Genomic DNA, 108,763 nt, shown 5'->3' on the forward strand with positions numbered 1-108,763 from the left:
GCTCCAGAGCGACTTCTTTACCCAGACGGTAGAAATCATCTGTAGACGCGATCTCTTTCACCAGGTGAGGGATCACGCCTTTGCTCAGCACCAGCTGACGAGCCGTGGTTTCGTTGGTGGTCAGCGCCAGGATAGTCGCATCCGGGAAGTATTTACGCACCGCGCGAGCAGATTTACCGCCCTGGGTGGCAACCACGATCAGCGGTGCTTCCAGCTTCTCAGCCGTTTCTACTGCACCACGGCATACCGCTTCGGTGATGCGCAGCTTGCGGCTGTCGTTGTTGTAGTCCAGACGGCTTTTCATTACGCGGTCGGTACGTTCGCAGATGGTGGCCATGATGGACACCGCTTCCAGCGGATATTTACCTTTTGCGGATTCGCCGGACAGCATAACGGCATCAGTACCGTCGAGGATGGCGTTAGCCACGTCGCCTGCTTCTGCGCGGGTTGGGCGTGGGTTTTTGATCATGGAGTCCAGCATCTGCGTTGCGGTGATAACCACTTTGCGCGCGCGAACACATTTCTCGATCATCATCTTCTGCGCGAAGATCACTTCTTCAACCGGGATTTCTACGCCCAGGTCGCCACGTGCAACCATGATGCCGTCAGACGCTTCGAGGATTTCGTCGAAGTTGTTCAGGCCTTCCTGGTTTTCAATTTTGGAGATGATCTGGATCTTCTCGCCGCCGTGCGCTTTCAGGTGCTCACGAATTTCAACCACGTCTGAACGCTTACGGATGAAGGAGGCCGCAACAAAGTCAACGCCTTGTTCGCAGCCGAAGATCAGGTCCTGTTTGTCTTTTTCGGCCAGTGCTGGCAGTGCGATAGAGACGCCCGGCAGGTTAACGCCTTTGTTTTCGCCCAGGTCGCCGTTGTTCAGCACTTTACAGATAACCTTGTTGCCTTCGATGGCGGTGACTTCCATACCGATCAGACCATCGTCTACCAGCACGGTGTTACCGACGGACAGGTCGTTGGTGAAGCCTTCGTAGGTCACTGCAACGATTTCGCTGTTGCCGACAACGGATTTGTCGGTGGTGAAGGTGAAGGTCTGGCCCGCTTTCAGAGAGACGTCGTTACCGCCTTCCAGTTTGATGGTACGGATTTCTGGACCTTTGGTATCCAGCAGGATCGCAGCTTTTTTACCGGTCTTGCTCATTACGTTGCGCAAGTTCTGGATACGCTGACCGTGTTCTGCGTAATCACCGTGGGAGAAGTTCAGACGCATCACGTTCATGCCGGCGTCCAGCATTTTGGTCAGCATCTCTTCAGATTCGGTTTTCGGGCCGATAGTACAAACAATTTTCGTCTTTTTCATGACAGTCTTAGTCTTTAAGTTGGGAAGGATATGGAAATCTCGCTCCGGGGGCGCACCGCCGCGGAGTCAAACCTGTGTTGCAAAAGAGTATATGACACGCACTAAGGATAGGAGACATCAAATGAGCGTGCAGAAGAAAGTGTGCCTGAGTGACAGCCCAACGAAGGAGAGGAGAAGTTGTACGTTGTTTTTTGTATTCCAAGCGCTGAAACCATTCACCAGGGATTAGGCGCGCATTATACGCTGATTTTAAGATAAAAGGAAAATGGAAACGCTGTTTCAGAAATAATCTGTGCAGTTTCACATAATATTGTTATCAAGGCGTTAAGCCATGATGACAACTTATGGCGGCAGGTGATTGACCTGCCGCGTTTTGCTTATTTTTGCAGCGCCTGGCTGAGGTCGGCAATCAGGTCTTTCGGATCTTCAATCCCGACTGACAGACGGATCAGCTGCGGCACAATGCCGTTTGCCAGGCGTTGCTCCAGCGGAATCGAAGCGTGCGTCATGCTGTAAGGCTGGCTCACAAGACTTTCCACACCGCCGAGGCTTTCCGCGAGGGTGAACAGCTTCAGGTGGCGAATCACCTCGGTGGCGCGTTGCGCATCGCCTTTTACCACCACGGAAATCATCCCGCCGGGCAGGGCCATCTGCGTGCGGGCAAGCTGATATTGCGGATGCGATTCCAGGCCGGGATAGAACACCTTTTCGACCAGAGGATGCTGCTCCAGCCATTGCGCAATCGCCAGCGCGTTGGTGCTGTGCTTTTCTACCCTCAAAGCAAGCGTGCGAATACCGCGCAGCGTCAGGAAGCTGCTGAACGGATCCAATACGCCGCCTACCGCGTTTTGCAGATAGCCCAGCTTATCCGCCAGTTCCCTGTTGTCCCCGACAATCGCCAGCCCGGCCACCACGTCAGAGTGGCCGTTCAGGTATTTGGTGGCGGAGTGCACCACGATATCGAAACCTGACTCCAGCGGACGGTGGATCACCGGCGACGCGAAGGTGTTATCCGCCACGCTGATGACGTTATGGCGGCGGGCGATCGCCGCAATGGCAGCCAGATCCGCCAGCTTCAGCAGCGGGTTGGTTGGCGTTTCGACCCACACCATGCGGGTATCCGGGCGGATGGCGGCCTCGAGACCGGCTAAGTCGTCCGGTTTAACCCAGCTGACCTGCAGGCCGGTGCTGCGCTTGCGCACGTTTTCAATCAGGCGGTACGTCCCGCCGTAAACGTCATCAATGGCGACAATATGGCTGTCTTTATCCAGCAGTTCGAGCACCGTGGAGATGGCCGCCAGACCGGAGGCGAAGGCGTAGCCGCGCGTGCCGCCTTCCAGTTCGGCGATGGCGGTTTCCAGCGCATGGCGGGTAGGGTTGCCGCTGCGGGAATATTCATAGCCGGTATGCTCGCCGGGTGACGGTTGCGCAAACGTCGAGGTGGCGTAAATCGGCGGCATGACTGCGCCGTGCTGGTCGTTAAACTCGCCGCTGTGTACGCTCAGGGTAGCCAGGTTTTTCATCATCGATTCCTTTATTGCTGAAGACGGTTGCGCCAGGCGGTCAGAACGTCGCTGCGCGTAATCAGACCGAGAAAACGGTCGTTGTCATTAATGACGGCCACCAGACCGCGGTCGAAGATGGCGTTCAGGGCGCTTTCCGGGGCGTGTTTATCAAGAAACTCCACCTGACGCGTCATGGCTGCCGTCACCGGAAGCGCGAAGCGGTCGCCGTCGCCGCCGATATGCCGCAGGAGATCCCACTCGTCGATAATGCCCACCACCTTGCCGTTCTCCAGCACCGGCAGCTGGGAGATGTCATACAGGCGCATGCGTGCCAGTACGGTGGAAAGCGTGTCGTCCGGGGCGGCGGTAACGGTGGCGCCTTCATCGTGGCGCAGGGCGATGTAGTCAGAGAGATCGCCGGCCTGAGGGCGCGTGATGAGCCCTTGCTGACGCATCCAGTCATCGTTGAACATCTTCGAGAGATACTTATTGCCGCTGTCGCAGGCGAAGGTCACCACGCGCTTCGATGTGGTCTGCGCCTGGCAATATTTCAGCGCGGCCGCCAGCAGCGTGCCGCTGGAAGAGCCCGCCAGAATGCCTTCCGTTTTCAGCAGGTCGCGCGCGGTGGTGAAGGCCTCGCGGTCGGTGATGCGCCAGGCGCGATTCACCCCTTCAATGTGGGCCAGCGGCGGAATAAAGTCTTCGCCAATACCCTCAACCAGCCAGGAGCCCGCGTCGTGGTAGCGTCCGGTTTCCACCTGGTCGGCCAGAACCGATCCTGCCGGGTCTGCCAGGACAAACTCCGTGTGCGGAGAGTGCTCGGCGAACCACGCCTGCAGGCCGCCCAGCGTACCGCCTGAGCCGACGCCCACCACGATGGCGTCGATCCGCCCGTCAAGCTGCTCGTACAGTTCCGGTGCCGTGGTGGTGCGGTGCGCCAGCGGGTTGGCCTCGTTATTGAACTGGTCGATGTAAAACGCGCCGGGCAGCTCGTTGGCCAGGCGCTGGGCGTAATCCTGGTAGTAGGCAGGGTGTCCCTTGTTAACGTCGGAGCGGGTCAGCACCACCTGGGCACCCAGCGCGCGCAGGTGGAAAATCTTCTCGCGGCTCATTTTGTCCGGCACCACCAGGATCAGCGAGTAGCCTTTCTGGGCGGCAATCAGGGCCAGGCCGAGACCGGTATTCCCCGCCGTCGCCTCAATAATCGTGCCGCCCGGCTGCAGCTGGCCGGTACGCTCCGCTTCGTTAATCATCGACAGCGCAACGCGATCCTTAATAGAGCCGCCCGGATTCTGGTTTTCCAGCTTCAGGAACAGCGAGCAGGGACCGGTATCAAGCTTGTGCAGCTGGATAAGCGGGGTACGGCCAATCAGTTCGGTGACGGAATGGTAAATCGTCATGATGTTTTCCTTTCTGGATGTCATGACGGGATGATAGAGCGGCGAAATTTTCGCAATAAAGAACCATTCACTGCTCTTTAGAACAGAAAAGAATATAAATGCCATTTTTGGATGTCAGGACAGCAAGACGTAAAGTTGTCTGGATGTGAGGATGGCTATATCGGCAGGAAATGCTGAAAAAATGAGCGTTTTTAGCGGGCATCTGCCAGCAGATATGCATCCGGCAGATAATCATTGCTGAAATTGATCTAAATGCTTCCCACCCTGTAAATCCGCTGTTTATTTCCGAAAGTTATAACAAATTCTTTTTTGTTCATTTGAAAGCTGATAACGCCTGTTTACTATCGTTTGGACATCCATACTGCTAAACAGCCATGCGCGAAACGGATAAAGAATAAGAATGATCGTACTCAGGAATATTTCGAAGGTTTTTGACAACGGAAAGGTCGCGCTGACTGCCGTTGATAACGTCAATTTGACGATAGAACAGGGACAGATTTACGGAATTATTGGCTACAGCGGAGCCGGGAAAAGCACGCTGATTCGTCTGCTGAACGGTCTGGAAAAACCCAGCGCCGGAAGCGTGACCATTAACGGACAGGATATCTCTGCGGCAAAGGGTGAAGCGTTGCGCCAGGCGCGCCTGAAAATCAGCATGGTATTCCAGCACTTCAACCTGCTGTGGTCGCGCACGGTGAGCGAGAATATCGCTTTCTCGATGCAAATCGCCGGTGTGCCAAAAGCCAGCATCAAGGCGCGCGTCGCCGAGCTGGTGGATCTGGTCGGCCTGAAGGGGCGCGAGAATGCGTACCCGTCCCAGCTGAGCGGCGGGCAAAAGCAGCGCGTGGGTATTGCGCGCGCTTTGGCTAACAGCCCTGACGTGCTGCTCTGCGATGAAGCCACCTCGGCGCTCGACCCGCAGACCACCGATCAGATCCTCGATCTGCTGCTGGATATTAACCGCCGCTTCAGGCTGACCATCGTGCTGATCACCCACGAGATGCACGTAGTCCGCAAAATCTGCGACCGCGTGGCGGTGATGGAGAACGGTAAAGTGGTGGAAGAGGGCGACGTGCTGAGCGTCTTTACCCATCCGCAGCAGCCGATTACGCAGCAGTTTGTCCGCCAGGTGAGCCAGTACGCTGAGGAAGAAACCTTCAATACCGAACTGGCAAACGATCTGGAAGGCACGGTCATCAGGCTGACCTTTACCGGGCACAGCACCCATAAGCCGATCGTGGGTGAACTGACCCTGCGCTACGGCCTGCCGTTTAACATCCTGCACGGGAAAATGACGCAAACCGCCCACGGGGTGTTTGGTCAGCTCTGGGTACATGTCGTGGCATCCGATGAACAACTGAACAATATCCTCGCCGACCTGCAGCACAGCGATATTGAAGGCGAGGTGATTAAACATGGCTGAGAATCTCTTTCCGCATCTCAAGTGGGATCAGCTCTGGGCGGCGACGCTTGAGACGCTGTACATGACCGCGCTGTCCGGCGTGGCGACCTTTGTGCTGGGCATCGTGCTGGGGCTGGCGCTGTTTTTAACCGCGCGCGGCGGGCTGTTCCACAACCGCACGGTCTACAGCGTGATTTCGATTGTGGTGAACGTGTTCCGCTCTATTCCGTTCATCATTTTGATTGTCCTGCTGATCCCGTTCACCAAGACCGTCGTCGGCACCATTCTTGGCGCCAACGCGGCGCTGCCGGCGCTGATTGTGGGCGCTGCACCGTTCTACGCACGCCTGGTGGAGATCGCCCTGCGTGAAGTGGATAAAGGCGTCATCGAAGCAACGCGCTCGATGGGCGCACGACTGAGCACGTTAGTGTTTCGGGTTTTACTGCCGGAATCATCACCCGCACTGGTATCGGGTATTACGGTGACGCTCATTGCGCTGGTGAGCTACAGCGCAATGGCGGGGGTGATTGGCGCCGGTGGTTTGGGAAATCTGGCTTATCTGGAAGGATTCCAGCGCAACCATGGTGACGTCACGCTGGTGGCAACGGTGACCATTCTGATCATCGTTTTCATTATCCAGTTCTGCGGCGATGTCATTACTTCACTGTTAGATAAACGCTAATAAATACACACAGGAACCACATCATGAAAAAAACACTGACACTGATCGCCGCCGCAACCCTGAGCGCCCTGAGCTTCGCTTCCTGGGCTGACACCCTGACCGTGGGCGCATCCAACACGCCGCACGCCGAAATTCTGGAGCAGGCTAAGCCAATTCTGGCGAAGCAGGGTATCGACCTGGAGATCAAACCGTTCCAGGACTACATTCTGCCGAACACCGCGCTGGCGGGTCATGACATCGACGCGAACTATTTCCAGCACATTCCTTACCTGAACAGCGTGCTTAAGGATCATGCGGGCGATAAAGACTACGATTTCGTCAGTGCGGGCGCGATCCACATTGAGCCAATCGGCATCTACTCCAAAAAATACAAGTCGCTGAAAGACCTGCCGGAAGGCGGCAAGATCATCATGCGTGACGCGGTTTCTGAAGAGGGGCGTATTCTCTCCATCTTCGAGAAAGAGGGCGTGATCAAGCTGAAGCCGGGCATCGATAAAGTGACCGCGCGCATCAGCGACATCGTTGAGAACCCGAAAAAGCTGAAGTTCACGCCGAACGTGGAAGCTTCTCTGCTGCCGCAGATGTACAACAACAACGAAGGCGATGCGGTGGTGATTAACGCCAACTACGCAATTGACGCGGGTCTGGATCCGGTTCACGACCCGATTGCGGTAGAGAGCGGTGAAAATAACCCGTACGCCAACATCATTACCGTGCATCGCGGCGACGAGAAGAAGAAAGATATCGTTGCGCTGGTGAACGTGCTGCACTCGAAAGAGATTCAGGACTGGATCCGCACCAAGTACAAAGGCGCGGTCATCCCAGTAAACAACTAATTTACTGATTTTACAGATGAAGCCCGGCGAGTCTCTCGCCGGGCTTCTTTTTTGTATCCGGCAGGAGAATCATTTAAGCTCAACGTTTAAAAGGCAATGGAGTGATGACGATGGGTAACGTGACCAAAGATGAAGCGCTGTACCAGGAGATGTGCCGGGTGGTCGGGAAGGTGGTGCTTGAGATGCGTGATTTAGGGCAGGAGCCAAAGCATATTGTCATTGCCGGAGTCCTGCGTACCGCGCTGGCGAACCAGCGCGTTAAGCGCAGTGAATTGACAACCGAAGCGATGGAAACGGTGGTTAAAGCGCTGGCCGGGTAATGCGCCAGCGCTTCGCAAGCTGTTCGAGCGAGCAGCAGAGCAGGTAGTAGACCACGCCCGTAAAGATAAAAATGGCCGCCGGGTAGATTTGCACCCGGTTGTTGACCTGTCCCGCCACCGTGGTCAGTTCCGGTACGTTCACGATAAACGCCAGCGACGTATCCTTCAGCAGGCTGATAAAAATCCCCACCAGCGACGGCAGAATATTCCTCAGCGCCTGCGGCAGCAGCACGCGCAGGAGGGTTTGCTGCGTGCTGAATCCCTGTGACAGTGCAGCCTCATATTGTCCTGACGGTAGCGCGTTAAGCCCGGCCAGCACCGAGTGCATCACTGTTGCCGCGGTAAACCAGGCCAGAGCCAGCGTGACGGTCAGCGCTCCCGGCAGATCGCCCCCGGTCATAAGCGGCAGGAGATACCACATCCAGAAAATCACGAAGATGAGCGGGATGCCGCGGATCAGCTCTGCCCATAAAAAGAGGGCCTTTCGCACGAGCCCGGTAAAGCGCCAGGCCAGACACGCGAGCACTATCCCACCGGGCAGGGCGATGACGGCGGCCCCGGCCGCCATCATCAACGACAGCAATACGCCCCCCGGTTCACCCGTCGCCGCGCGTCCCCACAGCAGATAGTCGAGGTTATCGGTGATGACGTTAAGTCCGGCAATCATGTTTTTCACTCCCTGTGGTGGCGACGCCTGGGCGTTTACGTTTCGCGTCAGGCCCGATGCGAACCAGCACCAGCCCCATGACCAGGCCGGTCAGCAGATAGAGCGCGGTACCGAGGGTAAACGCCTCCAGCGCGTGCGCGTTATAGCTCTCGATCTGCCTGACCTGATAGGTCAGCTCGGCAAAGCCAATCCCGCTCGCGAGCGAGGAGAGCTTCATCAGATTTAGGTACTGGCCCACGACCGGCTGCCAGGCGTTGGCCAGGCCCTGCGGCAGAAGGATGTAACGAAACAGACGCCACGCGGAGAATCCCTGCGCGAGCGCCGCCTCCCGCTGTCCGGCAGGCACGGAACGTAACCCCGATTCCACCTCTTCGATTAAAAACGCCGAGGTAAAGACGCCCAACCCCCAGGCAGAACATAAAAATTCGGGCGTAAACCACCAGACGTCGCCGGGCAGAATTGACCAGCTGTGATCCGCGTTCACCGCGTCGCGAAACGCCTGCGGTAGTCCGTTCCAGGCGGCAAAATACCAGAACAGCAGCTGCACCAGCAGCGGCGTATTGCGAAACAGCGATACCCAGCTGCTGACGACCGCGTTCCCGGGGCGTCCGCCGGAAAGGCGCAGGAGCATAAAGAGCAGTGCGAGCAGGCTGGCCAGCAGCATCCCGGCAAGCGTGACCCACAGGGTGGTGAGGAATCCGGAGAGTATCCACTGCAGAGGCTGTCCGGTCAGTACCCCCTGCCAGTCGAGCGCGGGCATTACAGATGCTCCTGATGCAGCGGGTTGAGCACCTTCTGCAGGAACCGCTGCGCGCGCGGATGCGACGGCTGGCTGAAAAATTGTGCCGGCGGCGCCGTTTCCAGAATTTGCCCGCCGTCGATAAAGACAATCCGGTCGGCAATTTCCCGGGCAAACTGCATCTCGTGGGTCACCACGATCATCGTGATCCCGCTGTGGGCGAGGGCTTTCATCACGTACAGCACTTCACCAATCATCTCCGGATCCAGCGCAGAGGTGGGTTCATCAAACAGAATGATTTGCGGTGAAGAGGCCAGGGCGCGGGCAATCGCGACGCGCTGCTGCTGTCCACCGGAAAGCTCCGTCGGGAAATGGTGGGCTTTTTCCAGCATCCCGACCTTCTCCAGCAGGGCCAGCGCGCGCTCACGTGCGGGCTGCGGCTTCCAGCCGTGAACGTGCTCCAGCGCCAGGGTAATGTTCTGGCTGGCAGTGAGGTGGGCGTAAAGATTGAACTGCTGGAACACAAACCCCACGCGGCTGCGCAGCTGGCGCAGTCCGCTACCGGAGAGCTTTGCGGTAGGCTTGTTGTCGACCAGAATCTCTCCGCCGCTCAGGGTTTCAAGCTGGTTGATGAGACGAATCAGGGTGGATTTACCGGAACCCGAAGGGCCGAGGATGGCGACCACTTCACCGGGCGTTATGGTGAGGTTAATGTCGTTTAAAACCTCATGGTCACCGTAGCGTTTGTCCACATGACGAAACTCGACGCTGGCCTGTTCCAGATGTGAAAAATCCGCGGCACCGGCCGCGGAGTGTGAAAATAAACCTGAGAGCATAATTATCTGGCTTCTATTTTAAAGGCGCGAGGCTGTGGGGAAGGCGTGTTTGGGCCAAACCAGACATCGTAGATTTTTGCTGCCTGACCGTTCTTCTCGAGATTAATCAGCTCGTCGTTAACGGCCTTCAGCAGCGCCGTTTCACCTTTCTTCACCCCAACGCCAATCTCTTCTTTGCTGAGCAGATCGGGCAGGATTTTAAAGTTCGCTTTATCCGGCGCCTGCGCCAGCAGACCGGCCAGAATGGTGCTGTCCTGGGTGATGGCCTGTACGTTACCGTTGCGCAGCGCCGTCAGCGCCAGCGGAATATCGTCATAAGAGAGCACGCGTGACTGCGGGAAACGCTGGTGCAGCGCCTGCTCGCCCGTCGTTCCTTTGACCGCGCCAATACGCGCCCGGCTGTAGTCATCAAGCTTGTCCGGTGATTTAGCCGGCACCAGGAACTGCTGGCCGGTGACAAAGTAAGGCGTTGAGAAATCAATCACCTGCGCGCGTTCCGGGGTGATGGTTATATCCGCCACGATCAGATCTGCTTTTCCGGACTGCAGCAGCGGAATACGGTTAGCCGGATTGGTGGCAACCAGTTCAAGCTTCACGCCGAGCGATTTTGCCAGCGCTTTGGCGAAGTCCACGTCATAACCCACGATCTCGTGCGTTTTGGCATCAATAGAGCCAAACGGCGGGTTGGCGTCAAACGTGGCCACTTTCACCACCCCTGCGGCCTTAATATCCGCCAGCTGATCGGCCTGTGCCTGCGCTGAAAGCAGGCTCCCCGCCGCCAGTAATCCCAGAACCAGTGTCCCTTTGGTAAACCCTTTCATATTTGCTGCCATAGTCATTCGCCATCCCGTTGTTTTTGTTTTACCCCGCTACGCTCCCATAAGCGAAAGCTATCGACAAATAAGAAATCGTTCTTTGCTATGAGCAAAAAAGCATTAGTGAACAACGTGTTAATGAAGAGTGAAAAGAACGGGATGCTATTTGCAAATCCTGCACATCGACAGTGGATTTTGGTATTTCCCCCGCGCGGCATTGGAGTGCTTAACTGAGATCAGACACGGCGAGAGAGGGTAAGACGATGAAAAAGTGGATCAGCACGTTACGGCGGTTTTTTGCGACCCGACCAGTGAATGCGGAGAACAGCGCGCAACGTGTTCTTGAGTCAATCCTGCCTGTCGCCAGCCTGTATGGCGTCGACGTTGCCAACATTGACCCGGAGTGGTTCCATGATAAAACGTCACGCTGAACTGCGCCGCACGCGCGAAACGTACTGGAACGAGGTGTGCGTGACGTTTAACGAGTGAAATAAAAAAGCACCGGTTTTCCGGTGCTTTTTTATTAGATTTTGCAGGCGTCGCCGCAGTCGTCGTCGCCGACAATCGCCTGCGCTTTTTTGTCTGCATCGTCCAGACGTTCGGCATTACGCTCTTCGGCTTCATCCAGACCGCTAAAGACTAAGTTATCGAGATCAATTTCCATGTGGCACCTGCTCTGTTCAGTTTTTGATACTGGCACAGTATAGGGCAAAAAAAGCCAGCAATGTACCTCGCAGCACATAAGGATAATCCCTGCCATACTCAGTGCTTTATCGCTGAGGAGAGCACATGATTACACTCTGTAAAACCTGTGGAACCGCCTACGATGCCCGGCCGGACAGATGCCCGATTTGCGAGGATGAACGCCAGTACGTGCCCGCCACGGGCCAGGCATGGACCGATTTCGACACCGTCACCGCCACCCATACCAACAAATGGCAGCAGCTGGAGCCGCGGCTGTTCGGGATCAAAACGGTGCCTGCGTTTGCGATCAACCAGCGGGCGCTGCTCCTGCAAACGGCCCACGGCAATATCCTCTGGGACTGCATCGCCAACCTCGACCCCGCAACCAAAGCGCTCATTACCGCCCTCGGCGGCATCAGCGCGATTGCTATTTCACATCCGCACTATTACACCACGATGCAGGAGTGGGCTGCGGCGTTTAATGCGCCGGTTTACCTGCACGCCAGCGACAGAGAGTGGGTCATGCGCGACAGCCCGGCCATTCATTTCTGGGAGGGGGATGCGCTGGAGATTTTCCCGTCGGTCACCTTGCTGCGTCTGGGCGGGCATTTTGCCGGTGGAACGGTGCTGCACTGGCAGGAGGGGGGTGGGGTATTGCTGGTGGGCGATATTCTGCAGGTCACGCCGGGTAAAGACGCCGTCTCGTTTATGTGGAGCTACCCGAATTATCTTCCGCTGCCGGCCCGCGCCGTGGCGTCGGTGGTGAATCATCTCGAAGGCAAAACCTTCGAACGTCTTTACGGCGCGTTTGAAGGGCAGAACATCCCGGCCTTCGCGGACGAGATTGTTCAGCGGTCGGGCCAGAAATATATTGCTTGTCTGAAGTAAACCACGATGGGTAAACTTTACGAGTGTGATCTCGATCATGCCTAAACTAAAACAGATAAAAGAGACATTGCTATGCAACATATCATTGAAGGTTTTCTCAGCTTTCAAAAAGAGATTTTCCCGCAACGTAAAGAACTCTTCCGCAGTTTAGCGTCCAGCCAGAATCCCAAAGCGCTGTTCATCTCATGCTCCGACAGCCGTCTGGTTCCGGAACTGGTCACCCAGCAAGAGCCAGGACAACTCTTTGTCATTCGTAATGCTGGCAACATCGTGCCGCCGTTCGGGCCGGAGCCTGGCGGCGTGTCTGCAACCATCGAATACGCCGTGGTGGCGCTGGGCGTCACGGATATCGTGATTTGCGGTCACTCCAACTGTGGCGCGATGAAGGCGATTGCCGATAACGCGAACCTGGAGCCGATGCCTGCTGTGTCACACTGGCTGCGCTATTCTGACGCGGCGAAAGCCGTGGTAGAGAAGAAAACCTGGGATAAGCCGATCGATAAAGTCAATGCGATGGTGCAGGAGAACGTGTTTGCGCAGCTGAGCAACATTAAGACCCACCCGTCCGTCGCGGTGGGCCTGCGTAATAACTCCATCCGACTGCACGGCTGGGTGTACGACATTGAAAGCGGCAAAATTCTTGCCCTGGATAAAGCGACGAAAACCTTCGTTTCGCTGTCTGAAAACCCGGAAGTCTTCTTCGAGTAATCCGCGACAGCAGGGCATGGAAGCCCTGTCAGTTCTCAATATACGGTAATCTGCGCCGCGATCCCGACGCGGGTTTTTCCGCCGCCTTCGCCATTGCTTGTGCAATCTCTGCACACTCCGCCAGCCCCTGAACGAAGGGACGATCGTGCATCAGCCACGGTATCGCGCCGAAGGCAATGCGCCCGCGAACGGCGTCAGGCGCATTTAAGGTGTAATCCTCACCGACGTCCGGTATCTCTTCACCCGTGGCTTCCAGCTGTTTGCGCAGCGTCGGAAAGGGCAGATCTTTCGTTTTGAGCGGCTTTTGCCCGCGCGCATCAATAAACACGTCGAAACGGTAAACGGTCTCTTGTGTGGTGATTACCGTTCGATCGCTGCCAACGTCCAGCGTGTAATCGTCACCGAGCGTCGCCACGCTGATGATGCCGGCTTCGCGAAGCGCGAGCAGCCTGCGGATAGACTGCGGAGGAATGGCCGCATAGTTGTCGATGAATACGCGGGCGAGGCCTTGCTTAAAGCGCTCTCTGTCCCGTTCGCTGAGGTGGGGAACAATCTCCTGAACCACTTCATGCAGCCGAAGCACGGTATAGCGCCAGGCTACGGTGCGCCGCTCGCGTTTGTTCCGCTCCACCTCGTTGAGATTCTCTTCCGCCCAGGTAAACGGGCCATGCCGTTTACGATCCTCAAACCAGGCCTCACGAATGCTGTCCGCATTCTGCTTATGCAGGGATATTTTCTCACACCACGTCGGGTCAGCGAGCTGAAGCTCTTTCACCATCAGGGTAAATATACGGTCGAGCAGGCCATTCGATCCTTTGGCGATCTCGTTTTCAACCACAAATTCGGTTAAGACCGACAGCGGTTCATAAGGAATAGGGCAGTAAAAATCGGCTTCCGGCAGAATACCCGTTCGGGACATCAGGACAATCTTCAACGCGTCGCTGCCTTTATCCAGCACGAATTTATCATCACGAAATTCACCGTGCTGCATCACTACCGCCATGGCCGCGTCGAGACCGCTTAACGATGTCCCCATGATACCGACGCGGCAGGGAGGAATACTGGCATCCATCAGACCGGACCAGGGGCTTGGGAAGAACGTGCGCGTGGCTTCGTCCTCGTCTGGCCAGACGTGGCCGGTGGCGATAACCGCAAGGTCGAAGCGTTCAGGAAAGGCGCTGTCGTTGACGGAAAGCGTGACCCCTTCTTTCGTGGGCACGATATCGGTGACCCGGGCGGATTCATGGACATCAACCTGAAACCCCAGCTTTCTGGCCTCTTTCACGATTGAACGAAAGCTGTCGCGAAAATACTCGCCCAGCAGAAGCCGGGGCAGGAACTGCCGGTCATGCAGGCGGGTTGTATCGACCTTAAAGCGCGCCAGATGAGCTTCGCTCTGATCCTTCAGCCAGTCGAGGTAGGTCATAAAAATGGGCGGGATTTCAATGCTCGCAATGTTCGCCAGCATCAGCCGGGAGTTATCGTCGTCGTTATAGGGCATACCCACGCCAGCTTCATCGGCCTGTTCGAAAACGGAAACGGAGAGCGGCTTACTGTTTTTAAGGAGATGATAAAAAGTATAAATCCCTGTGGGGCCGGAGCCGATAATCGCGATTTTCTTCATCGACGGTCTTCCTGTTTTTTTTCCATAAGAAAAGCGTAGCAGGAGAACAATGATGAAAATAAGGGATTAGGAAAATTCAGGATATCAGAAGAGGATTTGCACCATTTCAGGACTGAAATGGTGCGTCCGAGTGGACTCGAACCACCGACCCCCACCATGTCAAGGTGGTGCTCTAACCAACTGAGCTACGGACGCAGAATGGTGCGTTCAATTGGACTCGAACCAACGACCCCCACCATGTCAAGGTGGTGCTCTAACCAACTGAGCTATGAACGCAACGTGTTGTCGGCGACAACGGGGACGAATATTAGCGGCACAGCACCGAGGTGGCAAGAGGGAAAATGCATTTTTCTCTCTGATTTCACGCGATTGCTTCATTACCGCGCAAAGTGAAGAGAAAGTAGCCGCCGGGCGGCGGCTACCGCGTCGTTAACGTGCCGCGCGTTGCAAAATGACCGTTGATGGCTGGCGCTGCAGGAAGCGCATTCGCATCATCATCATAATCGCCGCCGACGTCAGGCCGATGATAAAGCCCATCCAGAACCCCGCCGGTCCCATGCGATCCACCACCAGATCGGTAAGCGCCAGGATATAGCCACACGGCAGACCCAGCACCCAGTAGGCGATGAAGGTGATAAAGAAGATGGAACGCGTGTCTTTATATCCGCGCAGCACGCCGCTGCCAATCACCTGGATGGAGTCAGAGATCTGGTAAATCGCGGCCAGCAGCATCAGGTGCGATGCCAGCGTGACCACTTCCGGGTTGTCGTTATAGAGCAGGGCAATCTGCTCGCGTAATGCAACGGTAAAGAGCGCCGTACAGACAGCCATGCAGACGCCGACGCCCAGCCCGGTCCGGGCGGCCGTTTGCGCATCCAGCGTTGAGCCCTGGCCCAGGCGGAAGCCGACGCGGATCGTCACCGCCGCCGCCAGCGACATCGGCAGGACGAACATCAGGGAGCTGAAGTTCAGCGCAATCTGGTGTCCGGCCACGTTCACAATGCCCAGCGGGGAGACCAGCAGGGCGACCACGGCAAACAGGGTCACCTCAAAGAACAGGGCGAGGGCAATCGGCAAACCTAACTGCACCAGACGCGTCATGATGTTCCAGTCGGGCGTGCTAAATCTGTTCTCGTTGCGAATATCGCGCATGGAACGGGCGCGTTTTACATAGGTGATCATCGCGAAAAACATCACCCAGTAAACGGCTGCCGTCGCCACGCCGCAGCCGACGCCGCCCAGCTCCGGCATCCCGAAGTGACCGTAAATAAAGATATAGTTCACCGGAATGTTGACCAGCAGGCCGATAAAGCCCATCACCATCCCGGGCTTGGTTTTCGCCAGGCCCTCACACTGGTTACGCGCCACCTGGAAAAAGAGGTAGCCGGGCGCACCCCAGAGCAGGGCGCGCAGATAGCCCACGGCTTTATCAGCCAGTGCCGGGTCAATGTTATGCATAGCGCGAATGATGTGGCCCGCGTTCCAGAGCACGACCATGATCAGCACGGAAACAAGCCCTGCCAGCCAGAAACCCTGACGAACCTGATGGGCAATGCGCTCGCGACGACCCGAGCCATTGAGCTGAGCGATAACCGGCGTGAGCGCGAGCAGCAGACCGTGGCCGAACAGGATGGCCGGAAGCCAGATTGACGTGCCGATAGCAACGGCCGCCATATCGGTGGCGCTATAGCCACCTGCCATTACCGTATCCACAAATCCCATTGCGGTCTGGGCCACTTGCGCGACGATCACTGGTATAGCCAGTGCCAATAGCTGGCGCGCTTCATTCATGTACTTCTGCACGTGAACACCTTTATTTTGTTGTTATTTGAGAGACTAAAAAAGCCGCCGAAACGGGCAGCAAGAAGAAAATGCAGGGGGGTGCCAGCTATTGTAGCGGGCTTTAGCTATTTATCTAGTGAAAAAATCGCCAGAAAATGCGCTCCGCTGGCAACCTCTTTTTCCAACTGTTATTGTGGTGGGATTAAACGGTGTCACCACCGTCCGGAAAAAACAGGAGTTGTAAGCATGTTTACTGGTATTGTGCAGGGCACCGCCAAAGTGGTGTCCATTGATGAAAAACCTAATTTCCGTACTCATGTTGTTGAGCTGCCGGAATATATGCTTGAGGGTATTGAAACCGGCGCGTCGATTGCCCATAACGGCTGCTGCCTGACCGTTACCGAAATTAACGGCAACCAGATTAGCTTTGATTTAATGAAAGAGACGCTGCGCATCACCAACCTTGGCGAGCTGGCGGTGGGAGATACCTTCAACGTTGAGCGGGCAGCGAAGTTCAGCGATGAGATTGGCGGCCACCTGATGTCCGGTCACATCATGACCACCGCTGAAGTGGCAAAAATCGTGACCTCGGAAAATAACCGTCAAATCTGGTTTAAAATGCAGGATCCTTCATTAATGAAATACATCCTCTATAAAGGATTTATTGGCATTGACGGGATTAGCCTGACGGTGGGTGAAGTAACGCCAACGCGTTTTTGCGTGCATTTAATTCCTGAAACGCTGCAGCGCACCACGCTGGGCGCCAAAAAACTGGGGCATCGCGTGAATATTGAAATCGATCCGCAAACCCAGGCGGTGGTGGATACGGTTGAACGCGTGCTGGCAGCAAAAGAAGCGGCAATAATAAAGACCGCCGCAGAAGAAGAATAAAAAAATAACCCCGGGTATCCGGGGTTATTTTTTAGCGTGCGACACGTAATCCGTGTTCAATCCCACGGCTGAATACCACCTGCCAGAGCTGAATATCCCGTGCGCGAAACGCCCCCGCGCAGGCATTCAGATAATAGCTAAACATCCGCCTGAATCGTTCAGAATAGTTGTCCGCAATTTCTGGCCAGGTCTCCTGAAAACGCGCATGCCAGGCCATCAACGTGGTGTCGTAATCCGCGCCAAAGTTATGCCAGTCTTCCATCACGAAATGGGGTTCACTGGCGTTGGCAATCTGGCGGACGGACGGTAAACAGCCATTCGGAAAGATGTATTTGTTGATCCACGGGTCGACGTTATTGTCGGTCCGCTTAGAGCCGATGGTGTGCAGCAGGAAGATACCGTCCGGTTTCAGATTCCGATCCACCACCTCAAAATAGGTAGCGTAGTTTTTCGGCCCGACGTGCTCGAACATGCCGACGGAAACGATCCGGTCAAACTGTTCGTTAAGATCACGGTAATCCTGCAGCCGGATATCCACATCGAGGCCCTGGCAGCGTTCCCGCGCCATTTTTTGCTGTTCCGCTGAAATCGTGACGCCGACGACGCTGACGCCATAGTGCTTCGCCATAAAATACGCCAGCCCACCCCAGCCGCAGCCGATATCCAGCACGCGCATTCCGGGCTGGAGCTGCAGCTTCTCGCTAATCAGACGCAGCTTGGCCTGCTGGGCCTCTTCAAGCGTCGACGCCTCTTTCCAGTAGGCGCAGGAGTACTGCATGAAAGGGTCCAGCATACGGCTGAACAGGTCGTTGCCAAGATCGTAGTGTTCTTTACCAACGATCCACGCGCGTTTTTTACTTTGCAGATTGAACAGTCGGGCAGAGGCGACGCGCAGGGTGTCTTTCAGATTGCGAGGGAGTTGATTTTCAAGACCGGCACGCAGCACGCTGGCGAAAAAGGTATCCAGACGTTCGCACTCCCACCAGCCGTCCATGTAGCTTTCTCCCAGGCCTAACGATCCCTCTCGCAGCACGCGTTTAAAAAAGTCGGGATGTTTAACCTGAGGATCGGATGGCGATGATCCATTGATAGTGATGCCTGCTCGACCTAACAGTTCACTGACGATCCGGGACCAGTTATCGTCCGGAACGCTGACTTCTTCTATACACGATGAACTCATAGCTTCTCCATCACCCTACTGTGATCAGAACCTTAAAACAGCGTAGACGCTTTTTTTGGTTTGTGAGAAATCTCACGGTAAATACCGCGAGGCTAATATCCGACGTAGAACAGAGGAAGGGAGATAACCCTTGCCGAAATGCCTTCCATGGTAAAACGGGAGCACTCCGGCTCCCGTTAACACTTAATATTTATCGTATTTAATCGAACCAAATTTAGTATAGGCCTCAAAATTTGGTGATTCAATAGAAAATTCTTAGCAACCTAATCACTGAAAATTAACATGATTTCTGGCGCAATCAGGCATGTGACGTTTCAACCTGAGCACTCTTTTCCTGCGCACGCTGCGCGGAGGCCTGCATGCGATAGCCCAACACCGCCAGCGCAACGGTCACCAGCATCACGCTGGTGGTGGTCAGGAGCGGCGTGGCAATCAGCGCCGATACAACCAGGCTTGCCAGGAAGCACAGCCCCAGCTGCAGGGTATTCTGCAGCGCGGCGGCGCGGCCTGTTGCCTGCGGGAAGGGACGCAGCGCCTGGGCTACAACGATAGGGTAAATCGCCCCGTTCGCGACGGCCATCACGCAGAAGGGGATCAAAATTTCGGCCAGACCGGCACCCGGAATAAAGCCAACGGCCCAGGTCCCGATAACGCTCAGCGCATACAGCACCAGCAGCCACGGCAGCATCTGCTGACCTTCCCACTTTTGCAGCGCCGCGCGACAGCCGTACCCGCCTACCAGGAATGCGATGGTCTGCGGAACATAGCTCAGGCCGATGGCTGCCGGGCTGTAACCCATATCGTGCAGAATGAACGGCGAGCCGGTGAGCCACGCGAAGAAGCTTGCCGAGCAGGCTGCATAGATCAGGACATTCCCGCGATAGGCTTTGGCGCTGAGCAGGGAAGTGAAGGTAATCGGCTTCGCGTCTGCATGCGCTTCTTTTTTATGCGCTGGCTTAAGGGCGAACGCCGGCAGCATCAATACCAGGGTAATGGCAAACAGCGTGGCGAAAATGGCCTGCCAGTCGAAATGCGCGAGGATCCAGCTGCCCAGCAGGGGAGCGAGGGCAGGTGAGAGGCCCACCAGCGGCATAATGGTAGCGAAAATACGGTTTGTGCGGTTAGCCGGATAGTAGTCGGTGACCAGCGCCTGCCAGGTCACTGCCGCGGCACAGACGCCCACGGCCTGAATAAAACGCAGCACCAGCAGCCAGGTGGCATCGCGTACCCATAACATCCCCAGGCAGCCCACGGCAAAAATGGCCAGGCCCAGCAACAGCACCGGTTTACGACCAAAGCGATCCGAGAGCGGTCCCCAGAGCAGCTGTGCGAAGGCAAAGCCGGCGAGGAATAAGCTCAGGCTGGCGCTGATGGCGGCAGCCGGGGTTTGCAAATCTTCCTGCATGGCGGCAAACGCCGGCAGGTACATATCGGTGGCCAAAAAGCCCAGCACGCTTAAGCCGCCGAGCCAGGCTAAAAAACCGTTCCTGGGTTGCATTATTTTATTCTCCTGAGGAGGCAGGTATACATTGGCGCTGAGTGTAGGGAGTGCAAAGCCGCTTGTGAAACGCTAATATTTGGCGGGTGCATTCAAAAAATTTGCAGGCAGAAAATGTGGTCAGATTATTCTCTTGAAGTGGTCGATGCTGTTGCACGTAACGGCAGCTTCAGCGGTGCGGCGCAGGAGCTGCACCGCGTCCCTTCGGCAATAAGCTACACGGTGCGCCAACTGGAGGAGTGGCTGGCGGTTCCGCTGTTTGAACGGCGGCATCGTGATGTGGAATTAACGCCCGCAGGCGCGTGGTTTTTGAAGGAAGGGCGTTCTGTTATCAAAAAAATGCAGATCACCCGCGAACAGTGTCAGCAGATCGCTAACGGCTGGCGGGGGCATCTTTCCATCGCGGTGGATAACATCGTTAAGCCGGAACGCACCCGGCAGATGATCGTCGATTTCTACCGTCATTTCTCTGACGTCGAGCTGCGGGTCTCGCAGGAGGTGTTCAACGGCGTCTGGGATGCGCTGGCGGACGGCAGGGCAGAGATGGCGATTGGGGCTACGCAGGCGATCCCGGTCGGGGGACGTTACGCTTTTCGCGATATGGGGATGCTGAGCTGGAAATGCGTGGTGGCAAGCGACCATCCGCTGGCGGCGATGGAAGGGCCGCTCAGCGATGACACGCTGCGCAACTGGCCGTCGCTGGTGCTGGAGGATACGTCCCGTTCATTGCCCAAGCGTATCACCTGGCTTCTGGACAACCAGCGGCGGGTGGTGGCCCCTGACTGGGAATCGTCGGCGACGTGCCTCAGCGCCGGGCTGTGCGTCGCGATGGTGCCCGTTCATTTCGCGCGTCCGCGCATCGATACCGGAGAGTGGGTTGAGCTGACGCTGGAGAATCCGTTCCCGGATGCGGCCTGCTGCCTCACATGGCAGCAAAATGACGTCTCGCCTGCGATGGCCTGGCTGCTGGATTATCTGGGAGACAGCGAAACGCTGAACCGGGAATGGTTACGGGAGCCAGCATAGCTGGCCCCGTAAAGCGATTAACGACGGTAGTCGCGGAACGGACCGTCCGCAACGGAACGGCGTTCGATAAGACGCGGGTGAACTTCAATAGACTGCGACTCTTCGCGTTTGTTGACGATCCTGTCCATCAGCATGTTGAAGGCCGTTTCGCCCAGCGAATCTTTCGGCTGGTGAATGGTGGTCAGCGCCGGGGTGAAGAAACGCGCGTTACGCACGTTGTCATACCCGATCACGGAAATATCCTGCGGTACGCGCAGGCCCAGCTCGTCGGCAGCGCATAGCGCGCCCATGGCCATAATGTCGCCCCCGCAGAACACGGCGGTCGGACGGTGCGGCTGGGAGACGATCTGCTGCATCGCGCGGTAGCCCGATTCCGGCTCAAAGTCACCCTGCACAATCCAGTTTTCCGGCACGTTGATCAACGCTTCTTCCATCGCTTTCATAAAACCGGCCAGACGGCCCGCGCCGGTGTTGCGCTCCAGCGGACCGGGGATCACGCCAATCTCGCGGTGGCCGCGTTCGATCAGATAACGACCGGCCATATAGCCGCCTTCAAAGGCGTTATCGATAACGGAATCGGTAAAGTCTGCGCGCGCTTCGCCCCAGTCCATCACCACCATCGGAATATGGCGATACTCTTCCAGCATCGACAGCACGGATTCCGGGTACTCGGAACACATCACCAGCAGGCCATCAACGCGCTTTTGCGCCATCATCGACAGGTAGGCACGCTGTTTTTCAATGCTGTTCCACGCGTTGCCCAGAATCAGGGTATAGCCTTTCTGGAAGCAGTTCTTTTCGACCGCTTCAATGATCTCGGCAAAATAGGCCGCTTCACTGCTGGTCGCCAGCAATCCAATGGATTTGGTGTGATTAACCTTGAGGCTACGCGCAACCGCACTTGGCGAATAGTGCAGCTCTTTGATCGCTGCCCAGACGGCGTTGCGCGTCTCTTCCGCCACAAAGCGGGTTTTGTTAATTACATGTGATACGGTTGTAGTGGAAACGTTTGCGCGTTTTGCTACGTCTTTAATTGTTGCCATTAAATGTCACTCCAGACCATATCCTAAGCTCCTGAAAAACTTGAAGGTAAACGTTTGCCTTCTCTCACCCTTATCTCGCAATCTTGAATTGCGGCACGCCGGGAAAACGACACGGGACGTCAGGAGGGGGTCAATGGCCGGTACGCTAATAAATTTAGCGTGGAATTTTGTCCTATCTTGATGAAAAGGGGAAGAGGTAAAGTGGTTATCAGTATAAATCCAGGAAGATTTTTGACGTAATCTGTGCAAAAATGAGCAAGCTCACTTTTCGTGTGGGGATTAAAAGGAGAAAAATTGATGAGTTCCGATCTTAAGTTTTCGCTGTTCACCACCGTTGTTGTGCTGGCTCTGATTGTTGCGGCCGGTCTGACGGCTGCGCTGCACTGATTTACGCGGAGGGAGAGCCTTCTCCCTCCCGACTCCCCGGATTGTTACTTCTCTGGCAAAAATCTTTTGCCATTTTGTTAACTTCTCATTTTTTGTGATTGATGTCATGCTTTCTGCTTCTTTGTTCTGTGTCACCACATGACACGGCATCCGGAGTTGACGCATGAAAATCAATTATCCCCTGCTGGCCCTGGCGATTGGCGCTTTTGGGATTGGCACCACTGAATTCTCCCCAATGGGGTTACTGCCTGTTATTGCCCGGGGCGTAGATGTCTCTATCCCTGCGGCAGGGATGTTAATCAGCGCCTACGCTATCGGCGTGATGGTAGGGGCGCCGCTGATGACCCTTCTTCTTTCGCACCGCGCGCGCCGCAATGCGCTGATTTTCCTGATGGCGATTTTCACCCTGGGCAACGTGCTTTCGGCCATTTCGCCGGACTACACCACATTGATGCTGTCGCGCATTCTGACCAGCCTTAACCACGGCGCGTTCTTTGGGCTGGGGTCGGTCGTGGCTGCCAGCGTGGTGCCAAAACACAAGCAGGCGAGCGCCGTGGCAACCATGTTTATGGGGCTGACGATTGCCAATATCGGCGGGGTGCCTGCGGCAACCTGGCTGGGAGAAGCGATCGGCTGGCGTATGTCTTTCCTGGCGACGGCCGGGCTGGGCGTGGTTGCAATGGTGGCGCTGTTCTTCTCCCTGCCGAAAGGCAATGCCGGAGAACGTCCGGAAGTGCGTAAAGAGCTGGCGGTGCTGATGCGCCCGCAGGTGCTCTCCGCGCTGCTCACCACCGTGCTGGGGGCAGGGGCGATGTTTACCCTCTACACCTATATTTCACCGGTACTGCACGATATCACCCACGCAACGCCTCTCTTCGTTACCGCGATGCTGGTGCTGATTGGCGTGGGCTTCTCGATTGGCAACTATCTCGGCGGGAAATTTGCCGACCGTTCCGTGAGCGGGACGCTGAAGGGCTTCTTAACCCTGCTGATTGTCATCATGGTTGCCATTCCGTGGCTGGCGCGCAATGAGTTTGGGGCCGCGATTGCGATGGTCGTCTGGGGAGCCGCCACTTTCGCCGTGGTGCCGCCGCTGCAGATGCGCGTGATGCGTGTCGCGCACGAGGCGCCGGGACTTTCATCTTCCGTGAATATCGGTGCGTTTAACCTGGGTAATGCCCTGGGCGCGGCGGCCGGTGGGGCCGTGATTTCAGGTGGTCTGGGGTACAGCTTTGTGCCGGTGATGGGGGCGATTATTGCCGCGCTCGGCCTGCTGCTGGTGATGATGTCGGGTCGTAAACAGCCTGAAGCAGCCTGCGCTGCGGAATAAACCAAAAACGCAGAAGGGCGAACCCTTCTGCGTGTCTCTTACGCGGCGAAGTTCTTCGCGACAAAGTCCCAGTTAACCAGTGCCCAGAAGTGCTCCAGGTAGTTCGGACGCGCGTTGCGGTAGTCAATGTAGTAAGCGTGTTCCCACACGTCCACGGTCATCAGCGGCTTCGCGCTGGTGGTCAGCGGGGTACCCGCATTAGAGGTGGACACGATAGCCAGTTTGCCATCCGCCTCTTTAACCAGCCACGTCCAGCCAGAGCCGAAGTTCTTGATGGCTGCATCGGTAAATTTCGCTTTGAAATCCGCGAAGCTGCCAAATGCGGCATTGATAGCGGTAGCCAGTTCACCGACAGGTTCACCGCCGGCATTCGGTGCCAGGCAGTGCCAGTAAAAGGTGTGGTTCCACACCTGAGCGGCGTTGTTAAATACGCCACCCTCTGAGCTGCGGACGATCTCTTCCAGCGTTTTGCCTTCAAAATCGGTGCCTTTGATCAGATTGTTCAGGTTGGTGACGTACGTCTGGTGATGCTTGCCGTAGTGATATTCCAGGGTTTCCGCAGAAATGTGCGGTGCCAGGGCGTCTTTTGCATACGGTAGTGCAGGTAATTCGAACGACATTGCTTCTCTCCTTATTGTATTTTGTGTTGCCAATAACCACACAGACAACATGGACAGGATAGCAAATTGAAAGGGTATGCAAAAGAGGAACTTACCCTGCCACGGATGCGGCAGGGCAGGGGTTAGCGAATGGTTTTTGGCGTCATCACGCGACGCGCGCCGACGTAGTGACGTACCCAGTAGTCTTCACTGAGAGAAGTGATCTGAATATCCTGGCCGCTACGGGGAGACTGGATGAATTTCCCGTTGCCGACATACACGCCGACGTGGTCAGCCGTGCCGCGACCCTGGGTGCGGAAGAACACCAGATCGCCGTTTTCCAGCTCACCGCGGTCAACCGGTGAGGCATCGCGCAGGTGGTACATCTCATTGGCGGTACGAGGAATGCGGAATTTGACCAGATCTTTATAGGCGTAATAGACGAGGCCGCTGCAGTCAAAGCCGGTACGCGGCGAGCTGCCACCCCAGTGATAAGGTTTGCCAATCTGCCCCATCAGTTTGTTCATCGCGGTTTTCTGCGCTTTTTGTACGCGCACTTTATGCACTTCCGCTATTTTCGTGACCTTCGTGCATTTCGCCTTGTGGCCTTTACGCGTGATGCATTTTTCAGTAACGAGGTTAGCGGCGGTTTGCGAAGCTTTACTTTTGGCGGAGTGGGCAGTGCGGGAAGGTTTTGTTTTCGTCTTGCTGGAAGCGGTCTGTTTCGTCTGAGCCGGTGTTTTTTTCTTGTCGTTCTTAGCGGTGGTTTTATTCTTACGTTCTGTGGCTTTCACAAGATGGTTTTTTTGTACAGCAGAATGCCGCGCCTGCTGAGAGGCGTTTGCCACTGGCGTGAAAGTGAGTGAAGTAAACAGTAAAGCACAGAGCGTGATCGAGATTTTATTTATCCGCGCCACTGGGCAGTCCCCTGATAAATGCAGGTCATCAATAATACCCGCGTGTGATTTACAAAGCCCGTCGATTCTAATCTATAAAAACCCAGAAAGTTAATAGCATTTTTCAATCTACAATCGTGTTTCGTTAGCAAGTGCAAAAAAATTCATCGTTCTGTCGCACATTTGCCCACTCCCTAAGCAAAACCCTGACCGCCGCAGGGGTAAACACCATTTGCAATGCAACTTTTCGTGACTCGGGGTAGAATGTATAAACGTGACAAAAATGTTATTTTCCGATGCCAGTCTGAACCGCTACAATGTCAGACGAATGCCGTAACAGAAGTTAAAGGAAGCAAGACATGAGCACCACTATTGAAAAAATCCAGCGCCAGATCGCTGAAAACCCAATTCTGCTGTATATGAAAGGTTCTCCGAAGCTGCCAAGCTGCGGCTTCTCCGCACAAGCGGTTCAGGCGCTGTCAGCCTGTGGTGAGCGTTTTGCTTACGTTGATATCCTGCAGAACCCGGACATCCGCGCTGAGCTGCCTAAGTACGCTAACTGGCCGACTTTCCCACAGCTGTGGGTAGACGGTGAGCTGGTTGGCGGCTGCGATATCCTGATTGAAATGTATCAGCGCGGCGAACTGCAGCAGCTGATCAAAGAGACGGCGGCGAAGTACAAAACTGAAGAGCCGGACGCAGAGTAATTTTCTGCGCAAATAAAAAAGCGACCTGATAAGGTCGCTTTTTTTATTCTTCGCTGTCGCCCATCGGCAGCGGCCAGCCGCCAAGACGCTTCCAGCGGTTAACGATCTCACAGAACAGCTCTGCGGTGCGCTCCGTGTCGTATAAAGCGGAGTGCGCCTGCGTGCCGTCGAACGGGATGCCGGCCGTAATACAGGCCTTTGATAACACCGTTTGTCCCAGAGCCAGGCCGCTCAGCGCAGCGGTGTCGAAGGTCACAAAAGGATGGAAGGGGTTGCGTTTGAGCGCGGCGCGCTCCGCGGCAGCCATGGTAAAGCTGTGATCGAAGGTGGCGTTATGGGCCACCATGATGGCGCGGCTGCAGTTACTCTCTTTCATGCCTTTACGCACCATTTTAAAAATGGCGTGCAGCGCATCATATTCACTGACTGCGCCACGCAGCGGGTTGTGCGGGTCGATACCGTTAAACGCCAGCGCTTCCGGCTGTAAGTTTGCCCCTTCGAAAGGTTCAACATGGAAATGCAGCGTGGTGTCCGGTGTAAGCCAGCCCTGTTCATCCATCTTCAGCGTGATGGCGGCAATTTCGAGCAGCGCATCGGTTTTAGCGTTAAATCCGGCTGTTTCTACATCAATGACAACGGGATAAAAACCACGAAAACGGTCGCACAGACCGCTAAATTGAGCGTTATCGGACATCAGGGTCTCTTACAAGGGGAAAAAGCAGAGCGCATTATGGCAAATTTTGCAGGGTGATGCAGTAAAACTACGGGCGCATGTTGCGCCCTGAGGGATCAGTTGCCCAGACCGCGACCCGCGTCTTTGGCTTCAATCAGTTCGATTTTGTAACCGTCGGGATCTTCCACGAACGCAATCACGGTGGTGCCACCTTTTACCGGACCCGCTTCGCGCGTAACGTTACCGCCGTTGCTGCGAATGCGTTCACACGCTTCGGCCGCGTTGTCCACTTCCAGCGCGATGTGGCCGTAGGCGGTGCCCAGCTCATAGCTGTCCACGCCCCAGTTGTAGGTCAGCTCAATCACCGCTTCATCCGTTTCCGGGCCGTAACCCACGAACGCCAGCGAGTATTTGTATTCCGGGTTTTCGCTGGTGCGCAGCAGCTTCATGCCCAGGACGTTAGTGTAGAAATCAATGGAACGTTGCAGGTCGCCAACGCGCAGCATGGTGTGAAGTAGGCGCATAATTTCCTCATTAACCAATGGAATAGACTGTCTTTTTGAACAGAAACGATGTTTTAGTATAGCGGCGAAGTATCGCCGCTATCAATGAACAATGGCGAGATTACAGAGAAGGGTAGTCGGTGTAGCCTTCCGCGCCGCCGCCGTAGAAGCTTTCCGGGCGCTGCGGGTTCAGGGCCGCTTTTTTCTGCAGGCGGGCAACCAGATCCGGGTTGGCGATGTAGTCGCGGCCAAACGCGACGGCATCGATCAGCCCTTTGCCGATCAGGTCTTCGGCTTTCTCCGGGGTATAAGCCCCCGCACCGATGATCACCCCTTGGAAACGCTCGCGCACTTTCTGACGGAAAGCGTCCGTGTAAGGCTTACCGCCTGCCCAGTCCGGTTCGGACATGTGCAGATAGGCGATGCCGCGTTTAGCCAGTTCTTCGATCAGGTACAGGGCATCGGCTTCTTCGTTCGGACCGTTGTCGACGTTCTGGAAAGAACCGATTGGGGAGACGCGGATCCCGATACGATCCGGGCTCCACTCCTGGCATACGGCGTCAACCACTTCCAGCACCAGGCGAGCGCGGTTTTCGACGCTGCCGCCGTACTGGTCGGTGCGATGGTTGGACGACGGTGACAGGAACTGGTGCAGCAGGTAGCCATGGGCGGAGTGCAGCTCAATCAGGTCAAAACCGGCTTCACGGGCGTTAGCCACGGCCTGGCGGAAGTCGTTCACGATACCTGGGATCTCGTCCAGCTCAAGCGCGCGTGGCATAGAGGTATCCACGCGGATCGCATTGCCGTTTTCATCACGCAGGGACGTACGGGTATTTGCGCTCAGGGCCGAAGCGGAGACCGGAGCCTGGCCGCCAGGCTGAATGCTGCTGTGAGAGATACGACCGGTATGCCACAGCTGGACCGCAATGCGACCCTCTTCAGCGTGAACGCCCGCGGTGATTTTCTGCCATGCGGCGATCTGCTCCGGGCTGTGAAGACCCGGCGCACCCGCATACCCTTTAGCCTGAGCGGAAATCTGCGTGGCTTCCGTGATGATCAGGCCAGAGCTTGCGCGCTGACGATAGTATTCACCCATCAGTGGGGTTGGGATGTCGCCCGGCTCAATGCTGCGCAGGCGGGTAAGCGGAGCCATAAACACGCGGTTTGGCGCAGTGACGGCACCCACTTTCAGTGGGGTAAATAATTTTTCAGCGGACATAAAGACTCCTGAGTAGACCAGTCGACTAGTAGTTGGGTAAATAAAAACGCCTGTTAAATGCCAGGCGCAGTAATGCTGTTTTTCACATGTGCCAGCGCGCTTTCCAGCGGCACGGCACTGCGCGAAATTTTTGCCTGCAGGTTAGCGCCTAGCCAGAGCGCATATAACACCTGCGCCTGGGTTAACGGCTCGCCGGAAAAGGCCAGCGTTTTTTCATCGCGGCCTTTCTCCAGCGCCTGGGCCAGCAGGGCGATAACGCCGCGGGCACCTTTATCCATCGCCGTGCGCATATCTTCAGAAAGATCGCACACTTCTGCAGACAGCTTAACGGTCAGGCATCCGCTGATAATGCCCTGCTGACAGAACTGGTTCAGCGTTTCCTGATAGTAGTTCAGAACACGATCCCGGTAGTTACCTTCACCCGACGCAAAGTGGGTCGCCAGACGCTGGTGGTAGCCAGCATAATGACGCTCCAGCATCGCTACGCCAAAAGCCTCTTTGGACCGGAAGTAGTGATAAAACGACCCCTTCGGTACCTCAGCGGTTTTTAATAGCTCGCTCAACCCCATACCGGTAAACCCGCGATGCATGCAAAGTCGCTCGCCGGTTGCCAGTAAATGTTCGCGGGTATCGTGTTCAGTATTTCTGCTCATGGCCGCACTCTAATAGACCGTTCGGTCTAATGCAAGCGAGTTTACTGACGACATGCGCTCAGTATATCCAGCTGCGGTTGATAAACCGTTGATTTCACGTCCATCATACCCAATACGGTTGAGAATAAATTGTCCTGGGAAACCGCATTTTTTGCTGCATTGTCGCGCAAACACTGTTCGTTGATACCAAAGTTTTTCGCGTAATCCGGTGACAGCCAGAACATAAACGGAATATGCGTTTGCTGCTCCGGCGCCAGCATGTACGGCGTGCCGTGCAGATAAATACCGCTTTCACCCAGCGATTCACCGTGATCTGAAAGATAAATCAGCGCGGTGTTCATGCTCGACTGGCGCGCTTTCAGCGCATCAATGGTTTTGCTGACCATGCTGTCGGTATAGAGGATAGTGTTGTCATAGGTATTGATCAGCGCCTGATGGTCGCAATCCTGAATTTCATTAGTGTCGCAGGTTGGGGTGAATTTACGGAAGTTGTCCGGGTAACGGCGATAGTATGCCGGACCGTGGCTCCCCATCAGGTGGATAACCAGCACCGTATCTTGCTTCACGCCATCCAGCACGTTGTCCAGACGGTTGAAGTTCACATCGTCGATACAGGATTTGTCTTTGCAGAACTGATCCAGCTGCCACTGCGTCATGTCGGTATGGGGCACGCGATCGCAGGCACCTTTACAGCCGCCGTCGTTGTCGCGCCACATCAGGTTGATACCCGCATGCTTAAGCACGTCGAGCAGCCCTTCGCGATGGTGAGCCAGGTCGGCATCGTATTTGCTGCGCGTCATGCCGGAGAACATGCACGGAACGGAAACCGCGGTTTCGGTACCACATGAGGAGGCCTGCGGGAAGTTAATCACGTCCTGCTTTTTCAGCTCCGGGTTGGTTTCGCGTTCGTAACCGTTCAGGGAGTAGTTTGCCGCGCGAGAGGCTTCGCCGACGACAAGCACCAGAACGGTTTTCTTTTGTTGACCGGTAATCAGTGACCCTTTGTGGGCATCTTCACCAATGCGCACCAGCGTTTGATCGCCGGCAAACCAGCGCATCTTGCTGTACTTCACCACGGCGCTGACATAGTTCGCCGGGGTGACCATTTTGACGATGCTTTTGTTATTGCGGAACAGCGACGCGTAATCTTTATAAAACAGCGCGGCAATCAGGATAATCACCAGCAGGGCGCCGAGCATCGCGGCAACGCGCGTCAGCAGCGCATACCACCATTTTCCGGTACGAATCCGGGTCAACGCCAGCACCACGGAAGGCACGAGGCCGGCTATGACAATCCACAGAATCATCTGCGGGGTCACCAGGGCGGTCGCTTCCTGAGAGTTGGTTTCGAACACGTTCACAATCATGTTCTGATCGATCACCGCGCCGTAGGTATACATGAAATAGGTCGCCGCGGCGCATCCGATCGTCAATACAATCAGCAGCGGCTTGCGGAGATACGGGATGTTAAGCAGGCTAAAGACAATCACCCAGCCGCAAAACAGCACCAGCGGGACGGAGGCGGCAAAGAGGAAGTCGTGCAGATGCACTGGGCCGATAATGGCCCAGCTGCGCTGGATAAACAGCCCGTTCAGCAGAGTAAAAAAGAGTGCACAGCCCAGAGTAAATTTAATGTCGTTACATTGTAACTTTCTGATTAACCACATCGATCGGTAAACCCGTTATTGTCATGATGGGCCGAGTATAGAGAGGGAAGATTAGTGAAACCTTAATGCCACAAATCTGTGATACGGCCTTGCACGCGGCGCGATTAACGTCTTCACTGTAGGTGAGAGTAGCTATCGGGAGGTGAGTGTGGCAGAGCAGCTGGAGTTTTTCCCCATCCAGAGCCCGTGCCGGGGTATTTGTCAGGTCGATGAACGCGGATATTGCCGCGGGTGCATGCGTACCCGCGATGAGCGTTTTAACTGGCAAAACTTTAGCGACACGCAAAAGCAGGAGGTGTTACGCCTCTGCCGACAGCGTCTTCTGCGCAAAATACGCGCAAACAAAGCGGGTGAGACTGAAGAACCCCAGCAACCTTCACTTTTTTAACACGGTAATTGCGTATACTCATGACATTACGTCCTTGAGGAAAATGTTATGGTTCAGCGAATTACCCTTGCCCCCCAGGGGCCAGAATTCTCCCGTTTTGTGATGGGCTACTGGCGCCTGATGGACTGGAATATGTCCCCCCTCCAGCTGGCGAGCTTTATTGAAGAGCACCTCGATTTAGGCATCACCACGGTTGATCATGCGGATATTTACGGTGGCTACCAGTGCGAGGCCGCGTTCGGCGAGGCGCTTAAGCTTGTTCCGGCCCTGCGCGACCGCATGGAGATCGTCACGAAGTGTGGGATTGCCACCACGGCAAAACCTGAACATGCCCTCGGTCATTACATCACCGACAGCGCGCATATCATCAAGAGCGCCGAGCAGTCGCTGGTCAATCTGGCGACCGATCGTATCGATCTGCTGTTAATCCACCGCCCCGACCCGCTGATGGATGCCGATGAGGTGGCGGAAGCCTTCCTGAACCTGCACCAGAGTGGGAAAGTGCGTCACTTCGGCGTGTCAAACTTTACCCCGGCACAGTTTGCGCTGCTTCAGTCTCGTCTGCCGTTCACCCTCGCCACCAACCAGGTTGAGATCTCCCCGGTACACCAGCCGCTGCTGCTGGATGGCACGCTCGATCAGCTGCAGCAGCTGCGCATTCGCCCGATGGCGTGGTCCTGCCTGGGGGGCGGACGTTTGTTTAATGATGAGGAATTCCAGCCGCTGCGCAACGAGCTTGAAACCATCGCCCGCGAACTGAACGCGGAGAGCATCGAGCAGGTGGTTTACGCGTGGATCCTTCGCCTGCCGTCAAAACCGCTGCCCATTATCGGCTCCGGCAAAATAGAACGTGTGCGTTCTGCACTGGCTGCTGAAGAGCTGCAGATGACCCGTCAGCAGTGGTTCCGCATCCGTAAGGCCGCGCTGGGTTACGACGTACCATAAAGCGCCTGAAGGTGACTTTCCGGTGAAATCTTTGCCCCTGGTATACACTTAAGGGGCAAAAAATAACCCGCGGAGGTCACTATGAAGCGTTTTGCTCTGGCACTGGTCACGCTGGTTGTTTGCGCAGGGGCGCAGGCAGCCAGTGACGAAGTGGAAATGAATCTCGTCACCCCACAGGGTGTGGGTCAGTCCATCGGAACGGTGAAAATCACTGAAACCGATAAAGGACTGGAGTTTGCCCCCAACCTCAAAGCCCTCCCTCCCGGTGAACATGGTTTCCATGTTCACGCCAAGGGCAGCTGTCAGCCCGCTTTAAAAGAAGGTAAACCGTCTGCGGCGGAAGCGGCAGGAGGGCACCTCGATCCGCAGCATTCCGGCAAGCATGAAGGCCCGGATGGAATGGGGCATTTAGGCGATCTGCCTGTGCTGGTGGTGAATAACGACGGTAAAGCCACCGATCCTGTTGTCGCGCCGCGACTGAAAAAGCTGGATGAGGTGAAAGGCAAGGCGCTGATGATCCATGTCGGCGGCGACAATATGTCCGATCGGCCTAAACCGCTTGGCGGCGGCGGAGCACGCTATGCGTGCGGCGTGATCTGATCCCCAATCGTTCCCGGTGGCGGTGCCTGTTCCAGCTGCGACAGCGAGCAGTGCAGGCGCCAGATTATTGAGGCCAAATCACGGGCTGCGGGCAGATGATGCTGTGCCAGCGTATCGCAGATCCGCTGCAGTTCATTCAGCGTGGCTTCCAGCGGCCTCTGCTGGACACCGCGCTCGCTCATTACATCGCGCAGCAGGGAGATGCAAACATCACGAACCTGCGACAGCGGATCGGAACGCGTTTCCCACGCGCGCAGCTGCCAGACCACGTGCGAGCAGTTCAACAGCACCACGCCCCAGCGCAGCAGCCAGCGCCGGGACAGCGCGTCCTGGCTGTTATTCAGCTGGCTGACGTGATGATAGACCAGCGACTCATATTCGTTTTCGCTCAGATGCGGTTTACGGCTGAGCTGATCGACAAACCCTCTGCGTAGCTCCCGGATATGCCTGCGGCTCTTGCGTGCATCGGAGCCGGGACGTAACACCGCGAAAGCCAGCCACGCCAGCCCCACGCCCAGGATCTTCGCCAGGTTGTCATTGAGAAAATCGGCGTAATCATAAACAGGTGGATTCGTCACGGAGATAAACGAGCCCATAAAGACAATCAGCTGTCCCCAGAGGCCCGCCAGCTTAGGCATTTGCAGCTTCAGAAGCTGCATGGTGGTCAACAAGGGAAACAGGAACAGCAGGAACTGCCACAGATCGCTTATCTGCACCATCAGGCCAAACTTCACCACGAAGCTGAACAGCGACAGCAGCACCAGCGTGCGCAGCAGGAGCGTAAGCGAGTTGAACGGCGAGGCCGCGACGGAATAAAGCACGCAGCTGATGGCGGCAAGCGTCAGGGCCGCCGTACCGGACTCCCACTGCGTGGTAATACTCCACGCCCCCACCAGCATCAGCGCACAGAAGGTGCGAAAACCGCCCCACAGCGCTTCAAGATAGTCGGTATGGCGCGCAAGTGCCGGGCTGCCGGGGACGTTGAACTCCGTCAATGGTGTCGCGTTTTCGACGGCCGTAATCCAGCGGCTGCTGCGCAGGTACAGCCGACAAAAGTAATTCAGGCGCTGCCAGAAGGCGCGATGGCGGTAGTCGTACTCATCAACCGGGGCGAGCGGGGCGATAATCCGCGCTACGGTGTAAATGTCCGCATCCGGGCGCGCAAGGGCCGCGAGCAGCGTTTCAATCACGGCTCGGGTATTTTCAGGCGGCGTCGGCCAGTTGAGCAGCATCCGGCGCAGGCTGGAGATGGCGCTGGTCATGCGCAGCTGCTGGTGCAGCAGATAGTTAAGAAGTGTGTTCTGGCGGCGAAAGCGGTAGTGGCTCCAGAACGCCTGAATGCGCAGCAGATTCATCGTCAGGATCTGCCCGATCACCTTTTCATGCGCGAGGCGGATATCGTCGCTGGTATCCGGTTGCCACAGCAGACTCGCGTGTTCCAGCAACCGGGTGTGCATGGTTTTGAGCGCAGTGATGAGCGCGGTGCCGTCGGATGTGCTGGGAAGGATCATCATCATAAAGCCGCCGCTGAGGATCCCGACAATCACTTCACAGACGCGCGCCTGCGCAATATCCCACAGCTCGGTGGTGTCGAGCACGTTAACCACCGGAAAGGCGATGATGGCGGCGGTATAGCCCGCCAGCTGAAACGCGTAGGCAACGTTATTGGTAAAATGGGCGCAGGCCCAGGTACAGCACCCCAGCCATGCGGCCATGCTCAGCAGGAACAGCCACGGATCGTTCAGCGTATGGCCAGCGATAATTAGCGCCGCGGTGGCGCCGAGCAGGCTGCCTGCGATGCGGCCAAGACTTTTACTGATCACTCCGCCTACTGTCGGAAAACTGACTACCGCCGCAGACGTCATCGCCCAGTAGGGCTCATCCAGGTTAAGGTAATAAGCCACAGTCAGCGCAAGACACATGGCAATGCCGTTACGCAGCGCGTAGCGCCACTGGGGACGCGTTGCTTTCATCCACGGCGTGTTTTGCCAGGAGAGACCCTGCAGCTTCATCACCGGTTTCCGATGGAGACAGTGCAGGTTGTGCCGGACACCAGGGTAATGTCCTCCGGCAAGCGGTCAAACTCCACGCGAACCGGAACGCGCTGGGCCAGACGCACCCAGGGAACGTTCGGCTTTATGTCCGGCACCAGGCCTGAATCCGTTTCAACACTCTGATCGTAAATGGCGCGGCCAATGCTGGACACGTGACCCTGTAACTTTTGAGAGCCGCTGTAAAGCGTTATTGCGGCTGGCGAACCCTCGCGAATATGCCGAAGCTTGGTCTCTTCGAAATAGCCCACGACGTAGAAGGAGTGGCTGTCGACGAGGGCGAATATCGGTTGTCCCGTGGTGGCATAATTCCCCACGCGGGCCGAGAGGTTGGTCACCCATCCATCAACAGGTGCCGTAATCACGGTTTGGGTCAGTTGCCACTGCGCCTGCTTCAGCGTCGCCTCCGCCACGTTGACGCTAGCCTGCATCGCCTTAACGTTGATATTGGCGGTGTCTAAATCTTCCGCTGAGATGTAGTTTTGCGACAGGTGGCGGCGGCGGTTGGCCTCGTTGTTGGCCTTTGCCAGATCCGACTGGGCTTTTGCCAGCTGCGCCTGGGCGTTCAGGATCGCAATGTGGTACGGGGTGTCGTCGATGCGGAATAAAATGTCTCCCTTTTTGACGAACTGGTTATCCTTAACCAACAGGGTCGTAATACTTCCCGATACCTGAGGGGTAATGCTGACCTGCTCGGCGCGGACTTTGCCATCACGCGTCCAGGGCGACTGCATATAAAAATTCCACATCCACCAGCCCGCAACCAGCGCGAGGGCAAGGACCAACAGGGTGGAAAAGTACTTTAGCGTTTTCAGGGACATATTCACCACACAGTCAAAACGGCAAGGCCCAGGCATACAGAAAGGGCAAACAGGGAAAGATCCATCAGCATGGGATGCCAGATTTCGCCGGAGTACATCCAGTCGCGAAGCAGGCGATGCGCGATGAGCCAGAGGATAAAGCCCACCAGAACGGCCTTAAACAGAGGAGGAAAGTAGACTGACGCACCGAAGATCAGGTCCTGAAGGGGTAAACCCTCTGAGCGATGAAAAAACGTCACGGGCAGAAATCCTTTGCAGTGAACAGAATGCCGCGTTGGCTTGTCTTAGTATGATGAAGCATCACAATTCAGTGTAAGTCATACTTTTAAGTTCGATGAATGCAGTATTGCATTTGTTTTGGCAATACAAATGCTGCACACTATTCTAAAATCAGTATAATAACTTAGCAAGCTAATTATAAGGAGATGAAATTGGAATCGCCATTAGGTTCTGATCTGGCAAGGTTGGTACGCGTCTGGCGTGCTCTGATTGACCATCGCCTGAAACCTCTGGAACTCACACAGACGCATTGGGTCACGCTGCACAACATTCATCAGCTGCCGCCCGAACAGTCGCAAATTCAACTGGCAAAAGCGATAGGGATTGAGCAACCGTCGCTGGTGCGCACGCTTGACCAGCTGGAAGAGAAGGGGTTAATCTCGCGGCAAACCTGCGCCAGCGATCGTCGCGCCAAGCGGATTAAACTCACCGAGAAAGCGGCGCCTATCATCACGGAAATGGAAGCCGTGATCACTAAGACGCGCGGTGAAATCCTGTCAGGCGTTTCACCGGCGGAGCTGGAAATGCTCATTAGCCTCATTGGGCGCCTTGAGCAAAACATCCATGAGCTACAGTCGCGCGACTGACAAACAACAAGGCCTTGCAGCAGCAAGGCCTTTTTTTACTTAAAGGCGACCACGCGGTTACGGCCCGTCTCCTTCGCTTCATACATCGCTTTGTCGGCATTTTCCACGCACGTTTCTGCGGCTAATGCGGGTGACGTTGCCGTAAATACCCCCATGCTGATGGTGATTGGCTCCGGTAGTTGACCGCCGCTGCTGGCGTTATCGAAGCTGCTCAGATTTAACCGTATGCGTTCCGCCACCTGATACGCCGCGTCTGATGAGGTGTTGGCCAGCATCAGAACAAACTCCTCACCACCGATACGGGCCGCGATGTCCTGGGGGCGCACGGAATCCATCAGTAGATTAGCAACAAACTGCAGGACCTTGTCGCCCTGAAGATGCCCGTAGGTGTCGTTGATGCGTTTGAAGCGATCGAGATCGCTGACGATGACGGAAACCGGACGGCTGGGTTTGGCGATATCCAGCGCCTGCTTTAATGTTTCATAAAAATAACTGCGGTTATACAGGCGCGTCAGCGGGTCGCGAATGGAGTTCTGGTAAGACTGCTGATACTTAACGTGCGAGTCGCGATACAGCCTGAAAACATCGTAGAGCAGAACAAAAATGATCATCAGCGTGGCGACGGTTTCAAATAAGCGAGCGCGATACCAGGAGACATCTTCAACATGTCCACCCACTAACAGCATTGAGAGCGTGACGATATAGCAGACGCACAGAAAATTACCGCCCACCCAGAATAAGTTGCGTATGCGCGTAATAAACATCAGCGTGGCTAATGTGACCACCCAGAGTGCAATCAATGCAATATTAATAAAGTGGCTCCAGAGAACCATAAACTCACGGGTTTCATTATCCACAAGATCAATGGATAAAAAGGAAGAATGACTGGAATACATCCAGGCCAACCCTACAGTAAAAGCGGTAAAGAGAAACTCGCCGCTCACAATAGCAATATGCGCCAGCCGCGAAAGGGGACAATTGCGCGTGGTATAAAGTATTGCCGAAACGATTATTAGCACCGCCATTAAGAGATGGCGGAACATATAGAAGATCATCGCATCGTTGTAGTTCACCGCGTTGAACTGATAGAGGTCCAGCCAGGCGGGAAAGCTGCACAGCGTTCCGACCATCAGCGATGCCGACCCGGCAAAGGCAAAAGCAAGCGATACCAGATACAACCGTTTTCGGTCACACCAGTATTTCATTGCCATAAAGCAGGCAATAAACAGGTCAAACACCAGTAAAAAAATGGTGAGCGTAGGGAACAAGTGAGACGAAAAGGTAGGAACCCATTCGGCAATTTTTGAAAACAGGGCGTGTAATATGCCGATAACAGCAATACAACCTAGACAGAACGAGATATAACGGCCCTTTACAGAACGGCGATTCGCAAACATATATGGTTTTAATAACTTTATAATGAATTAAGGTGAGGGTATTGCGAAGAGTGTAATCAATTAGCACGCTAAATACTTTGCGCAGAAACAATATATGGCGTGGTTAATTATGGGTAGGGTGAATGTATTTTGTAAATATATTTGTGGGAGTGATAAATAATGTAAATGGATGTGGCCTGATGACCACATCCATTTTTAATTAACGTGGAGAAACGGTCACCTGACTTCCGTTGCTTGCCAGAACAACGCGCTGGCCTGCAGAGAAGCGAGTGCTGCCTTGTTTCTGCACAACCATGATCGTGCTGCCGTCGTCTTTACGAATTTCCAGCTCTACGCCCTGGGTTTTGTTCATCGCACCCTGAACGCCCTGGCCGGCTACGCCACCCGCAACGGCACCTGCGGCCGTTGCCAGAGAACGGCCAGTGCCGCCGCCGACGGTATTACCGAGGAAACCACCCAGCACGGCACCGCCGATTGCGCCCATCACGTTGCTTTCATCACCACCCTGGATCTGTACAGGGCGTGCGTTAACAACGGTACCGTAAGTCACGTTCTGAACCTGTTTCGCTTCAGAAGCGCTGTAAACGTCGCCAGAAAGTGAACTGTCATTCACACAGCCAGCCAGAGTTAAACCAATCAGCGAAACGCCCAGTACACGTAAAATCATTTGAATCTCCTGTTCACCAAAAACGCCCGATTGGGGGCATCCGTTATGGCTAAATTATATGGCATAAGGAGCCATAGTTCATATCTTTGCACTAACAATAAGAAAATTGTACTTGAATTTGACTTAACGAGACATAAACAGGATCCGCCCGTGTTACCCGTCTGACATTGTTAAAAAATATTATCGCCGGATGGCAAAGCTGCGCCGTTTATGGTTGAGTGGATATCCTTAGCCCACGCAACGTAAGGAAAGCGCATGAAATCGGGTCGCTACATTGGTGTGATGTCAGGCACCAGTCTGGATGGGGTAGATGTCGTTCTGGCCGCCATTGACGAAAACATGGTGGCGCAGCAGGCGAGCCTGACCTGGCCAATCCCCATTTCACTGAAAGAGGATATTCTGAGTATCTGTCAGGGGCAGCAGCTGACCCTCTCCCAGCTTGGACAGCTTGATGTTCGCCTGGGGGCGCTGTTTGCGGATGCGGTGCAGGCTTTGATGCAAAAAGAACATCTTCGCCCGCAGGATGTGGTGGCCATCGGCTGTCACGGACAAACGGTCTGGCATGAGCCCGGCGGAGATGCCCCGCATACCCTGCAAATCGGCGATAACAACCAGATTGTGGCGAAAACGGGCGTGACGGTGGTTGGCGATTTCCGTCGTCGCGATATCGCCCTTGGCGGGCAGGGTGCGCCGCTGGTACCCGCGTTCCATCAGGCGTTACTGGCGCACCCTACAGAACGTCGCATGGTGCTCAATATTGGTGGGATTGCCAACCTGTCGATGCTCATCCCGGGACAGCCCGTCCGCGGCTACGATACCGGCCCGGGCAATATGTTAATGGATGCCTGGATCTGGCGGCAGTGCGGACAACCGTATGATAAAAACGCGGAGTGGGCGAGCGGGGGAAAAGTGATTATTCCGCTGCTGCAGTCGATGCTGAGCGATCCTTATTTTGCCCTGCCGGCCCCTAAGAGCACGGGGCGTGAATACTTCAACCTGGGCTGGCTTGAGCGTCAGCTGGCGCCATTCCCGGCGCTCGCGCCGCAGGATGTCCAGGCGACGCTTGCCGAGCTGACGGCCGTGTCGATCTCCGAACAGGTTCTGCTCAGCGGCGGATGTGAACGCCTACTGGTGTGCGGCGGAGGAAGCCGAAACCCGCTGGTGATGGCGCGTCTTGCGGGGCTACTGTCGGGTACCGAAGTGACCACGACCGACGAGGCAGGCATCAGCGGGGATGATATGGAGGCGCTGGCCTTCGCCTGGCTTGCCTGGCGCACCATTGCCGGACTGCCGGGCAACTTGCCGTCGGTGACCGGCGCGCGTGAGGCGAGCGTCCTCGGGGCGATTTTCCCGGCAAATCCTCGTCATAATCAGAGTTAACTGAAATTCAGCGCGGCGCGTCATCGTTAGAATGGAACGAAACAGGAGGGCAGCCATGCCCTTCAGGACCAGGAAAGTCTTCGGAATACGCCCATGAAAAAACTTCTTCTTATTGCCGCGCCTTTATTGCTGTCAGGATGCAGCGTCTATAACCAGCTTCTTGAGCGCATGCAGACCGATACGCTGGAGTATCGCTGCGATGAAAAACCGCTGACCGTCAAGCTGAATAACCCACGCCAGGAAGCCAGTTTTGTTTATGACAATAAACTGCTGACGCTGAAGCAGGGCATGTCGGCCTCCGGCGCGCGTTATACCGACGGTATCTACGTCTTCTGGTCAAAAGGCGACAGCGCCACGGTCTACAAACGCGACCGCATTGTGCTGAACAATTGCCAGCTCGAAAATCCGAAGCGTTGAGATTTTTACAGGGGCGGCGCACAATAGCGCCACCCACTCTCAATGTCAGCTAACGCCATGTCAGATAACGACGAACTGCAGCAAATTGCGCATCTGCGCCGTGAATACACTAAAGGCGGCCTGCGTCGCCAGGATCTTCCCGCTGAGCCCCTCGTGCTTTTTGAACGCTGGCTGAAACAGGCCTGCGAAGCGAAACTCGCCGACCCAACCGCCATGGTTGTCGCGACGGTGGATGAAAACGGTCAACCTTATCAGCGCATCGTATTGCTCAAGCATTATGACGAGAAAGGGCTGGTGTTCTATACCAACCTCGGTAGCCGTAAGGCGCACCATTTAGAAAACAATCCGCGTATCAGCCTGCTGTTTCCCTGGCACATGCTGGAACGTCAGGTAATGGTCACCGGCAAGGCGGAACGTCTCTCGACGCTGGAAGTGGTGAAGTATTTCCACAGCCGCCCGCGCGACAGCCAGATTGGCGCCTGGGTATCAAAACAGTCCAGCCGAATTTCCGCCCGCGGCGTGCTGGAAAGTAAATTCCTGGAGCTGAAACAGAAGTTCCAGCAGGGTGAAATTCCTTTGCCAAGCTTCTGGGGCGGTTTCCGCATCCCGATTGAGCAGATGGAGTTCTGGCAGGGGGGCGAACATCGCCTGCACGACCGCTTTTTATACCAGCGCGAGAATGGCGGCTGGAAAATCGACAGACTGGCACCGTAATCCCCGAAATTTGTTGATTTAAGCGCTAGCGCACACCGCGCTTGCGCTTTATTCTATTGTCCTTTCGCATCAGGCGAAAAGTCGTGTACCGGCAAAGGTGCAGTCGTTTATACATGGAGAATTTGATGGCAAGCAGTAACTTGATTAAACAATTGCAAGAGCGGGGCCTCGTGGCCCAGGTGACGGACGAGGAAGCGTTAGCAGAGCGACTGGCGCAAGGCCCGATCGCGCTCTATTGCGGCTTCGATCCCACCGCTGACAGCTTGCATTTGGGGCATCTTGTTCCATTGTTATGCCTGAAACGCTTCCAGATGGCGGGCCATAAGCCTGTTGCGCTGGTGGGCGGCGCGACCGGTCTGATTGGTGACCCAAGCTTTAAAGCCGCTGAGCGTAAACTGAATACCGAGGATACCGTGCAGGAGTGGGTGGATAAGATCCGCAAACAGGTTGCACCGTTCCTCGACTTCAACACTGGTGATAACTCTGCCATTGCCGCGAACAACTACGACTGGTTTGGCAGCATGAACGTGCTGACCTTCCTGCGCGACATCGGCAAGCACTTCTCCGTTAACCAGATGATTAACAAAGAAGCCGTGAAGCAGCGTCTGAACCGTGACGACCAGGGGATCTCCTTTACCGAGTTCTCCTACAACCTGCTGCAGGGTTATGACTTTGCCTGCCTGAACAAGCTGCACGGCGTTTCCCTGCAGATTGGTGGTTCCGATCAGTGGGGTAACATCACCTCCGGTATCGACCTGACCCGTCGTCTGCACCAGAACCAGGTCTTCGGTCTGACCGTTCCGCTGATCACCAAAGCAGACGGCACCAAATTTGGGAAGACAGAAGGCGGCGCGGTATGGCTCGATCCGAAGAAAACCAGCCCGTACAAATTCTACCAGTTCTGGATCAACACGGCGGATGCCGATGTTTACCGCTTCCTGAAGTTCTTCACCTTTATGGACATCGAAGACATCAACGCGCTGGAAGAAGAAGACAAAAACAGCGGTAAAGCACCGCGCGCCCAGTATGTGCTGGCGGACGAAGTGACCAAACTGGTTCACGGTGAAGAAGGTCTGGCCGCGGCAAAACGTATTACCGCAAGCCTGTTCAACGGTACCCTGAGCGATCTGAGCGAAGCGGACTTCGAACAGCTGGCGCAGGACGGCGTGCCAATGGTTGAGATGGAAAAAGGGGCTGACCTGATGCAGGCGCTGGTGGACTCTGAGCTCCAGCCTTCGCGCGGTCAGGCGCGTAAAACTATCGCCTCTAACGCTATCACCATCAACGGCGAGAAACAGGCTGACCCGGAATACACCTTCGTTGACGGTGACCGTCTGTATGGTCGCTACACGCTGCTGCGTCGCGGTAAGAAAAACTACTGCCTTGTCTGCTGGAAATAATTAACAGTCTCCAGGGGCGTGGGAAACCACGCCCCTTTTGTTTTTTCAGGGTTTGGTAAGAAAAAAATGAAGAACATCCTCGCCATTCAGTCCCACGTTGTTTTTGGACACGCAGGCAATAGCGCCGCGGAATTCCCGATGCGTCGCCTCGGCGTCAACGTCTGGCCCCTTAATACCGTGCAGTTCTCTAACCACACGCAATACGGCAAATGGACCGGCTGCGTAATGCCACCTTCGCACCTCACCGAGGTTGTGCAGGGGATTGCCGATATCGACCAGCTTAAACGCTGTGACGCCGTGCTGAGCGGCTACCTCGGCTCAGCGGAGCAGGGGGAGCATATCCTCGGCATCGTACGTCAGGTGAAAGCCGCAAACCCGGCGGCAAAATACTTCTGCGACCCCGTCATGGGCCATCCGGAGAAAGGCTGTATCGTGGCGCCAGGCGTCGCAGAGTTTCACGTCCGCCACGCGCTGCCCGCCAGCGATATCATTGCGCCAAACCTGGTCGAGCTCGAAATTCTCTGCGAGCGTCCGGTTAACAGCGTAGAAGAGGCGGTAAGCGCGTCTCGCGAACTGATCGCTCAGGGGCCTGAGGTGGTGCTGGTAAAACATCTCTCCCGCGCAGGGCTGAGTCAGGACCGTTTTGAGATGCTTCTGGTGACGAAAGATGACGCCTGGCATATTAGCCGTCCGCTGGTGGATTTCGGCCTGCGCCAGCCGGTTGGGGTCGGAGATGTTACGAGTGGTCTGCTGCTGGTGAAATTACTGCAGGGGGCGACGATACGTGACTCGCTGGAACACGTTACCGCGGCGGTGTACGAAATCATGATTGCGACGAAAGAGATGCAGGAATATGAACTGCAGGTGGTTGCGGCACAGGATCGTATCGCGAAGCCGGAGCACTATTTCAGCGCAACCCGGTTATAGCCGGCCAAAACGTGTAGACCGGGTAAGCGTTAGCGCCACCCGGCAACACAGGCAGCTCGGTTAATTCAACCCTTCCGCTTTCAGCGCCGCAGCCACTGCAGGACGCTCTGCCACGCGTTTCATATACGATGCGATATGGTCTAACCCTTCCAGGTTCAGCTTAACCGCGCGCGCCCAGCGCAGCACGGTAAACAGATACGCATCGGCAATCGTGAAGCGCGAACCACAAATCCACTGTTCGTCTTTCAGCGATTCGTTAACGTACTGCAGCTTTTTCTCAAGAAGCGCACGCAGGGTTGGTTTGAACTCCTCTGGCGTATCCGGGCGGAACAACGGCGTAAATCCTTTGTGCAGCTCGGTTGCAATGTAGTTCAGCCATTCCAGCGTCTTATAGCGAGAAATGGTACTCACCGGTGCCAGCAGCTGGCGATCGGGTACGCTATCGGCCAGGAACTGCATAATCGCGACGCCTTCGGTCAGCAGAGTACCGTCATCCAGCAAGAGCGCCGGAACTTGTCCCTTGGGGTTAATGGCAAGAAAATCATCGCCATTTTCCAGACGCTTTTTCATCAGATCAACGCCATCCAGCGTGAAATCTTTGCCGCTCTCGCGCAGGGTGATATGGGAAGCAAGAGAGCACGCGCCCGGTTTGTAGAACAGTTTCATCGGTAACTCCTTTTTGCTGAGGTTTCAGCTATGTTAGTGCGCCAACGGACAAAAAAAAAGCCGCTAATACATTAGCGGCTTCTGTTCTGTCGTTTCTCAATAATCTTACGCGGTAGCGGTTTTGGTCGCTTCAGCCGTCTTGTCGTCGTCCTGAGTCATACGATTCAGTTTCGGCGCGGTCAGCAGCATCAGAACTGCAATAACCGCAGTCGCGATACCAATCTGCATGAACACGGTACCGTAGACGTTCAGGGAGACCAGTGGGTCAGTGACGTTTTCCGGCACAGCCATCAGGTTCGCAATTTTACCCGCAATGATTGCCGCACCGGCAGTGGTCAGGAACCAGCTACCCATAATGAAGCCCATCAGACGCTGTGGCACCAGCTGTGCAACCATCGCCAGACCCAGACCGGAGATCATCAGTTCACCGATAGACTGCAGCGCGTAGCTCAGGATCAGCCAGTTAACGGACACGATACCCGCGTCGGTGGCAAATTTGGTACCCAGCGGCAGCACCAGGAACGCGCCGGAGCACAGCACCATACCGATAGCAAACTTGTGCGGCATTGGCAGACGGTCGCCCATCTTGTTATAGATAGCGGCCAGAATCGGGCTACCAATCATGATCCAGAACGGGTTCAGCGCCTGATACTGTTCCGGCTCGAACGCGATGCCCAGAATTGAGTGCTCAACGTTACGAATGGCGAAGAAGTTCAGTGAGGTTGGCATCTGGCTGTACAGCACGAAGAAGATAATCGCTTCCAGCATCAGAATGAACGCCACAATCATCTTGCGACGGGCAGCACCCTGCATGGCGAACGCTTCTTTCGCAAAGATAACCACGATACCCAGCGCAACCACGCCCAGAACGGCACGGGCGATACCCTGGTTGTGCAGCAGCCAGGTGGCAATTGCCGCGAGGACAACAACGCCCACGATGGTGGCCAGCAGTTTGCCCATATGCACAGGCTCGAAGTCAGGTTTTGAACCGTAGTCTTTAACCCAGCTGCGGCAGAACAGGAAGTTGACCACGGTGATCAACATGCCCACGAAGCTCAGCGCAAACGCCACGCTCCAGCCGAACTTCGCCGCAAGCCATGGGGTTGCCAGCATCGAGAAGAACGAACCGATGTTGATGGACATGTAGTACATGGTAAATGCACCGTCCAGGCGCGGATCGTCTTTGTTATAGCAGGTAGAAAGCAGGGAGGACGGGTTCGCTTTGAACAGACCGTTACCGACGGCAATCGTCGCCATACCCATATACACGACAGCGGCATCATGCCCTGACCATGCAACCAGACCATAGCCAATCGCCAGGACAATGGCGCCCAGCATGATGACGCGTTTAGTCCCGAGGACTTTATCACCCAGCCAGCCGCCAATAGCGACCAGACCGTACACCAGAGCACTAAAGGAAGAGAACAGCGTGATGGAATCGGCTTCGGACATACCCAGCTGTTTTACCAGGTAAACCGCCATGATCCCTTGCAGGCCGTAATAACCAAAACGCTCCCATAACTCGATAGAGAAGATGAGATAGAACGCTTTAGGCTGTTTAAAAGCGTTAAGACTCACGCTTTCATCTGTTGGTTTATTGTTTGCAGTAGACACATATACCTCTTTTTTTACATCCCATATTAACGGGGGTGTTCATAGCGCGATGGCCGTAGTCCATACGCCTTATAGTTATATTGGGAGGAGAAACGGCGGGTAATGTTCACTATCCTGCCCCATCTGGCAATACGTTTGTAATAATCTGTTACATATATCTGAAGTGGTATAATCGTCGGTTCATATAAATGTTATTCAGCGTTAAATTTCATACGATGAGTAAAGGTAGTTTTTTCGACTGGCGATAACCCACCCTGACCGGCTTTTGGCGATATGTTCTGCTATTTTCCGCTTAATGCAGTGATATGGGCCATATTCTGAAAAATAGCTGGTCTTATCTTCGGTGATGGAAGGAGAGTATCTTGTCAGACAAAGGGTTTAGGCGGATTTTGACAACAAAAATTCAACATGAAGTTATCAGGGTGATCGCGATCACAGATGTATAGAAATTTTTGGCTATGAAAAAAGTATTAACCTGTTTGAGCGTTAAACAACCGAACAAGTGACAGGTCAGGGGGAATGAAAGACGGACAAATAACGGCCAAAAGAAGGGTGCCTGGTAGCCCTTCTTTTGGTAAGGGATTGTGACGATCAGGGATACACTTTTTCTTTGTATTCGCAGAGATCTTCAATAATGCACGAGCCGCAGCGAGGCTTACGGGCAATACAGGTATAGCGGCCGTGCAGAATCAGCCAGTGATGGCAGTCAACCTTAAATTCGGCCGGAACCACCTTTAACAGCTTCTCTTCGACCTGCTCAACATTTTTCCCCGGCGCGAAGTTAGTCCTGTTAGAGACGCGGAAAATATGCGTATCCACGGCGATGGTCGGCCAGCCAAACGCGGTGTTGAGCACCACGTTCGCGGTCTTACGCCCCACGCCCGGTAAGGCTTCCAGCGCGGCGCGATCTTCCGGTACTTCGCCTCCGTGCTGTTCCAGCAGGATCCGGCAGGTCTTAATGACGTTCTCGGCTTTGCTGTTAAACAGGCCGATGGTTTTGATATAGGACTTCACGCCTTCCACGCCCAGCTCCAGCATGGTTTTTGGCGTATTGGCGACCGGATAGAGCAGGGCAGTGGCTTTATTGACGCTCACATCGGTCGCCTGTGCAGAGAGCAACACCGCGATCAGCAGCTCAAACGGGGAGGTAAAGTTCAGCTCCGTCGTCGGGTGCGGGTTCTCGTCCCGCAGACGGGTCAGGATCGCAATGCGCTTTTCTTTATTCATGAAGCCTTCTCGGGTGTCCCTTCCAGAACGCTACGCTCAGCCGCGCGGCGCTTACGTTTCTCATCAATCAGGTATTTTATCGCCAGCATCATGCCAAGGCCAATAAACGCGCCAGGGGGCAGCATTGCCAGCAGGAATGGCGTATCGGTGTGGAACACTTCAACGCGCAGCGCTTTGGCCCAGCCGCCCAGCAGCGCATCTGCGCCGTCAAACAGCGTACCGTTACCGAGGATCTCGCGCAGCGAGCCCAGCACGAACATGGCGCAGGTGGCGCCCATTCCAATGGAAAAACCATCCAGCGCCGACATGGCGGGGCTGTTTTTCACCGCGAACGCTTCCGCACGGCCAACGACGATACAGTTGGTGACGATAAGGGGAATAAAGATCCCGAGCGACTGGTACAGGCCAAACGCGTAGGCGTTAATCAGCATCTGGACGATACTGACCACCGACGCAATGATCATGACATAAATCGGAATACGAATTTCCGAAGGCGTCCAGCGTCGCAGGGCGGAGATGGAGAGGTTGGTCAGGGTCAGAACCAGCGTGGTTGCCAGTCCCAGACCGAGCGCGTTGGTGGCGGTGGACGTTACCGCCAGCAGGGGACACATCCCCAGAAGCTGGACCAGCGCGGAGTTGTTCTTCCACAACCCCTGGACAATAACCTCTTTAACCTGGCTCATGATTACTCCTCACAGGCCGGAAGATTGTTGATTTGCGCGGGCAGCGTTTCAGCATACAGCCCGGCTCGTTTTACGGCGTTCACCACGGCGCGCGGCGTGATGGTCGCGCCGGTGAACTGGTCGAACTCGCCGCCATCTTTCTTCACCGCAAACGCGGTATCACCTTCGCCATGGATAACTTTACCGGCGAAGTGCAAAATCCAGTCGCTCAGACGGGTTTCAATTTTATCGCCCAGGCCCGGCGTTTCATGATGTTCCGTCACGCGAGTACCCAGAATAGTGCCGGAGAAATCGCTGCCGACAAGCAGCTGAATGGCGCCGGAATAGCCGTCGGGCGCCGTCGCTTCCATCACCGCGCCTACCGGTCTATTCCCTTTACGGGCGATAAAGAGGCGGTGCGCGCCTTTCCCAAGCTGGGGCGCGTCTACCACAAAGCAGCTTTTTTGTAGATCATTATCGTAGAAATCTGACGGGATGACCTGATCGAACAGCGCCTTTTGCTGCTTTGAAGCCTGCTCTTCGATGGTCGTTTTGGTTAACGTGTTAACCAGGGCCGTCAGCCCGGTCAGGACCGCGGCGAAGACAGCCAGCGTGACGCCGTGCTTTTGCATCGTTTTTAACATGGCGAAACCCTTAGCGATGGCCGTACACGCGCGGACGCGTGTAATAGTCGATGAGCGGAACGGTAATGTTGGCAAGCAGGACGGCAAACGCTACGCCGTCCGGGTAACCGCCAAAGCTGCGGATCAACCATACCAGCAGGCCCGCCAGCGCGCCGAAGATCAGGCGGCCGCGGTTAGTCGTTGACGCCGTAACCGGGTCCGTCAGGATAAAGAAGGCACCCAGCATGGTCGCCCCGGAGAGCAGGTGCATCTGCGGGCTGGCGAGTGATTCAGGAGAGAAGACCCATCCCAGCGTCGCGCAAACCGTCAGCGTCACGAGGAAGCTGACCGGAATATGCCAGCGAATGGCTTTTTGCTGCAGCAGGAACAGGCCGCCCAGCAGATATGCCAGGTTGACCCACTGCCAGCCTGCACCCGCCAGCATGCCGCTGTAAATCGCGGATTTCATGATCTGATCAACGCTGTGCCCGGCATGCAGGGACGTTTTAAAGGTATCGAGAGGCGTCGCCTGGCTGATGCCGTCCACGCCCATGCGCAGGGCGTTCATATCAGCGCCGAGCGCCGTATGGCCGGTAAAGATCACGTGCAGGGCATCCATAAAGCCCGGAACCGTGGCCGCAATCTCGTGCGGTGGCAGCCAGCTGGTCATCTGCACGGGGAAGGAGATCAGCAGCACCACGTAGCCAATCATCGCCGGGTTAAACGGGTTATGGCCGAGCCCGCCGTACAGCTGTTTGGCAATGATCACGGCAAACACGGTACCGAGCACGACCATCCACCACGGGGCAAACGGCGGAATACTGATGGCGAGCAGCAGGCCGGTCAGCAGCGCGGAGTTGTCAGCCAGAATGCGTGACACCGCCATCTTACGCAGCTTCAGGACGAGTGCTTCCGCCGCGACGGCGCTGGCGCAGCCCAGGGCTATCTGGAACAGGGTTCCCCAGCCGAAAAACCAGCACTGAACGGCAATGCCCGGCAGCGCGGCCAGGCAGACCAGCATCATAATGCGCGATGTCTGACGCTGGTTGTGGGTGTAAGGGGAACTTGCGATTCTGAAAACCATTTAATCCTCGTTTACGGCTTGCTGTGCGGCTTTCTTCGCCTGAACGCGCGCAATGGCGGCGGCGACGGCGGCCTTGCGCGGGTCATCGTTGGCGGCCTGCGGCTGTTCTTCCTGCTGCGCAGCCTTACGGGCTTTGGCGCGGGCAATCGCTGCTTCGACGGCGGCTTTACGCGGGTCGACCGGTGGTGCTTCTGCCTCTGATACTGCCGCTGGTGCCTGCTGCGCAGCCTTGCGGGCTTTGGCGCGGGCAATCGCTGCTTCGACGGCGGCTTTACGCGGGTCGACCGGTGGTGCTTCTGCTTCTGATACTGCCTCTGGCGCCTGCTGCGCAGCCTTACGGGCTTTGGCGCGAGCAATCGCCGCTTCAACGGCGGCTTTGCGTGGGTCGACCGCTTCTTGCTCGACGACTACCTGCTGCTCTCCAGCTTTGCGGGCCTTGGCCCGGGCTATCGCCGCTTCAACGGCCGCTTTACGCGGGTCGACCTCAGTATCTGCCTGAACCGTTTGCGCTTTTTCCGCCTGACGCGCGCGAGCCGCAGCCTTTCGCGCTTCGCGGGCGGCAATCGCTTCGCTGTTATCCGGTTTTTCCCCGGCCTGGATCACCACCGTCTGGGCGGCATCGGCTTTTTTCTCGCGAACGCGCGCCAGTGCGGCGTTGATCGCATCCTGATCTTTCCCGGCAGGCTGAACGGCGGCCTGCTTATGGCGTTCCTGACGGGCGATTTTTTCGCGCTCCAGTCGCGCCTGACGCGCTTCGAAACGTGCCTTGGCTTCTGCGGCGCGTTTTTCTTCCATGGAGATGGCATAAATCTCGGCCTTCTCCTGACGGAAGTATTGCACCAGCGGAATGTTGCTTGGGCAGACCCAGGCGCAGGCGCCGCATTCAATGCAGTCGGCCAGGTTATGGGATTTTGCCTTGTCGTGCAGCTGGCCTTTACTGTACCAGTAAAGCTGCTGTGGGAGGAGATCCGCCGGGCAAGCATCGGCACAGGCGCTGCAGCGGATGCAACCTTTCTCTTCCTGCTCTTCACCCATTTCGGTGGGGGAAGGGGCGAGCAGACAGTTAGTGATTTTCACTACCGGAACGTCCAGCCACGGCAGCGTAAAGCCCATCAGCGGGCCACCCATGATCACCATCTGGTCGCTGGCCGGGCAAAATTCAGCCTGTTCCAGCAGATGGCGCACCGGCGTACCCAGACGCGCCCAGACGTTGCCCGGACGGGAAACCGACTCGCCGGTCAGCGTCACCACGCGCTCGGTCAACGGCTCGCCGTCAATCACCGCGCGTTTCACCGCATAGGCGGTGCCGACGTTTTGCATCAGCACGCCGATATCCGAAGAGCGTCCGCCGTGCGGGACCTGCTTGCCGGTGAGAATTTGCGTCAGCTGTTTTGCGCCGCCAGAAGGGTACTTGGTCGGGATAACGCGCAGGCTAATATCATGACTGCCCGCCAGCACGGCGCGCAGCATCGAGATGGCCTGCGGTTTATTGTCTTCGATACCAATCAGCACTTCCCGCGGCTTCAGAATGTGCGCCAGGATGCGGATGCCTTCCACCACCTGAGCGGCGCAATCCTGCATCAGACGATCGTCGGCGGTGATATACGGCTCGCACTCGGCGGCGTTGATAATCAACGTCTGGATGTTATCGCCACCGCCGCGCAGCTTGACGCCGGTAGGGAAGCCCGCGCCACCCAGCCCGGCGACGCCGAACTGATGAATTCGCTCGATAAGGGCTTCGCGGCTGTGGGAGCGGTAGTCGCTCCAGCCGTCACGATCGATCCAGCGGTCTTCGCCGTCGGCTTCAATGATCACGCTCAGCTCCGACAGCGCGGACGGATGAGCCACCGTATGAGGGGCAATCGCCACCACTTTACCGGAGGTAGGGGCGTGTATCGGCAGCATACGTCCACGGCCAAAGGTCAGCGGCTGACCGCGAAGAACCGTATCGCCTTCTTTCACGCACAGCTCGCCCTCAGCGCCAATATGCTGTTTGAGCGGCATGACGTAACGCGTCGCCAGCGGAATTTGACGCAGCGGCGTGCCGTTGGACTGGGTTTTCATCTCTGGCGGATGGATACCGCCGTCAAAGTCCCAAATCTTCTCTTTTCTGAAAGCAGAAAATAACTTAAGCATGTTGTTCCACAGGAATGATGCGAACCGGAATGGTTTGAAGATCCCACTTCCAGCTTTCGGTAGTCGTTTCAACCGGGCGCAGCTCGATACATTGCGTCGGGCAGGGGGCCACGCAGAGGTTACAGCCGGTGCAGAGGTCCGCCACGACGGTGTGCATGGCGCGGGTGGCGCCGACAATGGCGTCAACCGGGCAGGCCTGAATACATTTGGTACAGCCGATACAGTTTGCCTCGTCGATCACGGCGAGGGCGCGAACCGGCTCCTGCACCTCCGCATCGCCATCAACGGGCTGCGGATCGACGTTAAGCAGGGTCGCGATTTTCAGCATCACCGCTTCGCCGCCGGGGGCGCAGCGGTTAATTTTTTCACCCTGAATGCCTACCGCTTCGGCGTAGGGACGGCAGCCCGGGTAACCGCACTGCCCGCACTGGCTTTGCGGCAAAAGCTCATCAATTTTCTCAACAACAGGATCGTCCTCTACCGCGAAACGGCGGGAGGCGTAACCCAGGATAAGGCCAAACACCAACCCCAGGACGCTGATAGAGGCGATGGCAATCCAGATAGCATTCATTACAACTTCACCAGACCACTAAAGCCCATAAAGGCCAGAGACATTAAACCCGCGGTCACCAGCGCAATCGCGTTACCGCGGAAGGGCGCAGGGATATCCGCTGCCGCCAGACGCTCGCGAATCGACGCGAACAGGACCATAACAAATGAGAAACCGACGGCGGCGGAAAAACCGTACAGCGCCGACTGCATAAAGTTATGGCCAAGGTTGATGTTCAGCAGCGCAACGCCGAGAACGGCGCAGTTGGTGGTGATCAGCGGCAGGAAGATACCCAGCAGGCGATAGAGGGCCGGGCTGGTTTTACGCACCACCATTTCAGTAAATTGCACAACAACCGCAATGACCAGAATAAAAGCCAGCGTACGAAGATAGATTAACCCCAGCGGGATGAGGATCCAGGTATCAATCAACCACGCGCAGATGGACGCCATCGTCATGACGAAGGTTGTCGCCAGCCCCATGCCCATCGCCGTTTCCAGCTTTTTGGACACGCCCATAAACGGGCACAGGCCAAGGAACTTCACCAGAACGAAGTTGTTAACCAGCACGGTGCCGACAAAGAGCAGTAAGTAATCGGTCATTATTTAGCCTGAAATAAAAAAGCCGCCTATTATCGGACAAACTCACGCAGGCGACAACAGGTTATCTGTAAGGTTATTACGGGTTCACGAAGGTGTTTTTTACCCGCGTCGAACGTTTGAAATAGGGGACCAGCAGCGCGGCCGCCAGTAACGGGAAAAGCAGCTGACGAACGGCCAGAGCGTCTGATACGGGCGAAAAAGCAAAGGCTTTAACCGCCAGCAGAACCGAAATCAGCAGCCAGATAATGTAGTGTTTAGGTACACTTTTGCGGCGCTTAAAGAAGGCGATGGTCAACCACAGGGTGTAGTACCACATACCAATCGCGAAAACGAACGACACAAACCACATCGCAATACTCAGCACGCTTTGCGACATCAGGGTCTGGATGGCGTGAGGGGTAATCAGTGCGGTGGTATACAGCAGCAGCGCAAGTGATGCGCTTAATAAGGCAACCAGCAGCCATGCCAGTGGGGCGATTAACCAGCCTCCAATGCGTTCTCCAGGCGTTGCGGTCATGAACTCTCCCATAATCTGCGCGGAATGTTGTACAGCCAGTTTGCAGGGCGGAGAGTATATAACATTTCGCGCGGATGGCTACTTTCTTATAAAACGTAACGCCATACGGACTTAGGCACTTCACCCACGTTGAACAAACGACCTCCGGAAACCAGCTCCGCACGGCGATGGTCAGCAGCGCGATACATATTAATGATGTCCTGATTATCCGACAGGGTGTAGTTCAGATGGTCAAACAGTTTTTCCAGGCTCTCAAGCGAATTGATCTTGCGAAATTTTAATAAATAGTCCTGAACTGTCATATTAATAAGTTTCCATATAAAAGTGAGTAATACCAGTTAAGGTAATTCGTTCGAATAATAAACGGATTAATAAAGACGTAAACAGCCCACTCAGGTAACGCGACGAAATTAGGAGTTTTCTTTGCTGAAATTCAGGCATCAGACGATGCCTGGAAGAGAAGGTTAACCGTGTTCACCAGGGCTGGCAATAAGTAACTGACATATTATGTCACTCTTTATTGCAGTAACCGGTTACTTAGGTTGGGCGACTGTGACAGGCTCCGGCGGCTGGTAGTTATCGATATGGCTGGCAACGCCCAGCAAAATGACCGAAACCCCAAGGACAATCCATCCCGCTAATTCAATGATTCGATTAATAATTGACGTCATGATTCGTAGTTGTACTTTATCCATAAATACAGGTCGCAAATGTTACAGCGACGTTTCCCCGACGGCAAGCGCTTTGGGAACGGTTCCCTTAAACAAAATCAGTGGGTTAATACTATGTAACAAAAACAACCCCTACAACCTGCTATTTTAAGTCATATGGCACATTATTAATCTGTGGTAATGCCAGGCTAGCCAGTGTGAAATAAGAACGTCATAAAAGAGGACGGCACTATGAGTGATAATATCCGCGTTGGGCTTATCGGCTACGGGTATGCAAGCAAAACGTTTCATGCGCCTCTGATAGCCGGGACGCCGGGGATGACCCTGGCTGCGGTATCCAGCAGCGATGCCGCTAAAGTCCATGCCGACTGGCCTTCCGTGCCGGTTGTCTCTGAGCCAAAACACCTTTTCAACGATCCAAATATTGATTTAATCGTTATCCCCACCCCGAACGACACCCACTTCCCGCTGGCAAAGGCCGCGCTTGAAGCCGGTAAGCACGTGGTAGTCGATAAGCCCTTTACCGTCACGTTGTCTCAGGCTCGCGAGCTGGATGCGCTGGCAAAAAGTCTGGGCAGGCTGCTGTCGGTATTCCATAACCGCCGCTGGGACAGCGACTTTCTGACGGTAAAAAGGCTTCTCAGTGAAGGCACGCTAGGGGAGATCCTCTTTTTTGAATCGCACTTTGACCGCTTCCGTCCGCAGGTACGAAACCGCTGGCGCGAGCAGGCCGGTCCGGGCAGCGGCATCTGGTACGATTTAGCCCCGCATCTGCTGGATCAGGCCGTCAATCTTTTTGGTCTGCCGGTGAGCATGACGGTCGATCTGGCCCAGCTCCGGCCCGGAGCGCAGACGACCGATTACTTCCACGCGGTGCTCAGCTACCCGCAGCGGCGGATTGTGCTGCACGGCACGATGGTCGCGGCCGCGGAATCGGCCCGCTACATCATTCACGGCACGCGCGGGAGCTACGTGAAGTTTGGCCTCGATCCGCAGGAGGACCGGCTGAAAAGCGGTGAACGTTTGCCGCAGGAAGACTGGGGCTATGATATGCGCGACGGCGTGGTCACGCGGGTGGAAGGTGAGGAACTGGTAGAGGAGACCTTGCTGACGATCCCGGGCAACTATCCGGCCTATTATGCGGGCATTCGCGATGCGCTGAACGGCACGGGCGAAAATCCGGTTCCGGCCGGCCAGGCGATTCAGATTATGGAACTGATTGAGCTGGGTATTGAATCTGCCAAACATCGCGCCACGCTCTGTCTGGCATAAGCTTTAAGGGCTGTTGTAGGCCGGGTAAGGCGTAGCCGCTACCCGGCAAATGCTCAACCGCGAGCCACTTTATCTTTAAGCGCCTGTTTCTCTTCAGGCGTCAGGAAGGCGATCTCCAGCCCGTTGATCTGCGCCTGACGGATCTGCTCACGGCTCAGACCCGCCTGCGGTGCGGCGATGTTGTATTCGTGGATGATATCCACGCCCTGAACCGCCGGGTCGTCAGTGTTCAGCGAGGCCAGCACGCCGTGCTCAAGGAACGTTTTCAGCGGATGATGCGCCAGCGTTGCCACGGTGCTGGTCTGAATGTTAGACGTCAGGCAAGACTCAATCCCGATACGCTGCTCCGCCAGGAAATCCATCAGGGCGCGATCTTCTACCGCCTTCACGCCGTGGCCGATACGCTCGGCGCCCAGCTCGCGGATGGCCTGCCAGATGCTTTCCGGGCCAGCCGCTTCACCCGCATGTACGGTAATGTGCCAGCCGGCATCGCGCGCGCGGTTGAAGTGGGAGAGGAACAGACTGCCCGGGAAGCCCAGCTCGTCACCAGCCAGATCGACGGCGGTGATGGCATCGCGATGGGCCAGCAGCGCTTCCAGCTCCTGCAGGCAGGCGGCTTCGCCGAACGTACGGCTCATAATGCCAATCAGACGGGCCTGAACGTCGAAGGTTTTACACCCTTCGCGCACGCCTTCAATCACGGCTTCCACCACGCCTGCAACGGGCAGGCTGTGGGTCATCGCCATATAGCCCGGCGAGAAGCGCAGCTCGACGTAATGCAGGCCATTACGGGCCGCATCTTCAATGTTCTCAAACGCCACGCGGCGGCAGGCATCCAGCGAGGCCAGCATCTTCACGCCCCAGTCGAGTTTGCTCAGGAAGCTGACCAGGTCCGGTTCATTGGAGGTTACCTGTACGTGAGGGATCAGAGACTCAAGCGTCTGAGCAGGAAGCGTTAAATTGAACTGGCGGCCAAGATCGAGGATGGTTTGGGCACGAATGTTACCGTCAAGGTGACGATGAATATCAGTTAAAGGCAGGCGTGTATCAATCATGGTCGCACTCTTTTCTGGTTAAAGTGCGCCATATTATAAAAACAAAACGGGGTAAAAAGCTATTTGCGCAAGGGAATATTCCGTTGCGCAAATTGATTACAGGAGCGTGTTAATCCCGGCAATGAGGCGTTGCACCCCTTGTTCAAGCTTGCTGCGCGGACAGCCGGCGTTCAGGCGAACAAAGCCGTTTCCCTCTTTGCCGTAGGTATATCCCGGCATGATGGCGACTTTTTGCTGCTCGATCAGCACTTTTTGCAGCGCCTGATCGTCAATGTTCAGGGGGCGCAGGTCAATCCAGGCCAAGTAGGTCGCTTCGGGCGGCTGCCAGTTCAGTTTCGGAAAGGCGCGGTTTACTTCCTGCGCGATATACAACAGATTCTCTTCCAGATAGCCCCGCAGGGCATTCAGCCACGGCGATCCCTGCTGATAGGCGGCGATATGCGCCGTCAGCGCCAGCACGGAAGGGGAAGAGAGTCCGTCCCGGCCTTTTAGCGCGCTAAGATAACCGTTACGGCTCTGTTCATCGCCAATCAGGCCGTAAGCGCCCGTCAGCGCTGGAATATTAAAGCTTTTCGAGCCGGAAGTGAGAAGCGCCCATTTGCCGCGCGCCACCGCGTTCCACGGCGTGTGACGATGCTCTCCCCACACCATATCCATATGAATTTCATCGCTGATAACCGCCACGTCATAGCGTGCGCACAGTTCCGCCATCTGCGTCAGCTCGTCCCGCGTCCAGACCTTGCCGGTTGGGTTTTGCGGGCTGCAAAGCAGTAAAATTTTGTTTTCAGGTTTCGCCAGGGCCGCTTCCAGCGCCGCCATATTTCCCTGCCAGCCTGCTGCGTGCTTTTCCATCTCCACGGGCACCACATGACGCGCATTCCCTTCAATGGCTTTGTAAAACGCGTCGTATGCCGGGGTGTGTACCACCACGCCGTCGCCGGGGTGTGACCAGAGACGAATCAGCTCTGACACCATGTAGATAACGGAAGGACCATAAACGACGGTTTCCGTATCAATCTGGCTGTTAAAGCGCTTCTGGAACCAGTGCGCGACGGCGGCGAGAAACTCATCGTTCTTCCAGCGGCTGTAGCCCAGCACGCCGTGATTGATGCGCTGATGCAGCGCGTCGGTAATGCAGGGCGCGGTGGCGAAATCCATATCCGAGATGGTGAAAGGCAGCAGATCGGCCGCGCCAAAGCGGTCGGCGACGTAGTCCCACTGCGTACACCAGGTGCCGTGTCGATCCACGACGGTAGAAAAATCAAACATGACGTGAGTCCTTAAAGTAAAACCCCCTCATGAGAGGGGGCTGAGGCATCAGGCTTCAACTGTTCGCATCAGGGTTGCCAGCTCATCCTTCACCGACTGGACCTGCGGGCCGATAACCACCTGCAAATTGTGCTGATTTAACTGTACCACGCCGATGGCCCGGTTGGCTTTCAGGGCGTTGGTATCCACTTTTGACATATCCGCCACCGACAGACGCAGGCGGGTGATGCAGTTATCCAGCGAGGTGATGTTATCCGCGCCGCCCAGCGCCGCCAGAATGGCCGGTGTGTTATAGCCGGATTTGCCCACGGTCCCGGCAACCGCCTGTTCAACGCTGCTCGCCGTATCGGTATCGCGGCCAGGCGTTTTCAGGTTAAAGCGGGTGATGGCGAAGCGGAAGATGCCGTAGTAAACCGCAAACCAGATAGCCGCCACGACCGGCACCAGGTACCACTTGGTGGACAGGCCGTGCAGGATCCCGAACACCACGAAGTCGATCACGTTGCCGTCGGTGTTGCCGATGGTCACGCCCAGCACCGCCATCACGGTAAAGCCCAGACCGGTCAGCACCGCGTGGATGAGGTACAGCACCGGTGCGACGAACAGGAACAGGAATTCGATTGGTTCGGTGGTACCGCCCACGACGCAGGCGATCACGCCGGAAATCAGCAGGCCTTTAATTTTATGACGGTTTTCCGGGCGAGCGCAGTGGTACATCGCCAGCGCGGCACCCGGCAGGCCGCCGAGGAAGGCAGGCATTTTACCCTGAGACAGGAAGCGGGTGGCGCTTTCGGAGAAGCCGTGGGTGGTCGGGCAGCTCAGCTGCGCCTGGAAGATGGTCAGCGCGCCGCTCACGTCGTGACCGCACACCTCCATCGTACCGCCCGCTTCGGTGAAGCGAATCAGGGCCACCAGGATATGCTGCAGGCCAAACGGCAGCAGCAGCCGCTCGCCGGTGCCGAAGATCATCGGACCGAAATCTCCCGCGCCGTTGATGATGCGGCCAATACCGTTGATGCCCATCGCAAAGACCGGCCAGATCAGCGGAATGATTAAACCGAACAGACCCATCACCACCAGGGTAACAATCGGCACAAAGCGGGTACCGCCGAAGAAGGCCAGGGCATCCGGCAGCCGGATATTATGGAAGCGCTCGTGCAGCATCCAGATAATCACACCCGCGATCACCGCCCCGAGGATCCCGGTATCAATAGACTGGATACCGATCACGCTCTGAATGTTGTTGGCTTTAAGTACGGCAGCGTCGGTGGTCGGCAAAATGCCTTTCGCGGTCAGCCAGAAGTTAACCGCCAGGTTCATCACGGCGTAGCCCACAAACCCGGCAAACGCCGCGACGCCTTTGTTCTCGCGCGCCAGGCCCAGCGGGATAGCGATACAGAACATCACGGGCAGGAAGCTAAACGCAAAGGAGCCGACTTTACTCATCCAGATGAATCATGATTGAAGTGATATTAATATGTTAAATCAGATAGTTAAGGTTATGCGGTTTTTCTATGGGGCATCAGTGGGGCATTTTGAGTAAATGATGCGTTCAAAATGCCCACCTGGTCATGGTTATTCTCGGTCATCCATTTACCGTAAACCGTGAATAGCATTTGCGCTGACGAATGGCCCATCTGGTGCGCAACGAAATTTGGGTTCGCTCCGGCGACCAGTGCCCAGCACGCATATGTGTTCCTGGTTTCATAAGACCGTCTTTGTCGGACGCCTGCACGACGCAGGGCAGTGCGCCAGGCTGAATTAATGGATCCGGGGACGTAGCACATCGTCTTCTTACCGTTCATTGAAGTAATGGACGGCGAGAATATAAAGGTGCATTCATCGGTTCTCTTTTTTTTGTATTCCCGTAGGCTGACGCTTACCTTGTGGGATGCCATCATTCTGGTCAGTGGCATTTGCGCCTTGAGTGCATCAATTGCTGGCTGGGTCAGCTGTATTGTTCGAATCCCGGCGTTGGTTTTTGGCAGGGTGAAGTTTCCCTTCAGGGAATAGTTCCGTGACACTGTAACAGTCCAGTTGACAGTATCCACATCCTCCCAGGATAACGCGCTTAGTTCGCCATGCCTGACGCCTGTATTTACCGCAAAGATAACCATATTCTGAAACTGTAGCGTTGGGCAGGCCGCAACCACTCTCTGATACTCATCAGAAGTAAGAGGATCTGGAATGGGTCTTTCTTTTGCGAGAGGGGTAATACCTGTCATCAGATCAGTTTTCAGGTATCCACTTTTGAAAGCAAAGCCCAGCATCCCGCCAAGGCATGCCATATAGCTATTGACTGTAGGAACGCTTCTTCCCTTTTTGGGTGGATGATTTAGGCCATATCTGGTCTTCTGCCATCCGTTCAGTAGCTCCTTCCTGGCACTAAGGATATCTTCAGTGTTCAGGCTGCCGATATACCTGTGCTCACCAATTGTTTCGATAGTGGTTGTGAGGTGGCAATCGTAACGCCTCAACGTCCCGAGGCTAAGCTCCATCTCTTTAAGCCCAAGCCATTTCGATTTCAGTTCAAGTAGTGAGATTTGCTTTCTGACAGTGCTGAATTTCTCTGCGTTCGATGAATCAGGGAATTGCGAGGCATAATTGAATGTGCCTGTCTTTATCGCAAAGCAGACTGAAGCCCGAAGTTCGCCTGCCATTTTCCTGTTTTTTGGCGTGTCAGGAACGCCGAGATTTTCCCTGACACGCTTCCCCTGATATATGAACCATATGCGTAACGATTCGCCATGAACCTCTACGCCTGTTGGGTATGCTGCCATAATCATTCCTCGTTTGATGTGCCAAAGGACATTTAAGCAGATATTCTCCGGCGTTTCGCTGGGCTTTGGTGCTCGATCCAGTGGTTTATCTCATCGCGGTTATACATGATTGGGCTGTTTTGCTTAGGTGCCATATCAGGGGCAACATGGCGATAATGCTTTCCCTCCATCCAGGTAGACCGGCGGGCATGCTGAATCATGTGCTTTGACATGCCGGTTGTCGCAGTTAAAAGTTCCTCTGTGACCCATTTATTCGGTACCAACTGAATAATGTCGCTCATGGTTTTCTCCAGGCAAAAAGAAGCCGCCCGTAGGCGGCAATAACATCAAGGGATGTGAGGCGGTGCTTTCGCACCCAATAGCCAGCTCATAACTGGCTATCAGTTGCGTCACATGATGAATCCGGTCACCACAACCATTTCGATGCGGCCCTCATAAACAAGGATTGGCTCGCCAGTATCTACAGCTGAACCATCCCACTTGCCCACTTCTTCATGAGCAAGACCGCACTCAGTCGCCGCTTCCGCTGAATAGTCATTAGGCGATCCGAGTCGAAGGTTTACGCGTGAGATTGCATTCTCAATGTCCTCGTTATCCACCGAATTAATGTAATTGCCATGCGATAGCCGCAAGTCCTTCAAATCTTCTTCGTTTGCTTCAACGATAAAAAGGTCAGTAGTTTCGGGGACATTTTCAAAAACTATCAGTACTTTCATGCTCTCTCCTCATGCCGCACGCATAGCGCGAAGCGATTTAATGTGTTCGCTCGTCTCCAGTTCGGCGCGTATCTGAGCCGCCTCACGGTGATCGAGGTGCTCAAAGTCATTATTGAATCGGTCGATTGAAGCGGTGTTGATCCGGCCCTGTCGCCAGTAGCGGACTATCTGTGAAGTGCAGCTGTGGATGATGACGGGCCAACCTGAATGGTCAGCGTAAATCTGACCCCGTTGAATTAGCTGAAGCATTGGTAAGCTCCTGACTGCGTTTTAATTCCTCGCGGTATGCAGCAACCTCTTTAGCTTTCCTTTTCTGCCTTGGTGATGGCTTTGCGTGCTCCCAAACAAAAGGCCAATTGCTACCCCACACCTGCCAGCGTCTATTGCTGATCCGGTAGGTGTTGTTGATGTGGGCGCCAACCAGCCGACGGGCCTTCCTGTTATCCATCACTCTTCATCCTCCAGGTCTGCCACGGCATCCATAACATCGGATCCGCGAATCATCTCGAACGCCCGACAAGCCATTTCGAAACACAGGCGCTCATGCGGGTGAGGGGAGTTCCAATACTCAAATCCAGGCCGGTGCGAATAGCCCTGCATCGCGTAAAACTCCCCGGAAAGCTCTATCGCGGCGTCTACCAGTTCGCGGTTGGTCATTACCTTTCCCATCACATCCCCCTCTGCTTATTCTTGAGTTCGATCTCTTCCTGGCACTCCGCGCAGGTCTTGCAGCCGGGAACGGCAGCGCGACGCGGCTCGGGAATTGGTTCGTCGCATTCTTCACAACACTCAGCTGAAATAGCGTTGCGGTTCAGTCGGTGAGCGGAAAGGGCAGCGTTACGCTGAAGCTCTTCAATCTCTGCTGCTGTATCGATGATGTCCATGGTCAATGCTCCCGGAACTGTCGGTTAATTCGGTTGAAGGTGAATGCCAGCAATAAAAAAGGCCTAGTAAGCGACCTGGTGATTAATGCCTTCATGCTTGCCCTCTCTTGATATAAGCCACAGGAATGTGTGTGCATTCATATCCAGACGAAAGGAGGTCAGCGTAAACTTTATCGACAACGCGCTTGTCTCGATTGCACTGGTGAGTACCACCGCGTTTTGATTTGAAATACATGCCATCTTTCGTAAGCCAGTAGTTATCCAGCAATACCTCAGCACCATTTCGTGGGGTGGTAATGTCGGTCAATGGGAATGGTTTAATGAATTTTTCCATGCTCATGCTGCACCGCCTTGCCCACCGACCAGAAATGCACAGTCCTTCTTGTGCTTGTTACAAGACCAAACTACTTCATCATCGCCACGGAAAATATTCACTTCCACGGTCGTTTTATGCTTCGCCACTGCACCGCATTTGCATTTAGCGGAGGTGTTTTTGCTTTTGGCTGACACGCTGCCAACCCTTGGATATTTGGTCACGATTCAACTCCGAAGCGGCGATTAAGCCGACCTGTGTATACGACGAACTCCAGGAGGCTAACTCCCAGAGCTTCAATTTTCTTGTGATGCTTGTTGATGATGGGAGGAACCGTTTCGTTCCAGTTAGGCTTTGGCTTCTTGCGCATGGCCTGCTGGATTTCCTCGGTGCAGCGGCGGCAGGCGGATCGGATGACGTTGTCTGTTTCTGGCGTCATGCGGCCTCCGTTTTCACAACATTGATGGCGCAGCCGGGCAGCAGTTCTACAGCGGCGGTGTCGCACTGGTTTCCCCAGTGGTGCCAGCCTGGTGCCGCGCTGCGGCTGAACAGCTCAATGCGAGGCACAGCGCCGTAAAGCAGCTCCAGCCGGTGCCGAACTTCCCACGGCTTTTCGCTGTGTGCGCCGAGCGGGCTGTATACCACCTGCTTAATTCCGGCGTGCTTACGTTCCAGCCCGGCGCCGCGGGTGGCAATCAACAGGTCTTCGGTGTTGGCCCGGGTGTGATTGCCGCCGTTCATGCGCGTCTCGGCGTTTAGCAGATCGAGGAAGTCGTAAAAGTCGGTGACTTCACCCTCGGCCAGCGCCTTGTTGATGCGCAGCTCGGCGTTCTGATTCAGCTTCACCCAGGTAAATCCCTTCATCGTGCGAATGGTAAAGCCCCATGCTTCGGCCAGTTCGATAGCCTCCTGGTTATGCGTGCCGGTGTACCACATCGCCAGCACCGAGTTTTCGGCAGCAAGTTCCCAAACCGGCAGGCGCTTGATGTCAATCAGCTTCATGGTGGAGTAGTGATCGGCAGCGGCGCCGTTGCTGATGGTGTTGCCGTAAGACCAAGGGGGATCGACATACAGAAGTGAGTATTTCGCTGTCATGCCGCCTCCTGTCTTTCCCGATATTCCTCACCGAGCCGCTGCGCCTTTAATGGATTGCTGACCACTTCACCCCATGGCATTAGCCAGCCTTTACCAATGAAGGGAAGGCTCAGATTACCAACCCTGATATCGTCGTGAGCGTGAGTCATTAGTCACTCCTTGAAGCGCCGCCGAGGCCTTTGCGGTTGTCGTTGAGATATGGGTCGGCTGGCGTGTAATTGGATGGGGCAGGGGGTGAATCGTCGTTGGCTCTTTCTTGCTGGATGATTTGGTAAAGCTCTTTGCGATCTGCTAGCTCAGAGGGTGAAAGCTTCCGGTCAGGGATTGGCCGGAGAAGATATTTTCGATACTCGGGGGTAAATTTGTTCATTGGTTTCTCCTGGCCGGGAGATGCTTCAAAAGGGTATGTCGTCGTCAAAGTCCATTGGGGCATCTTGCTGTCCCTGCGCTTGCTGTGGGGTTCCCCATCCTCCTGGTTCACCACCATGTTGCGGTCGCTGTTGTTGCTGACGCTGTCCACTACTATGTTGCGGCTGGTTACCATTCTGCTGGCCAGCACTTGCTGGTGCACCACCACCCTGACGACCACCGAGCATTTGCATGGTGCCGCCGACGTTTACAACAACCTCTGTGGTGTACTTCTCCGTGCCTGCCTGATCTGTCCATTTGCGGGTGCGCAGCTGGCCCTCGATATAGACCTGAGAGCCTTTGCGCAGGTATTCTCCGGCCACTTCAGCCAACTTTCCGAACAGAACGACGCGGTGCCATTCCGTTTGCTCTTTAAGCTCGCCGGTGGCTTTATCTCGCCATGACTCCGAAGTTGCCAGCGTCACGCTACACACTGCGCCGCCGGACGGAAGATAACGGACCTCGGGGTCTTGCCCGAGGTTGCCTACGAGGATCACTTTGTTTACGCCTTTGCTAGCCATTTACGCCGCCTGTTTAAGTTCTTTGAGTCGAATGCCAGTAACGTCTTTGCATTTGTTCTGGTGCTCAGCAAAGCCGTTCAGTAATTTCCATGTGTCTTCATAGCGATGCTTAAGCCGATCGATATCGTTTTCAGAGCCAGCGTATGCCGAGAATTCGTCGAGGATTTTGTCCGCATCTACGGACTGTGGTGCCTGATCTCGCTGCTGGTGACCATCATGCGGTTGCTGGCCCTGCTCGATTGGTGTTCCTGAAGGCAATGCCCATCCCGGTAGAGCGGGCGCCTTCCAGTAGAAAACACCAACCTCTTTTGATTTGGCGTACTGGAACCCGGGCGCGCGCGTTGCTGAAACCACTGCGAACCCTTCTTCCAGGTTGTAGAGGTAACGACCGATCCCCCATTGCACGGCGGCGCGCTTCATGGCGCCAGAGCGACCACCTTTCACAGCTTCAACCTGTGTGTTTTCTGCCGCATCCCACTTGGTGATCCACTCGCCGTCAACCTTGATGGAAATGCCGCACTCAACGCCGCCATTGTTCGGAATATCGCGATATTCGTTACGCCAGCCAGCCTTGCCGCATACTTCATCCAGCCGCTTCATGATTGCGCGGTTGGTGACGTAGGCCAGCACCTTTGCCCAGATGCCGTTATTGTTTTTTCCCGCCTGCTGAATGCGCCATTCAATATCCTCGCTGGCAAATGGCGCATCTAATTCATCAAGGTTCATGTGTAATTCCCCGCAAATTCATCCCAGCTAATGACCGGGTTCTGCCGCTCGGCGGCCAGGTTAACTGGCTCGTCGTCGTTTTCTGGCTTTTCTGGTATCACGTCGCGCATAAGGCGAAGGAACGACTCTTCATCCCACCGTTCTGCTGCCGTCATGCTGCACGCTCCTGATGAGTGATGACGTAACCCTGCTCAGCCAGCCATTCGATGACTTCTGCGCCGTCGAGTTGGGGTAGTACGTCACGGGTTTTAACGGTACCGGCCAGCACAACGCCTTCCATCTCTACTTTGATAGTGTTGTGGGGGCCGACGGATGTGCGCATGTCTATGCACTCGCATGTAATATTCATGATTCACCTCAGTAATGAATTTTCGCGCAGGGGATCAGGTCATCTTTCAGAGCGGTGAGCACTTCGATAGCCTGTTCGCTGGTTAAGCTGGTGTGGCTGGTGAGCGCGTTAACAATGTTGGTACCGACCGTCTTTCGGTGCTTCACGTCAGCTTCACGTTTTGCCTGCTCATCGGCGATTCGCTTCTCTTCTGCCAGGCGGGCTGCTTCTGCCTGCTTTGCCTTTAGACGCTCAGCTTCAACCGCCGCGGCCTTTTCGCGTTCCGCCCGTGCTTCCGCTTCTTGCTTTTCACGCGCCGCCCGCTGTTCCGCTTCGATGCGCTGGCGTTCCGCCAGCTCAGCGCGAGCTTTCTCTTCAGCTTCACGGCGCGCTGCGGCTTCAATCTCTGCTTTGTGCTTAGCTTCGGCATCACGGCGGGCTTGTTCTGCCGCTTCACGCTTAATGCGCTCTTCGTGCTCACGCTGTGCCTGTTCCGCCTGGCGGCGCTGCTCTTCGCGGTCGCGGTCGTAATCCTTGTTCATCAACAGAGCCATTTCGTGGTCTGCTTCGAACTTGGCCGCCAGCTCTTGATCGAACTTGATGTTCATTTCCAGCGCTTCGGCGTGCAGCGCGTTCATGGCTTCTTCAGCCTTAATGCGTTCCTGCTCGGCTTCCCATTCGGTGAGTGGGCGCCGTACTTCATCCTTCAGCGCGTCCAGCCGCTCACGCACAATGCGGCGGCTTTCGTCGATCTGCTTCGGCAGGGCTTTAAGCTCAGCAACCAGATCCTTGCCGGCGTTGTCGATGTAGGTTTTGGAACGGGCAACCTTATGCGCCATAGATGCGATAGCATCACGACCTTTCTTGGTGGATACATCCGGAACCAGGCTGCGAGCTTCTTTCTCAATTTTTTCAATGATTGGATCGAGCTGCTCTTTGGTGGTGAATACAGCCATTGCACTAGATTTTTCGATAACGACTAAATCCGTTACTTCACTCATGGTCTCTCCTGAAATTTGGTTGTGCGCTTCCCGTCTGCGAAAGGCCGGACGAGTAGGGGTAATGGGTGTTTGGTGTGGTTTACTTACCGAGCGCTTTGGCGATGGCGGCGCGGGCTTTATCGAAGCGGCAAATACATTCAAAATCGTGGCCGCATGATTTAGCATTTCCTGCCGATTCAGCCATGAAGTCTTGCAGAGCCTCCAGTAATTCAGGTGCCGCTGATATTAATTGCGCATCCTCTCGTTCGTTTCTGGTTGCGGATTCAATGTACGTTTCGCCTATAGCCACTCCGTGAAATGTAGTCATCATTTCATTCACATTTCTGACTGTGTATTTCCACGGACCCGGAGTTCCTTTAAATTCGCTCATAATTCACTTCCTGTACCACGGAAAACCAATTGCCGCCTTCATATCGTTGTAGGCTGACATCCACATAGAGCCATCACCCAGGTAACGAGCGATTACCGCTTTGCTCTGCGCTGCTCTGAGCATGTTGTGATTAATCATGATTTACCCTCCACCTGCTGCAATAAACCGGCGAAATCCATCTGCCAGCGGTTCATTGTGATTTTCTCGCGAGGTTTATCGACTGATGAGAGTTGCCACTCGTTGTCGTTGAGCTTTTTGGCGGTGTACTGCTTGCCGTTGTGGGTGACTGTCATCATTCGCCATGCTCCGTGCCACCAATGAAGCGCTCTGGCAATTCATCGAAAATATGCATGCTCAACACAGCCACCTTTCCGTCTCGTAACGGGAACGCATATTCCTTTTTCACAACGTAGAGGTGGTCAGCGGTAGCTCTCAGAACCATATCGGTAACATCTGATTTCTTTCCAACCCAGCAGCTTTTGACTGGGTTAATTCGTCCTTCGAAAATTGTTCCAGTTAGTGGACTGGCGCCAATCATCTTTACAGTGCTCATAAATCCTCTTGGCCTTATCGCGGCGAACGGAACGGTTAATACAAGACTTCAACGCATTTATTCAGTGTTTCAATGGGCGGTGGATGGCCGCCGGTTGTCATAAATGGGCAGACTCGAAAATCTGCCTATGTATGGCCGATAAAAAACCCGCCTGAGCGGGTTAGTTGATAGATGCGCCCTTGAGTACAAGGCGTTCTGAAATTTGATCAGCAAGGCCTGATGCCCTCTCTGTGCCACCAGAGTCCTCATCTTTAAACTCTGCTGGGTCGATTTCCTGCAATGCCTGGAAGATGATTTCGCTAATCTCATTAGCCTTATCTTTTTCAATCTCACTTGTTAATAAACTGCTTTTCATCGCCTTACCCTCTGTCGTTACCCGCTGATGCGGGAGAAATGCTTTGGTCGGTGTGGTGGACTGGCACTGAGTCGCCACTCTCACTTACTTCCTGACGCCCTGTTTTCTGTATTGGCAAACAACTATCTGCCCAGCCGGTTTTCAGGTCTTATCACACTGCTAGCGTTGCACCTCGCTTGAGGACACCGCCACCACACCCCAAAACATTCCAGTTAGTGCCGGGGTATTTATCCGCGCCCGGCGCGCGCTTTCCCGCTATTCCCCAACAGCAAGAAATCGCTTACTCTTTAATCTCCCCAACAGTAGAAAGGATATATTCATGCAAACCATGCGGACCGTGTGCCCTGACTGCGGAAGTGAGATGTTCAACCAGCCCGATGATTTTGACTTTGAGACAAATTTCACCGGCGTCAGTTGTGCTGACTGTGGTCGAGAAATCACTAAGGACGATGTTGTCAATCAGGCCACGGACACGGTCAAAAAACAGATCGACGACATGCTCAGGAATTCCCTGAAAGGAACTGGCTGGAAGTTCAAGTAACTTTAAAAGCTCCCCGAACTGAGTGAGAACCTCACTGGCGTCTACATTAAGCAGTAGTGGCGCCGTTTTTTTATCTGCCATACACACTCCTCTGGTTATTTACCATCAGCCCCTCGTAAAGAGATGCTGGTAAATCTTTGCGCTTCGCACCTCTCATCCCGCCAGTGTTGCCCGTTCCCACGCCTTTATCGCTCTCGCGAGGGGGTAGCCTTCTCACCGACCGGTTCGCCGCCGGTGATACGCCGCATTTTGTGCGTTGGGGTCTAAACAGGATTACCGAGTGCTGTTCCGACTTTGCATGTTGTTAAAAAGCAGGCGACTTGCTGTCCGCCGCTGGCTAACTTCGCTCAGCTGTCGATGTTTCGTTTCGATGGGTTGATTATTAACTAGTGGTTATTTTCAGTCAATAACCAGTGGTTAATTATTTGGGTGTTGGTTACTAAGGTTATGATTTGTTGGTTAATTTAGTTTTGTTATGTGTTTTTACGTAACGTGATATGCTGCAAAAAACATCAAAAAGGAGTGGGTTATGGACTTGGATGAAGAAAAAGTGAACATGATGGCTCATGCCGCCGGGCGCGCGGTGATGGAGTTATCGCTGGCGGATCTGCCTGTGACGCAGGAGGCTATCATTGAAAAACTTGAACAGTACCGGAAGGAAACTGGAAACGTGATCGGCAAGGGAGTTAACAGGGATGCTGCGGAGTTGGTGCGGAAGGGTAAATAAAAACCCGGCGCAGTGGCCGGGTGGTGGTGAAAAATACTATTTGGCATCCACTATAAATAGCCTATTTATTTGCCCTTTTTTCACAGTGGCCTTTGCAGTTATTGTGAATATGGATGATATGTCGCCCTTCGTTGAGATATAGGCGCTAAGGGCATTGAGGTAGGGGTTGTTCTTTTTGCTTGCAGCAGGATCACTGATTTCAGAAGTTATTCTCTTCTTCGAATCATCTCCTTCAAGTATGATCTTTGCTGTCATATTCTGTGCGTCAAACTCCGTAAGGTAAGCTCGATACTCTCTTAATCCTACAACCTCATCATCTTCAAGCTTGTCTATCTGCTCTTTATCCGCCGCGTCCACCTTTAAAAGACACCCATCTTTGTTAGTGGAAATGCTGATTTGATCACATGTGTTTCCAATCGGAGAAACGGCCTGCCGAACTGCGGGGCGAAGTTCTACAGCCATCTTATCAATCACTGAGATTAACTTATCGATGGTTCCAGAGTCCTTGTTACCTAGCGCCTCTATGGCCTTTTCGAGAACCTGCTGTAGAGCTTTCATTTCATCTTTCTTGTTCGAATTTCTCGCAAATATATATTGAAGTATCGCACCCAGTATAGTTGCGGCGATCCCTGAGAACAACTGATTCTGAGTAACGAAATTTAGCGCAGCTTCTAAAGTGAAGCAATTTGCCCTTGCCTCTCTCGCATATACCTTAACGTCTTGATATGTGGATATTTTGCTGTATTTCTGAGTGGCTGAAAATGATGCTGCTGTAGATAAAACTTTAGAGAATCCCTTTAGAGACTCCCCAAGGCAATTGAGATCAATTTCATGGTTTTCAGCGTCCTTACCGTCATATCTTAGTGATATCTTTATATCTTGTAATACCCCGTCATCCATAACTGCATCCTCAATTCATTGTCATTTGATCGTTCAGTTCACTCATCGGCTAAACCAGCCGCATCTTCGTCTTTACAGCAACACCGAGTACCAGAATATGCGACCGATTATCTCAACATCATCAATGTCAGCTTCTTCATCCGGATATGCGTCGCCGTTGTAGCTGCGAATGATTAGCTTGCCGCCCGGCTTCCGGTATAGCTGCTTAATGCGCTTGAGCTGCCCGCTACCGCCGTCTGCCTGACCAATGGCATACAGCTTACCGTCAACTATGCGCTTGTTGTTCGTGTCTACGGCTACCGTAGTGCCATCGGGAATGATCGGCTCCATGCTGTCACCTGTGGCCGGGAAGCAGAGAACTCCAGAACCGTCGGTGTTTGCCCCTACTCTGCGTAGTGTTGACTTGGAGAACCTCAGCTTAAAGCCATTATGATCCTCGCATTGAACGCGGCCATCGCCACATGCAAATTCAATATCCTTGAGGTAAGGCACTTCAACCTCGTCCGCAGGTAGCGGTGTGTTTTTGTCCCAGGCATCGACAGTTCCCCACTCAGACTCTGGCGGGATGGATGATTCCCTAAGGATCTCAGGTTCAGGCTCATTTCTTCCATATTCCAGCCAGTCAGGCCTAACCCCAAGCCAACGGCTAAGGGCTAGGATATTGGTTTGGTCTGGTATTGCTGATGCGTTAAGCCACTTCCAGATCCCTGGCTCAGATACAGCAATCCCTTGGGACTTCATAGCCTCTCTGATCCTGCCCGCCTGCCCACGACCACCCACGCCAGCATCAAGCAATGCAGCGCGAAGTCTCTTAGAAAATTCTTCTTTTAAATCGTCTTTTTTAACCATTCGTTAATTATCGATTAGAGTTGACATAACTGTCAGTTAAGATATAACCTTAACCCGTAGTTAATATAGTTAACGGAAAACACTATGAACCCAATGCAATTTGCAATCGAAGCTGTAGGTGGTCAAACCGCTGCTGCGCGCCTGTGTGGCCTATCGAATGTTGCTATTCACAAGTGGGTGAAGAACGCGGCGCTGCCTCGTACTGAGTACACAGAGAAAACCAACTATTCGCAGCTTTTGGCTGACGCATCAAGGGGGCAGTTTACGGCTGAATGGCTCCGTCAAGCAGCTAATCCTGACCGAATTAAACAAGATTCACATGCCGCCTGACAGGCGGCCCTAACCATAAATCACAGGAATTATCACAAATGGAAAAATCAATTACACGCAACAAAGCGGAGGCGCGACGAATCGAGAGCTGGTTACACCGTCAGATTGCAGAGCTGGGAACAACCCGTATCGCCGAGGTTATCGGGGTCAACAAATCCACTGTCAGCCGGTGGCGGGAGAACCTGGTACCGAACATGTCGCTGCTGCTGGCCATCCTGATTTCGAACAGGGATGGAGTGAAGGGGGATTTTGAAGCATGAACGTAGAAAGGGGAAAAGCCGCGGTGCTGGAACACCAACGGCTTTCAGGCGCAAAAACGAGAGTAGTTGCAGGAGGAATAATGGCAAAAAATCCACGCTATTACCATACCGCTGTACATAAAAACATAACCCGCGACCGCTTCATCCGCTCGGTTAATCCGATTGTGGCAGAGAAGATGCGCGCCATCCTGGAAGAACTGAAACGTAAGGAGAGTGGCCGTGGGTAACGTATCCAATTTAGCCGAAGCCAGAGAGGCCAGAAGGCTCCAGAAACCGCGCACGAATGACGGTAAGGGGTTTGCCTTGCTGCACCGTAAAATTATGGATGTGCCGTTCTACAAGGACGCTGAGGCGGCTCATTTATGGGTTCACCTGCTCCTGCGTGCTAATCACGAACAGACAATGGTTTCGACTGATGTTGGCGATGTGATCTGCGAACGCGGAGAGTTCATTACCGGTCGTAACACACTGGCAATGGAAACGGGGTTGACCGCTGATCGCGTTAAATCACTGCTCCGTAAATTCCAGAACCTGGGCATGATCACCACCAAATCGAACAACCGTTTTACTGTTCTAAAAGTGGTCAAATATGACGAATATCAGTCAAATTTTTGTCCAGCCGATGTCCAGCCAGTGTCCAGCCCAAGAGCAGTCGTACCAATGCCTGCGGTGGGGGAGTGTCCAGCCGATGTCCAGCCAGTGTCCACAGATAACAATATATTAAATAACTTACTACCTAACGGTAGTAAGTATGTCGCAAATGACCAGAAACCCGCTGAAGAGAAAAAGTCACGTTTGTCATGCGATGAAGTATGGCAATGCCTGAAAGACGAACTGCCTGAAGCACGGGGATGGAGATGCCTCACTGATGAGCGACGCAATCTGATCCGCACCTTCTGGGGTAAGGCTAACAAAATTGCCCGCAACCTGGACGGCAAGCCGATGGATATGGACGGGTTCAGAAGCTATCTGCGCTACATCGCTCAGAACTGCCGCTGGATGCTTGAAGACCGACCAGACCAGAAATCCGGGAAGACCTGGCGCCGCATGAAATTCGATAAGTTCCTGACCGAAAAGCTCTACATCGAAGTGCGCGAGGGGGATCGTGATGACCGCTGAATTCATGGCTTTACCACAAAACCTCGAAGCAGAGCAGAGCGTCATCGGCGGACTCCTGCTGGACGATGACAACAGCGAGCGAGTCCAGAAGGTTATGGCGATGCTCAAGCCTGAGTCGTTCTACAGCCGACCTCACCAGCTGATCTTTGCCGAGATGCGCCAGATGTTCCGCGACAACAAGCCAGTCGATGGTCTGACACTGTTCGACGCGCTTGAAGGCAAAGGGCTCGCGGAGCAGGTAGGTGGCTTTGCTTACCTGGCGGAGATCGCCAAGAACACTCCAAGCGCTGCGAACATCGTGGCATACGCAGCATCAGTCCGGGAAGCCGCAATGGAGCGCTATGGCATCAACCGTCTGACCGAAGCTACTGAGCTGCTGTATTCCCGCAACGGCATGAGCGCTACGCAGAAGTACGAGGCCATTCAGGGTATTTTCACCCAGCTCGCAGACCATTCAAAAACCGGCAGCCGCCGTGGTTTGCGTTCATTCGGCGAGGTTATGGATGACTGGGTAGCGGATCTGGAGAAACGATTTGACCCTTCAGGCGAACAGCGCGGAATGAGTACCGGTATCCCGTCGCTCGACCGACTGCTGGCGCCGAAAGGTCTGGTTAAAGGGTCTCTGTTCGTAATTGGCGCAAGGCCAAAGATGGGGAAAGCAATGGCCTTGGACGCAAAAATTCTTTTGCAGGACGGGTCTTGGACAACGCATGGGGAAATCAAAGTGGGTCAACAAGTTGCATCTGTTGATGGCCACGCCTCAATGGTTACTGGGGTATTTCCTCAGGGAGTCCGCAAAATGTATCAAGTCACTTTTGAGGATGGGCGCACCGTTAAGGCGGCCGACTCTCACCTTTGGGAGATAAGCTCGTCGAAATTTGAAGGTGATCGTGTAGTGGATACGGAAAAGTTAGAAGCGATGCTTCAGAGGGTTAGGTATCAAGGAAGGCTGCGCATTCCATCGCTGTCAGGTGATTTTGGCTCATCAACCGATCACGTCGACGGGTGGGTGTTAGGTGCTCTCCTTGGCGATGGTTCTTTAACCAAAAGCGTCAAATTCACTAACTCAGAAGACTACGTTCTGTCTCGCATGGCGGCCAGCGTATTTCCACTGAACCTCCGCCATGTTGGCGGGAATGATTACACGGTAACGCATCATCGTGGGTGTAAAAACCCTCTCCTTGAGAGATTGAGAGAGTACGGCTTGGTGGGGAAAACTGCGCAGGATAAAGAAATCCCAGAGTCTATTTTCAGTGCAGGAAAAGCCACGCGGATCGGCGTATTGGTTGGACTGCTCGAGACTGATGGCTGGGTTGAAAAATTCGGCTGCATTAGATTCTCTTCGGCCAGCAAGAAGCTTTCGCAAGGGGTGGTAAAGCTTGTTCATTCTCTCGGTGGAACAGCCAGGGAAACAACGCGCACCGATATTTCATACACCTACAAGGGAGAAGCTCTTCAGGGCTTAGATGCGCAAATGGTCAGCATGAAGCTGCCTGATGAAATTCTTGAACACATTAAGTCACCGAGGATCCGTGCAAACCTTGGTGTGAACCGTCTTGGAAACCGTGGTATTGGGATTAAATCAGTTATCGAGATTGATCCGGAAGAGTGCCTTTGCATTATGGTGTCTCACCCCCGGCACCTCTATGTCACAGATGACTATATCGTGACCCACAACACCACCCTGTACGGGCAGATGGCGATCAACTGCGCAGTTCGTGAGAAAAAGCCAGCGCTGATGTTCAGCCTTGAAATGCCAGGCGATCAGATCCTTGAAAAGTTGGTTGGTCAGAAGTCCGGCATTAACCCGAGCATTTTTTACATGCCCGCCACGGATGACGCCGACGACCAGTACCAGGGAGACTACGACGGTGACTTTAAGAAGGCGATCGCCACAGCCGGGAGACTGAGTGAAATCGACATGCTGTACATCGACGACACCCCGGGCCTGTCACTGGCGCACATCGTTAGCGAAAGCCGCCGAATCAAACGCGAGAAGGGCTGCGTAGGCATGATCCTGGTTGACTACCTGACTCTGATGACCGCCGAAAAGGCCGACCGTAATGACCTGGCCTACGGGATGATCACCAAAGGTCTGAAGAACCTCGCCAAAGAGCTTGGCTGCGTCGTCGTGCTGCTGACCCAGCTCAACCGCGAACTGGAGAAGCGAGTGAATAAACGCCCGCTGCCGAGCGATTCCCGCGACACAGGGCAGATTGAGCAGGACTGCGACTACTGGGTTGGTATCCACCGGGAAGGTGCTTTCGATGACAGCGTGCCGCCGGGAGAAACCGAGTTAATCCTGCGACTCAACCGCCACGGCAGTACCGGAACGGTTTATTGCAATCAGATAAACGGTGCAATTTACGACACAGACCAGCAGGCCGCCGCCGCAGAACGCCGCGGGCGCGAGCAGCAGCCGAAAAAGAAAGGGGGCTACTGATGAAAGGCAAACAGGCAATTCTGCGTTATCTCGAAACGCACCGGACCTTCACCGCGAAGGATGTGGCCACAGAGTGCGGCATGACCATCAACTGCATCACGAAGAACGCTATCGATCTGGAGCGGGCCCGCAAGATTGTGCGCGTGAGCAAGGTCTGGCGAACGGTGACTTATCGCCTGGCGACGCCGGAAGAACAGGATGGCACCGCGCGCAGCTGCACCAACGGAATATTTCAGGAGTGCCGGAACAGTCCGGCGATGAGAAGGGTATTGATGGTTTGGGGGAGGGTAGGGGTATGAAACTGAAAATGCACACGCCGGACGGCTCAGTGATTGTTGAAAGTAACCTGGTAACGCAGTTCTACCCTGATTTCGAAAGCGGCGGCGAGCTGACCACCATCGAAACGGTATCGGCCACAGGAGAAACTTTCTCGGTGAAAGTAAAGCACTCGTTTATGCAGGTGACTGGAGCACTGGCTACAGCCTGGAGCGTTGACGAGAAGAAAGCAGAAGGAGCCGCCCAATGAGCAACATCGACAAACAGGTGCTGCGTGAAGCGGCGGAGAGAGCAGAATCCGATAGTTGGGGTTATGATCGCGATGAATTCAATGAGGCTCTAACCCCGTCCACCGTGCTGGCGCTGCTGGATGAGCTGGAAGCCAAAGACAAGCGCATTGCGGAGCTGGAGGCGACGCAGGGTAAGCCAGTTATGTTTATCGATGGTGATATTTCATCCGCTGACGCCGACAAACTGGCGGCTGTAATTCGTGAATTCAACGAAGAGACAGAAACCCCGGCGGCACGAATGGCTCGAATTATTCGCGAAAACCCGCATCCGACAAACATGTGCGATATGCCGGCCGCCGCAGCCGGTAAAGGAGAGTGAGCATGAAGCAGGGTGACATTATCGAAAGCGTCCACACCGGAAACAAATTCATCATCGAATACATCTCTAAAGATGGGAAAAGTTTTGTGCTTGTCTACCAGGCTGATGCTACTCAGCCATCTCGGTGTTATGCGGATTATGACATCAGACGCAGCTTCAGGAAGGTGAACCCATGAGCACTATTACCAAAGAACTGGCAAAGCTGTTCAGAAAAATTACGAATTCTGAAATTGATGCGGAGGGTAACGCTCATGTTGTTTTATCTCCTGCTGATAGCCTCCTGATTAATAATGCGCGTATCGCGCTGGCATCGCTCGAAGCGGAGCCTGTGGGTGAGGTTTCCGAGCAGCGTGATGGACTGGTTATGGACGGCACGGTAGACCTCGGTGGAGCATCAACTCACCGAATTATTAAGGGAGCTAGCAAGATGAAACGGTTGCCGCTTGGCACGAAGTTTTACACCGCCCCGCCAGCGCCGGTATCTGTACCTGATGCGATGGAAATGGATGATGACTTTGACAGCGCGTTTGAACACGGAAAAGCTGTCGGATGGAACGCCTGCCGCGCCGCCATTCTTCAGGGTGCTGAGCCTGTACAGGGGTGGATTCCGTGCAGTGATCGGATGCCGACTAAGAATGATAGGGTGCTTATTTTCATAAATTTCAATTCTGATACTGTTCCACCAAGCATCCACGATGCCCAGTTTACCGGCTCAACATTCAGGCGAGGTAATGCGACCGTGAATGTGTTCCCGCTTGAGGATGGTTATGGAGTGACCCACTGGATGCCGCTGCCAGCAGCACCGCAGCAGGAGGTGAGGTGATGGGCAAGTTTACTTTCGTCATTGAGTTCGAAGACGGCAAGGAGCCGCCAGTACATGCCCATATGGAAGCTTTGGGCGGGAAGGTTGTAGCGGTCGCGTTCCGGGATGCATTGAGCGAGGGTAATCCTCCGAAGACGATCACTACCTCTCCTCAGGTGCTTAGCGAGATGCGGTGCTTTATCTGCAATGGTAAGCATCCTATCGGTGTCGCCTGCCCACTCAGTTCGCCATCAGTGGTATCACATAATGCCTAACCCATTCGACGCATAACAAACAGGCCTCTTCGGAGGCCTTTCTCTTGAGTTGATTTTGTTGAATCAACCGTCCATACTTTCTTTGCTGATGGCCTGAACACCCATCAGTGACTTCTGCGCATTTAAGGGGACTTAAATGCGACCACAATCTGAACACCTCACCTTGTCACAGATGCAGAAATGCACCTGCGATTTTCTGCATTCTGCGTTACCTCTAGGAGGTGGCGCATGAAGCAGCACTACTGCATCGTTAACGACACCGTTAAAGACAACCTCATAGCATTCATCCGCACACTGCCGGTAAACCCTCATGCGCCGATGGTGGTCGAGGCCCGGGAAGAGACCCGCACCGACAAGCAAAACCGTCTAATGTGGCCGTTACTGAAAGACCTGTCTGACCAAGTAGTCTGGCACGGAGAAAAGCTTACCCGTGAAGAATGGAAAGACCTCATCACCGTTCTGGTGAATCAGACCCAGGACCAGGAACAGAAATCCGCGCCGGGCATCAACGGCGGCCGCGTTTATTTCGGCGTCCGTACATCCAAATCCAGCAAGCGCTACATGGTCGATGTGATCGAGGCGATTTACTGGTTCGGTACCGACCGCGGCGTGAAGTTCTCCGAAGCGTCCAGTAAGCGCATTGCCTGGGCGCAAGAATGGAGGGCTTCCCGTGGGTAGTCCTCTCGCACGCGTCATCTCCAACGAAATCTTCCGCGTTCCGGCACGCCGCCAGCGTAAGCCCGCGGTTAAGCCGTCCGACATCCCGACACTGAAAGACTACACCGCCCGCCTGGTGGATCAGAAATGGCTGCGTCTCGCGGCAAGGAGAGGTCATGCGTAAATCTACCCGTCGCACCTGCAAGATATGCAAAGAGAAGTTCACCGCCACCTTCGACAACGTCTGGTGGTGCTGCCCTGAGCATGGCGCCATCTACGCGCTGGAGTTGATGGCAAAGCAGAAGGTCAAAGAGGCCGCTAAGCGCATCAGTGAACAGAAAGAGGCAGAGAAGGCCGGGCGCAAACGCCGCAAGGAACGTCTGGCAGAGCTACGGCCTGCCGGTTACTACAAAGCGCAGGCTCAGCAGGCATTCAATGCCTACATCCGCGCGCGTGATGCCGATTTGCCATGCATCAGCTGCGGTGAGGCTAATCCTCCCGATCTGCATGGCGGCCAGTGGGACTGCGGCCACTTCAAAACAGTCGGTGCTAACCCTGAACTGCGCTTTGAAGAGCGCAACGCCCATAAGCAGTGCAAGTCGTGTAATGCCGGAGCCGGAAAGTACACCGCCAAAGAGGCGACGGTCGCGCAGCAATACGAAGCGGGCCTGGTAGCTCGTTACGGGCAGGATTACGTCGACTGGCTCAACGGGCCCCATGAAATGACCAACTACCGCCGGGAAGACTTCATCCGGATCCGCGATGAGTACCGCGCCAAGCTCAAAGCACTGAAACAGCGGGAGGCCGCATGAGCACAGAAACCGAAATTGAACTGGGCAAGGTTGTCGCTTTCCCGTCAAAGAATAACGACCTGCAGGATGGGCTGGTCATTCAGCGCGAAGGCCAAAAGGTCATGTGTCTGCACTCTGCTGTATCGATAAACGGAAAAGAGCGAACGCTACGCTGCCGGAAATGCGAAACGCTAATCGATCCATTCGACTACCTGATGACACTTTGCGACCAGGAGTCTCGCTACTGGGAAAGCGTGAAATATCTCCGCCGGGAAGAAAAGCAGCGCCGTCAGAATATCGAGAAGCTCATTCAGATTGAGAAGAACGCCAAGTCACGCATTCGCCGCGCCGGGGATAAGTCACCACTTCCTCTCTGGCAGAACGAGAGGGTGGATGAATGACACGTGACCAGATTATCCGGTACCAGGCAGAAAGCGTTAAGCGCGCCAGCATGCCGCCAGTAGCAAAGCACAGCCAGACCAAAACCAACCAGCCACATAAGGAAGCCGCATGAACAGTCAGCAACTGGAATACGTACGTCAGCAGCTCATTGTGGCGACCGCAGACCTCAGCGGGGCGACGAAAGGGCAGCTGGTAGCTTTCGCCGAAAATGCGCAATTCACAGCGACGGCGCGCAGCCGGGGACGGAAAAAGGTATTCGACAAGGATAAGCAGCGCATGGTCAATCCGGATGGTCCGCCGATGAGCGGTAGCCAGTCCCGCGCAAAGGGCTCATCCATCGCGCTGGTGGGCCCGGTTGAGTTCGTGACCGCATCGTGGCGCCGCGCTGTCCTGTCACTGGAAGACCATCAGAAAGCATGGCTGCTGTGGAACTACAGCGAGAATATCCGCTTCGAGTACCAGGTGGCGATCACTCAGTGGGCGTGGGCAGAGTTCCGGGAGCAGCTCGGCGCGAAGAGGGTGGCCGGCAAGACGATGGAGCGTCTGAAAAAGCTTATCTGGCTGGCGGCGCAGGACGTCAAAGCGGATCTGGCAGGGCGTGAGACGTACGAATATCAGGCGCTGGCAGAACTGGCTGGCGTTGCGAAATCCACTTGGACAGAAACCTATCTGCCTCACTGGATGGCTATGCGTAACAGCTTTAAGCGACTCGATAGCGGTGCGCTTATCTCAGTAACGCGATCACGTTCACAACAAAAGGCGACAAATTCGCACGCAACTCTTGCAAAACCGAACTGAAACGCATATATTTCATGTAAATCTGATATCGTCGCCATAGCTTTGATTGTCGACACAAAGAATTCAAGCCCGAGGTTAACGCCTTGGGCTTTTTCGTATCTGCACAACAGGAAAAAGCGCTGACCATGCTGGAATGGGCCGCGCGTCACGTCGGCGCGCGCGACTAACCACCCGCTACAGATTACCAGCGCTCTTTCCGTTGTGGTGAATTAAGCGAGTGCCGGAAGCAGAACCGGCCTAACAAATGCGTACAGGCGTCATCGCCGCCCAGCAACACCACAAACCAAACCCACTGCCTGGGACCCTTCGGCCAACGAGCCGGCATTGCCTTACCCCCATATTGCCCGCCTGTCGCGGGCTTTTTTATTTTCAGGTTCCGGGAACCATCATCGACACGCCTACTTGTTAAATTGTCCCTAGGGCCTGATCCCTTACTACAAACAGCACCCCGTTCTTTCGGAGGTGATATGGCTAAACGTATGCAAGATAAAGAAAGCATTGCCGGAGTGTCATGGCTGATTGTCCTTGCTCTGTCATGCTGGGGCGGCCTGGTCCGATACCTTATTGACGTTAAGCAGAACAAAGCCACCTGGAGTTGGATCAACGCACTGGCGCAAATCGCAGTGTCCGGATTTACCGGTCTCATTGGTGGACTGATCAGCGTTGAAAGCGGGTTGAGCCTTTACATGATTCTGGTTACGTCTGGCATCAGCGGGGCGATGGGCTCCGTGGCACTGACGTACTTCTGGGAACGTCTGACGGGGATGAAGAATGCAAACCAGTGATAAAGGAATTGCCCTGATCAAGCAGTTCGAAGGTTGCAAGCTCACCGCGTATCAGGACAGCGTCGGAGTGTGGACGATCGGCTATGGCTGGACCAAGCCTGTCGACGGCAAACCAATCCGCGCCGGGATGACGATTAAGCAGGAAACGGCAGAGCGTCTGCTGAAGACTGGACTGGTCAGATACGAAAGTGACGTGTCCCGCCTGGTCAAAGTTGACCTGACTCAGGGGCAATTCGATGCTCTGGTGTCGTTCACGTATAACCTCGGCGCCAGGTCATTGTCGACATCGACTCTCCTGCGAAAACTCAACGCCGGTGATTACGCTGGCGCTGCCGATGAGTTCCTGCGCTGGAATAAAGCTGGTGGTAAAGTCCTGAATGGGCTCACCCGTCGCCGGGAGGCAGAGCGGGCTCTGTTCCTGTCATGATTGGCGATATGGTCAAACGTTACTGGTTGCAGCTGCTGGTGGTGGCGTTAATCGGCGTGCTGGCGTTCTTCGTAAACCGGTACCGCGACAACGCCATCACCTACAAAGACCAGCGAGACAAAGCCGCCAAGAATCTCAGCACGGCTAACGCCACCATCAAAGATATGCAGGTGCGCCAGCGAGATGTGGCTGTGCTGGATGCCAAATATACGAAGGAATTGTCCGATGCGAAAAAGCAACTTGATGATCTGCAGCGTTGCGTTAGCAATGGCAAGTGTGGGTTGCGCATCAACGCAAAATGCCCCTCGAACGGAGCGACCAGCTCCGGCGGCATGGTCGATGCTACCGGCCCCCGACTTACTGACTCCGCTGAACGGGATTATTTCACCCTCAGAGAGCGAATCGCCACAGTGACGAAGCAGGTCGGTTATCTGCAGGACTACATCAAAGAGCAGTGCCTCAAATAACAGCCTCGCAATAGCGGGGCTTTTTTATGCGCACTCGCGTGCGTTCCATAGAGAGCTTTCCGTAGTGTGAGCCTGAGACAGGGCGGTGGATTTCATCGTTCCGCTCTCGGCTGCCCATGTCTACGCGAGCAGGCTCACACCACAGAAAGGAAATACGATGAAAGGTCATGTATACGCTGTGCAGAACGAGGATTTGGTAAAGATAGGAAGGAGCTTCCGGCCAAACCAGCGAGTAAAAGCAATCCAAACACAGGGCGGGTTTATTTCAGGCAACACATTCATATCCGAAGCATTCCACCTTTACCCAAAGGTTGAGATCGAATGCCATGCAAAACTATCTAAACACAGGGTGGTGGGAGAGTGGTTTCGTATTAGCTTCGATGATGCAGTTAATTGCATAAAAGAAGTCATGAAATCAATTGCCACCCATGAGGCCGAGGAGGCAGCAGAGGCAAAAATTGATGGCATCTCTGAGTTGGCGGACTCTTACTTTTATCAATTGGAACTACTTAATACCATGCGGGCGGGGATGGTAAGTGCTGAATGGCCTGATGAAGCAATAGATTTCGCCTTTGGCTTGGGTTTGAAGCACGCTAAAAGGATTTATGACGAGCTTTTTATGTCTCCCTGCGTAACCGTGGTGGTAGATGACAGAGTATGGATATGTTATCCGCAAGGCTTTCAAGAGCATGATAAAGACGAATATATAGCCAGTTATGATAAGAAATCCATTGCGGAACATATCGGCTGCTCTGAGGATAATGTCCCTGACTGGGATGAATACTCAGTGCTGATTGAATAACAGCACCGCCTGGCCGCATAACCACAGATTTGTGGTTTTGAGAGCCACTTTCACAACGGCTTTCCATTACAAAGCTCATCTGCGGGTGGGCTTGATAATGATCTGTGTAACCCCGCAAGGATGGTGATCACATCTTGCTGACGGGTAAGCCGTAAGTGGCTAAGCACTACTGCTTTCGATTGAGAACTGCAACGGCCAGATTGATGCCATTAGGCAGATAGAAGAACAACGAGCCTCGCAGTAGCGGGGATTTAACAATGAGGATGAGAAAGTGGAAAAAGAACAAAGCAATGCACCGCGTTATGACCAGGCCAGTTTTGAAGCAGCAGCAAAGCCGCTGATCCAATGGCTGAACGAAAACGCCAATCCTCACGCATCGGTCATCGTTGATTGCACCAGTGCAGTGCTCTTTACCGGGGAAATTGCAGTCAACACGAAAGAGTTCCTGAAAGACTGAGCAGGCATTACAGGAGCCCTTCACTGAGGGGCTTCGATAATGTCAACGTGAGGTAAGTATTATGGCAAAACCGGACTGGGGAGCACTGCAAGACCAGTTCCTCGCCGAGCATGCAAAAACAGGTATTTCCCCCAAAGACTGGTGCCAGGCTCAGGGACTGAATTACGCATCTGCGAAACGCTACATCAAAGTAACGTCGTATGGTGCGAAATCGCAGAAAGAAGCTGCGAAAAAAGGTGCGAATTCGCAGAAGGGAAAGGGTGAGGCCAGTAAATCCGGGAAGGTGAAAAAATCCGACCGTGAAACAGGCAGCGCCAAAAATTCCCGAGACGCGAAACCGATGCGCGGATCCCGCACTGCACCGCCGACGAATGCATTCCAGCCGGGCAACCAGAATGCACTGAAGCACGGCGGCTACGGTCGTAGGATGCTCCTGTCTGACGCAATCACCGAAGACGCAAAGCTGCTCACGCTCGACGATGAGTTGTTCTGGCTGCGCGCGGCGAACCTGACGGCGGCGGAGAACATCGGGCGCTGGCAGGCTGAGCTGGAGCTGGCAACGGACGAAAAGGCGAAAGAGCTCCACTCGCTGATTTCCTCTGCTGAAAAGGCCATGCACCGGAACACGCAGCGCATCGAGTCGCTGGAGTACACCAAAGGCTCAATAGCGAAGCTTCAGGTCGATGCTGCCTACCGCGAACGCGCCACTGAGAAAGTGGAAATGGAAATCGACATCATGAAGGATGGCGACAAAGACAACGCGATCGTCGTTCACAACACCCTGCCGATACCAGGAAGATGATATGGCCGACATTTACCTCCCGACGCTGCATGACGGGCAGTTAAAGGTCTGGTCTGATTCCTGGGGTGAGCGACTTAACGCTGTGCGCTGCGGTCGTCGCTGGGGAAAAACCTTCATGCTCGTCAGCGCTGCCGTATCATATGCGACCAGCAAATTTAAACGCCCGGGCATGGATATTGAACTGGGCGGACGCGTCGGTATCTTCACCGCTGAGTATCGCCAGTATCAGGAGATATTCGACAAGTTGGTCGAAGTTCTTCAGCCAATCATTAAAAGCTCCAGTCGCAGCGAAAAGCGAATCCTGCTGAAGAACGGCGGGAAGATTGACTTCTGGGTCACCAACGACAACAAACTGGCGGGCCGTGGTCGTGAGTACGAAGTGGTCCTGATAGACGAGGCTGCTTTTACCAAGTCGGCTGAGATGTTGAAGGAGATCTGGCCGAAGTCGATTAAGCCAACGCTACTGACGACGAAAGGCCGGGCCTACGTGTTTTCAACTCCTGACGGGGTGGACGAAGAGAACTTCTTCTACGCCATCTGTCACGATAAATCGCTGGGCTTTATCGAGCACCACGCGCCGACATCTTCAAACCCATTCGTTCCGCCGGAGGAGTTGGAGCAGCAGAGGGAAAAAACTGACCCGCGCGTATTCCGCCAGGAGTTCCTGGCCGAGTTCGTCGACTGGTCCGCCGCTTCGCTGTTCGACGTCCGCAAATGGTTCGAGGGTGAGAATCAGGATCAGCCTGTCGATTACCCTGAAATGTGCCAGGCCGTCTTCGCTGTCATGGATACCGCCGTCAAAGGTGGTTCAGAACATGACGGTACGGCAGTGGTGTATTACGCCGTCGACACCCGGCCCGGCATTCAGCGCCTCACCATTCTCGACTGGGATGTGGTGCAGATTGACGGCGCGCTGCTGGAAACGTGGATGCCGTCGGTATTCGACCGACTCAACGAGCTTTCCGGTCAGTGCGTTGCCATCAACGGCAGCCTCGGCGTGTTCATCGAAGACGCCAGCATGGGCAGCATCCTCCTGCAGAAAGGCGAAAGCCTGGGATGGCCGGTCAACAAAATTGAGTCCGCTCTGACCAGCAAAGGAAAGGACGAGCGCGCCATTATGGCCTCCGGTTACCACTACCGCGGCCTGGCGAAAATATCACGACACGCCTACGAGAAGACAGCCGTCTTCAAGGGCGAGACAGCAAACCATCTGCATAAGCAGGTTTCCCGATTCCACCTTGCCGACAAGAAAGCGCATAAGCGCGCCGATGACCTGCTCGATGATTACACCTACGGGCTGATCATCGCCTTCGGCAGCGGCGACGCAATCTGACGAGAGAACCAATGAACGAAGACGATTTCGAAATCGGCAGCTGCTCTCCCGAGTTGATGGCATTGCTGGACAGCGACGATATTCAGCCAGGATCCTCTGCTGGGTATCAGGCCTGCAAGACGATTTATCTCTTCCACCCCCTGGGCGGCAAGATGGTGGATCGCCCGATTAAAATGGCGATGAATGAGCCGCGCACCGTGCATGTTGCCCAGTCCTATGGACTTGAGCGGCGCCTGCGAGACGCGTTCGAACGCGAATGGAAAACGATGGGTGCTAATCAGCACATCGCCAACGCCGCGCGCATCGCCCGTATTTACGGCGTCTCTGCGATTGCAATGCTGGTGGATAACCAGGAGCCGAATGAATCGCTGGACTACCGCACGCTGTACAAGCACAACGTCAGCTTTAACATCCTGGACCCGCTGAACACCGCGGGAAGCATCGTGCTGAATCAGGACCCGAACGCCCAGGACTTCCAGAAAGTCGACGGCATCCGGGTGGCGTGCAAGCCGTATCACAAATCTCGCTGCATAGTCGCGCAGAACGAAGATCCAATTTATCTCGCTTACAACCCTGCAGCGTTCGGGTTCACCGGTCGCAGCGTGTATCAGCGTGCGCTTTTCCCGTTAAAATCCTTTATTCAGACCATGCGCACTGATGACATGGTAGCGGTTAAAGGCGGACTGCTAATTACCAAAATTGCAGGCGCTGGCGCGGTTGTTAACAAAGTTATGCAGGCGCTGGGTGGATTCAAGCGCATGCTGCTGAAGCGAGGCAAAACTGGCGAGGTCCTGCAGATTGGACCGCAGGATGGTATTGAGTCGATAGACCTGAGCAACCTTGAAAAACCTCTCGACTCTGCGCGTAAGCATATTCTGGAGAACATAGCCGCCGCCGCTGATATGCCGGCGATCATCCTCAACTCTGAGACGTTCGCCCAGGGCTTCGGCGAAGGCACTGAAGATGCCCGCGCCGTGGCGGTGTACATCGACAACATCCGGGAGTGGCTTGACCCGCTTTACGCGTTCTTCATCCGTGTGTGCCAGTACCGCGCCTGGAGCATTGAATTCTTCCAGTCGCTGCGTGCTGACATCCCGGAGCTGAAAAACACCTATAGCGTGTATTTCGCGAGCTGGATAAACAACTTCGAATATCGCTGGCCGTCCTCCCTGAAAGAGCCGGAAAGCGAGAAGGTGAAGGTCGACGAGATACGCTTTAAGGCTATCGTCAGCATGCTGGAAACGGTGCTTCCGCAGCTCACGGCGGACCCGGAAAACCGCGCAACGCTGATCGAGTGGGCGTGTGAAAACGCCAACGCCAACGAGAACCTATTCCCTCAGCGGCTTAACCTCGATTACGACTCGCTGAAAGATAACCCACCGCCGGAGCCGCCGAAAGCTGAAGAGCCGGGCGGCGGGATGATGCTATGAACACTTTCACCCGAACAGTGAGAGACGCGGTGAAGTTCTTTCTCCGCAACGGCTACTCATCCCGGGAAGAGCTGGAGCGCTGGCAGGCTATTATCCGCCAGGCCGCTGAAAGCGAAACCGCCGATGACTACATGGCAATGGTCACCCGCAACCTGACGAAAGCATACGACCTGCAGGTGGGGCGTGCTGGCGCGCTGAAGCGCCACCATGGCATATCCCGTTTTACGCTCAACTACCTTGAGCCGAAGCTGCGGACGGAACTCGACAGGCGGATCCTCGCCAGCGCCGACCTTATCCATCTCAACCGCAAAAAAGCCATCGACACCACATTGTCGCGGTTTAGCGGCTGGGCCAGCAGCATTCCCTCAGTCGACAGCATTGCACTGACCGGCATTCAGGGAACGATGCGGGAGACTGCAGCGCATATTCAGAAGGCCGCTGAGAAGGTGGATTATGAAGCGCGCCGGGTGATGATCGACCAGAACCATAAGCTGATAGCCAACATCGACAACGTGATCGCAACGAGCAACAACGCGATTGCAGCGATATGGCACAGCCACTGGCGGCGGCCGGGGTATGACTTCCGCGAGGACCACAAGGAACGCGATCAGCTGTATTACCTGATTCGCGGGAACTGGGCGCAAAAAAACGGGTACGTGAAAGCCGGTCCTGCCGGTTACCTCGACGAAATCACGCAGCCTGGCGAAGAGGTTTTTTGCCAGTGCTATGTGACCTACATCTACAACCTCCGAAGCATTCCTGAATACATGCTGACCCAGAAGGGGCAGAAGTTCATGGAGTCGATGAAGAAAGCAGCATAGGAGCATTAAAACGTGGCTATTTTTGGCAGCGGGATAATGTTCCGTCAGGGTAAGTACGCCTTCCTGATCCAGCGTTCGGATGATGGTACGTGGTGCCCGCCTGGCGGCACGGTAGAGCCGGGCGAGCTGCCCATTGATGCCGCGCGCCGCGAGGTGCTGGAAGAGGTGGGCTATCAGTACGATGGCCCGCTGACCCCGCACAGCGTATACGGCGATTATCTGACGTTTCGCGCCGAGGTGCCGGAGAGGTTCGAGGCGAAGCTTAACGACGAATCGCTGGCCGCCGGATGGTTCCACATTGACGATCTGCCAAAACCGCTTCATCAGCCCTTCGCTGAGATGCTGGCGCAGCAGGCGCTCAATGAAACCGAGGTGGCCGCGCTCATCGCTGACGGGACGCTAAGCAGCCCGCAATTCTTTATCAACATGTGGATGTTCGCCATCCGGGTAACCGGAACAGGGGTTACCTGGCGCTCTGCAGATCAACAGATGGCCTTCCGTAACCCGGACGACTATCTCACCCCAGAGTTTCTCCAGCGAGTTGCCGGTGTACCGCTTATCTGGCTGCACCCGGAGAAAAACAAGCTCGATAGCGATGAATTTGCGAAGCGTGTTATCGGAACCCTGACGAACAGTTGGGTTGCTGATAATGGCGAGGTCTGGACTATTGGACGGGTGTACGACGCTGAAGCCGCCGAAATTATGGCGACACGGCAGCTGAGCACCTCGCCAACCGTCACGTACAGCGAAACGCAGGACTCAATCATCAAAATCGACGGTCAGCCTCTATTGGTGGAAGGTTCCCCGGTATTGCTCGACCACGTTGCAATTTGTGAACAGGGCGTATGGGACAAGCTCCTTGCCCCTACTGGTGTTAAATCTGATTCCATTCCAAACGAGGCTGAAAAGATGGACGAGGAAAAAATCGTAGCGCTAATCAATAAGGCGATTGACGCACGCATGGCTAAGGCTGACTCAGAAGAAGCAGACCGTAAAGCCAAGGCCGATGCCGAAGAAGCAGCCAAGAAAGAAAAGGCTGATGCTGAGGCAAAAGAGGCCGAAGAGGCGAAAGCCAAAGCTGACGCGGAAGAGAAAGCCGCGAAGGAAAAAGCAGACGCCGAAGCCAAAGAGAAGGCCGACGCGGAAGAGGCCGAACGCATGGCGAAAGAAAAGGCTGACTCTCAGCTGCGCCAGGAGATCGCCGACCTGCGCTCCCGCATCCCAACCGAGTTGAGCGATGAAGAGCGTAACGAAGTAGCCGATGCACAGGTGAAGGCCGATAGCGTGTTCTCTTGCTTTGGCAAGCGCGCGCCGGTGCCGCTGTCTGGTGAAAAGCCGCTGGCATATCGCCGCCGCCTGATGATCCAGCTGCAGGAGCATTCGCCTGACTTCAAATCCGTCGACCTGTCCTCCATCGCTGACTCAGCCCTGCTGAGCGTGGCAGAGAAGACGATTTACGCCGACGCGCAGAAATCGGCAAGCCTGTCTGTTGGACCTGGCATGCTGCGCGAAATTAAACGCGCTGATGCGACCGGTCGCCAGATCAGCACCTTCGAAGGCGATCCTGCTGCCACCTGGGCTCCGTTCCAGTCCGGCAAGCGTCAGGTCACCAGTTTCAACAACCAGGCTTAACGGGAGCTCTCAAGCATGGCTAACTTATCTCTTAACCCGATGGCAACCACGAACGCGCTGGGTTCCTTCGGCGTGCAGTCCGACGGTTATATTCAGGGTGTGGCGCTCGATGACCCAGCTAACCGCTTCAATCTGGCGGCGGGCACCGTGGCGGCAACGGAAACCAAACCACTGTGGGGCGGTCTGCCGGTTGCTGAGCTTCTGCCTGGTACCAGCTCAAGTCCGCGCGGCTCAATCATCCGTCGCGCTGTGTCTGTTGCCGAACTGGAAGGTTTCACCGTCTTCAATCAGGCTCACAACGGCCTGACCACGCCTCAGTCACCGGTTCCGCTGTACGCATCAGGCATGAGCGTTTCGTACTACCGCCTGGGCTCTAACATGCGCGTGCCGCTGAAAGCTTCTGCGCAGGTTGTCGCGCTGGGTACCTCCGGCGCGTCAGTGAAAACTCCGCTGGCATGGGATTTTGTGAACAACCAGATCACCACCGCGGCGGCGGCCGGTTTCTCTGGTGCTGACATCGCGACAACCGCTGTGACCTATGCCTCTGGCGTGGCTACGGCCACCGCCGCATCGGAACACGGCCTTACTGCTGGACAATACGTGAAAATCAGCGGCGTCGCTCCTGCGGCGTACAACGGCACTGTGGTAGTGCTGTCTGTTCCAAGCTCAACAACCTTCACCTACGCCCCGGCAACTGCACCAGGCGGCGCTGCAACCACGCAGGGCACCATCGGCGCAGTTACGCTTTCCGACATCACGCTGCCGGTAAAAGTGCTCGCCATCGAATCAGGCAACTCCAAGACTGTCAGCTATGACAGCGCGACTGGTTTCCTGACCTGGAATAACACCGACAGCTGCGCGCTGGTCTTACTTTAATCGGGAGTTGAATTAAATGGCTGCAATTACCCCCAGCTACACCATCGTCAATCCGTCGTATATCGCGCCGGAGATGATCATTGGTTACCAGCAGGCATCAGGTGCGTTTGAAACCATCGCCAGCGGTAACCCGCAAGTCCGTCTCGGCGTAGGCGACCAGTATGTCTACATGCGCCGTCTGGACATCCGCACCCAGACCACTTCCAGCCAGTCCGGTAACGGTAACCAGCTGCCGAGCGTGGCGCTGGATGCGAAGATGATTTCAACCCCAACCTACCTGTTCCGCTGCCGTGGTATCTACGATCACCATGACATGGCCGCTGCCGGTAACTGGAACTTTGCACTTCCGGAAGCTCAGCGCCTGGGCATGCGTCAGGGCATTTTCCAGCAGCTGCGCTCTGCTCTGCTGTACGGCATGAACCCTGCCGGCGGTGAAGGCTTGCTGAACACCGCTGGCGCGACTACTGAGTCCCTGCCACCGGACAGCAACGGCAACACAACTGTGCTGACCTATGACCACGGCCAGATGGCGGTATATCTGCTGGGTCACGTACAGGCCGCACTGACCCGCACCATGCAGCTGGGCCGCCAGCAGCGCGTCGTTATCCTGGGGCCGCAGCGCGTCCTCGGCGCCATGGAGATTCAGCAGATCGTCCAGCTGACTTCTTACCAGCGTCCTGGTGGCGGTACTGACACCGTCGGCGGCACTGTGAAAGAAGTGCTGAAAGGCGCAAACGTCCAGGTTGACTGGGTGTATGACGACACCCTGATCGGCGCAGGCGCTGGCGGTACCGACGCGGTGGTGATCACCATCCCTGAGGTTGAGGTTCCGATGGTCAACTCGACTGTGAACACCAACGAATTCGCCAAGCTGACCCCGTCTCTTGCCGCGAACGCGCTGATGTTCACCGACATGGCGGCGCCGCGTGAAATTCCGACGCCGATCGCCGGTGGCGCCATTGATGTTCTGTCCGAAATGCGCTCTACCGCAGGCTGGGCAGTTCGTCCGGAAGCAATCACCATCCTGTCCATGGCGTACAGCGCCTGATCCATTCTTTGAAGTGGTTAAGCCTCTGCCGGGGAAACTCAGCAGGGGCTTTTTTACGAGGGTAACCAGTGAAAATCATTACTCAGTGCGACATTCAGTCAGTCTTCATGACAAAAGAAGCCTGCGTTATTACCGGCAAGTTTGGTGAGGAACATCAATTCAAAAGCGATGAAGTTTCCTGGGCCCACTCCATTAAACCTGGAATGACATACACCAAGTACGAAGATGGACACCAGACATTAACGGTCAATGAGGAGTAACCAATGAAACTCTATATCGCTAACACCACCAAGCAGCGCCAGATTTTCGCCTATCGCAAGCTGGAGACCGGCCGCCTTATTCAGATCCCGATTAACCACGGCGATCAAATGATGGTGCTGGATGGCTCAACTGATGAAGTTGATGCAGTGGTGCAGCACCACCAGGTTTATGGTCTGGTTGACTCAACCAAAATCGACCAGAGCCAGGCGTTTGTCGGCCTGTGCTACAGCCTGAACAAGCCTGTATCAGCGTCGGTAATCGAAAAAGCAATCCGCGATAACGATATTCACCTGACCCGTGGCGCCCATGGGCGCCGCCAGGCATCCGTAGCAGCTCTGGATAGCGCGCTGCGTGACAGCGGTACCGGCTATTCCGGCGAGATGGAAGTCAGCGCGGAGCAGGCGAAAGGCCGCGAAGACAGCGAAGACACCCCAACGGTTAACGAAACAATCGTGACTGAAAAATCCGGGAGCAAGAAAAAATGACAACGAGCCTGTCGGGATTCATCGAATTCGTTCGAACTGACATGGGCTTGACCGCCGCGCAGGTTCCCGACGACTCGCCGTCTTTCACCCTGGCGTATGGCGGCGCGGTTGAGTGGGTAAACCCTGATATCGCGTGCGTCACGCCGAACCTGTACACCGTAGCCGTGTACAACCTGGGCGCGTCTTTCCTGGTTAACTACGGTACCGAATCGGTATTTGCTGATTTCAGGAAAGAGTATGGCCTGAACAATTTCAAGGCTGGCGTAATTACTGGTGCCGGGGATAACTCAACCAGCGCTCAGCGCCTGGTTCCGGACTTCTTCAAAGACCTGTCGCTGGCTGACCTGCAGATGTTGCAGGATCCATGGGGCCGCCGGTACCTGATGATTGCCCAGCAGTTCGGCAGCCTGTGGGGGCTGTCATGATCACCTTCCACCTGGGAGTGATTGACGTCCCGTATGAGGACGAAAACACCACAACAGGAGACGTCGCCGAGTATCTGGAGGAAAAGTACCAGATCATGCAGACGTTTTTCGACAGGTACAGCAACGACATCGCTGATTTGATGGCAAAGGACATGGCGGAACAACTGGAAAACTTGATTGCAGGCTTCCCGCCACAGAGTGACCCTTTTCGACAATCAATGTCACAGATCCATGACCTGTTCGTCGGATTCCTCGACAACGCCGAAATGAACGGATTGCCTGGAGTGCCAACGAAGCGCGCGCTGGAGGGTATTTCGAAGCGATTCAAGAGCGGAAAAGGGCCGAAACCTCGCCCTTCATTCATTGATACCGGAACCTACCAAGGGGCGATGTGCGCCTGGGTGAGCGGGGTGCTGAATGCCTTCCCTGAGTGAGTTGCAGCAGACTGCAAAAACTGAGCTTAACGCCACGCTGACGCAGGGTCTTGACGACCTGAGCCGCTTTCAGGTGGTCACGTTCACGAAATATATCCGCAAGGTGCTGCCCCTCGACGGGTTCGTATTCTGGGTGAAGGCTTCTGTTCTGTCTGACGACCCCAGCAGTGAGCCCGATACGGTTGATGTTAAGGGTTATCTGCACCTGACGACCGAAACCATCCAGGACGACGAGCAGCTCTACGACAGGAACGTCGTGACGTTTACTGCGCAGGCGGACATCGACCCGTTCAACGATATCGGATCTGATGTCCTGTATATCGGCGAGTTCTTCGGCATCCAGTTTTCTTTCTCCCGGCGCACCGGGCTGAACGAACAGGCCAACCTCTACCACTACACAGGGGAGGCAATCTTCCCCTACATGCGATCGCAGATCATCAACTCAGCCGACGATATCGACCTGTCGGACGTTGTGGTTTCGAGCTCATTGCCGGTATGGCTGACGCTGAGCCAGTACATGCCGATGTTCCCGGCCATGCTGTCGACGCAGAACCTTTCACCGCCGTATGCAACGGTGAAATGTAGCAACACAGCGCCGATCGCCGGGAGCTTTTACCTCGATGAGCAGCAGAACCAGTATCAGCTGGTTTCCGAGGATGTGACGATATCCATCACTGGGCTGCGTAATGCCGGAGTGGAAGATTTCCTGAGGTACGTACAGCAGTACACGCTCGGCGACGACGCGGAAATGGGTGTGATGAACATACCGGTTGTTCAGGACGAGCGCGTCACGCAGAACGAGCTGAACATCATAGCCATGAGAAAAACCATCAAGTTCAAAGTCAACTATTACCAGCAGCGTATGCGGAACGTCGCGCGCAAGCTGATCACGTCAGCGATTCCGTCCATTTACCCGGAGAAATAAATAAATGTCAATTGTTAACATTAACGTCTCGGTGACCAACCCACCGAAGCCCTCTCAGCTGCTCAAATCCGGCGCAATGATCTCCATGGGCGGAACCACCCTGGCGGCAGGAGAGTATCAGCTCCTGACGACCAAAGACGATCTGAAGGCTATTACCTCGCCGGCAAAGACCATTTCAACAATCGCCTGGGCAACTGGCGTGGTCACCGTGACCCTGTCAGCAGCGCATGGGTGGACAGTTGGTGACACTATTCCGCTGGTTGTATCTGGCGTTACCCCGACAGCGTATAACCGCGCCGTCACAGCCACCGCGACCACTGCTACCGCCTTCACTTACCCGCTGGCGACAGACCCTGGCACGGCAACAGTTATGGGTACGGTGAAAACCGTAGCGGCAAACGAAATCATCGAGATGAACACCACGTTCTGGCCCCAGGGAACTACCCGCGCGGTCTATGTGCTGGAGTTGGGTGATGTGTCTGTTGCTGCTGCTGTGGCTGCACTGGCTGACTTCATCGATGAAGACATTTCTCTGGGTAACACCTACCAGAAATTCTTCTCGTACCTGGTGCCGCGTGAATGGGATGGCGAGCCGACGTTTAAAACCCTGACGGGTCTGTACACCAGTCCAGCGTCACTGGTGTATTTCTTCGTCACCACCACGATCGCCGCCTATCCGGATTGGGTCTCCACCAAAAACAAATCCGTGTTTGCGGGTGTCGAATCCCCAAACATCCCTGCGGGCGAGTTTTCCATGGCCGCGTGGTTCCAGTCCTCTCTGGCAAACGACCCTGGCTCGTCAAACATGGTTCCGCCAATGGCGTACCGCTTTGGTTACGGGGTTACAGAATACCCGGTAGAAGGCAATGGAACGCTGCTGAAGCAGCTCCAGGACAACAGCATCAACTACGTCGGCACCGCCGCGGAAGGTGGGCTGAGCAACAAAATGCTGGTAGCAGGCCACATGCTGGACGGCAATCCGTTCAACTACTGGTATTCAGTGGCGTGGACTGCAATCAACCTTGAGCTCGACCTGGCCAACGAAATCATCAACGGGTCAAACACAACTGTTAACCCGCTGTACTACGAGCAGAACGGCATCGACCGCCTGCAGCGTCGCGCGCTGAAGACGCTGCGCAACGGCATCAGTTACGGTCTGATCCTCGGCCGAGTGATTGGTACCGGCCTGACGCAGCAGGATTTCAATACCGAGTACGAGAAAGGCACGTATGCCGGCAACGCGGTGATCAACGCCGTGCCGTTTGCGAATTACACCAGCCTGAATCCGTCCGATTACGCCGATGGCAAATACGCTGGCCTGAGCGCCGTGATGACGCCACGCCGCGGCTTCGAATCCATCACGTTTAACGTGAACGTAACCAACTTTGTAGGGGCGTAAAAAATGGCAAACCCATTAGTACCGCAGGGATTCCTCAATCGTGTACGCGGCGCGGTGTCGGTAACTGACGTGCCAGCGCTGAATATCACCGCCTCTTACCTTGGCAAGGACGCCATCAGCATGCGTCCTGATGGCCCGGCGACGGACATTATCCCGACGCTGACCGGCACTGTAGGCAGCCAGGCGCCATATCAGCAGGTGACCGTCACCGTCCATCTGCTGCGCACGCAGGGCCTGAGCGACAGCTACAAAAACCGCTTCGCCACCGATACGGCACTTGGCGAGGTGGTGATCACCCCGGATGCGAACACGCTCAGCAATTTCACCGTGCTGAATGCTTATCTGGTGAACTTCAACGAACTGCCGTTTACCGGCATGGATGCCGGGTACGTGGTGACCATCAGCGGTTATATCCTGGCTAACGATAATATGTGGGTCTGATTGTGAAAATTGACAAAAAGCTCAACCTGGTAACAAACATCACCCGGGAAGACGGGTCAATCGTGTACCTGCATGTGACCCCGTTCCCGTATGAGGTGGTGGAGGAGCACTGCCTGTTACTGGGCAACCTCTTTACCAACTTCATCTCGCAGGTCGGCGGCCTTGGCGCGGCGCGTGTCGCCGCAATGATGCTCCGCAAAAAGCTCAAGCGCGAGCAGGAGCTCAATGCTGATAACGGGCAGCACGGGCCAAATATCGTTGATGAGATCCAGCGCCTTACATCTGTGGTCTGGAATGACGGCGGAACCTGGAAAACAACATCATTCGACGCCGCGATGAAGCAGGGGATTATCTCCCCTGACGAATACCGCGAAGTTGAAGGTGAGGTGGTTTTTTTTATGGTTTCCTCTGCCATTCAGAAAGCACAGCTGATAGCGCCGACAGTGGGATCAGTGATCGGCATGTTCGGTGGGCAACTCGAATCATTGAGCGTTACGGCGTTCCGCGATTCGTTGCTGACGTCGAATCCGCCTACCGATATCCAGACCCAGAGTGCCCAGCCGGAAACGTCATACATACCCTCCTAGACTGGGCGTCTAACGAGGGTTTCTGGCGGGTGATCAGGGAAATTACCGGCGAAGAGTTCGCCAGCCCGGCGCAGTACCGCCAGCGTTACATTATTTCCGCGCTAAAAGACAGGGGTTCCTTCAATGGTGGCTAAGTCTATTGTCGATATTGACGTAAATGACGACAAGTTTGTCGCGTTTATGGAGAAGTTCAAAGAATATCAGGCTGCATTAGAGGAACTCCCTGAAGCATGGCGCGGGCTGGCGCATGGTGCCACTGATGCCACCAAAGAGACGGCGAAAGCGAAAACAGAGGGCGACCTACTGGCTAAAGCTTTTTCTGAGGGGGCAAGCGCGATTCTGTCGATAAATAGCGGGCTTGAGCGGCTTACCGACAGCCTCGACCGGGCGAACAAAAGCCAGGAAGACTTCAACAAGAAAACCCGCTCGTCAAAAGGGTTTTTGAGTGAAGCAACGAAGGACGCGAAGTCGCTGGCCGGGCACATCAGGGATGCCACCACAAGTCTGTTGTCATGGGGTGGTATCGTCGGCCTGTTCACTGGCGTGCTGGGAGTCGGCGGTCTTTTCGGGCTTAACCGCCTGGCGGCTGGCGCATCGCAGCAGCGATTCACCTCCCTTGGAATAGGTACATCAGCCGGGCAACTAAGCGCTGCTGAAATAAATTACAGAAGGGCAATAGGGAATCCTACGGGTACTCTGGGCGCTATCCGCGACAGCCAGATGGATCTGTCAAAGCGCTGGACATTCCAGGCTATGGGGATCAACAACCCTGACCAGGACCCGGCTAAGCTCCTGCCGCAGATGATTCGCAATGCGCGAGACATCTTTGTCAAAAACGGCAGCACCCTGCAGGGAGCAAACGCCTACGGCCTGACGAACTTCTTCAGCCTGGATGACCTGAATCGCTTTAAAAATATGAGCGATGAAGAAATCGATGCGATGGAGCGCCGGGCGAAGAAAGATGCAGAAAGGTTAAATATCACCGACGAGCAAAACAGAAAATGGACTGATTTCATTAATCAAGTTGATCTTAGCGAGAGGAGTATTAATAAGGCTTTTGTCGTCGGACTTGGCCCGCTAGCTCCTCAACTAGGAAAACTTTCTGATGCACTGGCTGGTGCCATTGATACGGTGCTGCAGTCGCCAGAACTCGGTAAGTGGATTGACGGGCTGGCGGGGGGGATTGAGAAATTTGGAAATTATCTCGCATCCCCTGATTTCGCCAAAGATGTTGATGATTTTATGGATTGCCTGCGCAGGCTAGGTCAGTCGATAGGCAGAGTGATCGACCTATTCACCGGCAAAACCAGCGTGAGTGAGTTTATGGGGGGGGAGGCTCCTTTGGCTGATGATCCATCTAAATCCCCTTCTGAGAACATGAATGATAGATACAGGCGATATGAAGCACAGCAAAAATCAAAACCGTACGACGAGTATTTCGACGAGGCTGCCAAAAAGTACAACGTTGATCCGAAGTTGCTAAAGTCCATTGCAGCTGCGGAATCGTCATGGGATCAGAATGCTGTTTCCAAAGCCGGTGCTAAAGGGTTAATGCAAGTTATGCCAGACAACTTCAAGCCGGGAGAAAAGCCATTCGATCCTCACGATAACATCATGGCTGGGGCAAGAGTTCTGCGTGACGGGATGAACTGGGCTAACAAAAATGCTGGTGGTGATCTGGAGGAAGCATTGCGGTATTACAACGGCGGAGTCAGGCGTGGTAGTGCCGAGAACATCGCATATCCAGGAAGGGTTAATGAAAAATACCAGCAGATTTACGGAGTTCCTGCGCTAAGCGCTAAAGAGCAGTACGCGGAAATGCAGGGTTCACGTAAAACCCCAGCAATAGAAAATGGCAGCGACAATTCAGAGGTTGCCAAAAACACGAACAAGACTAACCAACTACTGCAACAGATTGTTGACAGAGGGCTTACTGGGAACGGCTCTGGAATGGTCGTTTACAACAACACTGGCGGTAATGCCGTTGTTTCCAGTTCTCAACTCGGAGTTCGATGATAATGGCATTTACTCGCGAGCTATACCGGCTTGGCTTTGAAATATCCCCGGTGATCCTCTGCAATGGAGTTGCGGAGGCTATCCCCGGCGGCATGCTGCCAATAGTGGCATTAACCCAGAGCGCCAGCTTTGTAACTGGGCTGATCGGCGGGGCAATCAACCTTACCGATCTGGACAAATATTTCTGTCACTGGCGGCCTGTTCAGGGCGCAACGATGGTTGACTATGACATCGCTCGCTATCCGTTCGCTAACCAGACTGTCGCAGCTAACGCGCTTCTGGCCCAGCCGTTGAGGGTCAGTCTGATGATGGACGCGCCAGTGAACGAGAATACCGGCGCCATGACCAAGCTGGTAACGCTGAGCGCGCTGCAGGCGGTGCTTCAGGCTCATGCCAACCTGGGCGGCACGTACATCGTGGCCACGCCGTCAATCATCTACAACAACTGCATTCTGAAAACTGTTAAGGACAGCTCATCCGGTAATGATCCGCTTCCTCAGCGCTCTTGGCTCTGGGATTTCGAGCAACCACTTATTACCACCACTGATGCTGACAGGGCTGTTACCAACTTCCTTAAGAGAATAGATGCCGGGGATCCTAATAAAACACCATCATGGACAAATACGGCATCAGCTCTTGGCAATACCGCCCTAGGTGGAGCGGTAGCAAGTAGTGCGGAGGGGGTAATTGGACTGATAGGTAAACTCCAGGGGGCGTTCGGGATATGAGTACCGTCAATTATCCATTTACTGGAAGAGAGCAACGTAGCGTGACGTTCTCACCAATTCTAGACGGGAACGTTTATACCTGTCAGATGAAGTGGAACATCGCCGCACAGCGTTGGTACCTGCTGATCACTGATAGCTCTGACAATACGGTCATGAATACCGCCGTCGTAGGCTCAACATCTACTGGGGGGATAAACCTTTTAAGTGGAGTTTTCTCATCGACGACCATGATCTGGCGTGAAAAGAACGGGCAGATTGAGGTGACGAGCTGATGCGTTATTACGAAATAAACATTCTTGATAGCAATGATAAAGTCATCCAGCACTATTCCAGTCATAAAAATGGAGCGTACAACCCTGGCGCGTTGATGGTTGAATTTGACATTCTCAGGTTCGGAGAGTCTACCCCGCAGGGTGAAACTCACTTAACCATATGGGGGATTGGACCGAGAGACATGCAGCAGGCCAGGCAGAACCTCTATGGTAAAAAAATTCAGATCTTTGCCGGGATGTCGAAAGGTCTGCCGCTGGCGGGAGTATGGAATAAAAAGCTTGCCATTGAAGGTTATATCTTTCAGGTGTTCGGCAACTGGCAGGGCACAGAGCTGAGGCTGGACTTCATAATTGTTACTGGCCCGGTTAACACCACGACCCGCGGGCAAATGGTTCCTCTTCAGGTGACCATGCCATGGTCTACCGGGCAGAAACTCTCCGTTGCGCTGACACAATGCGTCATGACGATGGGAGGGTTTAGGCCGAACATAAGCATCAGCGACAGACTGACGCTGAATTACGATCGCCCCATGTTTTGCGGCTCCCTAACTGAACTGGCAAAAAACCTGCGGGCGTTTTCGCTGTCCCGCATCAAAGACCCCGGATACACGGGCGTTGAAATTGCCGTGGTAAACGGCAACGAGATACGGGTGTGGGATAACGACTACGCCAATCACCCCGATCAGGGCTCGAAGACCAGCGCGACGGAAAGGAGTAAAAATCCTGTCCAGATAAAATTCAATGACCTGATCGGCCAGCCAACGTGGATCAGTTTTGGCGTTGTCAGCGTCATCTGCGTTATGCGCGCAGATCTGCAGACTGGCGACCACATCCTGATGCCTGAGAAGGCCAGACCGATGATTCAGGCGTCGTCTTACTCCCAGTTTCGAGACGACTCCGCCTTTAACGGTGAATTCGTCGTTCAATCTGTGCGGTTGCTGGGTAACAGCAGGCAGCCAACAGCAGAGGCGTGGATCACCGTGATTGAGGCATACCCGGCGGAGGCGGTTAAGACAAAATGAGTGTTGACCAGAAGCTTAATTTCGGCCGGAACATGAACAGGTTCGCTGAGCAGAAATTCGAAGAGGCGTTCCAGGCTGCCGGGAAGATACTTCCGGCCAGCATTGTTGAGCAGAAAGGCAACATGGTCACGGTGGCTTTCGAGCTGCATGACACGCCATACGTTTTCCCTAATGTCACGATCCCACTCTTCGGTCCGCAGTACATTCGATATCCGATGCAGCCAGGAGATAAAGGAATTGTTATTCCCGCAGACACCTATCTTGGCGGCGTCAGCGGGCAGGGCGGTGGTATCGCCGACCTCACCCCTCCCGCCAACCTTAGCGCCCTGGTATACCTTCCAATCAGCAACACTGAATGGGAGGCCGTCGACGGGAACGTTGTCACTATCTACGGGCCTGAGGGAGTTACCATCCGGGACCAGGGAAGCAACACGACGTTTCTGTTAACGCCTGACAGCGTAACAATCGCTGCCGTGGACCAGTTCAAGGTGACTGTCGGCAGCACTGTTCTTACCCTTACTCAGGGTATGTGGAGCATCACAGGACAGAGCGGGAAGTTGCAGGATTCAACCGCCAGCACCAGCCCGGAGATTATGCATACCGGCTGGGCGGCGCTGGTGACCTGGTTGAACTCTCATCTGCATTCAAACGGGAATGGCGGTTCAAACACTGGCGCTCCGACCACCACTTTCAACGGGAATATCACGCAATGAGAACCTACGGGAGAGATGCAAATGGCAAGTGGGTGCTGGTGGTGCCGGATGAAAATGGCTTCAACGACTCTATCTATCTGACGACGCTGATCCAGAACCTCAAGCTGGCGCCGCAGGAATCACCATTTTTTGCAAACAACGGCATACCATCCCAGAGCTCGGTCATTCAGCAGGTGCTGCCAACCTACTATGTTGACAGGCTTCAGCGGCAATTTAGCCAGTATTTTTCATCGCTGCAGATCGCCCTTGTGAGTGATGACCCGCCTGTATACAACATTTCGGCGATTACGAACGCCGGTTCTAAAATTATCACAACGGTGAACGTATGAGTGATTTGTCCGTTAGCTATGACGCAGCCGGGCCAGTGCCGAAAACATCCGAAGAGCTGCGCGCCGACTTAGTTTCAAGAGCCACAGAATTATCACCAGGCATCACGACAGATCTCCCTGGCTCTCTGATAGAGGATATCGTTGGTACCGACGTTGGCGCGCTGCTCATTGCCGATCAGATCCGCGTTGACCTAATCAACTCCGTAGGTCCGCTGAAGGCGAATATGTACATGCTGAACCTTCTGGCTCAGCAGTCAGGTATCAGCCCTCAAAAAACTCAAGGAGAAACTACCGTTCCGGTTACGTTTTCGGGCCCGGCTGGATTCGTTATCCCGCAGGGTTTTCTGGTCAGTGACGGCACTTATACCTACCAGATCGCCGACGCTACAGTCATTCTGTCTTCGGGTGTCAGCTCAATGGTAACGGGTATTGCAACGAACACCGGTTCGTGGGCTGTACCGGTAGGATCGGTTAATCAGATACTGACCAGCCTGCCGTCTGGCATTACTCTGACCTGCACCAACCCGGTTGCCGGCACCCCAGGTGGTGCGCCAGAAACTAACTTCGAATTTCGCGAGCGCGTCTGGGAAGCTCAGATGTCGACCGTTCAGGGATATCCAGGTTTTATCCGGCAGAAGCTAACCGACCTGAGCAATGTTCAGGCCCGGCTGGTTTCTGTGGTTCAGAGTGGTAACGCATGGATTGTGATGTGCGGTGGTGGCGATATCTATGAAATGGCCGGGGCCATCTATAAGTCAGCTGGCGATATCAGCAGGCTTAAAGGCACAGACCTGAATGTCACGGGTATTACCAATGCAAACCCTGGCGTTGTCACGACTGACATCACCCACGGATTCAGCTCTGGACAGGTTATTAACGTTACCGGCGTTACCGGAATGAGCGGCATCAATAACGTTCCCCTGACCATTACCGTGTTGAGCTCGAACACTTTCTCTATAGGCATTAATACCACTTCCTCAGGCACCTGGACGGGTGGCGGAATAGTCACACCCAATCTGAGAAATAACGTCGTGACAATAAACGACTGGCCTGATAACTACCTGATACCTTTTGTTATACCGCTCCAGCAACTGGTGACCATCAAGTTTGAATGGGCGACAGAAAGCGCGAATTATCTGACTGATGCCACAATCGCCTCACTGGTGTCACAGCCGGTGATCAACTATGTGAACGGGATATTTGCTGGTAACCCAATGAACATCAATAACGTTAAGGATGTATTCCTTCAGTCCATTAATAGCACTCTGGATATGAGCCTGATCTCAACCCTGAATGTCATTGTGACTGTGAACGGCGTTATCGCAGGTGTTGATGCCGGAACGAATATAATCAGTGGTGACCCTTATAGCTACTGGTACATGGCCTCAAATGGGGTAATTGTCGACGGGATATAACATGCTGGCAGATATCATTAAATCATACCTGTATACGCAGTATAACGACGACGATGATCTCCAGGCATTCGTCACTGCGTATAACACCATGGCTCAGGAAATTTATTCATGGATGATTAATGCCGACCTGCCGATCTTTGTCGGTGGGTACAGTGCTGGAGATCAGCTAAAATGGATAGCCAGGGGAATTTATGGCGTTAAGCCGCCAGTTCTTGTCAGTGGAAAGCGAAGCGTGTTCGGCCCGTACAACGCCGTACTGTTTAACCAGCTTCCATTCAACGGCAGAAAGGTCGTCAATCAGTCGGAGCAGGTTGTTGTCTCCGATGATCTGTTCAAGCGCATCATGACATGGAACTTCTACAAGGGTGATGGGTACTACTTCACTATCCCATGGCTGAAGCGCCGAATAATGCGTTTTTTGACCGGGGTCGACGGGGTGGATGTTGTTAACGATCAGAGGTGGAGTATCTCGGTCTTGCTCTCAAGTTCAGGGGCAAGCATCTCAATAATTAAGGGATTCAGGAGGTTAACAGACGCCTCCATGTTTAATCACTTCACTTATAACTCACAGGCTTTTAATCAAAACAAAAGCGTCTTGATAAAAAGCACGGACTATGAATATGCGTCTCTGTTCAAACAAGCCTTTGACAGCGGCCTTCTTCACATGCCTTTTTATCAACCCGTTAGCGTGACTATCATTGGGTGAGTAGTGTACAATTATGCATCACTCACAGCATGGTCATGGAAAGAATGAAAAGTGTATTTTTTTTAATTTTGTTTGTCTTGTCATTATCTTCTGGTAGTTTATTTGCCGCATCTTTTGATTGTGGAAAGGCAAAAAGCTTTGCCGAGAAAACAATCTGCGAAAATCCTTTGCTTTCTGAAAAGGATGATGATCTAAAGGTTGTTTATGATCATGCAAAAAGTGCCGTTAAAGATAAAAGTGCATTTCGCGAAGTAACAAGGCAATTATGGAATGGAAGGGAGAAATGCAAAAGTTACGATTGTGTTGTTGATTGGTATAAAGATGCATTCGTTATTTACAATGCAGTTATCAACAAGGCCTCTATAGAATCCAATAGAAATAACACTGATAACTTGAATGAAAAAAATATAAAAAAACATGATAATATTAAAACTGTAAACCCAAGAGTAACCTACCAACTTAAAAATGAAGCTGAATTTATTGATGTGGTAAGGGCATCAATGCTAAAAGCTAGCAATGCTAAAAATGACATGCAGATTGGCGGCATAAAATCATCAAGAGATAAAAGCATTTGCAATATATTGAGAGTCAAATCCGTATCGGGATGGATAGGTGAGGTTAAACAAGTTTCAGCAAATAGTGATGGGAAGGGTGTTTTAGTATTAAGCCTGCCAAACAATATTATAATCAGAACGTGGAATAATTCTTTTTCCGATATTAGATATAACACTCTTATTGACCCGGAATCTAAAGTTTTCGATAATGCATCGGAATTGAATGTTGGAGACGTAGTGTACTTTTCTGGGACATTTTTTGATGACGATGATAATTGTATTTCAGAGGCTAGCCTGTCGCTAACTGGCAAGGTTAAAGAACCTGAATTTATATTTAAATTCAGTGATATAAGGAAGTATCAGGATTGAATTATTAGCCCACTTAGGTGGGCTTTTTAAGTCCAGAAAGCATGGCGATCACCTGCTTTAGGCTTGATGTATCTCTATCTATTTTCTCTGTAAGCTTCTCAGCCATTTGCAATAATGTTGACTCGGCAAGAGTCTTGTCTTTTTCCGACATATGCTCCTTGGTTGCTACCTCAAGCATGTAGACAAATTCCTCGTCATTTAGTGACGGGGAAACAAGTGCCTTTCCGATCATATCGATAATCTCGGAGTTCATTGACCTTCCGTTTTCTTTGGCCCGTTCTGACACAGCCTCCCTTAGATCTTCAGGCATCCGTAATCCAAACGGAGCAATGCTGCGCATACCTTTCATGCGATACCTCACTAAAAAATGATGTCACAGTGTAGTCACAATAATCTTGACAGCATAGCAACACGGTGTAATGATTACACCGTGATATTAAGAGTGGAGGGAATGAAAAATGGGTAATGTTTCGTATGTGAGGAACAAAAAAGAGAGCTTTCAGCTTCGACTTCCGGAAAGCATGAAGGAAGAGATTCGCCGAATGGCGGAAATGGATGGGATTTCGATTAACTCGGCTATTGTGCAGCGCTTGGCTAAGAGCCTGCGAGAGGATCGTGTAAATGGTTAGCAAAAACGACGAAGCCCCAATGGCTGCAACCATCGAGGCTTCAAATTTGTCAGTAACTACCAAGGAACTAACAATGAATAGTTTAGCAATTGCAGATCGTACAATCAACGTGCCTTTCTATGGAAATTCTCTTTTCGTGGTAGAGCACAACGGTGAGGCTTATACCCCGATGAAGCCAATTGTGGAGGGTATGGGGTTGGACTGGAAATCGCAACATAAGAAGATTTCTCAACGCTTTGCAAAAGGTATGGTCGAAATCACCATACCTTCGGCTGGTGGGATGCAATCTATGATTTGCCTGGCGTTACGCAAGCTAGCTGCTTGGCTGAACAGTATTAGTCCGAACAAGGTCCGCCCGGAAATCCGCGATAACGTCATTCGCTACCAGGAGGAGTGTGATGACGTTCTCTATCAGTACTGGACAAAAGGGTCGGTGGTAAACCCACGGAAGAAAACTACCGTGAATGAGCGTACTCCGTTACGAGACGCTGTAAATATGCTGGTGGGGAGAAAGGGGCTACGCTACGACGATGCATACAACATCGTTCACCAGCGGTTTAACGTTGAAAGTATTGATGAGCTCGATCTTGAGCAAATCCCAATGGCAGTTGAGTACGTTCACCGCATGGCTCTGGAGGGTGAGTTCCTGGGTAAGCAGATGGAGCTGCCAATGCCAAAACTGGACATAAATATTCCTCTCCAGTGGTGGATTGACAACAATCCGGTGGTTCGCAGTGGCAACCTGTCATTCGGAAAGTCAATGTGTGCACCTGCCCTGGACGTCACTATGCCTATGCTCTGTGGCGACAACTCAACATCGTCTGCCATTCGCTTGATCAATATCCTTGAGGAGGCCGGATTTGACGTGTCGGCACCTAAGGCTGAAATTGTAGGCATGCGCAGTCACCTGGCAAATGTTGAATATGGTATGAAAGCTATTTCTGATGCTTGCCGTCGGGCAGGAAATAAAACTATCTCCTTCCGCGGCGCTAAAGCGGAATTCGTAATTAACTAACAACCATCAACTAAACCCGCCTTGTGCGGGTTTTTATTGCCCGAATCCCGGAGGATAAATGGCACTCACACTTTTAGCCGCTAACAATGCGCAAACAGTTTTGGCATCAGGCATTAGTGCTTCTGCAACCTCAATAACTGTTAATACAGGGACAGGAGCACTCTTTCCATCCCCATCATCCGGAACGAGCTTTTTTAAGCTTACCTTTATTGATGCTGCGACCGGACAGTTAAGCGAGATTGTTCATGTAACCGCCCTCTCAGGCGACACCATGACAATAGAACGCGGTCAGGAGGGGACATCGGCGAGAGCATGGTCAGTAAATGACATCGTTGCAAATATGATGACTGCCGGCACGCTGATTTATATTCTGAACAATTTCCAACCTCTTGATAATACTTTGACTGCTTTAGCAGCACTCGCCACTGGAGCAAACAAGCTTCCGTATTTCACCGGGGCAGATACCGCAGCACAAACTGACCTCACTCAGGTAGGTAGAGACGTCATAGGTCAGACAACTGTGGATAACCTTCTCGCATACCTCGGTTTGAAAACAGCAGCGAAGCGCGATGTTGGTACGGCAGCAAATCAAATTCCCGACATGAGCGCATTTGTCACAGCCGGAACAACAAATGGTTACCAGAAACTACCAGGAGGGCTGATTGTGCAATGGGGAAGGGCTCTCATTCCTGCTGGTGGAGTTTTCGTTGGTTACCCAATCCCATTCCCGTCACTTACATATGTTGTTTTGCTTGGTGCTGTTGGTGCGACAGCGACAAACATTACGGCAAATAACTATCAAAATAATGGTTTCAATTTTAACGCAAGTGCCGCGACAGTGGTTGAACAGGCTTGGATGGCAATCGGGAGGTAAACATGTACGTATATAGCAAAGTTAAAAATGCATTCTATCCATTATCAATGAAACAGGATTACATTGATGCTGGCTCGTGGCCGGAGGATGGTATTGAGGTCGATGAAGCGGTATTCGTAGCATTTCAGACTATTCCAGCCGGAAAAGTTCGCGTTGCCGGTGATGACGGCCTGCCAGCCTGGGCCGATATTCCGACACCAACACAGGAAGAACTTGCGAAAGTGGCAGAAGCGGAAAAACAATTCCGTATCGACCAAGCCAACGCCTACATGAACAGTAAGCAGTGGCCTGGCAAGGCAGTGATTGGACGCCTGACGGGTGACGAGTTGGCGCAGTATAATTTGTGGCTGGATTATCTGGACGAACTTGAAGCCGTTGATAAGTCGAAAGCGCCAGGTATTGAATGGCCAGCTAAGCCAGCATAGGAACCTTTGATGGAATGGGGCGCGCGCAGTCATATTGGTTGTATTAGCTCGGCCCCCTGATTTTTCACATTCCCGACGGTATGCGTCACGGTGTGCCATATAAATTTATCAGCCGATAGAATTTGCTTGTGAGACAAAAGCGGGACACACAAAGCTTTGCATCGGTTTGCAGGGCTTTGTGCTTCTGGTGGGAGATGTGATGGGGCATGGGTGGGGCATAAAGTTACCGCGAAACGACGTTAGTTCATTGCACATGACAAATCGTATCGCGGCAACATATCTGAAGTTACCGCACATCAATCCAACATCAAGCCACTTCGTTAAAAGACTTAATAGTCTCCAGATGAAGATCGCCTGCAGCACCGGGGTACCGAGGAACGGGATCAGCGTGATGACGTCTTTACTGCTCAGCGAGCTGCCGATCCCGAGCATGATCCCGCAGAACGAGAGGAGTGCCACGGGCAGCATAAAGGTTTTACCCAGTTGCTGGAAAAATTCCCACAGCGATATTTTTTGTGCTGCTTTCGCCGTCATAAAACGACTCCTTTATTGTTAAAATCAGTTTGCCTGCTTCAATGCTGCGAGAAGATAAAACGTTTTATCAAATTTTAGTGCGCGCTAAATCACATTCTCAGGCTTTGACTGGTAGTATAAAGATAACATATTGATAAAACGTTTTACCGATCTCATTTCAGGGAGTCACGCCAACACATGGCTGTAGCGAAAAAAATCACCATCAACGATGTCGCGCTGGCGGCGGGCGTTTCCGTCAGCACCGTTTCTCTGGTGCTAAGCGGAAAAGGGCGCATCTCTCCTGCGACCGGTCAGCGGGTTAACGAGGCGGTTGAGCAGCTGGGTTTTGTGCGTAACCGTCAGGCGTCGGCGCTGCGCGGCGGGCAAAGCGGGGTGATTGGCCTGATTGTCCGCGACCTGACGTCACCTTTCTATGCGGAGCTGACCGCAGGGTTAACCGAAGCGCTTGAAGCGCAGGGGCGGATGGTCTTTCTTCTGCACGGCGGTCGCGAGGCCGATCAGCTTCTCTCCCGGCTCGATATGCTGCTGAATCAGGGGGTGGACGGGGTGATCGTCGCCGGGGCGTCGGGCGTGGGCAGCGAGCTGTGCGAGCGCGCCGCCGAAAAAGGCGTGCCGCTGGTGTTTGCTTCGCGTGCCAGCTATCTGGACGAGGCCGATACGCTGCGACCGGATAACATGCAGGCCGCGCAAATGCTGACCGAACATCTTATTCGTCGCGGACATCAGCGCATTGCCTGGCTGGGTGGGAAAAGCTCGTCCCTGACCCGCGCCGAGCGGGTCGGCGGCTACTGCGCGACGCTGATTAAATACGGCCTGCCGTTCCACAGCGAATGGGTCGTGGAGTGTGAATCCAGCCAGAAGAAAGCGGCGGAAGCGATAGCCGCGCTGCTGCGCAGCAGTCCGACGATCAGCGCCGTGATTTGCTACAACGAGGTGATTGCTATGGGCGCCTGGTTTGGCCTGATCCGCGCCGGGCGTCAGAGCGGCGAGGGCGGGGTGGAAACCTTCTTCGGCCATCAGGTGGCGCTGGGGGCGTTCGCCGACGTCGGTGAAAACGCGCTCGACGATCTGCCGATCGTCTGGGCCACCACCCCTGCGCGAGAGATGGGCTACACGCTGGCGGACAGGATCATGCAGCGCATCGACAACACGGACGTTCAGGCCGGGCACCAGATTGTGGCGGCGCGGTTAGTGACGGTGAAATAATATCAGGTGGGTTGCGTCAGCGGATTGAGCAACAGTTCGGCTTCCAGCGCTTCCACAAATTTTCTTACTTTTGCCGGGATCAGCCGTGAGGTCGGGTAGACCGCCCAAACGGCCAGCGATTCCGGCTGGGCATCCTCAAGAACGATCCGCTCGAGTTTACCTTCACTGAACGCCGGCTCTACGTACCAGCGGGATAAATTGGCGATCCCCAACCCTCCGAGGCAGGCTTCGAAAATTGCCTCAACGGAGTTCGCGGAGAATCGGCCCGACACCTTTTGTTTGTAGCGCTGTTCACCCTGTTCGAATGACCAGTGGACGGTATCTGACGTGGTCAGACAGCTGTGTGCCGCCAGATCGTTAAACGATTTTGGATAGCCATTCGCGGCAAGATACGCCGCGCTGGCGCAGAGATCGCGAGGGTTGTGACACAGGCGATGGGCAACCAGCCGGTTATCGCGCAGCGGCGCAATGCGTAACGCCACGTCTATGCCTTTTCCGACAATATCAACCTGTTCGTCGGTGGCGAGTAAATCGACCTGCAGGGCGGGATGTTGCTGCATGAACCGGGTCAGCATGGGAGCAACGATCTTACGGCCAAACCCCGCTGAGGCGGTAATACGCAGGCGTCCGGAAAGGTGCGTCCCTTCGGGAAACAGATCGGCAAGCGCGTTATTTTTATCTTCCAGCAACGCCTGCGCATGGGGCAAAAAAACGGCCCCATCGCTGGTGGGTGACAGGGAACGCGTGGTGCGGTGCACCAGCCTGACCCCCAGTTCAGCCTCAAGATTATTAAGAGACCGTGACGCCGCCATGGCGCTCACAGAGAGCCGACGCGCGGCGCCCGCCAGACTACCCGCCTTGACGGCTTCGACAAACACTTCAACATCTTCCAGTTTCATTGCATCGATTTTCGTTATGCTGACTTATCAAAGTACATATCTACATTATTTATCGTTACGCTGCCATAGTCTCTTCACAACCTGAAAAATATCAATCTGGAGTGAAGATGAAAAAGTTGAAAACGGTTCTGGCGCTCAGCGGCCTGCTCCTGGCAAGCACATCGTGGGCAGATGCCCCGGCACAGGTGAAACAGCAGGTTCCGGGCTATTATCGTCTGGCGGTCGGGGAATATGAGGTAACGGCGCTGTTCGACGGCTATAACGATCTTTCGCCTGCCTTACTACATGGGCTCTCAGGCGACAAGGTTCGCGAACTGCTGGCTCAACATAAAGTTGATGCCGAACGCATGCCTACCGCCTTCAACGCCTTTCTGGTGAATACCGGTAAACAC

At 54.4% G+C, this 108,763-nt stretch carries 138 protein-coding genes, 2 tRNA genes and 6 pseudogenes (2 of these 146 cut by a window edge); 76 read left to right on the forward strand and 70 right to left on the reverse strand.

Going from position 1 to position 108,763, the window contains the following annotated elements:
• From pykF to LBF07_RS21095, 3 genes are all read right to left on the reverse strand, one after another.
• Positions 1-1,318 carry the 5' portion of a pyruvate kinase PykF gene (gene pykF, locus LBF07_RS21085; protein WP_029739779.1) on the reverse strand. It extends 104 nt beyond the left edge of the window, so the window shows 1,318 of its 1,422 coding nt (coding positions 1-1,318); its start codon is at positions 1,316-1,318; the stop codon falls past the left edge of the window.
• 377 nt (positions 1,319-1,695) lie between these two features.
• Complete coding sequence (locus LBF07_RS21090) at positions 1,696-2,841, reverse strand: PLP-dependent aspartate aminotransferase family protein (RefSeq protein WP_094935183.1); 1,146 nt, start codon at positions 2,839-2,841, stop codon at positions 1,696-1,698.
• Between the two features lie 11 nt (positions 2,842-2,852).
• Entirely contained in the window at positions 2,853-4,223 is a 1,371-nt protein-coding gene (locus LBF07_RS21095) for a pyridoxal-phosphate dependent enzyme (protein ID WP_094935184.1), read from the reverse strand.
• Between the two features lie 400 nt (positions 4,224-4,623).
• Between LBF07_RS21095 and LBF07_RS21100 the strand changes: the two genes are divergently transcribed.
• From LBF07_RS21100 to fumD, 4 genes are all read left to right on the forward strand, one after another.
• On the forward strand, positions 4,624-5,646 hold the full coding sequence (locus LBF07_RS21100; RefSeq protein WP_048977436.1) for a methionine ABC transporter ATP-binding protein: 1,023 nt from the start codon (positions 4,624-4,626) through the stop codon (positions 5,644-5,646).
• The gene (locus LBF07_RS21105) at positions 5,639-6,307 is read left to right on the forward strand and encodes a methionine ABC transporter permease (protein ID WP_008500617.1); all 669 of its coding nucleotides are present in this window, start codon (positions 5,639-5,641) and stop codon (positions 6,305-6,307) included. Before LBF07_RS21100 ends, LBF07_RS21105 begins: the two co-directional genes overlap by 8 nt.
• Before the next feature lie 23 nt (positions 6,308-6,330).
• Positions 6,331-7,143 carry a MetQ/NlpA family ABC transporter substrate-binding protein gene (locus LBF07_RS21110; protein WP_008500616.1) on the forward strand — a complete coding sequence of 271 codons (813 nt, stop codon included), beginning with the start codon at positions 6,331-6,333 and terminating at the stop codon, positions 7,141-7,143.
• A gap of 110 nt (positions 7,144-7,253) precedes the next feature.
• Positions 7,254-7,463, forward strand: a complete 210-nt coding sequence (gene fumD, locus LBF07_RS21115) for a fumarate hydratase FumD (RefSeq protein WP_008500615.1) — start codon at positions 7,254-7,256, stop codon at positions 7,461-7,463.
• Here the strand turns inward: fumD and LBF07_RS21120 are convergent.
• From LBF07_RS21120 to LBF07_RS21135, 4 genes are read right to left on the reverse strand one after another with little or no spacing between them, the layout of a single operon-like run.
• Positions 7,444-8,130, reverse strand: a complete 687-nt coding sequence (locus LBF07_RS21120) for an amino acid ABC transporter permease (RefSeq protein WP_032657777.1) — start codon at positions 8,128-8,130, stop codon at positions 7,444-7,446. The two genes, fumD and LBF07_RS21120, sit on opposite strands and share 20 nt — an antisense overlap.
• Positions 8,114-8,890, reverse strand: a complete 777-nt coding sequence (locus tag LBF07_RS21125; RefSeq protein WP_039262345.1) for an amino acid ABC transporter permease — start codon at positions 8,888-8,890, stop codon at positions 8,114-8,116. Before LBF07_RS21125 ends, LBF07_RS21120 begins: the two co-directional genes overlap by 17 nt.
• Positions 8,890-9,705 carry an amino acid ABC transporter ATP-binding protein gene (locus tag LBF07_RS21130; RefSeq protein WP_094935185.1) on the reverse strand — a complete coding sequence of 272 codons (816 nt, stop codon included), beginning with the start codon at positions 9,703-9,705 and terminating at the stop codon, positions 8,890-8,892. The genes LBF07_RS21125 and LBF07_RS21130 overlap by 1 nt, the downstream gene beginning before the upstream one ends.
• A 2-nt stretch (positions 9,706-9,707) precedes the next feature.
• Positions 9,708-10,538 (reverse strand): ABC transporter substrate-binding protein, encoded by an 831-nt coding sequence (locus LBF07_RS21135; RefSeq protein ID WP_094935186.1) that lies wholly within the window; start codon positions 10,536-10,538, stop codon positions 9,708-9,710.
• A gap of 245 nt (positions 10,539-10,783) precedes the next feature.
• On the opposite strand from LBF07_RS21135, the gene LBF07_RS21140 reads away from it, so the two are divergent.
• Positions 10,784-10,951 carry a hypothetical protein gene (locus tag LBF07_RS21140; protein ID WP_014831607.1) on the forward strand — a complete coding sequence of 56 codons (168 nt, stop codon included), beginning with the start codon at positions 10,784-10,786 and terminating at the stop codon, positions 10,949-10,951.
• A 92-nt stretch (positions 10,952-11,043) separates the two neighbouring features.
• Here LBF07_RS21140 and LBF07_RS21145 read toward each other — a convergent pair whose 3' ends face one another.
• Positions 11,044-11,184 (reverse strand): hypothetical protein, encoded by a 141-nt coding sequence (locus LBF07_RS21145; protein ID WP_094935187.1) that lies wholly within the window; start codon positions 11,182-11,184, stop codon positions 11,044-11,046.
• A gap of 125 nt (positions 11,185-11,309) precedes the next feature.
• Here LBF07_RS21145 and LBF07_RS21150 point away from each other — a divergent pair, with 125 nt between their 5' ends.
• Complete coding sequence (locus tag LBF07_RS21150; RefSeq protein ID WP_094935188.1) at positions 11,310-12,092, forward strand: MBL fold metallo-hydrolase; 783 nt, start codon at positions 11,310-11,312, stop codon at positions 12,090-12,092.
• Between the two features lie 72 nt (positions 12,093-12,164).
• On the forward strand, positions 12,165-12,800 hold the full coding sequence (locus LBF07_RS21155) for a carbonic anhydrase (protein WP_023311344.1): 636 nt from the start codon (positions 12,165-12,167) through the stop codon (positions 12,798-12,800).
• A gap of 28 nt (positions 12,801-12,828) precedes the next feature.
• Here LBF07_RS21155 and LBF07_RS21160 read toward each other — a convergent pair whose 3' ends face one another.
• The 4 genes from LBF07_RS21160 to mdtK form a co-directional block, all read right to left on the reverse strand.
• Positions 12,829-14,424, reverse strand: coding sequence for an FAD-NAD(P)-binding protein (locus LBF07_RS21160; protein WP_094935189.1), 1,596 nt, complete (start codon positions 14,422-14,424; stop codon positions 12,829-12,831).
• 118 nt (positions 14,425-14,542) lie between these two features.
• Positions 14,543-14,619, reverse strand: a tRNA-Val gene (locus LBF07_RS21165).
• Between the two features lie 4 nt (positions 14,620-14,623).
• Positions 14,624-14,700: transfer RNA gene (locus tag LBF07_RS21170), tRNA-Val, on the reverse strand.
• A 153-nt stretch (positions 14,701-14,853) separates the two neighbouring features.
• On the reverse strand, positions 14,854-16,227 hold the full coding sequence (gene mdtK, locus LBF07_RS21175) for an MdtK family multidrug efflux MATE transporter (RefSeq protein ID WP_094935190.1): 1,374 nt from the start codon (positions 16,225-16,227) through the stop codon (positions 14,854-14,856).
• 225 nt (positions 16,228-16,452) lie between these two features.
• Between mdtK and LBF07_RS21180 the strand changes: the two genes are divergently transcribed.
• Complete coding sequence (locus LBF07_RS21180) at positions 16,453-17,097, forward strand: riboflavin synthase subunit alpha (protein ID WP_094935191.1); 645 nt, start codon at positions 16,453-16,455, stop codon at positions 17,095-17,097.
• A gap of 31 nt (positions 17,098-17,128) precedes the next feature.
• Here the strand turns inward: LBF07_RS21180 and cfa are convergent, their stop codons facing one another.
• Both cfa and punC read right to left on the reverse strand, forming a co-directional pair.
• Positions 17,129-18,277, reverse strand: coding sequence for a cyclopropane fatty acyl phospholipid synthase (gene cfa / locus LBF07_RS21185; RefSeq protein WP_023335428.1), 1,149 nt, complete (start codon positions 18,275-18,277; stop codon positions 17,129-17,131).
• Positions 18,278-18,575: 298 nt separating this feature from the next.
• A complete protein-coding gene (gene punC / locus LBF07_RS21190; RefSeq protein WP_094935192.1) occupies positions 18,576-19,775 on the reverse strand; it encodes a purine nucleoside transporter PunC in 1,200 nt (399 codons plus the stop codon).
• A gap of 114 nt (positions 19,776-19,889) precedes the next feature.
• Here punC and punR point away from each other — a divergent pair, with 114 nt between their 5' ends.
• A complete protein-coding gene (punR, locus tag LBF07_RS21195) occupies positions 19,890-20,801 on the forward strand; it encodes a DNA-binding transcriptional activator PunR (protein ID WP_023311350.1) in 912 nt (303 codons plus the stop codon).
• 17 nt (positions 20,802-20,818) lie between these two features.
• Here the strand turns inward: punR and purR are convergent, their stop codons facing one another.
• Positions 20,819-21,844 (reverse strand): HTH-type transcriptional repressor PurR, encoded by a 1,026-nt coding sequence (gene purR / locus LBF07_RS21200; protein WP_023335431.1) that lies wholly within the window; start codon positions 21,842-21,844, stop codon positions 20,819-20,821.
• A 297-nt stretch (positions 21,845-22,141) separates the two neighbouring features.
• Between purR and LBF07_RS21205 the strand changes: the two genes are divergently transcribed.
• Together LBF07_RS21205 and LBF07_RS21210 are read left to right on the forward strand one after the other, a co-directional pair.
• Positions 22,142-22,231 (forward strand): YnhF family membrane protein, encoded by a 90-nt coding sequence (locus LBF07_RS21205; RefSeq protein ID WP_008500596.1) that lies wholly within the window; start codon positions 22,142-22,144, stop codon positions 22,229-22,231.
• A gap of 163 nt (positions 22,232-22,394) precedes the next feature.
• A complete protein-coding gene (locus LBF07_RS21210; protein ID WP_094935193.1) occupies positions 22,395-23,561 on the forward strand; it encodes an MFS transporter in 1,167 nt (388 codons plus the stop codon).
• A gap of 38 nt (positions 23,562-23,599) precedes the next feature.
• Here the strand turns inward: LBF07_RS21210 and sodB are convergent, their stop codons facing one another.
• Positions 23,600-24,181: a superoxide dismutase [Fe] gene (sodB, locus tag LBF07_RS21215; protein WP_029739795.1), complete on the reverse strand. Its 582-nt coding sequence runs from the start codon at positions 24,179-24,181 to the stop codon at positions 23,600-23,602.
• 122 nt (positions 24,182-24,303) lie between these two features.
• Complete coding sequence (locus LBF07_RS21220) at positions 24,304-25,077, reverse strand: C40 family peptidase (protein ID WP_094935194.1); 774 nt, start codon at positions 25,075-25,077, stop codon at positions 24,304-24,306.
• 338 nt (positions 25,078-25,415) lie between these two features.
• Between LBF07_RS21220 and grxD the strand changes: the two genes are divergently transcribed.
• On the forward strand, positions 25,416-25,763 hold the full coding sequence (gene grxD / locus LBF07_RS21225; RefSeq protein ID WP_003832760.1) for a monothiol glutaredoxin 4: 348 nt from the start codon (positions 25,416-25,418) through the stop codon (positions 25,761-25,763).
• A gap of 43 nt (positions 25,764-25,806) precedes the next feature.
• Here grxD and rnt read toward each other — a convergent pair whose 3' ends face one another.
• From rnt to eptA, 5 genes are all read right to left on the reverse strand, one after another.
• Positions 25,807-26,457 carry a ribonuclease T gene (gene rnt, locus LBF07_RS21230; protein WP_023311355.1) on the reverse strand — a complete coding sequence of 217 codons (651 nt, stop codon included), beginning with the start codon at positions 26,455-26,457 and terminating at the stop codon, positions 25,807-25,809.
• 95 nt (positions 26,458-26,552) lie between these two features.
• Positions 26,553-26,960: a lactoylglutathione lyase gene (gene gloA, locus LBF07_RS21235; RefSeq protein ID WP_013096923.1), complete on the reverse strand. Its 408-nt coding sequence runs from the start codon at positions 26,958-26,960 to the stop codon at positions 26,553-26,555.
• Between the two features lie 100 nt (positions 26,961-27,060).
• Positions 27,061-28,158 (reverse strand): alkene reductase, encoded by a 1,098-nt coding sequence (locus LBF07_RS21240; protein ID WP_094935195.1) that lies wholly within the window; start codon positions 28,156-28,158, stop codon positions 27,061-27,063.
• A 53-nt stretch (positions 28,159-28,211) separates the two neighbouring features.
• Positions 28,212-28,811 carry a TetR/AcrR family transcriptional regulator gene (locus tag LBF07_RS21245; RefSeq protein ID WP_029739798.1) on the reverse strand — a complete coding sequence of 200 codons (600 nt, stop codon included), beginning with the start codon at positions 28,809-28,811 and terminating at the stop codon, positions 28,212-28,214.
• Positions 28,812-28,852: 41 nt separating this feature from the next.
• Positions 28,853-30,478 (reverse strand): phosphoethanolamine transferase EptA, encoded by a 1,626-nt coding sequence (eptA, locus tag LBF07_RS21250; protein ID WP_094935196.1) that lies wholly within the window; start codon positions 30,476-30,478, stop codon positions 28,853-28,855.
• Between the two features lie 148 nt (positions 30,479-30,626).
• Here eptA and LBF07_RS21255 point away from each other — a divergent pair, with 148 nt between their 5' ends.
• From LBF07_RS21255 to sodC, 3 genes are all read left to right on the forward strand, one after another.
• A complete protein-coding gene (locus LBF07_RS21255; protein ID WP_008500587.1) occupies positions 30,627-30,866 on the forward strand; it encodes a DUF1289 domain-containing protein in 240 nt (79 codons plus the stop codon).
• Between the two features lie 48 nt (positions 30,867-30,914).
• Positions 30,915-31,811 (forward strand): aldo/keto reductase family oxidoreductase, encoded by an 897-nt coding sequence (locus LBF07_RS21260; protein WP_032657749.1) that lies wholly within the window; start codon positions 30,915-30,917, stop codon positions 31,809-31,811.
• An 81-nt stretch (positions 31,812-31,892) separates the two neighbouring features.
• Entirely contained in the window at positions 31,893-32,411 is a 519-nt protein-coding gene (gene sodC / locus LBF07_RS21265) for a superoxide dismutase [Cu-Zn] SodC (protein WP_045887807.1), read from the forward strand.
• On the opposite strand, the gene LBF07_RS21270 is transcribed toward sodC, so the two are convergent.
• The 3 genes from LBF07_RS21270 to LBF07_RS21280 are packed head-to-tail and all read right to left on the reverse strand — an operon-like array spanning position 32,390 to position 35,522.
• A complete protein-coding gene (locus LBF07_RS21270) occupies positions 32,390-34,423 on the reverse strand; it encodes an FUSC family protein (protein WP_094935198.1) in 2,034 nt (677 codons plus the stop codon). The two genes, sodC and LBF07_RS21270, sit on opposite strands and share 22 nt — an antisense overlap.
• Complete coding sequence (locus tag LBF07_RS21275; RefSeq protein WP_058840751.1) at positions 34,423-35,283, reverse strand: HlyD family secretion protein; 861 nt, start codon at positions 35,281-35,283, stop codon at positions 34,423-34,425. The genes LBF07_RS21270 and LBF07_RS21275 overlap by 1 nt, the downstream gene beginning before the upstream one ends.
• A 2-nt stretch (positions 35,284-35,285) precedes the next feature.
• On the reverse strand, positions 35,286-35,522 hold the full coding sequence (locus LBF07_RS21280; RefSeq protein ID WP_032657739.1) for a DUF1656 domain-containing protein: 237 nt from the start codon (positions 35,520-35,522) through the stop codon (positions 35,286-35,288).
• Positions 35,523-35,708: 186 nt separating this feature from the next.
• Here LBF07_RS21280 and slyA point away from each other — a divergent pair, with 186 nt between their 5' ends.
• Positions 35,709-36,149, forward strand: a complete 441-nt coding sequence (slyA, locus tag LBF07_RS21285) for a transcriptional regulator SlyA (RefSeq protein ID WP_033145325.1) — start codon at positions 35,709-35,711, stop codon at positions 36,147-36,149.
• A 35-nt stretch (positions 36,150-36,184) separates the two neighbouring features.
• On the opposite strand, the gene LBF07_RS21290 is transcribed toward slyA, so the two are convergent.
• Together LBF07_RS21290 and slyB are read right to left on the reverse strand one after the other, a co-directional pair.
• Entirely contained in the window at positions 36,185-37,546 is a 1,362-nt protein-coding gene (locus LBF07_RS21290) for a GGDEF domain-containing protein (protein ID WP_094935200.1), read from the reverse strand.
• Between the two features lie 199 nt (positions 37,547-37,745).
• A complete protein-coding gene (slyB, locus tag LBF07_RS21295) occupies positions 37,746-38,213 on the reverse strand; it encodes an outer membrane lipoprotein SlyB (RefSeq protein WP_023311367.1) in 468 nt (155 codons plus the stop codon).
• A 255-nt stretch (positions 38,214-38,468) separates the two neighbouring features.
• On the opposite strand from slyB, the gene anmK reads away from it, so the two are divergent.
• From anmK to pdxY, 5 genes are all read left to right on the forward strand, one after another.
• Positions 38,469-39,593: an anhydro-N-acetylmuramic acid kinase gene (gene anmK / locus LBF07_RS21300; protein WP_087822440.1), complete on the forward strand. Its 1,125-nt coding sequence runs from the start codon at positions 38,469-38,471 to the stop codon at positions 39,591-39,593.
• Positions 39,594-39,686: 93 nt separating this feature from the next.
• Positions 39,687-40,010, forward strand: coding sequence for a C-type lysozyme inhibitor (gene mliC / locus LBF07_RS21305; protein WP_023335447.1), 324 nt, complete (start codon positions 39,687-39,689; stop codon positions 40,008-40,010).
• 57 nt (positions 40,011-40,067) lie between these two features.
• Positions 40,068-40,724 (forward strand): pyridoxamine 5'-phosphate oxidase, encoded by a 657-nt coding sequence (gene pdxH, locus LBF07_RS21310; RefSeq protein WP_024909355.1) that lies wholly within the window; start codon positions 40,068-40,070, stop codon positions 40,722-40,724.
• A gap of 125 nt (positions 40,725-40,849) precedes the next feature.
• Positions 40,850-42,124, forward strand: a complete 1,275-nt coding sequence (tyrS, locus tag LBF07_RS21315) for a tyrosine--tRNA ligase (protein WP_094935201.1) — start codon at positions 40,850-40,852, stop codon at positions 42,122-42,124.
• A gap of 66 nt (positions 42,125-42,190) precedes the next feature.
• The gene (pdxY, locus tag LBF07_RS21320) at positions 42,191-43,051 is read left to right on the forward strand and encodes a pyridoxal kinase PdxY (RefSeq protein ID WP_094935207.1); all 861 of its coding nucleotides are present in this window, start codon (positions 42,191-42,193) and stop codon (positions 43,049-43,051) included.
• A gap of 60 nt (positions 43,052-43,111) precedes the next feature.
• Here pdxY and gstA read toward each other — a convergent pair whose 3' ends face one another.
• The 12 genes from gstA to blr form a co-directional block, all read right to left on the reverse strand.
• A complete protein-coding gene (gstA, locus tag LBF07_RS21325; protein WP_048977464.1) occupies positions 43,112-43,717 on the reverse strand; it encodes a glutathione transferase GstA in 606 nt (201 codons plus the stop codon).
• Between the two features lie 105 nt (positions 43,718-43,822).
• Positions 43,823-45,331, reverse strand: a complete 1,509-nt coding sequence (gene dtpA / locus LBF07_RS21330; RefSeq protein ID WP_033145330.1) for a dipeptide/tripeptide permease DtpA — start codon at positions 45,329-45,331, stop codon at positions 43,823-43,825.
• Between the two features lie 591 nt (positions 45,332-45,922).
• Positions 45,923-46,558 carry an endonuclease III gene (gene nth, locus LBF07_RS21335; protein ID WP_094935202.1) on the reverse strand — a complete coding sequence of 212 codons (636 nt, stop codon included), beginning with the start codon at positions 46,556-46,558 and terminating at the stop codon, positions 45,923-45,925.
• The gene (locus tag LBF07_RS21340; RefSeq protein WP_023617347.1) at positions 46,555-47,241 is read right to left on the reverse strand and encodes an electron transport complex subunit E; all 687 of its coding nucleotides are present in this window, start codon (positions 47,239-47,241) and stop codon (positions 46,555-46,557) included. The genes nth and LBF07_RS21340 overlap by 4 nt, the downstream gene beginning before the upstream one ends.
• Before the next feature lie 2 nt (positions 47,242-47,243).
• Entirely contained in the window at positions 47,244-47,864 is a 621-nt protein-coding gene (rsxG, locus tag LBF07_RS21345; RefSeq protein ID WP_048977465.1) for an electron transport complex subunit RsxG, read from the reverse strand.
• 10 nt (positions 47,865-47,874) lie between these two features.
• Positions 47,875-48,927 (reverse strand): electron transport complex subunit RsxD, encoded by a 1,053-nt coding sequence (gene rsxD / locus LBF07_RS21350; RefSeq protein ID WP_048979528.1) that lies wholly within the window; start codon positions 48,925-48,927, stop codon positions 47,875-47,877.
• Entirely contained in the window at positions 48,928-51,063 is a 2,136-nt protein-coding gene (gene rsxC / locus LBF07_RS21355; protein WP_094935203.1) for an electron transport complex subunit RsxC, read from the reverse strand.
• Positions 51,056-51,634 (reverse strand): electron transport complex subunit RsxB, encoded by a 579-nt coding sequence (gene rsxB / locus LBF07_RS21360; RefSeq protein WP_094935204.1) that lies wholly within the window; start codon positions 51,632-51,634, stop codon positions 51,056-51,058. The genes rsxC and rsxB overlap by 8 nt, the downstream gene beginning before the upstream one ends.
• The gene (gene rsxA, locus LBF07_RS21365; protein ID WP_014883581.1) at positions 51,634-52,215 is read right to left on the reverse strand and encodes an electron transport complex subunit RsxA; all 582 of its coding nucleotides are present in this window, start codon (positions 52,213-52,215) and stop codon (positions 51,634-51,636) included. The genes rsxB and rsxA overlap by 1 nt, the downstream gene beginning before the upstream one ends.
• 76 nt (positions 52,216-52,291) lie before the next feature.
• Positions 52,292-52,732: a DUF2569 domain-containing protein gene (locus LBF07_RS21370; RefSeq protein ID WP_048977467.1), complete on the reverse strand. Its 441-nt coding sequence runs from the start codon at positions 52,730-52,732 to the stop codon at positions 52,292-52,294.
• An 86-nt stretch (positions 52,733-52,818) separates the two neighbouring features.
• On the reverse strand, positions 52,819-53,034 hold the full coding sequence (gene ydgT / locus LBF07_RS21375) for a transcription modulator YdgT (RefSeq protein ID WP_013096896.1): 216 nt from the start codon (positions 53,032-53,034) through the stop codon (positions 52,819-52,821).
• Positions 53,035-53,265: 231 nt separating this feature from the next.
• Positions 53,266-53,391, reverse strand: a complete 126-nt coding sequence (blr, locus tag LBF07_RS21380; RefSeq protein WP_168112406.1) for a division septum protein Blr — start codon at positions 53,389-53,391, stop codon at positions 53,266-53,268.
• A 243-nt stretch (positions 53,392-53,634) separates the two neighbouring features.
• Here blr and LBF07_RS21385 point away from each other — a divergent pair, with 243 nt between their 5' ends.
• A complete protein-coding gene (locus LBF07_RS21385) occupies positions 53,635-54,675 on the forward strand; it encodes an oxidoreductase (protein ID WP_094935205.1) in 1,041 nt (346 codons plus the stop codon).
• 53 nt (positions 54,676-54,728) lie between these two features.
• On the opposite strand, the gene add is transcribed toward LBF07_RS21385, so the two are convergent.
• The 25 genes and pseudogenes from add to LBF07_RS21510 form a co-directional block, all read right to left on the reverse strand.
• The gene (gene add, locus LBF07_RS21390; protein WP_033145337.1) at positions 54,729-55,730 is read right to left on the reverse strand and encodes an adenosine deaminase; all 1,002 of its coding nucleotides are present in this window, start codon (positions 55,728-55,730) and stop codon (positions 54,729-54,731) included.
• Positions 55,731-55,826: 96 nt separating this feature from the next.
• Positions 55,827-56,999: a MalY/PatB family protein gene (locus LBF07_RS21395; protein ID WP_094935206.1), complete on the reverse strand. Its 1,173-nt coding sequence runs from the start codon at positions 56,997-56,999 to the stop codon at positions 55,827-55,829.
• 48 nt (positions 57,000-57,047) lie between these two features.
• Positions 57,048-58,454, reverse strand: a pseudogene (malX, locus tag LBF07_RS21400) (maltose/glucose-specific PTS transporter subunit IIBC); the annotation flags it as partial.
• A 44-nt stretch (positions 58,455-58,498) separates the two neighbouring features.
• Positions 58,499-59,779, reverse strand: coding sequence for a site-specific integrase (locus LBF07_RS21405; protein WP_224435056.1), 1,281 nt, complete (start codon positions 59,777-59,779; stop codon positions 58,499-58,501).
• A gap of 32 nt (positions 59,780-59,811) precedes the next feature.
• On the reverse strand, positions 59,812-60,060 hold the full coding sequence (locus LBF07_RS21410; RefSeq protein WP_022650951.1) for an excisionase family protein: 249 nt from the start codon (positions 60,058-60,060) through the stop codon (positions 59,812-59,814).
• Positions 60,061-60,168: 108 nt separating this feature from the next.
• Complete coding sequence (locus LBF07_RS21415) at positions 60,169-60,495, reverse strand: hypothetical protein (RefSeq protein WP_224435057.1); 327 nt, start codon at positions 60,493-60,495, stop codon at positions 60,169-60,171.
• A gap of 9 nt (positions 60,496-60,504) precedes the next feature.
• Entirely contained in the window at positions 60,505-60,744 is a 240-nt protein-coding gene (locus LBF07_RS21420) for a DUF4222 domain-containing protein (RefSeq protein WP_224435058.1), read from the reverse strand.
• Positions 60,745-60,942: 198 nt separating this feature from the next.
• The gene (locus LBF07_RS21425) at positions 60,943-61,152 is read right to left on the reverse strand and encodes a hypothetical protein (protein WP_224435059.1); all 210 of its coding nucleotides are present in this window, start codon (positions 61,150-61,152) and stop codon (positions 60,943-60,945) included.
• Between the two features lie 11 nt (positions 61,153-61,163).
• A complete protein-coding gene (locus LBF07_RS21430) occupies positions 61,164-61,379 on the reverse strand; it encodes a TraR/DksA family transcriptional regulator (RefSeq protein ID WP_224435060.1) in 216 nt (71 codons plus the stop codon).
• Positions 61,380-61,470: 91 nt separating this feature from the next.
• Positions 61,471-61,719 carry a hypothetical protein gene (locus LBF07_RS21435; protein ID WP_025760425.1) on the reverse strand — a complete coding sequence of 83 codons (249 nt, stop codon included), beginning with the start codon at positions 61,717-61,719 and terminating at the stop codon, positions 61,471-61,473.
• A gap of 193 nt (positions 61,720-61,912) precedes the next feature.
• A complete protein-coding gene (locus LBF07_RS21440; protein WP_187170805.1) occupies positions 61,913-62,131 on the reverse strand; it encodes a hypothetical protein in 219 nt (72 codons plus the stop codon).
• Positions 62,128-62,787 (reverse strand): MT-A70 family methyltransferase, encoded by a 660-nt coding sequence (locus LBF07_RS21445; protein WP_129719541.1) that lies wholly within the window; start codon positions 62,785-62,787, stop codon positions 62,128-62,130. The genes LBF07_RS21440 and LBF07_RS21445 overlap by 4 nt, the downstream gene beginning before the upstream one ends.
• Positions 62,784-62,936 (reverse strand): DUF1317 family protein, encoded by a 153-nt coding sequence (locus LBF07_RS21450; RefSeq protein WP_129719539.1) that lies wholly within the window; start codon positions 62,934-62,936, stop codon positions 62,784-62,786. The genes LBF07_RS21445 and LBF07_RS21450 overlap by 4 nt, the downstream gene beginning before the upstream one ends.
• The gene (locus LBF07_RS21455; protein ID WP_094934657.1) at positions 62,936-63,157 is read right to left on the reverse strand and encodes a hypothetical protein; all 222 of its coding nucleotides are present in this window, start codon (positions 63,155-63,157) and stop codon (positions 62,936-62,938) included. The genes LBF07_RS21450 and LBF07_RS21455 overlap by 1 nt, the downstream gene beginning before the upstream one ends.
• A gap of 25 nt (positions 63,158-63,182) precedes the next feature.
• Entirely contained in the window at positions 63,183-63,716 is a 534-nt protein-coding gene (locus tag LBF07_RS21460) for a single-stranded DNA-binding protein (protein ID WP_224435061.1), read from the reverse strand.
• Entirely contained in the window at positions 63,717-64,442 is a 726-nt protein-coding gene (locus LBF07_RS21465; RefSeq protein ID WP_224435062.1) for a Rad52/Rad22 family DNA repair protein, read from the reverse strand. It abuts the gene before it with no gap.
• Positions 64,439-64,597: a hypothetical protein gene (locus tag LBF07_RS21470; RefSeq protein WP_159427221.1), complete on the reverse strand. Its 159-nt coding sequence runs from the start codon at positions 64,595-64,597 to the stop codon at positions 64,439-64,441. Before LBF07_RS21470 ends, LBF07_RS21465 begins: the two co-directional genes overlap by 4 nt.
• The gene (locus LBF07_RS21475; protein WP_224435063.1) at positions 64,594-64,791 is read right to left on the reverse strand and encodes a thioredoxin reductase; all 198 of its coding nucleotides are present in this window, start codon (positions 64,789-64,791) and stop codon (positions 64,594-64,596) included. The genes LBF07_RS21470 and LBF07_RS21475 overlap by 4 nt, the downstream gene beginning before the upstream one ends.
• An 8-nt stretch (positions 64,792-64,799) precedes the next feature.
• Entirely contained in the window at positions 64,800-65,771 is a 972-nt protein-coding gene (locus tag LBF07_RS21480; protein ID WP_224435064.1) for a hypothetical protein, read from the reverse strand.
• A gap of 79 nt (positions 65,772-65,850) precedes the next feature.
• Positions 65,851-66,141, reverse strand: a complete 291-nt coding sequence (locus LBF07_RS21485) for a hypothetical protein (RefSeq protein WP_206461937.1) — start codon at positions 66,139-66,141, stop codon at positions 65,851-65,853.
• Positions 66,142-66,144: 3 nt separating this feature from the next.
• On the reverse strand, positions 66,145-66,264 hold the full coding sequence (locus tag LBF07_RS21490; RefSeq protein ID WP_370642523.1) for a host cell division inhibitory peptide Kil: 120 nt from the start codon (positions 66,262-66,264) through the stop codon (positions 66,145-66,147).
• Between the two features lie 11 nt (positions 66,265-66,275).
• Entirely contained in the window at positions 66,276-66,437 is a 162-nt protein-coding gene (locus LBF07_RS21495; protein ID WP_206461960.1) for a hypothetical protein, read from the reverse strand.
• Complete coding sequence (locus LBF07_RS21500) at positions 66,434-66,694, reverse strand: hypothetical protein (RefSeq protein WP_206461938.1); 261 nt, start codon at positions 66,692-66,694, stop codon at positions 66,434-66,436. The genes LBF07_RS21495 and LBF07_RS21500 overlap by 4 nt, the downstream gene beginning before the upstream one ends.
• A gap of 160 nt (positions 66,695-66,854) precedes the next feature.
• Positions 66,855-67,049 carry a hypothetical protein gene (locus tag LBF07_RS21505; protein WP_224435065.1) on the reverse strand — a complete coding sequence of 65 codons (195 nt, stop codon included), beginning with the start codon at positions 67,047-67,049 and terminating at the stop codon, positions 66,855-66,857.
• Between the two features lie 280 nt (positions 67,050-67,329).
• The gene (locus LBF07_RS21510; protein ID WP_047721654.1) at positions 67,330-67,671 is read right to left on the reverse strand and encodes a hypothetical protein; all 342 of its coding nucleotides are present in this window, start codon (positions 67,669-67,671) and stop codon (positions 67,330-67,332) included.
• Positions 67,672-68,119: 448 nt separating this feature from the next.
• Between LBF07_RS21510 and LBF07_RS21515 the strand changes: the two genes are divergently transcribed.
• On the forward strand, positions 68,120-68,317 hold the full coding sequence (locus tag LBF07_RS21515; RefSeq protein ID WP_224435066.1) for a hypothetical protein: 198 nt from the start codon (positions 68,120-68,122) through the stop codon (positions 68,315-68,317).
• A gap of 36 nt (positions 68,318-68,353) precedes the next feature.
• On the opposite strand, the gene LBF07_RS21520 is transcribed toward LBF07_RS21515, so the two are convergent.
• Together LBF07_RS21520 and LBF07_RS21525 are read right to left on the reverse strand one after the other, a co-directional pair.
• Complete coding sequence (locus LBF07_RS21520; protein WP_059444909.1) at positions 68,354-69,217, reverse strand: hypothetical protein; 864 nt, start codon at positions 69,215-69,217, stop codon at positions 68,354-68,356.
• A gap of 72 nt (positions 69,218-69,289) precedes the next feature.
• The gene (locus LBF07_RS21525; protein WP_063851391.1) at positions 69,290-70,066 is read right to left on the reverse strand and encodes a helix-turn-helix transcriptional regulator; all 777 of its coding nucleotides are present in this window, start codon (positions 70,064-70,066) and stop codon (positions 69,290-69,292) included.
• A gap of 84 nt (positions 70,067-70,150) precedes the next feature.
• Between LBF07_RS21525 and LBF07_RS21530 the strand changes: the two genes are divergently transcribed.
• The 47 genes and pseudogenes from LBF07_RS21530 (at position 70,151) to LBF07_RS21765 (ending at position 102,789) form a co-directional block, all read left to right on the forward strand.
• Positions 70,151-70,396 carry a hypothetical protein gene (locus LBF07_RS21530; protein ID WP_045354765.1) on the forward strand — a complete coding sequence of 82 codons (246 nt, stop codon included), beginning with the start codon at positions 70,151-70,153 and terminating at the stop codon, positions 70,394-70,396.
• A 38-nt stretch (positions 70,397-70,434) separates the two neighbouring features.
• Positions 70,435-70,656 (forward strand): CII family transcriptional regulator, encoded by a 222-nt coding sequence (locus LBF07_RS21535; RefSeq protein ID WP_058660818.1) that lies wholly within the window; start codon positions 70,435-70,437, stop codon positions 70,654-70,656.
• Positions 70,657-70,736: 80 nt separating this feature from the next.
• Positions 70,737-70,883: a hypothetical protein gene (locus LBF07_RS21540; RefSeq protein ID WP_015571544.1), complete on the forward strand. Its 147-nt coding sequence runs from the start codon at positions 70,737-70,739 to the stop codon at positions 70,881-70,883.
• Entirely contained in the window at positions 70,876-71,775 is a 900-nt protein-coding gene (locus LBF07_RS21545; RefSeq protein WP_224435067.1) for a DNA replication protein, read from the forward strand. The genes LBF07_RS21540 and LBF07_RS21545 overlap by 8 nt, the downstream gene beginning before the upstream one ends.
• Positions 71,765-72,433, forward strand: a pseudogene (locus LBF07_RS21550) (DnaB-like helicase N-terminal domain-containing protein); the annotation flags it as partial. The gene LBF07_RS21545 and the pseudogene LBF07_RS21550, both read left to right, overlap by 11 nt.
• Before the next feature lie 432 nt (positions 72,434-72,865).
• Positions 72,866-73,135 (forward strand): annotated as a pseudogene (locus LBF07_RS21555) (DNA helicase); the annotation flags it as partial.
• Between the two features lie 318 nt (positions 73,136-73,453).
• Positions 73,454-74,218 (forward strand): annotated as a pseudogene (locus LBF07_RS21560) (DnaB-like helicase C-terminal domain-containing protein); the annotation flags it as partial.
• Positions 74,218-74,517 (forward strand): hypothetical protein, encoded by a 300-nt coding sequence (locus LBF07_RS21565; protein ID WP_023311412.1) that lies wholly within the window; start codon positions 74,218-74,220, stop codon positions 74,515-74,517. The pseudogene LBF07_RS21560 and the gene LBF07_RS21565, both read left to right, overlap by 1 nt.
• On the forward strand, positions 74,514-74,744 hold the full coding sequence (locus LBF07_RS21570) for a hypothetical protein (RefSeq protein WP_023299831.1): 231 nt from the start codon (positions 74,514-74,516) through the stop codon (positions 74,742-74,744). Before LBF07_RS21565 ends, LBF07_RS21570 begins: the two co-directional genes overlap by 4 nt.
• Positions 74,741-75,103 (forward strand): ead/Ea22-like family protein, encoded by a 363-nt coding sequence (locus LBF07_RS21575; protein WP_224435068.1) that lies wholly within the window; start codon positions 74,741-74,743, stop codon positions 75,101-75,103. The genes LBF07_RS21570 and LBF07_RS21575 overlap by 4 nt, the downstream gene beginning before the upstream one ends.
• 172 nt (positions 75,104-75,275) lie before the next feature.
• Entirely contained in the window at positions 75,276-75,926 is a 651-nt protein-coding gene (locus tag LBF07_RS21580; RefSeq protein WP_224435069.1) for a DUF551 domain-containing protein, read from the forward strand.
• Positions 75,926-76,180: a hypothetical protein gene (locus LBF07_RS21585; RefSeq protein WP_063139440.1), complete on the forward strand. Its 255-nt coding sequence runs from the start codon at positions 75,926-75,928 to the stop codon at positions 76,178-76,180. Before LBF07_RS21580 ends, LBF07_RS21585 begins: the two co-directional genes overlap by 1 nt.
• 228 nt (positions 76,181-76,408) lie before the next feature.
• Positions 76,409-76,858 (forward strand): recombination protein NinB, encoded by a 450-nt coding sequence (locus LBF07_RS21590; RefSeq protein WP_112777770.1) that lies wholly within the window; start codon positions 76,409-76,411, stop codon positions 76,856-76,858.
• On the forward strand, positions 76,851-77,021 hold the full coding sequence (locus LBF07_RS21595) for a NinE family protein (RefSeq protein WP_224435070.1): 171 nt from the start codon (positions 76,851-76,853) through the stop codon (positions 77,019-77,021). Before LBF07_RS21590 ends, LBF07_RS21595 begins: the two co-directional genes overlap by 8 nt.
• Positions 77,014-77,649 carry a recombination protein NinG gene (locus LBF07_RS21600; protein WP_224435071.1) on the forward strand — a complete coding sequence of 212 codons (636 nt, stop codon included), beginning with the start codon at positions 77,014-77,016 and terminating at the stop codon, positions 77,647-77,649. The genes LBF07_RS21595 and LBF07_RS21600 overlap by 8 nt, the downstream gene beginning before the upstream one ends.
• A complete protein-coding gene (locus LBF07_RS21605; RefSeq protein ID WP_078310011.1) occupies positions 77,646-78,029 on the forward strand; it encodes a hypothetical protein in 384 nt (127 codons plus the stop codon). The genes LBF07_RS21600 and LBF07_RS21605 overlap by 4 nt, the downstream gene beginning before the upstream one ends.
• Positions 78,026-78,142, forward strand: a complete 117-nt coding sequence (locus LBF07_RS21610; protein WP_110820177.1) for a hypothetical protein — start codon at positions 78,026-78,028, stop codon at positions 78,140-78,142. Before LBF07_RS21605 ends, LBF07_RS21610 begins: the two co-directional genes overlap by 4 nt.
• Complete coding sequence (locus LBF07_RS21615) at positions 78,139-78,828, forward strand: bacteriophage antitermination protein Q (RefSeq protein ID WP_224435072.1); 690 nt, start codon at positions 78,139-78,141, stop codon at positions 78,826-78,828. Before LBF07_RS21610 ends, LBF07_RS21615 begins: the two co-directional genes overlap by 4 nt.
• A gap of 479 nt (positions 78,829-79,307) precedes the next feature.
• A complete protein-coding gene (locus tag LBF07_RS21620) occupies positions 79,308-79,613 on the forward strand; it encodes a phage holin family protein (protein WP_122008274.1) in 306 nt (101 codons plus the stop codon).
• Positions 79,600-80,040 (forward strand): lysozyme, encoded by a 441-nt coding sequence (locus LBF07_RS21625; protein ID WP_224435073.1) that lies wholly within the window; start codon positions 79,600-79,602, stop codon positions 80,038-80,040. The genes LBF07_RS21620 and LBF07_RS21625 overlap by 14 nt, the downstream gene beginning before the upstream one ends.
• Complete coding sequence (locus LBF07_RS24640) at positions 80,037-80,507, forward strand: lysis protein (RefSeq protein WP_253164850.1); 471 nt, start codon at positions 80,037-80,039, stop codon at positions 80,505-80,507. Before LBF07_RS21625 ends, LBF07_RS24640 begins: the two co-directional genes overlap by 4 nt.
• A gap of 157 nt (positions 80,508-80,664) precedes the next feature.
• Complete coding sequence (locus LBF07_RS21640; RefSeq protein WP_224435076.1) at positions 80,665-81,309, forward strand: GIY-YIG nuclease family protein; 645 nt, start codon at positions 80,665-80,667, stop codon at positions 81,307-81,309.
• Positions 81,310-81,580: 271 nt separating this feature from the next.
• Positions 81,581-81,766 (forward strand): hypothetical protein, encoded by a 186-nt coding sequence (locus tag LBF07_RS21645; RefSeq protein ID WP_094934640.1) that lies wholly within the window; start codon positions 81,581-81,583, stop codon positions 81,764-81,766.
• A gap of 61 nt (positions 81,767-81,827) precedes the next feature.
• Positions 81,828-82,568, forward strand: a complete 741-nt coding sequence (locus tag LBF07_RS21650) for a hypothetical protein (protein ID WP_224435077.1) — start codon at positions 81,828-81,830, stop codon at positions 82,566-82,568.
• 1 nt (position 82,569) lies between these two features.
• Positions 82,570-83,901, forward strand: a complete 1,332-nt coding sequence (locus LBF07_RS21655; RefSeq protein WP_094934638.1) for a terminase large subunit domain-containing protein — start codon at positions 82,570-82,572, stop codon at positions 83,899-83,901.
• An 11-nt stretch (positions 83,902-83,912) separates the two neighbouring features.
• The gene (locus LBF07_RS21660) at positions 83,913-85,331 is read left to right on the forward strand and encodes an anti-CBASS protein Acb1 family protein (RefSeq protein ID WP_224435078.1); all 1,419 of its coding nucleotides are present in this window, start codon (positions 83,913-83,915) and stop codon (positions 85,329-85,331) included.
• Positions 85,328-86,152, forward strand: a complete 825-nt coding sequence (locus LBF07_RS21665) for a hypothetical protein (RefSeq protein WP_094934636.1) — start codon at positions 85,328-85,330, stop codon at positions 86,150-86,152. Before LBF07_RS21660 ends, LBF07_RS21665 begins: the two co-directional genes overlap by 4 nt.
• 12 nt (positions 86,153-86,164) lie before the next feature.
• A complete protein-coding gene (locus tag LBF07_RS21670; protein WP_224435079.1) occupies positions 86,165-87,784 on the forward strand; it encodes an NUDIX domain-containing protein in 1,620 nt (539 codons plus the stop codon).
• A gap of 15 nt (positions 87,785-87,799) precedes the next feature.
• Positions 87,800-88,660: a hypothetical protein gene (locus LBF07_RS21675; RefSeq protein WP_224435080.1), complete on the forward strand. Its 861-nt coding sequence runs from the start codon at positions 87,800-87,802 to the stop codon at positions 88,658-88,660.
• 16 nt (positions 88,661-88,676) lie between these two features.
• A complete protein-coding gene (locus tag LBF07_RS21680; RefSeq protein WP_045407450.1) occupies positions 88,677-89,708 on the forward strand; it encodes a hypothetical protein in 1,032 nt (343 codons plus the stop codon).
• Between the two features lie 68 nt (positions 89,709-89,776).
• Positions 89,777-89,968 (forward strand): hypothetical protein, encoded by a 192-nt coding sequence (locus LBF07_RS21685; protein WP_196390285.1) that lies wholly within the window; start codon positions 89,777-89,779, stop codon positions 89,966-89,968.
• Between the two features lie 3 nt (positions 89,969-89,971).
• The gene (locus LBF07_RS21690) at positions 89,972-90,454 is read left to right on the forward strand and encodes a hypothetical protein (RefSeq protein ID WP_224435081.1); all 483 of its coding nucleotides are present in this window, start codon (positions 89,972-89,974) and stop codon (positions 90,452-90,454) included.
• Positions 90,451-90,879: a hypothetical protein gene (locus tag LBF07_RS21695; protein ID WP_214576137.1), complete on the forward strand. Its 429-nt coding sequence runs from the start codon at positions 90,451-90,453 to the stop codon at positions 90,877-90,879. The genes LBF07_RS21690 and LBF07_RS21695 overlap by 4 nt, the downstream gene beginning before the upstream one ends.
• The gene (locus LBF07_RS21700) at positions 90,876-91,313 is read left to right on the forward strand and encodes a hypothetical protein (protein WP_152403250.1); all 438 of its coding nucleotides are present in this window, start codon (positions 90,876-90,878) and stop codon (positions 91,311-91,313) included. The genes LBF07_RS21695 and LBF07_RS21700 overlap by 4 nt, the downstream gene beginning before the upstream one ends.
• Positions 91,297-92,238 (forward strand): hypothetical protein, encoded by a 942-nt coding sequence (locus LBF07_RS21705; protein ID WP_224435082.1) that lies wholly within the window; start codon positions 91,297-91,299, stop codon positions 92,236-92,238. The genes LBF07_RS21700 and LBF07_RS21705 overlap by 17 nt, the downstream gene beginning before the upstream one ends.
• 4 nt (positions 92,239-92,242) lie before the next feature.
• Complete coding sequence (locus tag LBF07_RS21710; protein WP_224435083.1) at positions 92,243-93,637, forward strand: hypothetical protein; 1,395 nt, start codon at positions 92,243-92,245, stop codon at positions 93,635-93,637.
• Between the two features lie 3 nt (positions 93,638-93,640).
• Positions 93,641-94,078, forward strand: a complete 438-nt coding sequence (locus LBF07_RS21715) for a hypothetical protein (RefSeq protein ID WP_023327272.1) — start codon at positions 93,641-93,643, stop codon at positions 94,076-94,078.
• Between the two features lie 2 nt (positions 94,079-94,080).
• On the forward strand, positions 94,081-94,665 hold the full coding sequence (locus LBF07_RS21720) for a hypothetical protein (RefSeq protein WP_224435084.1): 585 nt from the start codon (positions 94,081-94,083) through the stop codon (positions 94,663-94,665).
• A 123-nt stretch (positions 94,666-94,788) separates the two neighbouring features.
• Entirely contained in the window at positions 94,789-96,681 is a 1,893-nt protein-coding gene (locus LBF07_RS21725; RefSeq protein WP_224435085.1) for a lytic transglycosylase domain-containing protein, read from the forward strand.
• Between the two features lie 2 nt (positions 96,682-96,683).
• The gene (locus LBF07_RS21730; protein WP_224435086.1) at positions 96,684-97,409 is read left to right on the forward strand and encodes a hypothetical protein; all 726 of its coding nucleotides are present in this window, start codon (positions 96,684-96,686) and stop codon (positions 97,407-97,409) included.
• Positions 97,406-97,681 (forward strand): hypothetical protein, encoded by a 276-nt coding sequence (locus LBF07_RS21735; protein WP_071283972.1) that lies wholly within the window; start codon positions 97,406-97,408, stop codon positions 97,679-97,681. Before LBF07_RS21730 ends, LBF07_RS21735 begins: the two co-directional genes overlap by 4 nt.
• Positions 97,681-98,703 (forward strand): hypothetical protein, encoded by a 1,023-nt coding sequence (locus LBF07_RS21740; RefSeq protein ID WP_224435087.1) that lies wholly within the window; start codon positions 97,681-97,683, stop codon positions 98,701-98,703. Before LBF07_RS21735 ends, LBF07_RS21740 begins: the two co-directional genes overlap by 1 nt.
• Positions 98,700-99,416, forward strand: coding sequence for a hypothetical protein (locus tag LBF07_RS21745; protein WP_023327278.1), 717 nt, complete (start codon positions 98,700-98,702; stop codon positions 99,414-99,416). The genes LBF07_RS21740 and LBF07_RS21745 overlap by 4 nt, the downstream gene beginning before the upstream one ends.
• Positions 99,413-99,745, forward strand: a complete 333-nt coding sequence (locus LBF07_RS21750) for a hypothetical protein (protein WP_023327279.1) — start codon at positions 99,413-99,415, stop codon at positions 99,743-99,745. Before LBF07_RS21745 ends, LBF07_RS21750 begins: the two co-directional genes overlap by 4 nt.
• Positions 99,742-101,160 carry a ubiquitin-activating E1 FCCH domain-containing protein gene (locus tag LBF07_RS21755; RefSeq protein ID WP_224435088.1) on the forward strand — a complete coding sequence of 473 codons (1,419 nt, stop codon included), beginning with the start codon at positions 99,742-99,744 and terminating at the stop codon, positions 101,158-101,160. Before LBF07_RS21750 ends, LBF07_RS21755 begins: the two co-directional genes overlap by 4 nt.
• A gap of 1 nt (position 101,161) precedes the next feature.
• On the forward strand, positions 101,162-101,866 hold the full coding sequence (locus LBF07_RS21760) for a hypothetical protein (RefSeq protein WP_224435089.1): 705 nt from the start codon (positions 101,162-101,164) through the stop codon (positions 101,864-101,866).
• A 44-nt stretch (positions 101,867-101,910) separates the two neighbouring features.
• Entirely contained in the window at positions 101,911-102,789 is an 879-nt protein-coding gene (locus LBF07_RS21765; RefSeq protein ID WP_224435090.1) for a lysozyme inhibitor LprI family protein, read from the forward strand.
• A gap of 13 nt (positions 102,790-102,802) precedes the next feature.
• On the opposite strand, the gene LBF07_RS21770 is transcribed toward LBF07_RS21765, so the two are convergent.
• Entirely contained in the window at positions 102,803-103,138 is a 336-nt protein-coding gene (locus tag LBF07_RS21770; RefSeq protein WP_058654156.1) for an Arc family DNA-binding protein, read from the reverse strand.
• A 109-nt stretch (positions 103,139-103,247) separates the two neighbouring features.
• Here LBF07_RS21770 and LBF07_RS21775 point away from each other — a divergent pair, with 109 nt between their 5' ends.
• The 4 genes from LBF07_RS21775 (at position 103,248) to LBF07_RS21790 (ending at position 105,732) form a co-directional block, all read left to right on the forward strand.
• On the forward strand, positions 103,248-103,418 hold the full coding sequence (locus LBF07_RS21775; protein ID WP_058654155.1) for an Arc family DNA-binding protein: 171 nt from the start codon (positions 103,248-103,250) through the stop codon (positions 103,416-103,418).
• Positions 103,419-103,527: 109 nt separating this feature from the next.
• On the forward strand, positions 103,528-104,433 hold the full coding sequence (locus LBF07_RS21780; protein ID WP_224435154.1) for a phage antirepressor N-terminal domain-containing protein: 906 nt from the start codon (positions 103,528-103,530) through the stop codon (positions 104,431-104,433).
• A 58-nt stretch (positions 104,434-104,491) separates the two neighbouring features.
• Positions 104,492-105,307 (forward strand): hypothetical protein, encoded by an 816-nt coding sequence (locus tag LBF07_RS21785; protein WP_224435091.1) that lies wholly within the window; start codon positions 104,492-104,494, stop codon positions 105,305-105,307.
• 2 nt (positions 105,308-105,309) lie between these two features.
• Positions 105,310-105,732 carry a tail fiber assembly protein gene (locus tag LBF07_RS21790; protein ID WP_224435092.1) on the forward strand — a complete coding sequence of 141 codons (423 nt, stop codon included), beginning with the start codon at positions 105,310-105,312 and terminating at the stop codon, positions 105,730-105,732.
• A gap of 29 nt (positions 105,733-105,761) precedes the next feature.
• Here LBF07_RS21790 and LBF07_RS21795 read toward each other — a convergent pair.
• Positions 105,762-105,851 (reverse strand): annotated as a pseudogene (locus LBF07_RS21795) (SOS response-associated peptidase); the annotation flags it as partial.
• 220 nt (positions 105,852-106,071) lie between these two features.
• Positions 106,072-106,266, reverse strand: a pseudogene (locus LBF07_RS21800) (PTS sugar transporter subunit IIBC); the annotation flags it as partial.
• Between the two features lie 177 nt (positions 106,267-106,443).
• Between LBF07_RS21800 and LBF07_RS21805 the strand changes: the two are divergent.
• The gene (locus LBF07_RS21805; RefSeq protein ID WP_094935370.1) at positions 106,444-107,472 is read left to right on the forward strand and encodes a Mal regulon transcriptional regulator MalI; all 1,029 of its coding nucleotides are present in this window, start codon (positions 106,444-106,446) and stop codon (positions 107,470-107,472) included.
• 2 nt (positions 107,473-107,474) lie between these two features.
• Here the strand turns inward: LBF07_RS21805 and LBF07_RS21810 are convergent, their stop codons facing one another.
• Positions 107,475-108,371 (reverse strand): LysR family transcriptional regulator, encoded by an 897-nt coding sequence (locus LBF07_RS21810; protein ID WP_069302711.1) that lies wholly within the window; start codon positions 108,369-108,371, stop codon positions 107,475-107,477.
• A 107-nt stretch (positions 108,372-108,478) separates the two neighbouring features.
• Between LBF07_RS21810 and LBF07_RS21815 the strand changes: the two genes are divergently transcribed.
• A protein-coding gene (locus LBF07_RS21815; RefSeq protein ID WP_094935369.1) for an MBL fold metallo-hydrolase crosses the window boundary here: on the forward strand, positions 108,479-108,763 show its beginning. 696 nt of this gene lie beyond the right edge of the window; only the first 285 of its 981 coding nucleotides appear in the window; it begins with the start codon at positions 108,479-108,481; its stop codon lies beyond the right edge, outside the window.

Origin of the sequence: Enterobacter cloacae complex sp. ECL352 (assembly GCF_020149545.1) — a bacterium.
Taxonomy (GTDB): domain Bacteria; phylum Pseudomonadota; class Gammaproteobacteria; order Enterobacterales; family Enterobacteriaceae; genus Enterobacter; species Enterobacter asburiae_B.

Coding starts and splice junctions, on each gene's coding strand:
- LBF07_RS21090 (WP_094935183.1), bottom strand. CDS start 2,841: ATGAAAAACCTGGCTACCCTGAGCGTACACAGCGGCGAGTTTAACGAC.
- LBF07_RS21095 (WP_094935184.1), bottom strand. CDS start 4,223: ATGACGATTTACCATTCCGTCACCGAACTGATTGGCCGTACCCCGCTT.
- LBF07_RS21100 (WP_048977436.1), top strand. CDS start 4,624: ATGATCGTACTCAGGAATATTTCGAAGGTTTTTGACAACGGAAAGGTC.
- LBF07_RS21105 (WP_008500617.1), top strand. CDS start 5,639: ATGGCTGAGAATCTCTTTCCGCATCTCAAGTGGGATCAGCTCTGGGCG.
- LBF07_RS21110 (WP_008500616.1), top strand. CDS start 6,331: ATGAAAAAAACACTGACACTGATCGCCGCCGCAACCCTGAGCGCCCTG.
- fumD (WP_008500615.1), top strand. CDS start 7,254: ATGGGTAACGTGACCAAAGATGAAGCGCTGTACCAGGAGATGTGCCGG.
- LBF07_RS21120 (WP_032657777.1), bottom strand. CDS start 8,130: ATGATTGCCGGACTTAACGTCATCACCGATAACCTCGACTATCTGCTG.
- LBF07_RS21125 (WP_039262345.1), bottom strand. CDS start 8,890: ATGCCCGCGCTCGACTGGCAGGGGGTACTGACCGGACAGCCTCTGCAG.
- LBF07_RS21130 (WP_094935185.1), bottom strand. CDS start 9,705: ATGCTCTCAGGTTTATTTTCACACTCCGCGGCCGGTGCCGCGGATTTT.
- LBF07_RS21135 (WP_094935186.1), bottom strand. CDS start 10,538: ATGGCAGCAAATATGAAAGGGTTTACCAAAGGGACACTGGTTCTGGGA.
- LBF07_RS21140 (WP_014831607.1), top strand. CDS start 10,784: ATGAAAAAGTGGATCAGCACGTTACGGCGGTTTTTTGCGACCCGACCA.
- LBF07_RS21145 (WP_094935187.1), bottom strand. CDS start 11,184: ATGGAAATTGATCTCGATAACTTAGTCTTTAGCGGTCTGGATGAAGCC.
- LBF07_RS21150 (WP_094935188.1), top strand. CDS start 11,310: ATGATTACACTCTGTAAAACCTGTGGAACCGCCTACGATGCCCGGCCG.
- LBF07_RS21155 (WP_023311344.1), top strand. CDS start 12,165: ATGCAACATATCATTGAAGGTTTTCTCAGCTTTCAAAAAGAGATTTTC.
- LBF07_RS21160 (WP_094935189.1), bottom strand. CDS start 14,424: ATGAAGAAAATCGCGATTATCGGCTCCGGCCCCACAGGGATTTATACT.
- LBF07_RS21180 (WP_094935191.1), top strand. CDS start 16,453: ATGTTTACTGGTATTGTGCAGGGCACCGCCAAAGTGGTGTCCATTGAT.
- cfa (WP_023335428.1), bottom strand. CDS start 18,277: ATGAGTTCATCGTGTATAGAAGAAGTCAGCGTTCCGGACGATAACTGG.
- punC (WP_094935192.1), bottom strand. CDS start 19,775: ATGCAACCCAGGAACGGTTTTTTAGCCTGGCTCGGCGGCTTAAGCGTG.
- punR (WP_023311350.1), top strand. CDS start 19,890: ATGTGGTCAGATTATTCTCTTGAAGTGGTCGATGCTGTTGCACGTAAC.
- purR (WP_023335431.1), bottom strand. CDS start 21,844: ATGGCAACAATTAAAGACGTAGCAAAACGCGCAAACGTTTCCACTACA.
- LBF07_RS21205 (WP_008500596.1), top strand. CDS start 22,142: ATGAGTTCCGATCTTAAGTTTTCGCTGTTCACCACCGTTGTTGTGCTG.
- LBF07_RS21210 (WP_094935193.1), top strand. CDS start 22,395: ATGAAAATCAATTATCCCCTGCTGGCCCTGGCGATTGGCGCTTTTGGG.
- sodB (WP_029739795.1), bottom strand. CDS start 24,181: ATGTCGTTCGAATTACCTGCACTACCGTATGCAAAAGACGCCCTGGCA.
- grxD (WP_003832760.1), top strand. CDS start 25,416: ATGAGCACCACTATTGAAAAAATCCAGCGCCAGATCGCTGAAAACCCA.
- rnt (WP_023311355.1), bottom strand. CDS start 26,457: ATGTCCGATAACGCTCAATTTAGCGGTCTGTGCGACCGTTTTCGTGGT.
- gloA (WP_013096923.1), bottom strand. CDS start 26,960: ATGCGCCTACTTCACACCATGCTGCGCGTTGGCGACCTGCAACGTTCC.
- LBF07_RS21240 (WP_094935195.1), bottom strand. CDS start 28,158: ATGTCCGCTGAAAAATTATTTACCCCACTGAAAGTGGGTGCCGTCACT.
- LBF07_RS21245 (WP_029739798.1), bottom strand. CDS start 28,811: ATGAGCAGAAATACTGAACACGATACCCGCGAACATTTACTGGCAACC.
- eptA (WP_094935196.1), bottom strand. CDS start 30,478: ATGTGGTTAATCAGAAAGTTACAATGTAACGACATTAAATTTACTCTG.
- LBF07_RS21260 (WP_032657749.1), top strand. CDS start 30,915: ATGGTTCAGCGAATTACCCTTGCCCCCCAGGGGCCAGAATTCTCCCGT.
- sodC (WP_045887807.1), top strand. CDS start 31,893: ATGAAGCGTTTTGCTCTGGCACTGGTCACGCTGGTTGTTTGCGCAGGG.
- LBF07_RS21270 (WP_094935198.1), bottom strand. CDS start 34,423: ATGAAGCTGCAGGGTCTCTCCTGGCAAAACACGCCGTGGATGAAAGCA.
- LBF07_RS21275 (WP_058840751.1), bottom strand. CDS start 35,283: ATGTCCCTGAAAACGCTAAAGTACTTTTCCACCCTGTTGGTCCTTGCC.
- slyA (WP_033145325.1), top strand. CDS start 35,709: ATGAAATTGGAATCGCCATTAGGTTCTGATCTGGCAAGGTTGGTACGC.
- LBF07_RS21290 (WP_094935200.1), bottom strand. CDS start 37,546: ATGTTTGCGAATCGCCGTTCTGTAAAGGGCCGTTATATCTCGTTCTGT.
- slyB (WP_023311367.1), bottom strand. CDS start 38,213: ATGATTTTACGTGTACTGGGCGTTTCGCTGATTGGTTTAACTCTGGCT.
- anmK (WP_087822440.1), top strand. CDS start 38,469: ATGAAATCGGGTCGCTACATTGGTGTGATGTCAGGCACCAGTCTGGAT.
- mliC (WP_023335447.1), top strand. CDS start 39,687: ATGAAAAAACTTCTTCTTATTGCCGCGCCTTTATTGCTGTCAGGATGC.
- pdxH (WP_024909355.1), top strand. CDS start 40,068: ATGTCAGATAACGACGAACTGCAGCAAATTGCGCATCTGCGCCGTGAA.
- tyrS (WP_094935201.1), top strand. CDS start 40,850: ATGGCAAGCAGTAACTTGATTAAACAATTGCAAGAGCGGGGCCTCGTG.
- pdxY (WP_094935207.1), top strand. CDS start 42,191: ATGAAGAACATCCTCGCCATTCAGTCCCACGTTGTTTTTGGACACGCA.
- gstA (WP_048977464.1), bottom strand. CDS start 43,717: ATGAAACTGTTCTACAAACCGGGCGCGTGCTCTCTTGCTTCCCATATC.
- nth (WP_094935202.1), bottom strand. CDS start 46,558: ATGAATAAAGAAAAGCGCATTGCGATCCTGACCCGTCTGCGGGACGAG.
- LBF07_RS21340 (WP_023617347.1), bottom strand. CDS start 47,241: ATGAGCCAGGTTAAAGAGGTTATTGTCCAGGGGTTGTGGAAGAACAAC.
- rsxG (WP_048977465.1), bottom strand. CDS start 47,864: ATGTTAAAAACGATGCAAAAGCACGGCGTCACGCTGGCTGTCTTCGCC.
- rsxD (WP_048979528.1), bottom strand. CDS start 48,927: ATGGTTTTCAGAATCGCAAGTTCCCCTTACACCCACAACCAGCGTCAG.
- rsxC (WP_094935203.1), bottom strand. CDS start 51,063: ATGCTTAAGTTATTTTCTGCTTTCAGAAAAGAGAAGATTTGGGACTTT.
- rsxB (WP_094935204.1), bottom strand. CDS start 51,634: ATGAATGCTATCTGGATTGCCATCGCCTCTATCAGCGTCCTGGGGTTG.
- rsxA (WP_014883581.1), bottom strand. CDS start 52,215: ATGACCGATTACTTACTGCTCTTTGTCGGCACCGTGCTGGTTAACAAC.
- LBF07_RS21370 (WP_048977467.1), bottom strand. CDS start 52,732: ATGACCGCAACGCCTGGAGAACGCATTGGAGGCTGGTTAATCGCCCCA.
- ydgT (WP_013096896.1), bottom strand. CDS start 53,034: ATGACAGTTCAGGACTATTTATTAAAATTTCGCAAGATCAATTCGCTT.
- LBF07_RS21385 (WP_094935205.1), top strand. CDS start 53,635: ATGAGTGATAATATCCGCGTTGGGCTTATCGGCTACGGGTATGCAAGC.
- add (WP_033145337.1), bottom strand. CDS start 55,730: ATGATTGATACACGCCTGCCTTTAACTGATATTCATCGTCACCTTGAC.
- LBF07_RS21395 (WP_094935206.1), bottom strand. CDS start 56,999: ATGTTTGATTTTTCTACCGTCGTGGATCGACACGGCACCTGGTGTACG.
- LBF07_RS21405 (WP_224435056.1), bottom strand. CDS start 59,779: ATGGCAGCATACCCAACAGGCGTAGAGGTTCATGGCGAATCGTTACGC.
- LBF07_RS21410 (WP_022650951.1), bottom strand. CDS start 60,060: ATGAGCGACATTATTCAGTTGGTACCGAATAAATGGGTCACAGAGGAA.
- LBF07_RS21415 (WP_224435057.1), bottom strand. CDS start 60,495: ATGAAAGTACTGATAGTTTTTGAAAATGTCCCCGAAACTACTGACCTT.
- LBF07_RS21420 (WP_224435058.1), bottom strand. CDS start 60,744: ATGCTTCAGCTAATTCAACGGGGTCAGATTTACGCTGACCATTCAGGT.
- LBF07_RS21425 (WP_224435059.1), bottom strand. CDS start 61,152: ATGACCAACCGCGAACTGGTAGACGCCGCGATAGAGCTTTCCGGGGAG.
- LBF07_RS21430 (WP_224435060.1), bottom strand. CDS start 61,379: ATGGACATCATCGATACAGCAGCAGAGATTGAAGAGCTTCAGCGTAAC.
- LBF07_RS21435 (WP_025760425.1), bottom strand. CDS start 61,719: ATGAGCATGGAAAAATTCATTAAACCATTCCCATTGACCGACATTACC.
- LBF07_RS21440 (WP_187170805.1), bottom strand. CDS start 62,131: ATGACGCCAGAAACAGACAACGTCATCCGATCCGCCTGCCGCCGCTGC.
- LBF07_RS21445 (WP_129719541.1), bottom strand. CDS start 62,787: ATGACAGCGAAATACTCACTTCTGTATGTCGATCCCCCTTGGTCTTAC.
- LBF07_RS21450 (WP_129719539.1), bottom strand. CDS start 62,936: ATGACTCACGCTCACGACGATATCAGGGTTGGTAATCTGAGCCTTCCC.
- LBF07_RS21455 (WP_094934657.1), bottom strand. CDS start 63,157: ATGAACAAATTTACCCCCGAGTATCGAAAATATCTTCTCCGGCCAATC.
- LBF07_RS21460 (WP_224435061.1), bottom strand. CDS start 63,716: ATGGCTAGCAAAGGCGTAAACAAAGTGATCCTCGTAGGCAACCTCGGG.
- LBF07_RS21465 (WP_224435062.1), bottom strand. CDS start 64,442: ATGAACCTTGATGAATTAGATGCGCCATTTGCCAGCGAGGATATTGAA.
- LBF07_RS21470 (WP_159427221.1), bottom strand. CDS start 64,597: ATGACGGCAGCAGAACGGTGGGATGAAGAGTCGTTCCTTCGCCTTATG.
- LBF07_RS21475 (WP_224435063.1), bottom strand. CDS start 64,791: ATGAATATTACATGCGAGTGCATAGACATGCGCACATCCGTCGGCCCC.
- LBF07_RS21480 (WP_224435064.1), bottom strand. CDS start 65,771: ATGAGTGAAGTAACGGATTTAGTCGTTATCGAAAAATCTAGTGCAATG.
- LBF07_RS21485 (WP_206461937.1), bottom strand. CDS start 66,141: ATGAGCGAATTTAAAGGAACTCCGGGTCCGTGGAAATACACAGTCAGA.
- LBF07_RS21490 (WP_370642523.1), bottom strand. CDS start 66,264: ATGCTCAGAGCAGCGCAGAGCAAAGCGGTAATCGCTCGTTACCTGGGT.
- LBF07_RS21495 (WP_206461960.1), bottom strand. CDS start 66,437: ATGATGACAGTCACCCACAACGGCAAGCAGTACACCGCCAAAAAGCTC.
- LBF07_RS21500 (WP_206461938.1), bottom strand. CDS start 66,694: ATGAGCACTGTAAAGATGATTGGCGCCAGTCCACTAACTGGAACAATT.
- LBF07_RS21505 (WP_224435065.1), bottom strand. CDS start 67,049: ATGAAAAGCAGTTTATTAACAAGTGAGATTGAAAAAGATAAGGCTAAT.
- LBF07_RS21510 (WP_047721654.1), bottom strand. CDS start 67,671: ATGGCAGATAAAAAAACGGCGCCACTACTGCTTAATGTAGACGCCAGT.
- LBF07_RS21515 (WP_224435066.1), top strand. CDS start 68,120: ATGGACTTGGATGAAGAAAAAGTGAACATGATGGCTCATGCCGCCGGG.
- LBF07_RS21520 (WP_059444909.1), bottom strand. CDS start 69,217: ATGGATGACGGGGTATTACAAGATATAAAGATATCACTAAGATATGAC.
- LBF07_RS21525 (WP_063851391.1), bottom strand. CDS start 70,066: ATGGTTAAAAAAGACGATTTAAAAGAAGAATTTTCTAAGAGACTTCGC.
- LBF07_RS21530 (WP_045354765.1), top strand. CDS start 70,151: ATGAACCCAATGCAATTTGCAATCGAAGCTGTAGGTGGTCAAACCGCT.
- LBF07_RS21535 (WP_058660818.1), top strand. CDS start 70,435: ATGGAAAAATCAATTACACGCAACAAAGCGGAGGCGCGACGAATCGAG.
- LBF07_RS21540 (WP_015571544.1), top strand. CDS start 70,737: ATGGCAAAAAATCCACGCTATTACCATACCGCTGTACATAAAAACATA.
- LBF07_RS21565 (WP_023311412.1), top strand. CDS start 74,218: ATGAAAGGCAAACAGGCAATTCTGCGTTATCTCGAAACGCACCGGACC.
- LBF07_RS21570 (WP_023299831.1), top strand. CDS start 74,514: ATGAAACTGAAAATGCACACGCCGGACGGCTCAGTGATTGTTGAAAGT.
- LBF07_RS21575 (WP_224435068.1), top strand. CDS start 74,741: ATGAGCAACATCGACAAACAGGTGCTGCGTGAAGCGGCGGAGAGAGCA.
- LBF07_RS21580 (WP_224435069.1), top strand. CDS start 75,276: ATGAGCACTATTACCAAAGAACTGGCAAAGCTGTTCAGAAAAATTACG.
- LBF07_RS21585 (WP_063139440.1), top strand. CDS start 75,926: ATGGGCAAGTTTACTTTCGTCATTGAGTTCGAAGACGGCAAGGAGCCG.
- LBF07_RS21590 (WP_112777770.1), top strand. CDS start 76,409: ATGAAGCAGCACTACTGCATCGTTAACGACACCGTTAAAGACAACCTC.
- LBF07_RS21600 (WP_224435071.1), top strand. CDS start 77,014: ATGCGTAAATCTACCCGTCGCACCTGCAAGATATGCAAAGAGAAGTTC.
- LBF07_RS21605 (WP_078310011.1), top strand. CDS start 77,646: ATGAGCACAGAAACCGAAATTGAACTGGGCAAGGTTGTCGCTTTCCCG.
- LBF07_RS21610 (WP_110820177.1), top strand. CDS start 78,026: ATGACACGTGACCAGATTATCCGGTACCAGGCAGAAAGCGTTAAGCGC.
- LBF07_RS21615 (WP_224435072.1), top strand. CDS start 78,139: ATGAACAGTCAGCAACTGGAATACGTACGTCAGCAGCTCATTGTGGCG.
- LBF07_RS21620 (WP_122008274.1), top strand. CDS start 79,308: ATGCAAGATAAAGAAAGCATTGCCGGAGTGTCATGGCTGATTGTCCTT.
- LBF07_RS21625 (WP_224435073.1), top strand. CDS start 79,600: ATGCAAACCAGTGATAAAGGAATTGCCCTGATCAAGCAGTTCGAAGGT.
- LBF07_RS24640 (WP_253164850.1), top strand. CDS start 80,037: ATGATTGGCGATATGGTCAAACGTTACTGGTTGCAGCTGCTGGTGGTG.
- LBF07_RS21640 (WP_224435076.1), top strand. CDS start 80,665: ATGAAAGGTCATGTATACGCTGTGCAGAACGAGGATTTGGTAAAGATA.
- LBF07_RS21650 (WP_224435077.1), top strand. CDS start 81,828: ATGGCAAAACCGGACTGGGGAGCACTGCAAGACCAGTTCCTCGCCGAG.
- LBF07_RS21655 (WP_094934638.1), top strand. CDS start 82,570: ATGGCCGACATTTACCTCCCGACGCTGCATGACGGGCAGTTAAAGGTC.
- LBF07_RS21660 (WP_224435078.1), top strand. CDS start 83,913: ATGAACGAAGACGATTTCGAAATCGGCAGCTGCTCTCCCGAGTTGATG.
- LBF07_RS21665 (WP_094934636.1), top strand. CDS start 85,328: ATGAACACTTTCACCCGAACAGTGAGAGACGCGGTGAAGTTCTTTCTC.
- LBF07_RS21675 (WP_224435080.1), top strand. CDS start 87,800: ATGGCTAACTTATCTCTTAACCCGATGGCAACCACGAACGCGCTGGGT.
- LBF07_RS21680 (WP_045407450.1), top strand. CDS start 88,677: ATGGCTGCAATTACCCCCAGCTACACCATCGTCAATCCGTCGTATATC.
- LBF07_RS21690 (WP_224435081.1), top strand. CDS start 89,972: ATGAAACTCTATATCGCTAACACCACCAAGCAGCGCCAGATTTTCGCC.
- LBF07_RS21695 (WP_214576137.1), top strand. CDS start 90,451: ATGACAACGAGCCTGTCGGGATTCATCGAATTCGTTCGAACTGACATG.
- LBF07_RS21700 (WP_152403250.1), top strand. CDS start 90,876: ATGATCACCTTCCACCTGGGAGTGATTGACGTCCCGTATGAGGACGAA.
- LBF07_RS21705 (WP_224435082.1), top strand. CDS start 91,297: ATGCCTTCCCTGAGTGAGTTGCAGCAGACTGCAAAAACTGAGCTTAAC.
- LBF07_RS21710 (WP_224435083.1), top strand. CDS start 92,243: ATGTCAATTGTTAACATTAACGTCTCGGTGACCAACCCACCGAAGCCC.
- LBF07_RS21715 (WP_023327272.1), top strand. CDS start 93,641: ATGGCAAACCCATTAGTACCGCAGGGATTCCTCAATCGTGTACGCGGC.
- LBF07_RS21725 (WP_224435085.1), top strand. CDS start 94,789: ATGGTGGCTAAGTCTATTGTCGATATTGACGTAAATGACGACAAGTTT.
- LBF07_RS21730 (WP_224435086.1), top strand. CDS start 96,684: ATGGCATTTACTCGCGAGCTATACCGGCTTGGCTTTGAAATATCCCCG.
- LBF07_RS21735 (WP_071283972.1), top strand. CDS start 97,406: ATGAGTACCGTCAATTATCCATTTACTGGAAGAGAGCAACGTAGCGTG.
- LBF07_RS21740 (WP_224435087.1), top strand. CDS start 97,681: ATGCGTTATTACGAAATAAACATTCTTGATAGCAATGATAAAGTCATC.
- LBF07_RS21745 (WP_023327278.1), top strand. CDS start 98,700: ATGAGTGTTGACCAGAAGCTTAATTTCGGCCGGAACATGAACAGGTTC.
- LBF07_RS21750 (WP_023327279.1), top strand. CDS start 99,413: ATGAGAACCTACGGGAGAGATGCAAATGGCAAGTGGGTGCTGGTGGTG.
- LBF07_RS21755 (WP_224435088.1), top strand. CDS start 99,742: ATGAGTGATTTGTCCGTTAGCTATGACGCAGCCGGGCCAGTGCCGAAA.
- LBF07_RS21760 (WP_224435089.1), top strand. CDS start 101,162: ATGCTGGCAGATATCATTAAATCATACCTGTATACGCAGTATAACGAC.
- LBF07_RS21765 (WP_224435090.1), top strand. CDS start 101,911: ATGAAAAGTGTATTTTTTTTAATTTTGTTTGTCTTGTCATTATCTTCT.
- LBF07_RS21770 (WP_058654156.1), bottom strand. CDS start 103,138: ATGAAAGGTATGCGCAGCATTGCTCCGTTTGGATTACGGATGCCTGAA.
- LBF07_RS21775 (WP_058654155.1), top strand. CDS start 103,248: ATGGGTAATGTTTCGTATGTGAGGAACAAAAAAGAGAGCTTTCAGCTT.
- LBF07_RS21785 (WP_224435091.1), top strand. CDS start 104,492: ATGGCACTCACACTTTTAGCCGCTAACAATGCGCAAACAGTTTTGGCA.
- LBF07_RS21790 (WP_224435092.1), top strand. CDS start 105,310: ATGTACGTATATAGCAAAGTTAAAAATGCATTCTATCCATTATCAATG.
- LBF07_RS21805 (WP_094935370.1), top strand. CDS start 106,444: ATGGCTGTAGCGAAAAAAATCACCATCAACGATGTCGCGCTGGCGGCG.
- LBF07_RS21810 (WP_069302711.1), bottom strand. CDS start 108,371: ATGAAACTGGAAGATGTTGAAGTGTTTGTCGAAGCCGTCAAGGCGGGT.